Origin of the sequence: Sulfitobacter sp. BSw21498, from assembly GCF_006064855.1 — a bacterium.
Classification (GTDB): Bacteria; Pseudomonadota; Alphaproteobacteria; order Rhodobacterales; family Rhodobacteraceae; genus Sulfitobacter.
The window spans coordinates 2,960,172-3,072,483 of record NZ_CP040753.1 but is presented as its reverse complement, the minus strand read 5'-3'; the positions used below and the strand labels follow the sequence as shown (position 1 = coordinate 3,072,483).

The window sequence follows — 112,312 nt, the reverse complement described above, 5'->3', positions numbered from 1 at the left end:
TCAAACAGATCAGCGACCAAACCATAATCAGCAACCTGGAAGATTGGCGCTTCTTCGTCTTTGTTGATGGCAACAATGATTTTGCTGTCTTTCATACCGGCCAAGTGCTGGATCGCACCGGAAATACCAATCGCGACATACAGGTCGGGTGCGACAACTTTGCCGGTCTGGCCGACCTGCCAGTCATTCGGAGCGTAACCGGAATCAACTGCGGCGCGCGATGCCCCTACAGCGGCACCCAGTTTGTCCGCCAGTTTTTCGATCAAAGCAAAGTCTTCTTCGGAGCCGACACCACGGCCACCAGAAACAACAACGCCAGCCGATGTAAGCTCGGGACGATCGCTTTCGGCGACGTGATCTTCAACCCACGTGGACAGTCCGGGATCAGCCGCTGCAGAAACAGTTTCGACCGAAGCAGAGCCGCCGTCACCCGCAGCATCGAATGTAGTTATGCGGAAGGTGATGACCTTTTTCGCGTCCGATGACTTTACTGTTTGAATCGCGTTGCCCGCATAGATCGGGCGTTCAAAGGTATCAGCATCTACAACGCCGGACACATCTGACAGCAACATCACGTCAAGCAAAGCTGCAACGCGTGGCATAACGTTTTTGGCGTCTGTCGTCGCTGGCGCCGCGATGTGATCGTAACCATCGGCGAGGGATACGATCAATGCTGCAGTTGATTCCGCAAGGCGATGACCGAGAGTTTCATCTTCAGCCACCAAAACCTTGGAGACGCCATCGATCTTGGCGGCCGCTTCACCCGCAGCTGCGGCAGAGCCGCCCGCGCAAAGCACAGTGACGTCGCCCAACATCTTGGCCGCAGAAACGGCCTTCGATGTCGCGTCGAGCGCCAATTCGCCGTCAGTTACTTCTGCAAGGAGTAGAACAGCCATTATACAGCCCCCGCTTCTTTAAGTTTCGCAACCAGTTCGTCAACCGAATCGACCTTGATGCCCGCAGCACGTTCTGCCGGCTCAACCGTCTTGATGATTTCCAAACGGTTGGAAACCTCAACGCCATAATCAGCGGGTGTTTTCTCGTCCAAAGGCTTTTTCTTGGCCTTCATGATGTTAGGCAGCGACGCGTAGCGTGGTTCGTTCAAGCGCAGGTCCACGGTGACGACTGTAGGCATGGAAACCTTAATAGTCTGCAAACCGCCGTCGACTTCACGTGTAACAACGGCGCTGTCACCGTCGATGTCGACTTTGGACGCGAATGTCGCTTGCGACCACCCCAGCAGAGCGGAAAGCATCTGGCCGGTTGCGTTCATATCATTGTCGATCGCTTGCTTACCACAAAGAACAAGGTTCGGCTGCTCTTCGTCGACAACACCCTTCAGGATCTTCGCGACGGTCAGAGGCTCGATGTCATTGTGCACATCATCTGCAGCAACGATCAGAATTGCGCGGTCCGCGCCCATTGCAAGCGCCGTGCGCAGCGTTTCCTGCGCCTGTTTCACGCCGATGGAGACGACCACAACTTCTTCGACCTGGCCGGCCTCTTTCATGCGGATCGCTTGTTCGACGGAAATTTCGTCAAACGGGTTCATCGACATTTTTACGTTGGCAAGATCAACACCCGTGCCGTCCGCTTTGACGCGTACTTTCACGTTGTAGTCGATCACGCGCTTTACAGGTACCAGTACCTTCATGAGCGTTCTCTCTCCTCAGTTGACGATCAAAGCCATTACGGCCCAGATCATGTGAACTCTTCGTCGGTGTAACGAAGCAATCGAATGCAAAACAGTCAAAAATAGTAATTTATTGTCTTTCGACGCGGCGTTCCTGACTGGCAGCTTTAGCGATTTGCGCCGGGCACCCACAATACATCGTCTTTCCCGCCGTTGTTCGACACTCGGGCTGCGACGAAAAACCAATCGCTTAGCCGGTTGAGATATTTGATAGCTGCAGGGTTAATCGTGTCGCGGCCTGCCAACTGCACAGCAAGACGCTCTGCACGGCGGGCGACGGTCCGACAAACGTGCAGATGTGCGGCGAGCGCGGTGCCACCAGGTAGAATAAAGCTGCGCAACGGCGATAGTTCGGCGTTCATTACATCGATTTCCCGCTCAAGCCTGTCAACCTGTTCTACTGCAAGACGCAGAGGGGGGTATTCTGCCTCGGCGTCCGCCTCCATATCCGGCCGACAAAGATCCGCGCCAAGGTCGAATAGATCGTTCTGGATGCGCGACAGGGCTGTGTCGGTTTCGCCCTTTGCCTCAAGCCGCGCGACGCCAACAAAGCAATTCAATTCGTCCGACGTGCCATAGGCTTCGACCCGCAGGTCGTGTTTGGCAATGCGGTCCCCGTTTCCCAATGCGGTTTCGCCCTTATCCCCGGTACGGGTGTAAATTTTATTAAGAACAACCATCAGCCTGTGTCCTTTCGCAGATAAACATAGATGACGATGAGAACGACGGCGATGAACTGCGCGATAATACGCAGTCGCATAATTTTATTTGAATTGCGCCGATTAAACTCGCCGCCGCCGGCGAAGCCGCCCAACCCAAAGATTAGGACGATAACAACCGCGATCACGGCAATGACGGTTAAGATATACAACGGGTCAGCGAACATAAGGATCCTTTGTGTTGCTGAAAGATGTAGCGGGGTCATTCCTCAGCGCAACCCGTATTTATCGCGACAGCACCCAGTCAAGTGCGCGCGTAGGCAAAATACGCCTTAGAATGCCCGAGATATGGGTGGGCGTCGTGACATAATATCGCGGTCGCGGCCTGTCGGATTCGAGCGCATGTATGAGCTTGTCAATCACAGCTTGCGGAGGAAGTTCGAACCTGTCTGGCCCTCGCTCCGTGTACAGCCTGTCCAAAAGCTGCTTTTCGTACTGCGCTTTTCGGGGGGATGCTTCCCAATTAATCCAACGCTCGAAATAAGGAATAGAATTCGCGCGAATATTAGAGGTGATTGGTCCGGGCTCGATCAAACTCACATGGATGGGGGTGTCGCGCAGTTCGATCCGCAGGGTGTCCGTCAACCCTTCCAAGGCAAATTTTGTCGCATTATAAGCACCACGCCAAGGCATAGTGACCAGACCAAGCACTGACGAACACTGAATAATTCGTCCGTGACCCTGAGCCCGCATAACGGGGAGGATGCTTCGCGTCAGCTCATGCCAACCGAAGAAATTACTCTCGAAAATCTCCCTTAATGCGGCTGTTGGCAAATCCTCCACCGCCCCGGGGGTTGCGTGGGCACCGTTATTATAAACGGCATCCAGCTTGCCACCAGTGCTATCAAGGATGTGGTTAACCGCGGCAGCGATAGTGGCCTTATCAGTGTAATCTAACTGCGGCGCATTAAATCCGGCGGCGATGAGCCGATCACAGTCTTTCTGCTGGCGGCACGAGGCGAATACATTCCAGCCACGTTCGCGCAATGCATGGGCTGCAGCATATCCGATACCCGAAGAGCATCCGGTAATCAGTATCGAGCGTTGCTCCGCCAAACCGCTATTTCTCTTCACACCTATGATCAGCCGTTCGACAGAAGGAAATCGGCCATCCAACCCTCTTGGCCGCCACCCAGTGAACGCATCTTCACCCAGCCGTCTCCGTTATCCTGGATCACTTCCACCGAATCGCCACGGCCGAGCTTGGCGACAACCTGATAATCTGTTCCCGGACCGCCGCGCACGTTTACACGGCTACCTGATACAGAGCGGATAACGCCTTCGGAACCCACTTCAACTAGCGTCGTTTCAGCATCATTGGGTGCAATCAGGCTTGGAATAACAATCGGTGCATTGTTCGCATTAGAGTTAGCATTGTCAGACGTAGCAACATTGCCGTTCAGGGACCTCAACGAGGTTAGAGTGACGGAAACATTTTGCACCTCTGCGGCATTACCGGCACTTGGTCCCGGCACAAAAGCTGCAGGCGTCGGTGCAATGGGAGCAGCTGCGACTGCCCGGGATATGACAGCAGGCTCAACCACATTTTTGGGCTCATCCGCTGCAACTTTCTGGATTGCTCGCGGAGGCTCGTCGGCGTTTGCCGTCATGCGCGCGCTGGCAGGTTGAAAATCAACCCCGCCGCTCATTTCAAAGAATGCCCAACCCAGAAATCCAAAAGTCAGAAAAATAAACCGTTTCATCGCACATCCCCCGAAGTATTGACCGGCACCGTTCCGGTGCAAGGCTTTATAGGCCCTCTTGTGAGACCTAACACAAAAGCTGGGAAAACGTTCCAACTTGATTGAAACATTGGTTGCTAAAGAGCGCACTTCTCCGGCGATACGAGCGCACTTCAAACAGTCGCTTGCCGCGTCGCGCGCCCTTAGCTAAACAAGGAAAATGTCAGATATAACCACCCCCGCCGATCAAGATTCTCGCAATTCGTCAGAGCCGTTACGCCGCGCCTTGGGGGACCGGTATCTGACCTATGCGCTTTCTACCATCATGCACCGCGCGCTGCCTGATGCACGCGATGGCTTGAAGCCCGTTCACCGGCGTATCTTATTTGCAATGCGTGAACTGAGGCTTAACAGCACCGGGGGATTCCGGAAGTCCGCAAAAATTTCCGGCGACGTAATGGGGAACTATCACCCGCATGGTGACGCCGCGATTTACGATGCGATGGCGCGTCTCGCTCAAGATTTTAACGTGCGTTATCCGTTGGTTGACGGACAAGGTAACTTTGGCAACATCGATGGCGATAACCCCGCCGCAAGCCGCTACACCGAAGCTCGGATGACAGCCGTTGCCGAAGCTATGCTTGAGGGCTTGAACGAAAATGCTGTCGATTTTAGGGAAAACTACGACGGCACGCTGACAGAGCCCGTTGTTTTGCCGGCGCAGTTCCCGAACCTTTTGGCGAACGGGTCGTCGGGCATTGCGGTCGGGATGGCGACCAACATACCGCCGCATAACATTTCGGAACTGGTCGACGCGTGCATTCACCTCATCAAGACGCCCGACGCGCGTGATGACACTTTGCTCAATTTTGTCCAGGGCCCCGATTTCCCCACCGGCGGTATCATCGTTGAACCCCCTGAAAACATTGCAAATGCTTATCGCACTGGCAAAGGTGGCTTCCGCCTGCGGTGCCGCTGGGAAACAGAAGATTTAGGCCGCGGCGCATGGCAAATCGTCATCACCGAAATCCCCTATCAAGTACAAAAATCGAAGCTCATAGAGAAGATCGCCGAGCTGATCCATACCAAGAAGATTCCGATTCTGGGCGATGTGCGCGACGAATCGGCAGAAGACATCCGTCTGATCATTGAACCGCGCTCAAAGAACGTCGATCCCGAGGTCCTCATGGGGATGCTGTATCGTAGCTCGGATCTCGAGGTGCGATTCTCCCTGAACATGAACGTGTTGATCGATGGCGTCACACCCAAAGTGTGTTCAATGAAAGAAGTGTTACGTGCGTTTCTGGATCACCGTCGTGAAGTGCTGCAGCGGCGTTCTGCGCACCGCATGGAGAAGATCGATCATCGGCTTGAGGTCCTCGAGGGCTTCATCATCGCGTTCCTGAACCTGGATCGCGTCATTGATATCATTCGCTATGACGACGACCCGAAATCCGCGCTGATGATGGAAGATTGGGGCAAGGAACATGCGCGTGCGCTGAACGAATCCAGCTATGTGCCGCCTGCCCCGTCTACCGAGCACTCTCTGTCCGAGGTTCAGGCCGACGCCATTTTGAACATGCGTTTGCGGTCATTGCGACGCCTGGAGGAGATTGAGCTTCTTCGCGAGCAATCCGCGCTGATGGCGGAACGCGCCGGCCTCGAAGACCTGTTGGAAAACGAAGTGACCCAGTGGACGACAATCGTTGACCAGCTACGCGAAACGAAAAAGAAATTCGGCAAGGATTGGACGTTAGATGGCAAAAACGTTGGTCGTCGCAGAACAACCTTTGCCGAGGCCGGCGTGGTCGAAGAAGTTCCACTCGAGGCGATGATCGACCGCGAACCGATTACCGTGGTTTGCTCGCAAATGGGGTGGATCCGGGCGATGACCGGCCACATCGACCTGAACCGAGAGCTGAAGTTCAAAGACGGCGATGGGCCGCGCTTCATTTTTCACGCAGAGACAACAGATAGGTTGCTCGTTTTCGGCACGAATGGGCGTTTCTATACACTTTCTGCCTCCACCCTGCCCGGCGGGCGCGGAATGGGGGAACCGTTGCGCTTGATGGTTGATCTGCCGAACGAGGTTCAAATTGTCGATATTTTGATCCACAAGCCCGGGCGGAAGCTCTTGGTCGCTTCATCAGCCGGTGATGGCTTCGTTGTGCCAGAAGACGAGGTGTTGGCGCAAACTCGGACCGGTAGACAGGTTCTTAACGTACGGGGAGACGTCAAAGCGATGATCTGTGCGCCTGTGGCAGGAAATGCAGTTGCTGTCGTTGGTGAGAATCGCAAGGTCTTGGTCTTTGGCTTAGATGAGCTGCCAGAGATGGGTCGCGGCAAAGGCGTTCGACTGCAGAAATACAAAGATGGTGGTATGTCTGACGCAATCACCTTCAATGCCGAGAATGGCTTGAGCTGGCAAGATCCGGCAGGTCGCACGCGCACCGAGCCCGACCTGACTGAATGGACTGGGAAACGGGCTACTGCCGGGCGAATGGCCCCACGTGGTTTCCCGCGAGATAACCGTTTCGGTTGATCGTTCAGTGCGCGCAATCTCGGCGCTATCCTTGTCTAGGCGCATTTGACGACCACCTGTCGTTCAACAAATGCGCCGACCAGAGCAACCGAAAATCGCCCATTTGGGCACGCCGCCGATCTTTATTTTATTGCCTTAAGTCATAGCGTTATGCTTCAAGTGAAAGCGTATGCGCCCGAAGCCAAGCCATAAAACCACGCGGGTCATCTACATTCGCGCTCATCTGTTCCGGTGTCAGCGCATGACCGACAATCGGCCCCTGGGGTTTATTGCAGGCATGGACAATCTCGTGCAGCAGCAACCCCTGCCGCAAAATCGGCGATATCCTATTTGCGATTTGGTAAGCACGGCTATTTTCACCGGGAAACCGCATCGGCACAACCTTGGCCCCCGATCGACGGATCATTTTCGCGGTAAAGACATTCCACTCTGCTTCGATCGCTGGACCAAACATGGTATCAGAGGCGGCGACGACGCCTGACGGGAAAAGCGCGACAACGCCGCCCGCCCTTAGGTGCGCCATCGCTTTCGCGCGCATTTCGACGCCCTTGCGCTGTGCATCAGGATCGTGAGCAAACGGCACCGGGATCATATAGCTGCCCGCAACTTCGTCGATTGAGGTTAACAAAGATCGGGTGAGGATGCGGTAGTCAGGCCGGACTCGACCAATAAGATCCGCAAAAATCATGCCGTCGACCATTCCATGCGGGTGGTTCGCAACGACGACAACGGGTCCGTTTTTTGGGATACGGTCCAACTGCTCCTGCGGCGTCGTCAAGTCGATGCCCATGGTATCCAGAGCAGCGCGCCAGAATCCCTGGCCCGTCGGTGCCCCTTGTTTTTCAAACTGTCGAATCAACCGAAGCACCTTGAGTTTTCCGGTGAACAGTTCAATAGCGCTGATGAGACCTGACTTTAACGGGTGATCGAATGTAGAGGCATAAGAAAGGCTGCTGCGATCATATTTGGTAAAGGTTACCGGCTCCCCGGTTTCATCATTTAATAATGGCGCGGGACCGCTTTGCGCATTCTCCGTCATATCTTTAACCTTTTACCCTTCAAGGCAACCGACAGCAGCCATCGAAAACGGACGATCAGTTGCCCTCACCGAATTTATCAGCCACCAAGGCTGTCAGGGCATCTGCCAGCGCGTCTTGATCAGGTCCCGACGTTTGTACATCAATCGTGCATCCTTTAGAGGCCGCGAGCATAAGCAAGCCCATGATGCTGTCGCCCGAAGCCGACATACCATCTTTGCTGACTTCCGCACGTGCGTCGAACGCTTCGACAACTTCGACCAGTTTGGCAGAGGCGCGGGCGTGCAAGCCTTTTTCGTTTACAATTTTCAGTGAAACTTGGGTCATATAATAGGGCCTTGCTATTCCGCACTAACGTTTTGGCTATCGATGTATTTTCTGCCCGCCGCCAAGGCTGCGCGCACCGCTTCTGGCACTTCCAAGTCACGGGACTTGGCTAGCTTGATCAACATCGGCAAGTTTGCGCCATAAAGGATGCGGCGATTTTCGGGACGGCATGCGAGCAGGCTAAGGTTCGAAGGTGACCCACCAAAGAGGTCAGTCACGACAATCACCCCGTTACCGGTGTCCACGGCATCGGCCGCCTGACAGATCTCTTGCTGCTTCTCGGTGCGATCGTGGTCCGCGTAAATCGCAATAGCGCGCACACCATTTTGCGACCCGACGACATGCTCGATCGCGGCCAAATATTCCTTGGCCAACCCGCCGTGTGCAACAATCACAATACCAATCAACGCGATGTCTCTTCCCGTTTGCTACGATCTAATTCGCGGTGCCTAACCGAGACCTGCCAGCCGTCTTTCGACAGGCTGGATGCCAGATATTCGGCCAAAGTTACGGAACGGTGTTGCCCCCCTGTGCAGCCAAACGCAAGAGAGATATGTGATTTCCCCTCGGTCTTGCAGGCGGGCAGGACCAATTCACACAGAGAATTTACCTGCGTCGCAAAGTTTGCGAACAAGGGATCGGCCCCGACGTAGTCAGCCACAGGTTGCTGGGTGCCATTCATGCTCCGAAGAGCGGGTTCCCAATAGGGGTTTCGCAGAAAGCGGCAGTCGAAGACCATATCAGCACTGCGCGGCAGCCCGCGTTTATACGAAAATGATTGGACCGAAACCGTCAAATGGCGTGCGCCATCAAGTGCGAACCAGCGCTCTACCTCTGATCTGAGCTGATGCACATTCAGGTCTGATGTATCGATCAAAACGTCAGCGAGAGTCAAAACCGGTTCAAGCAGTTCTTTCTCACGCACGATACCTTCAATGGGTGTCGCTGATGCTGTCATCGGATGGCGCCTGCGCGTTTCGGAAAATCGGCGTAGCAAGACATTGGTATCGCAATCGAGGTAAAGAAGTTCGATGTCGATGTCGGGACGTGATCTCATGTCCGCCATTAGCTCGATAACGCGATCCGTCGAAAAGTCGCGATTGCGCAGGTCAACGCCAAGAGCCATCGGGCGCAGCTGCCCAGGTGCCTCGATCAATGCACGCAACATCCGCATCGGGATGTTATCGATCGCCTCAAAACCGGCATCCTCCAACACATTCAGCGTGGAAGAGCGCCCTGCCCCTGCCGGGCCGGTCACTAGCACAATTCGCCGGTTGGATGTCATTGCCTCAGTCATATGCTGGGTAGTCCATCATATTTGCCATCAAGTAAACAGAAGCAGCGAAATGTGGTCCATTGCACCGCCAAAGACATCGAACAGCGACTCCCATCACCTCGTCGTAGCGTATTTCGGGAAGGCGATCGGGTTCATCTTTGTTGAGATCTATTATGAGGTAAATCGGCATCTCTACGCGATATTTCAAGGTCAGTATCCCGACGCCGCGCGCTTCGATCATGCCTTGTATCGCGTCGGGCGGGCTAGCGATAAGCCGATTTTCGTGCACGATCAGACTTGTACGGTCATCCGATACAAGCTCGGCCCCCATTGCGATCATCTGCAATGCCAGCGCAGATTTCCCCCTGCCCGAAGCTCCGCGTATCATCACACCACGACCGTTAACAGCAACGGTAGTGGCGTGGATCGTAGTCGTCGGTGACATGGGCTTCAGATCGGCAATCCAACCACAAAGCGAGCGCCAAGAGGGTCGGAGGTGATATCGGCATCGGTAGGTCGAATATTTTCGGCCCAGATGACACCACCATGCGCCTCTACGATTTGCTTTGAAATCGCGAGCCCTAGGCCAGAGTTATTGCCAAAATGCTCTTCGGGACGCTCCGAGTAGAAACGTTTGAAAATCTTCGAGAGAGCTTGTTCCGGGATGCCCGGACCTGTGTCTTCCACGACAACGAGAATGCGATTTTCACGCTTGCGCGCCCAGACACGTATCGCATCGCCATCTTCACAAAACGACACGGCATTGCTGATCAAATTCACAAAAACCTGCGCCAAACGGGCTTCGAGGCCATGAACGATAATCGGTTGTTCGGGCAGATCAGTTATAAAGTCGATGCCGCGTTTGCGGGCGTCTTCCCCCAGATACTGCCCCAAGTTGCCGATCATCATCAGCAAATCAAAGGGCTCTTCTTCTTCTTTAACCAGCTCGCTGTCCAAGCGTGACGCATTTGAAATGTCGCTCACCAGACGGTCCAACCGGCGCACATCGTGGTCGATGACATCCAGCAATTTCTCTCGTTGATCTTCGCGCTTGATCAAACGCAATGTCCCAACGGCCGATCGCAGAGACGCGAGTGGGTTCTTGATCTCATGCGCGACATCAGCTGCAAATTGTTCGTTACCATCTATGCGGTTATAGAGCGCCGACACCATGCCACGTAGAGCCCCCGACAAGCGACCGATTTCATCGGGGCGTGCGGTCAAATCCGGGATACGGATCCGACCAGGGTTCATTTTACGCGCATCCTTATCACGCCCCAGCTCGGCGGCTGCCGCCAAGTCTGACAGCGGATTTGCAATGGTCGAAGCCAGCACGATACTAAGCCCGATAGAGACCAGCGTCGCAATAACAAACATCTGGAGAACCCGCTCGCGCTCGTCCCGAACAAGTTTATCAATCTCACCCGCCGCCGAAGTTACTGCGACTACACCAATCGGCAAACCATCATGAACGATGGGCGTGGCGACCGAGAAAAGCGTCCCTCCCGCGCCAACGAGATCATTTCCCATCCGCGTACCACTGACGAGAGCACCAGAGACCAGCGGCCGCAACTGTTCTGCTACCGGCAAAGTCTCAGCCGGCGTGCCTGCACCAAACGATGCGGAAAGTAGATCCCAAAGCCAGCTTAGCCCATCAGAAATGAGGGCTGTATCCCCAGGCTCTAGTACCTCAGCGGGCGCATCGCTTTGCCCTGCGTTTTGAGCGACCAAATCAACAGATGTATCGAAAACAAAAACTTCGATCCCGCTACGCAAGTCAAGTCGCTCAAGGCTTGCCCGAGCGTTCGTCGCTCCCGCCAGCCCGTCGGAAATGCCCCCAACTGCGAGCTGTGCCTCGAATACGTCTGCAATAAGCTCGGCCTCCGAGATAAGCGAGGCACCTCGCTGTACGGCCAAGCTATCGCGGGAGGAGTTAAGATAAAGTATACCGGCGGCCAAAACATTCAGTGCAATTAAGTTGAATGTGATGATTTTTCGCGTCAACGGCGACGTGCGCAACGCAAACAGGCCGCGTCGCGCACGTTTTCCGCGCAATTCATCTGTCGCGATTTTGTCCGGAGCGACCCAATCGTCACCCAATACAACATCACCGTCCCGATTAGGCGTGGTCATGTCCCGCACAAAATTCCTTTCGACAATGGCCATGGCTCAGATCACTCTTCGTTGTATCTGTAACCGATGCCATACAGCGTTTCGATCGCGGAAAACTCCTCGTCCGCTGACCGCATCTTTTTGCGCAAGCGTTTGATATGGCTATCGATGGTACGATCGTCGACATACACTTGGTCATCGTACGCAACATCCATCAGCTGGTCGCGCGATTTCACGAAACCAGGACGTTGGGCCAAAGCCTGCAATAGCAGAAATTCGGTTACAGTCAGCGAGACATCCTTGCCCTTCCAACTGACAGCATGGCGCAGCGGGTCCATCCGAAGGTCACCACGCTCGATCACTTTGGTTTCTTCAGTGTCGCCGACTTCGTTCGTTTCAACAGCATCTTGGCGACGCAACAACGCACGGATACGCTCGACTAAAAGGCGTTGACTGAAGGGCTTTTTGACATAATCGTCGGCCCCCATACGCAGGCCAAGCACTTCATCGATTTCATCGTCTTTGGACGTCAGGAAGATCACGGGCATCGCGGTTTTTTGCCGCAGCCTTTGCAACAGATCCATCCCGTCCATACGAGGCATTTTGATATCCAGCACCGCCATATCGGGCAGCTTTTTATTGAATGCGTCCAACGCGGCCTGACCGTCATTATAGGTTTCGACCTCGAAACCTTCGGCTTCCAAAGTCATAGAAACCGACGTCAGGATATTCCTATCGTCGTCCACCAATGCAATTCTTGACATTGCCTGTTCCCTTTATATTCTGCTCAACTGCTAAATATTTTTTTCTTCTACTGATCATCAATTTACGCGACCGAATCAATCGGAAACTGAGAATCGCTCCTCATCTTAGCCTTAATCGTGCCACAATTTGTTAAGAAATGGCTAAATTGCCGCACTTACGGGGTTAACCCCTATGTTATTCGGCAAGCCTTTACGTCGGATTAAGAAGAGTTTCCGCAAACAGTTGGATGATGGCGCTAACTGAGAGAAACCTACCTGTTCATAACGTAAATCAACGTGCTAAGAGGCAGTTACGGCCCCAAAGGGTCGAGCCATTAGTGCAAGAATTGGCATCTTTTTGATGCAGCTACAGGAGACATCACATGACGTTAGGCCGCGTAAATCCGCAATTCCGCCTCGAAGACCAAGGCATTAGCGGGCTGGGTGATGTCTATTACAACATGATCGAGCCCGCCCTGGTAGAGGCCGCGCTCAAGCGCGATGAAGGCACCTTGGGCAAAGGCGGTGCGTTTCTGGTCACAACGGGTAAGTTTACCGGCCGCTCTCCCAAAGACAAACATGTCGTGAAAACTGATAGCGTCGCTGACAAAATCTGGTGGGAAAACAATGCGGCGATGTCCCCCGAAGGGTTTGACGCGTTGCATCAAGATATGCTCGCTCACATGCAGGGTCGAGACTACTTCGTTCAGGATCTCGTCGGCGGTGCCGACCCCAAACACGCAATCAACGTGCGCATGGTGACCGAACTTGCTTGGCATGGCTTGTTTATTCGCCACATGCTTCGCCGTCCGGATCGTGACGCTCTGGACAGCTTCATTGCAGATTTCACCGTAATCAATTGCCCCAGCTTCTCTGCCGATCCGGCAAAGCATGACTGCCGTTCGGAAACGGTTATCGCGATGAACTTTGACAAGAAGATGATCCTTATTGGCGGGACCGAGTATGCAGGTGAGAACAAGAAATCGGTGTTCACCCTGCTGAACTATCTGCTGCCGGAGAAAGGCATCATGCCGATGCACTGCTCGGCCAACCATGCCACCGGCAACCCCGTCGATACCGCCGTGTTCTTCGGCCTGTCGGGTACAGGCAAGACTACCTTGTCCGCTGACCCCGGCCGCACGCTTATTGGCGATGACGAACATGGTTGGTCGGACAATGGCACCTTCAACTTTGAAGGCGGATGCTATGCGAAGACGATCAACCTGAGCAGCGAAGCCGAACCCGAGATTTACGCGACGACTGAAAAGTTCGGTACCGTCATCGAGAATATGATCTTTGACCAAGAAACCAAAGAGCTTGATTTCGATGACGATAGCCTGACCGCTAACATGCGTTGCGCCTACCCGCTGCACTATATCTCGAACGCATCCGCCAAAGCGACCGGCGGTCACCCCAAAAATATCATCATGTTAACCTGCGATGCGTTCGGTGTGCTCCCTCCCATCGCGCGTTTGACACCTGCGCAGGCGATGTACCACTTCCTGTCGGGCTTCACATCCAAGGTAGCAGGCACTGAGCGTGGCGTAACCGAACCCGAGCCTACATTCTCGACCTGTTTCGGTGCGCCTTTCATGCCACGTCGCCCTGAAGTTTACGGGAACCTCCTGCGCGAGAAAATTGCAACGCATGGTGCCACGTGCTGGCTAGTGAACACGGGCTGGACCGGCGGCGCTTATGGCACCGGTAGCCGCATGCCGATCAAGGCCACCCGCGCGCTGCTAACCGCGGCGCTGGAAGGATCACTCGCAGGCGTTGAATACCGCAAAGACCCGAACTTCGGCTTTGACGTTCCGGTCGCGGTGACGGGGGTTGCGGACATCCTTCTGGACCCGCGCAGAACTTGGGACAATCCTGCTTCCTACGATCGTCAGGCGGCCAAACTGGTCAAGATGTTCGCGGAGAACTTCGAACAATACCTCCCCTATATCGACGACGACGTGAAAGCCGCCTCAATCGGCTGATCCTATCAGAGCCGCGCGAAAAGCGCGGCTCTTTTTTTTAGCGCCCCCTACGCCGCCTTCGACGAACGGTCTGACAGCGGCATATCGAGAATAAACCGTAGATCCTCGCGCTCCATATACGCCATAAAGCCTTCTACGGGCGCATCTTGACCATTAATGAACCACCGCAACGTGCCGGGCTCGGTATGCATATAGCCATGACGTGCTGGGAACCCCTTATAAACAACTGCGTTTGTCATGAAGGCAATGACGTGGTCTGGATCCCAATGCTGCATTGCCTGCCAGAAGGCATAGCGCCCCAATAGCGATGATAGGCCGGCGGTTTTAAACTCACGCGGTGTTGCACCCACCCAAAACTCGCCATGATAGCACACGTCGCCAGCGATGCGGTGCGCCCCCGGCCCCGCGCGATACCGCGAGCGGTGGAAATCGATATCAACGCCCGGAGGTGGAAATTCTACGAATGACCGGCGCAGGTACTCGGCCAGTTTTGCTCCGTTCAACTCCAACATACGCATGGCCTGCGTATGCATAACTTCACCTTTTGAATTCCGCCCAACGATCCAAAAGGCGTTATTCTCGTTCAGGACATTCGTGACCGGGTCAAAAGGCAGCCCAATTAAATGATCCGGTCGCGCGTCCTGCAATAGTTCCTTATAGTCCCTAAAGTCATAACCGAACGTTAACGTGATCCCAGCTTTGCGCAGGATCTCCGAACTGCTGGCGATAAAACGTTCGCCGCTCTGAAAACTCAACAACGTCATACTGAACTCTCCTCTGGTGAAATTCCACCAAAGGGTAGCCTATTTGACAAAAGTTAGCTTCGAATTTTAGGTAGACGACTAGAAGCGCACTATGGCGTCGTCGGGCATGCCCGACATTGCGGCCTGATCTAGACCGGAGATGGTCACATGGCGCGATCTATCTACTGCTGAGATCAAGGCTAAACTACCGTCAGGAAACCGGCTCGCCATTAAAAGTCTCTTATACGCCAGCGGGATAAGTTCTCCGCTAGCTGTGTCGCGCGGTATTTGCGTTACGATCTCGTCCAAGCGTACCCCGCCGTTAGCCTGCACCTCCCGAAAGGGAAAATCCAGCATCGCCTCGAACTCGGGCCCGCCGGGAAAATTCGCCAGAAGCCGTCCGATGCTACTACGCGCATTCTCCCAACCCCACCAATTTGTATAAAATGATTCCTGACCCACCTCGATGCAGATCCACCCGCTCGGAGTGTCGCGATACACCAGAACATAAGGACGAATTTTCTGGAAATTCTCGTGCTCTAACCGCCCTTCGCTACTCACCCAGGCTACGAATGCTTCCTTTATCATCGGCGACTCGCCATCCCAAATCTGCGTTAAGGGCCGCTGCTGCTGATAGAAGTTCCAACCATTTGGCGTTTCGTGCGACAGTCGCAACAGGCCGCCGGAGCTTCTAGTATTGCCGCCAATCCACACCTTACCGCGCGCGAGAAACTCTCGCGCTTCTGGTAAGGCTTCCTCACCACGCTGGGTTAGACGATATCGGCGCTCGTCGACATCGAACAACGGGGCATCCAGATAGTCCTCAATTTGGGCAATATGGCGCCGTACTGTCTGCCTCGTACTTCCCAACAGGCGCACAGCTTGACTAAGATTGAGAGTGTCCGCGAGAACGATAAAAGATCTAACCATTTCATATAGTAACGGCGGGATTCTCTCCGCTTCGGTTTCACCTAGTCCTGTGTTATCGACACTATTCATTGGCCACCGATGGTAAATTAATAATACATTAAGGAGTTATTGATAATACATCAGTGGACATTTTGTAACCACAAATTGAATAAATCTATCCAATTGATCGGAAAGAGAGATTTGAGGATGACTAACTACAACAACAACCGGAGGTATCAGAATGTCGCATCCCGTAGACATCCACGTCGGCAAGAAACTAAAACAGATTCGTACGCTGCGTCGTTTTTCTCAAACCGATGTGGCCAAACGGTTAAATTTATCCTTTCAGCAAATCCAGAAATACGAAATTGGCTCAAACCGTGTCGCTGCCAGCCGTCTATTTGAATTGTCTCAAATTCTAGACGTGGCCCCCGCCTATTTCTTCGAAGGGCTGCATGACGCCACAAACGACGCCCCCAAGGCCGACCCCAGCATCGAGATCGTCAGCGCTTTGGCCGCGATAAATGACGACGCGCTTAAAACACGCATCGTGACATTTATCGAAGATGTGTCAGGATTAACCGTCGCGCGGCAAAGTTAGGCGCTAGCCAAATACACCGCGGCGGACCAAATTTGCGCCCGCAATTAACAGGATGACCAGCGTCGTTTTTTTAAAAGACGCTTGGTCAATCTTGTCCATCACCAGGCTACCTAGCCACATACCGATCAACGATGGCACGATCATAACGGCCGAAAAAGGCACGGTTTCCGCGCGCAGTACGCCCGATCCAAAGTGCGAAATCAGCAATAATATAGCGCCCAACCCATAGATGACGCCTTGTACACGCATCTGATCATGTTTGGGCGTTCCAAGCGCGGTAAGGTAGGCAACCGTCGGCGGCCCCCAAACGGCTGAAACTCCGCCGATGGCACCAGCGAACATCCCGATGGCGGCCTCTAATTTCGTGGATCTATGCGTTAGGGTAAAACTTCGTCCCGTGACCTGCCACAAAGCAAACAGCGTTATCGGCACACCAATCACCAACATCATCGTATCAGCGGCGAGGAACCGCACTGTCTGGGCAGACAGACAAAGTGCTACCCCTCCGGCGATTAGGAAAACTTTAAACATTTTTACGCTGCGCCACGCAGCGGCTACACCCTGCCGTAAGGCCTGAAACATGTTCGTGACTACCGTTGGAAAGATCAGCCCGGCAAGCGCGAGCTCGGGCGATTGAAACATTGTGAGCCCAGATATGAGCACCAAGGGCATCGCGAAGCCCACCACCCCCTTAATAAACCCAGCTACAAGTCCGACCCCGAAGGCAAATGCCCATTCTCCCGGTGTCATTAAGGTAAAAAACATGTCCATGGGCCTGTTCATACCAAGTTTAACAATAGGCGCACGCGAAATCATCTACGTAATTTTAAACCAAATTGCCGCACTGAAACGTATCTTTATTGTGCTGCACCTGCGAAAGGTTTATGTCGTCTTTAACCAACTAAGGGAGCTTACAGATGGCACATGATGGACAAGACGTGATTGCTGGCACCGACGTTGTGATCGAAGACTTGCTCGCGATCACCAAATCAACACTGGCTCCCGTGGATCGCCTATTAGATGCAGCGAAAACCGCGGTACGCGCGATCGTATCGCAAGATGGAAAAGTGGCAAACGCACTTGTCGAGGAAAATCAGACAGCGGCGCATGGGCTTGCTTGGCTTGCCACCTATGCGCAGTCTCTTCACCAGATGCAGCTGTGGGCAGAAAAACTTCAGGCCGAAGGAAACTTTTCCGAAACTGAACAGCTGATCCATCAAATCGCCTTCGGTGAATATCTGTGCCAGATGACCGGCGGCATTCAGATGAACCAAGGTGAAATCCTGCGCCTGCACGATCTCGGCGTAGCAGCCGAGGATCAGACCGCATTCACGAACGCTGGCATCACTGCATTGCAAAAGCAGGGCAATACGCAAGCCGCACGCACACGTCTTGTTGAACTGATGCAAGAGCAATCCGCTAACATCACCGTGGGTCGGTCCGGCCTCGATGAAGAGCTTGAGATGATCCGCGAGCAGTTCCGCCGCTACGCTGTTGAAAAAGTCGAGCCCTTCGCCCACGAATGGCACCTCAAGGACGAGCTGATCCCGATTGAGATCATCAATGAGTTGGCAGAAATGGGCGTTTTCGGCCTGACAATTCCCGAGAAATACGGCGGCTTTGGACTGTCCAAAGCCTCTATGTGTGTCGTCTCCGAAGAATTATCGCGCGGCTATATCGGTGTTGGGTCTCTGGGGACACGCTCGGAAATCGCAGCGGAGCTGATCATTGCGGGCGGAACAGATGCTCAGAAAGAAAAGTGGCTTCCTCGGATTGCGAGCGCTGAGACCCTGCCCACGGCCGTATTTACAGAGCCGAATACCGGTTCTGATCTTGGCTCCCTGCGCACCCGCGCAGTGAAGGACGGCGACGACTATAAGGTGACTGGTAACAAAACATGGATCACGCATGCAGCGCGCACCCATGTCATGACTCTTTTAGCACGGACCGATCCCCAGACGTCAAATTACAAAGGATTATCGATGTTCTTGGCCGAAAAAACGCCAGGTGATGATGAAAACCCCTTCCCGTCCGAAGGCATGACCGGCGGCGAAATCGAAGTGCTTGGCTATCGCGGTATGAAAGAATACGAGCTCGCCTTCGATGGTTTCCATGTCAAAGGTGAAAATCTGTTGGGTGGCGAAGAGGGCAAAGGCTTTAAACAGCTAATGGAAACCTTTGAAAGCGCGCGTATCCAGACGGCCGCGCGCGCCATTGGGGTTGCACAATCCGCGCTCGACATTTCCATGCAATACGCGATCGACCGCAAGCAATTTGGAAAATCCCTGATCAACTTCCCTCGTGTGTCTTCTAAACTTGCGATGATGGCGGTCGAGATTATGATCGCGCGTCAGCTCACTTATTTCTCTGCCTTCGAGAAAGATGAAGGTCGTCGCTGTGATGTCGAAGCGGGCATGGCCAAGCTGCTAGGCGCACGTGTCGCCTGGGCCGCGGCCGACAACGGTCTGCAAATTCACGGCGGCAACGGCTTTGCGCTGGAGTATAAGATCAGCCGCGTCCTCTGTGATGCCCGTATCCTCAATATCTTTGAAGGTGCCGCAGAAATCCAGGCGCAGGTCATCTCGCGCCGCTTGCTAGGATAGTGTCACAGCGGCCTGATGGCTAACACCGTCGGGCCGCTTTCGCACCGAGCATGTTCAAATTCATCCCTCTACTACTTATGGCGGCTCTGACAAACCTGTGCAGTCGGGATGAAACCGCTCGGGCATATGGCGCGGCAGACCGGCTTTGGGATCTACAGGAGGTGAACGGCGTCCCGTTCCCGGCAAACGCGACGCTGTCCTTCCTAGCCGCAGAAACAATCACCATCCAAGGCCCGTGCAACCGGATCACCGCGTCGAATACAGTGCCCTATCCGTGGTTCTCAGTCACGCTCGTATCCTCCACCAAAAGATCCTGCCCTGACCTGCAGCACGAAAAATCACTCACCAACGCGCTCGAACGCACCACAGTTATCGAAATACTGGATAATGTAATGATCCTTTCTAACACCGAGAACCTTAATATGGTGTTTATCGCTGCCGACTGAAGGCCTCCACGTATCGCGCTCGCGCCTCAGGCAAGGGCCTTCCCCCAAGATCTCGCGCCAGATGCCGTTCTAGAAAGTAGCCCGTAGTTTTGAACGCCAACGCAATATCTGCGTCGCTCGCATCACCCTCACCACGGAGCACCGGCGACAGCGGCAACATTTTGTCCACCCACTCTCCAGCCCCCTCCCGCGTGACGGCACGACCCGTTTTTGGCGACACGAAGATCAACCCGCTTGTCCGTCCGGTTACAGCACAAACGCTAAGATCAAGCCCGTAGCCCAGTTCGTCTAGTAAACTGATTTCCCACTGAAGATAGGCAAGCGGCCACAGGTCCCCCTGTCCCAGAAGGTCCAGCAACGTTTCGGTTCGCCGGTATAGCGGTGTATGGGGCTCGCGTTCAGGCAGCGCAAAAACCAGCAAACCTGTCACGGCATTCAATCCCGCGAGGCTCATCCTGTCGTTCATCGCCAATGCGGCTCGGCTCCGCACGGGCTCGACAGTAAAAGCACCGATGTGGTCTTCCAATCGTGCGCGCCAAGAGACATCCAACTGGGCACCCGGCTGCAGAATTGGCGCGATCTTGCGGCTAGTGCCGCCGCGCACGATTCCGGCGTGACGCCCGCGTTCTGGCGTAAAAACCTGGATAATCGCCGATGTTTCGCCGTGGCGGCGCGTGCTCAGCAAAATGCCCTGATCGCGCCACTCCATCAGCTCAGACCATCCTCGTGCAACAGATGCCGGCCTTGCCGGTCTTCGACTTCGATCACCCATAGATCCGGGTCATAGCCACGTTGCCGACTGATCGACTCATCGACATCGGGCTCTTGGCCGCTTGTCATCTCGACCCAGCTCCGTTCGCCACTGATCAAATCAAAGCTTTTATGAAAAAGCTGTGCATTTCCATCTAATGTGGCCAGCTTCACCAGAACCGCGCCGCCGGTGTCATCCCCGTGCGCGACAACAAACGCCGGTATATCATAGACCCGCAGCCGCGCGAAATAGGCGTCGACCCAGAACCGCGCCGTCAGCCGGACCATGACAGGCCCTTGCTTCCAAATGGTGAGAAATCCTCCCCGAAGGGTCGGGTTGCACCAAACCTAGACATTGCCGTCTTTGAACTCCAACCCCATTTCAGAGTAGCGCTCCGCCTCGTCGAGCCAGTTCGGGCGCACCTTGACCTGCAGGAATAGATGAACCTTTCGACCCAGAAACTCTTCGAGCTCTTCGCGCGCGGCTTTGCTGACGGACTTGATTGTTTCGCCCTTGTTGCCCAGCACAATACCTTTGTGCCCGTCACGCACCACATAGATCAGTTGATCTACCCGCGCCGACCCATCCTTGCGCTCTTCCCAGTTCTCGGTCTCAACCGTCAGCTGGTACGGCAGCTCTTGGTGCAGGCGAAGGATCAGCTTTTCTCGGGTCATTTCGGCAGCAATCATGCGCATCGGCAGGTCGGCGATCTGATCTTCGGGGTAAAGCCATGGGCTCTCGGGCAACTCGGCTGCAAGCCAATGGCGCAACGTATCGACACCATGCCCGCGCTCGGCTGAAATCATGAAGGTCCCGACGAAATTATAGCGGTCGTTCATCTCTTTGCTGAGACCCAGCAAAACCGGTGCATCAACGCGGTCAATTTTATTGATCGCCAGCGCGACTTTACGTCCCTTGCCGATGTCGGCCAAACCTTCGAGAATTCGTTCCACACCTTCGGTGATGCCGCGATTGGCTTCGATCAGCAGGATGACAATATCTGCATCTGCAGCGCCCCCCCAAGCAGCAGCCACCATGGCGCGATCCAGACGACGGCGGGGTTGGAACAGGCCGGGCGTGTCCACGAACACAAGCTGGCTTTGCCCTTCCATCGCAACGCCGCGGATCCGGGCGCGTGTGGTTTGCACCTTATGGGTCACAATCGACACTTTCGCGCCGACCATGCGGTTCAGCAACGTCGATTTGCCCGCGTTGGGCTCGCCTATCAGGGCGATAAATCCGGCGCGCGTGGTCATGAGGGTCTCTCCAATTGGGCCAAGAGCGTCTTGGCAGCGGCCTGTTCGGCCTGACGTTTCGAAGGGGCGGACGCAACGGCGCTGGCCCCGCTTTCAATACGGGCAGTGATGGTAAACACAGGGGCGTGGTCTGGCCCCTGCCGGTCAGTCTGGACATAGGCGGGGGGCGGCAAGCCGCGCGCCTGTGCCCATTCCTGCAACGCGGTTTTGGCATCGCGGGCGTCTTGCTTGACCTGCAGTACCCGCGGACCCCACAGCCGCAGGATCAACGCTCTGGACTCGTCAAACCCGCCATCTAGATAGACAGCTGCGATTATAGCCTCGATCGCGTCGCCCAACAATGCCTGCTTGCGCCGACCGCCTGATAGCATCTCAGAGCGACCGAGCTTGAGCACAGCCCCCATGTCGATTTCGCGCGCGACCTCCGCACAGGCTTCTTTGCGTACCAGCGCGTTGAACCGCGGGGCCAGCTGGCCTTCGGTCGCGGCGGGATCAAGGTTAAGCAGCGCTTCGGCCATCACCAGCCCCAAGACGCGGTCGCCCAGAAACTCAAGCCGCTGGTTATCGTCGCGGTTGGCCGACGACATAGAGGCGTGGGTCACCGCACGATTCAACAGCTCGGGCTTGGTAAAGTGGTACCCGATACGGCCCTCAAAGGCCCGGAGATCAGCGTTTAACTTCACTTGACCGCCTTAAAGAAACGATCGCCACGCCACGTCCAGAAGAACAGCATGGACCGCCCCCCCGAACTGAACATGATCCGATCCGCGCGCCCAATTAGATTCTCAAACGGGACAAAACCCACGCCACCGGCTTGTTGCGCCAGACGGCTATCGGCCGAATTATCGCGGTTATCGCCCATGAAAAAGTAATGCCCTTCCGGCACCGAATACACTCCGGTGTTGTCCGACGCTTGATTACCGATGTTCAAGATCGGGTGCTCTACGCCATTGGGCAAAACTTCGATCTGGCGGGTCTTGTTACACATCCCACCGGCACCGACCGCACCATTTTCACAGCGTGGACGCATACCCTGCGGTCCTTGCCGGTCCATGACTTCTTCGAAAACACCATCATCACGCAGCTCGACCGCGGTGCCATTGATGCTTACTGTTCCATCGGTGACCTGGATCTTATCGCCCGGCAACCCAATCAGACGTTTGATATAGTCGCGGCCCGATACAGGATGACGGAAAACAACGACATCCCCGCGCTCAGGCTCGGATCCGAACAGACGTGTGTTGTCGCCATCAAACACGCCGCAAATATCCTTCGCGTCCACTTCTATGCCGAAACGGGGCATCATCACGCTGGGGCAGGACGCGTAGGAATAGCCATAAGCCATTTTGTTCACGAACAGGAAATCACCGATCAACAGCGTCTCTTTCATCGACCCTGACGGAATCCAGAACGGCTGGAAAAACAGGGTCCGGAAGACACCCGCAATCAACAGCGCATAGACAATCGTTTTGATGGTTTCGACAAAGGCGTTGCCGGTTTTCTCTTTGGCGGCCATTTTGGCGCTCCTGTTCATGCGTTCGAGCGTTACATGCGGGTGCCATTGCCGCAAGTCAAGCAACCCCGCCCCCGATCCATCGACCGATTGGGCCATGATTTGCCGTTGCGGCTAGATACCTGCCTTGGGGCGGGCTTCGATGACGACAAATGCCTGGGCCCAAGGGTGATCGTCGGTCAACGTGACATGAATGATCGCCTCATGTCCTTCGGGTGTCATTTCGGCCAGACGTTCTGCGGCCCAACCGGTCACTTCCATCACCGGCTGGCCGGTTCGAAGATTGCTCACGGCCATGTCCCGCCATGCGATCCCCATGCGCAGTCCGGTACCAAGTGCCTTTGAACAAGCCTCCTTGGCAGCCCATCGCTTGGCATAGGTCCCCGCGATATCGCGCCGCCGTTCAGCCTTTTGCTGTTCAACTTCGGTAAATACGCGATTTCTAAAACGGTCACCAAAGCGGTCCAGCGTGCCTTGAATCCGTTCGATATTCGCAAGGTCAGTCCCAATGCCTAAAATCATGCCGCGCCCTCAGCCCTTGCGGGCGTCATCCATCAGGCGGCGCATCTCGGCGATGGCGGGACCAAGCCCCAGAAAGATTGCCTCGCCGATTAGGAAGTGTCCGATGTTCAGCTCTTGCACTTCAGGGAAGGCGGCGATCGGGCTCACGGTGTCATAGGTCAGCCCGTGGCCTGCGTGCACTTCAAGCCCCAGATCATGCGCAAATTTCGACATTTCCTCGAGCTTTTGAAGTTCTTTCTGCGCTTCTTCCCAATGCCCTTCGGCATAGGCGTCGCAATACGCACCGGTGTGCAGCTCGATCACTTCGGCCCCGATGCGGTTCGCGGCTTCGATCTGACGCTGGTCGGCGGCGATAAAGATGCTGACGCGGCTACCTGCTTCGCGCAGCGGGGCAATGAAGTGCGCCAACCGGTTTTCTTCGCGCGCCACTTCCAAACCGCCCTCGGTGGTCCGCTCCTCGCGCTTTTCGGGCACGATGCAAACCGCATGGGGTTTGTGGCGCAAGGCGATGGCCTGCATCTCTTCGGTGGCTGCCATTTCAAAGTTCAGCGGCACGGTCAGCACCTCTTGCAGACCCTCGATATCGGCATCCGTGATGTGACGGCGATCCTCGCGCAGGTGTGCCGTAATCCCGTCGGCCCCCGCCTCCTGCGCGGCCCGAGCAGCACGCAGCGGATCAGGATAGGCACCACCGCGCGCATTCCGCACAGTTGCCACGTGGTCAATATTTACACCCAGCCGAAGCTTACCTTGTGCCGCCATGGTCTTTCCCCTTCAGAGCCGCCTGCTCTGCCTTGCGTTTCGCCTCTGCCTTGGCCGAGGCTTTTTTCTTCAACGAGTCAAACTTGGCCTTAATCGCGCCCTTGCGTCGTTTTTGATAGGCCCGAAGCAACGGCACAGCCAGATAATACGCGATTGTCGCGCAGATCATGCCGGGCACAATGCCCCCGATCAAATACGGATAAAACACCTGATGCCAGAATACCTCAAGCCCGGACCAATCCATGTCCCGGTTCGTTAGCATCGCGATAAAATTGGCCAACAAATCGTGTCCAGCGTCAAAAAACTTGCCGCCGAATGACCGGTGTTCGCCCGTCTGCATCTGAGACCCGAGTATCCAGTGCCCCATCGACAGCGATGACAATCCAATTGGCACATAGGTCAGTGGGTTGCCAAAAAACGTCCCCATCAGCGCCGCCAGCAGATTGCCCCGCATCATCCGCGACACCAACGCCGCAACTATAAAATGCATCCCGTAAAACGGCGTGAATGTCGTGAAAATCCCGGCCCATATCCCGCGTGCAATCCGTTCGGGCGTATCAGGCAACCGGCGCATACGGTGTTTGACATAGTGGAACGCCCGCGTCCAACCACCCCGAGGCCACATGAATTCAGCCATCGCGCGCACTGTCGGCTTTGGATCGCGGCGTTTGAAGATCAACAGTTCGTCCTTGGGTCAGCGCAGTCCGGGCGGATCATGCGTCTTTGCTGCCTGCCTTGAACAAATCGGGGTTCCGATATCGGCTGATCTCGGCCACTTCGCTCTCGGCCTCCAGCATGGGGATCAAAGAATGCAGATGTGCAATGTCTCGCAGCTCTACGTAGATCAGCAACCGGAAAAAGTCAGGCTTGCGGTCCAAAAATTCTAAATCCGCGATATTGGCCGAGGATTGCCCGATCAGGGTACAGATCCGCCCCAAGACCCCTGCGCCATTGCCGATGGTCAGATCCAGCGTCGCGCCATAGATCGCCGGATGCGGGCCATCGTGCCACCGCAGATCCAGCCAGCGTTCGGGCTGGTCCTCGTAATGCGACAGGCGTTCGCAGTCGATCGTGTGTATTTTCACGCCCTGCCCGCGGAAGGTAATCCCGACAATACGTTCCCCTGGAAGCGCCTGACAGCACGGGGCCCGATCAAAGGATTGACCCGCCTCCAAACCGACAACCGCCCGTTTGCGGTCGACATGTTCGCCGGGTTTGGGGCGCAGGTTGGGATAGACGGCTTGCACCACTTCTTGACCCGACAGTTCTGCCGACCCAAGTTGCGCCAGCAACTCTTCCTCGTTGGACAGCCGGAGGTTGCGCGCGGCGGTGCGCAGTACTTTCTCTGTCGCAGATTTATTCATCTGCTCAAAAGCCGAGCGCGCCAATTCGCGCCCCAAACTGACAAAGCGCGCGCGATCCAATTCACGCAGCGACCGACGTATCGCCGTTTTCGCCTTGCCGGTCGTTGCAATATCCAGCCACGTTGCCTGCGGTGTTTGACCTTGGGCGGTAATAATCTCTATCGACTGTCCGTTTTTCACCCGCGTCCACAACGGAACGCGCATACCGTCGATCTTGGCCCCCACGCAGGCAGCGCCGATTCGCGTGTGGATCGCATATGCGAAATCGATCGGCGTGGCTCCACGGGGCAGTTTGACCACCTCGCCCTTGGGCGTAAAACAGAACACTTGGTCGGCGTACATCTCGAGCTTGACCGCCTCGAGGAAATCCTCGTGATCTTCTTCAGAATCAAGCTGCTCTGTCAGCTGCGCGACCCATTTCACGGGATCGACTGCGAACGGGTTTCGCGACCGTACACCGTCACGATAGGACCAATGCGCCGCCACACCGGATTCGGCGACATCATGCATCTGCCGCGTTCTGATCTGCACCTCGACCCGTTTACCGTCACGACCAGAAACGGTGGTATGGATCGACCGATAGCCGTTGGTTTTAGGCTGGCTGATATAATCCTTGAACCGTCCCGGAACAGCCCGCCAGCGTCGGTGAATGGTGCCAAGAGCGCGGTAGCATTCATCCTCTGACGTAGTGATAACGCGGAAACCGTAAATATCCGATAAACGGGAAAAAGATTGCTGCTTTTCCTGCATTTTCCGCCAGATCGAATAGGGCTTCTTCGCACGGCCGAAGACCTCGGCCTCTATTCCCGCCTTCTCAAGCTCGTGACGCATGTCGCCGGTAATGCGCTGGATCACGTCACCGGTTTCACGTTGCAGCGTGATGAACCGCCGGATGATGGATTGCCGCCCCTCGGGGTTGAGTACGCGGAACGCCAGATCTTCAAGCTCTTCGCGCATCCATTGCATCCCCATACGCCCCGCAAGAGGCGCATAGATATCCATTGTTTCGCGTGCTTTCTGAATCTGCTTATCAGGGCGCATCGACTTGATCGTGCGCATATTATGCAGTCGATCCGCCAACTTAACCAAAATAACCCGCAGGTCTTTCGACATTGCCATAAACAACTTACGAAAGTTTTCGGCCTGCTTTGTCTCGTTAGAGTTCAGCTGCAAGTTGGTCAGCTTGGTCACACCATCGACCAGCTCGGCCACGTCGCGCCCGAATTTTTCATCCACGCTGCGATAGGACGCTTTCGTGTCCTCGATCGTGTCGTGCAACAATGCGGTGATGATGGTCGCGTCGTCCAGCTGCTGTTCGGCCAGAATCGCCGCAACAGAGACCGGATGCGTAAAATAGGGCTCCCCTGAATGGCGGAACTGCCCATCGTGCATCTGCTGGCCATACTCATAGGCCAGCCGGATCTGATTCTCGTTTGTCTTAGGGTTATAGGCGCGCACAAGCGCGATAAGGTCTTCAGCCGTAATGTCGGCGGTATTCATGCCTGTCCTGCCTATAAGCCCCGTAGGGCGGGGGCCTTAGCCCTGCCCTTGTGCCGCCATCAACTGCCGCAGCAGCATTTCTTCGGACATGCTGTCCTCTTCGGGCTTATCTTGTTCTGCCCCCATAAGAAGCGCCATCGCGTCCTCTTCGGGTTCATCAACTTCGATTTGGTTCTGATTGCTTTCGATCAGGCGTTCACGCAGATCGTCAGCCGACTGCGTTTCATCTGCAATCTCGCGCAGGGAAACGACCGGGTTCTTATCGTTATCACGATCAACAGTGACCGGCGAACCAGCCGCGATTTCGCGGGCACGGTGCGCGGCAAGCATGACAAGCTCGAACCGGTTTGGCACTTTATCTACACAATCTTCGACAGTGACGCGGGCCATGGGGGTGCTCCAATCATGAATGCTGCAAGAAGCCGACTATTTAGAAGCCATCGGCGGAATTTACAAGGCCCTATTCCATGGGCCATACCCCCTTTTTATCTGCCTCAGGTAGGTCATTCAACATCTCTTGAACTGTTTTGCCAATCAGCGGATGACGCCAGTCCGGCGCGATGTCGGCAAGCGGCACCAGTACGAAGGCGCGATCTTGTAAACGAGGGTGCGGCAGGATCAGTTCTTTAGGGGCGCGGACCGACTGTTGTTCGATAGCGAGCTCGCGCCAGACGGTCTGAATCTCTGCATCAGGCAACACCGTATCCCCCATCGCGATCAAATCCAGATCCACCGTACGGGGGCCCCAACGGTTTATCCTTTCGCGCCCCAACTCCGCCTCTACAGCGTGAAGAATGGCTAAAATCTGATCGGCCTCACCGCCGAATCTGATTCTTGCGGTAGTATTTACAAAGTTTGGGCCAGACCCCGCCGGATACGCATGGGTTGAGTAGAGCGGACTAACAGCGACGACTTGTACTGCCATGTTTTCCAGCACCTCAAGGGACTTGACCACTGTATCAGCGGGCCCTCCCGCAACCGAAGATTGATTACTCCCCAAGGCGATCAGCGCTTCCCTGCCGATTCCCACTCCATCGTCACGGGCTTTACCGAATGTCTTCACTTGCTGCCCCCTCAAAAAGTCTTAGGTAGTATTATATTCAAGTCGGAAACTGATTTTGAAACATTTCGTTTTATAGCGGCGCTACACGACGCACTTTTCCGGACGACGTGTATTAGAAAGGCATTTCATGTTCTACAAGGACGAACGCTTAGCTTTGTTCATCGACGGCTCCAACCTGTACGCCGCCGCCAAGAACCTGGGCTTTGATATCGACTACAAGCTGTTGCGGCAGGAATTCATGCGGCGCGGGAAGCTGTTGCGCGCGTTTTATTACACGGCTCTGCTCGAGAATGACGAATATTCGCCGATACGACCATTGGTCGACTGGCTGAACTACAACGGGTTCTCGATGGTGACCAAGCCCGCCAAAGAATACACGGACAGCATGGGCCGCCGCAAAGTTAAGGGCAACATGGATATCGAGCTTGCGGTCGACGCGATGGAGCTCGCGCCACATCTTGACCATATCGTGATCTTTTCCGGTGACGGGGATTTTCGCCCGCTGGTGGAAAGCCTGCAACGGCAGGGCGTACGCGTGTCTGTCGTCAGCACAATCCGCAGCCAGCCGCCTATGATCTCTGACGAATTACGCCGTCAGGTCGACAATTTCATCGAGCTCGAAGACCTGCGCGATGTCATTGGCCGCCCGCCACGTGAAACACCGGACGCATAAGCGATCGCCTACTTCGCCTCTTGTGGGGCAAAGCGGCCCAAAATACCAAAATATTATTGGCGCGATTTGATATAGATTGGCACATTCTAAACTGGGTTGCGAAATTTCCCCTATCTTGCTGGAAAGCAAGGAGAATGAAAGATGGCCCATACAGAGCTAAACCTACGTGAACGGCGCACGATCGAAGATATGTTGAATGCTAAGATACCTGTACGAGAGATAGCAGCGCAGATCGGCAGGCATGTTTCGACGATTTATCGTGACATCAAGCGCAACTGTTATGCCGACGATGACCTGCCGGAATTGAACGGGTACTATGGTGTCGTTGCTCAACGCGCTGCGGTTCAAAGGCGTGCGCGCCGTCGAAAATTGGTGCGCCTTGTTAGCCTGCGAAAGGCTGTGATCAAACAGCTCAAAGAAGGTTGGTCTCCCGAACAGATCGCGGGTCGATTGCTCTTTGAAGGCCAGACAGTTCGTGTGAGCCACGAGACAATTTATGCTTATGTCTACAGTCCAGCCGGTCAATCCAAAGAGCTGGCCCGATACCTCCCAAACCGGCGCAAGAAACGGAGACCGCACCATTCACGCAGGTCCCGTGGCCTTGTTTTCCCGCCAGATCGGTCCATCCATGAACGACCCGACTACGTTGATACGCGCGAGACTTTTGGCGAATGGGAGGGCGATTTGATGATTTTCGAGCGTGCTCAGGGTAAGATGAACGTCGCCTCGCTCATTGAGCGCAAGACCCGCTTCGCCGTCCTGTTCCGTAACAATGACCGCAGCACAACGCATCTGATGGACAAGCTAATGACTGTGATGGAACCCCTGCCCCAAACGGCCCGTAAATCGATCACCTTTGATAGAGGTATTGAGTTTAGGAATTGGCGCAAGCTGGAACCTGGAATCGGAACCGAGGCATGGTTCTGTGATCCGCAAGCCCCGTGGCAAAAGGGTTCCGTCGAAAACCTGAACAAGCGTGCTCGGCGCTACTTACCAAGAGATGCGCCTGTGGCCGCGCTCTCAAATCGAGATATGAAGTCGATTTGCGACCGCTTGAACGGCACGCCCAGAAAGTGTCTGGGATGGCGCACACCAGCGGAAGCATTCAGGGAAGAACTGATGAAACTGAGATAGCGGTAACCGTCGCAACGACCCTTGAGAATCCAATTTCGCCGATTTCTTGATCCCCACCTGCTTATCTCGCGTCCCCCGTTCAGGGCATGCGTCGCGTGGCAAAAGCGCATTGATCTGCTGCCGGTCTGGACGATGCGCGGCGCAAGCCTTACCTATGGCTCCAGCCCGAGGAGAGATTGATGACCAAACCGCCTTTGACCTTATACCTTGCCGCACCGCGCGGGTTCTGTGCGGGCGTGGACCGTGCGATCAAGATCGTCGAAATGGCCATCGAGAAGTGGGGCGCACCAGTCTACGTGCGCCACGAAATCGTGCACAATAAATTTGTCGTCGATGGATTGCGTGAACGCGGCGCAATCTTTGTCGAAGAGCTTTCGGAATGCCCCGATGACCGACCCGTGATCTTCTCAGCTCACGGGGTGCCCAAGGCCGTGCCCGCCAAAGCCGAAGCGCGCAATATGGTGTATGTCGACGCCACCTGCCCGCTTGTCTCCAAGGTTCATATCGAAGCACAGCGACATGCCGATGCGGGCTTGCAGATGATCATGATCGGTCACGCGGGCCACCCAGAAACCATCGGGACGATGGGGCAACTGCCACCGGGCGAGGTTCTGCTGGTTGAAACCCCCGCTGATGTCGACGCCGTCGAGGTGCGCGATCCGGCCAAACTGGCATATGTCACCCAAACCACGCTCAGCGTCGATGACACCGCGGAAATCGTCGCGGCGCTGAACCGCCGCTTCCCTCAAATCATCGGGCCGCACAAAGAAGACATCTGCTATGCCACTACCAACCGCCAAGAAGCGGTCAAGGCGATGGCTCCGAAGTGCGATGCGATGCTGGTGGTTGGCGCGCCGAATTCGTCGAATTCACGCCGTCTCGTCGAGGTTGGATCGCGTGCGGGGTGCGCGTATGCCCAGCTGGTACAGCGCGCGACGGATATTGATTGGCGCAGCCTTGAAGGCATCACAAGCATCGGCATCACGGCGGGTGCCTCTGCCCCCGAGCAACTGATCAACGAAGTAATCGACGCCTTCAAAAACCGCTACGAGGTGACCACAGAACTGGTCGAAACCGCCGTCGAAAACGTCGAGTTCAAGGTCCCCCGCGTTCTGCGCGTGCCCGCATGACCGGCATCCCCCGCGCACCGCTCTGGCTTGGCCTTGCCGGTCTGATCCCGTTCATCTGGGGGGCACTGACCGGGCTGGTTGATCCCTTGGCCAATTGGGGGGCTGCGACCTTGGGCGGGCGCTTTGTAGGACCTTATATTCAATTATTCTATGGCACTGTTATCCTTTCCTTCATGTCTGGCGTGCTATGGGGGTTCGCAACAAAGATCAGCGGGGCCAAGGCCACTGCTGGGTATATCCTCGCTGTGCTGCCGGCGCTGTGGGCTTTTTTCATGACCAGCGGCGGCCCTGTCGGGGCCGGGTTAAACCTGATGTTCGGTTTTGCCGGCCTGCTGGTATTGGATGCAGCGTTCTGGCACTGGCGTCTTGCGCCACGTTGGTGGTTGAAACTGCGCACGCTGCTGACTGCCGTGGTGCTGGCCTGTCTCGCCGTGAGCGTCTTTCTTTAACGGCAAAAGTCGCCTATCCAAGACAAAATAGACTGGACGCCCCCACGCCAGACTGGATAAGGCAGCCCTATGACAAAGTTAATTGCATATACTGATGGTGCCTGTTCAGGCAATCCCGGCCCCGGCGGCTGGGGGGCCCTAATGCGAGCGATGGATGGTGACAAGGTCGTCAAACAACGCGAGCTGAAAGGCGGCGAACCCGATACGACCAACAACCGGATGGAACTCATGGCCGCCATCAGTGCCCTCGAAGCACTGGCCCGCCCAACAGAGATCACCATCGTCACAGACAGCAACTACGTCAAAAACGGCATCACCGGCTGGATTTTTGGTTGGAAGAAAAACGGCTGGAAAAATGCCGCGAAAAAGCCTGTAAAAAACGCAGAACTTTGGCAGCGCCTGGACACCGCGAATGCGCGGCATCAGGTGACATGGGAGTGGGTCAAGGGCCACGCGGGGCATCCGGAAAACGAACGTGCGGATGAACTGGCCCGGGCTGGCATGGCCCCGTTCAAGACAAAATGAGCCTGCTCACCCTGCTCGAGTACGCCTCCGTGCTGGTCTTTGCGATCACGGGTGCTCTTGTCGCCAGCCGCGCGCAGCTTGATCTGGTGGGCTTCGCTTTTATTGCCTGCCTGACGGCTTTGGGCGGCGGCACTTTGCGGGATCTCCTGCTCGATCGGAACCCGATTTTCTGGATCGCAAACCCTACGCATCTCGCCTTAGGTGTGACTGCCGCGCTGGTGGTTTTTCTTTCAGCGCACCTTTTAGAAAGCAGATATCGCGCCTTACTTTGGCTTGATTCCATTGCTCTTGCCGTGGCCGTCGCCGCTGGTACCGGCGTCGCAATCTCTCTGGATCAATCGCCCGTCGTCGTCGTCTTGATGGGGATAATCACAGGCTGCATGGGCGGGCTGATGCGTGATGTCGTCGTCGGCGAAGTACCGTTGGTTTTGCGCCAGGGGGAGCTTTACGTGACCGCAGCTTTCGCCGGTGCTGCCACCGCTGTAATCATCCGCAGCATTTTAGGGGACGATCCGATTTCTCTGTTTGCCGGGGCCTGCGTAACATGGGTTCTGCGCGCCGGATCGTTGTATTTCGGGTGGCATTTGCCCGTCTACAAAAGCCGGCCACCGCGGGTGTAACCCTATTTCCGACGCCAATGAAACGGTACGATAATCAGGGCCCCGATAGAAGACGCGATGGCGTTCATACCGGCGGAGTTGAACCCGAAGCCGAACATCAGCCGGACAAAATAGAACAAGAATGCCCCGCCAACGCAGATAATAATCGACGCAAGATAGCCGTTGCGGGTAAAGCCGGACTTCTCGGCAAAAAAGCCCACAAGACCCGCAATCACGACCGTGCCGATAAGCGTCGGAAGCATATTTTTACCCTTTGCTCAGAACTGTGCCCGCCGCGATCTGCACGCCACGCTGGAATGTCTCGGCATCTTGCGCCGCTTTCCCCGCACGTTGCAAGCGGATCAACCGCACCGCGCCGGTCCCGCAGGCTACAGTCAGGCTCGCATCCAAGACCTCCCCCGCAGTACCGCCCCCCTCCGCAAGGGCAGAGGCCAGCACCTTTACACGCGTATCGTTCAGATCAAACCAAGCCCCCGGAAACGGCGACAGGCCCCGGATCTGACGATCGACGTCGGTTGCGGGGCGAGACCAATCGATGCGCGCCTCGGACTTATCAATCTTGCTGGCGTAGGTCACGCCCACGTCGGGCTGCTGCTCTGGCTCAAGCTCCGGTAGCTGACGCAGCGCCTCAACAATCAACTCTGCGCCCAGATTACTTAACCGGTCGTGAAGTTCGATCGTCGTCTCAGTACTGCGGATCGGTGTGGCAGCGCGCAGCAGCACCGGACCTGTATCCAGCCCAGCCTCCATTTGCATGATGCAAACGCCGGTTTCTTCATCACCGGCCATGATCGCACGATGGATCGGCGCAGCACCGCGCCAGCGCGGCAACAGGCTCGCGTGGATGTTCAGACACCCGGATTTGGGCGCATCCAGAACCGCTTGCGGCAGAATGAGGCCATAGGCGACAACAACCGCGATATCAGCGTCAAGCGCGGCGAACTCGGCCTGCGCCTCGTCCGTTTTCAACGACACAGGGTAACGAACAGGCAGGCCAAGCGCCGCGGCCCGCTGCTGCACCGCGCTCGGACGATCTTTTTTACCACGCCCTGCTGGTCGGGGCGGTTGACAATAGACGGCGGCGATTTCGTGGCCGGCCAGCACCAATGCGTCCAACACTGGCACTGAAAACTCGGGCGTTCCCATAAAGATCACACGCATCGTACACATCCTCTTAAAACGTAAAGGTGACTAAATCTTGAATTTTCGAGCTTTGCGAAGCAGGATATCTCGGCGCGTTTTACTCAGATTGTCGAAAAACATCTTACCGGCGAGGTGATCAATTTGATGCTGCACGCTGGTCGCTTCCAAGCCGACAAAGTCACGGGTCACTGTATCGCCTTGTTCGTTCAGATACTGCACCTTAACCCCGCGCGGACGGCGAACTTTCGCAGAGATCCCGGGTAGATTCGGGCTCGCTTCATCGTATTCATTCATGATCTCGGAGGCATCGATCACAATTGGGTTCGCCAATCTGATCCGCCTGTCCCGCCCCTTCGAGGCATCCACAACAGCCACCTGTAACGCCACCCCGATCTGAGGCGCGGCCAAGCCGACGCCGGGCATCGCATCCATCGTGTCGATCATATCGTCCCACAATGTCCGAATTTCATCATTTATTTCGGTCACTTGCGCGGCGGGGGCCCGCAGACAGGCATGGGGCCACGGGATGATGCGACGAACGGTCATTGGTTTTTCTCCTGCTCTACCCGATCATAGATGACGACCCCATCAAGATGGTCATATTCATGCTGCACAATCACGGCCTCAGCCCCGGCAAAATCTCGTTCGTGGGTGCCATTCGCATCTGTCCACCGCAAGGTTACCTCTGTCGCGCGGGGGATATTCATCGGCACGCCAGGGATGGACAAGCACCCCTCCTCGCCGATAGCGCGGGTGTCAGACAACCTTAGAATCTGCGGGTTGATACATGCCACGGGCGTAGGCGTGCCCGTTTTCCAGCCCGCATCGAACACGAAAATACGCTCGGTCCGGCCAATTTGGGGCGCGGCCAAACCGCGACCGGGGGCGGCATACATCGTCTCGAGCATATCGGCGATCAACCGATCTATTTCAGGCGAACGCGTTTCAACTGGATCGCAAACCGTTGTCAGACGTACATCGGGCCATGTGACGATTTCCAGCACGCTCATTCGCGCGCCAACTCTCGTTTCAACTTGGTCATTTTGCGGGTAATCATCTGTCGTCGCATCGGCTTGAGGTAATCGATAAAAAGCTTGCCGTCCAAATGATCGATTTCGTGCTGCACGCAGGTCGCCCAAAGCTTGGTGAAGGTCTCTGTTCGCTCATTCCCGTCGGCATCGACCCACCGCACATCTACATCAGCCGGGCGCGTCACATCAGCAAAGTGCTCAGGTATCGACAAACACCCTTCTTCGTAGGTGTTAAGCTCGTCCGATGAGGCAATGATTTCAGGGTTGAACATTACCAACGGACGCGGCGTTTCGCCCTCTTCCTTGACACAATCCATGACGATCAGACGGTTCATCACCCCGATTTGGGGTGCCGCAAGACCAATCCCTGGCGCATCATACATCGTTGCAAGCATATCATCGGCCAAGCTGCGCAGATCCTCCGTCATATTGGTCACGGGGGCGCATGGCTTTTTAAGCCGAGGATCAGGGTGTAATAAAATATTGCGTATCATTTAGATGATTTAGGCCAACATATACGCCGCTGCAACCTCGGGCCTTGCGGTCCGGTCGATTAGGTTTAGCGTAACGGCCAAATCTGACAGGAGAACCCCATGAGCTTTGACGAAATCATCGACCGGCGTGGCACCCATTGCGCGAAATGGGACAAGATGGAGCCGATCTATGGCGTCCCCGCAGATACCGGAATCGCGATGTGGGTTGCCGATATGGATTTCCGTCCGCCGCAGGTGGTTCAAACCGCGCTGCAAGATATGCTGGATCATGGCGTCTATGGCTACTTCGGCGACGACAGCAAATATCTGGGCGCCATCCAGTGGTGGATGGAGAACCGCCATGGCTGGAAAATCGCAACAGAGTGGATTTTCACCACCCACGGATTGGTAAACGGGACGGCAATGTGCGTTGATGCCTTCACCAAACCAGGGGACGGCGTGGTTCTTTTCACGCCCATCTACCATGCATTTGCGCGGGTGATCTCGGCCGCGGGTCGGCAGGTTGTAGAATGCGAAATGGCGTTGGAAGGCGGCCAATACACATTGGACTTCGATGCCTATGACGCGCAAATGACCGGCAATGAAACGATGCTGGTTTTTTGTTCCCCCCATAATCCGGGGGGCCGTGTATGGTCAAAATCTGAGCTGGAGGACGTCGCTGCATTTGCCAAACGCCATGACCTCATCCTCGTCTCAGATGAAATCCACCATGATCTTGTGATGCCCGGACATACGCACACCGCAATGGCGCTGATCGACGGAGTGGCAGATCGGCTGGTCATGATGACCGCGACGACGAAAACCTTCAACATTGCAGGTTGCCATTCTGGCAACGTCATTATCCCCGACCTGAAGTTGCGCGAAATCTTTGCCCAACGTGTCGCTGCGATGGGGCTGTCGCCGAATTCCTTTGGCCTTGTTATGGCCACCGCAGCCTATTCTCCAGAAGGCGCGGCGTGGGTCGATAATTTGGTCAGTTATCTTGACGGCAATCGGCAGATTTTTGACGCCGCTATTCAGAGCATTCCAGGACTGCAATCAATGTCGCTGCACTCAACCTACCTTGCCTGGGTCGATTTCAGCGGGACCGGTATGGATAGGTCTGAATTCACCCAGCGGGTAGAAAATTCGGCAGAGATCGCAGCGAACCATGGGCCCACTTTTGGCAAGGGCGGCGAAAACTTCCTTCGGTTCAACATCGCCACACCGCGCACCCGCGTAGAGGAAGCCTGCGATCGTTTACGCGACGCGTTCAAAGACCTGCAGTAGGATCAGTGAGGTGCGTCGGCGGCAATCAACCCCGCCGGTGCATCCCCCGCCCGTTCGAAATCCAGCGCAGCTGTCTTTGCAACGCGCGTTGCTCGCTTGAAATCAAAGATCATCTCGTCGCCCTCTTGCGCGACAGCAACGATGAGGCACTGACACAGATGTGCAGCCCCATCATACAGGTCCACGCGCCCACGTAGCTGCGGTGCGGTTGCTGTCTCCAGCGAGAACCCTGTGTCCCAATACCGCAGAACCTTGTGCTGCGCCCCATCTGCCTCAACATGCAAATGAGATGACTTTCGCATGCTATCTAATCGTGCGGCGTCCAGTCCTGCCTGGATATTTTTTGGCAACATCGCTTCCACAGCATATTCCCCTCTGTGCTGACTAATACCGAGCGTGACGTATAGCGATTTAAAATCAAGAGATTCCTTAAACGTAGCCTCGGTGCGCTGCTGCAGCCCCCCTGTGCTCGAACCGCTATAGCCATCCGCTGGCATAGACTTACCTTGAACATAAATATGTAAAGGAATTGTGTATGGGACTGCTGATCGACGGAGAATGGCACGACAAATGGTATGATACTGACGCCACCGGAGGACAGTTCGAGCGTTCGGCATCCAGATTTCGCAACTGGGTGACGGCTGATGGCAGCGCTGGTCCTTCCGGAAAGTCAGACTTTCCCGCCCAGTCGGGACGCTACCACCTGTACGTTAGCTATGCCTGCCCGTGGGCACACCGCACATTGATTTTCCGCGCGCTCAAAGGGCTTACACCCCACATAGGCGTTTCAGTGGTACATCCAGATATGCTGCAAGACGGATGGACTTTTGCAACAGACTTCGAAGGTGTTACCGGCGACACCCTCACGGGTGAAAGCTACTTGCGTGGCATTTATATCAAAGCTGATCCACATTTCTCGGGCCGTGTGACGGTGCCTGTGCTTTGGGACAAGGAACGAAACACTATCGTCTCGAACGAATCGGCTGAAATCATCCTTATGCTTAACAATGCCTTTGACCACATAGCCGGCGATACGGAAGATTATTCGCCGGCATATCTGCACGCGCAGATCGGCCAAGTGAACCAACGCGTCTACGACACGGTGAATAACGGTGTCTACAAGGCAGGATTCGCAACGACCCAAGAAGCCTACGACAATGCAGTTCACCGTCTATTTGACAGTCTGGACTGGCTAGAGGGTATTCTCAGTCATAATCGCTTCCTGATCGGCAATACCCTAACCGAGGCAGACTGGCGTCTATTTACAACACTTGTACGTTTTGACCTCGTCTACCACACGCATTTTAAGTGCAATCACAAGCGCTTGACTGACTACCCGAACCTTTGGGCCTATACCCGTCAGCTGTATCAACACGCTGGTGTAGCGGAAACCGTTCACTTTGATCACATCGTCCGGCACTACTACTACAGCCAGAAAACGGTGAACCCCCATCAGATCATACCAATTAACCCGACAGTCGATTTTAATATGCCTCACGGCCGTGATTGAACAACGGATCCGTACGGCGCTAGGCGACCAGGGTCTCTGCTTTCTTTAGGTCAACAGAGACCAGTTGGCTGACACCCTGTTCCGCCATAGTAACGCCAAATAGGCGATCCATCCGCGCCATCGTCACGGCATGATGCGTGATGATCAGGAACCGCGTGTCGGTCTGTCTGCACATTTCATCCAAGAGGTCGCAAAACCGCGAAACATTCGCATCATCTAAGGGGGCGTCAACTTCATCCAAAACGCAGATTGGGGCAGGATTCGCGAGAAAGACCGCAAATATCAGCGCCAATGCGGTTAGGGTTTGCTCCCCTCCCGACAATAGGCTGAGCGTACTCAGTTTCTTTCCCGGAGGCTGGCACATGATCTCTAGTCCGGCGTCTAAGGGGTCGTCAGATTCGACCATCACCAGATTGGCTTCTCCACCGTTGAAGAGGTGTTTAAAAAGCATAGAAAAGTTGCTGTTTACCTGTTCAAAGGCAGTGAGCAACCTTTCTCTCCCCTCCTTGTTCAAGCTCGCGATGCCGCTACGCAGCGTCCGGATCGCCTCCATAAGATCGGCCTTTTCGTCGATCAAGGTATCGTGCTCAGCTTTCACATTCTTAACGTCTTCTTCAGCACGCAGGTTCACGGCACCCAATGCCTCCCGCTGGCCCTTTAAAAGGCTCAACTGACTTTCGAGCGCCCCAATCTCAGACGCATCATCCGAGCCCAGATCAAGGGATGCCAAAAGCGTTTCTGGCGTCATATCGCGTTCATCATCGATGCGCTCAGCTGCAAGTGTAGCTGTCTCCTTCGCTGAATCTGCCCGCGCTTCAGATCTTGCTCTGGCTTCTCGTGCTTCCGACGCCTGCCGTTCGGCGTCGCGTTCCGCCACGGTTGCTTCACGCAAAGCCGCATCACCGTTAGAAAGCTGCCGCGCGGCGGCAACTTTGCGCACCTCGGCAGCAGTTATATCGACGGTTAGCTTTTCGCGCTCCGCTGCGATCCTCCCAGGTGCAAAACTAGCTTCAGAAAGCTCCTGTTCAGACGACGCTTTTCGCTCAGCAAGCTCCGCACCGCGTTTACCCGCGGTGCCCAGGCGATGCCGCCAGCCGCTCAACTCGTTCTCGACATCTTGACTGCGCTTAAGCCGCGCGGTGCCATCACGACGTAATTCATCCAACGCAGAGCGACGCGAGATCATGGCAATACGTGCGCCCTCAACAGTCTCGCGCAGCGTTTCCACGCCCGCGCGGGCGGATGCCACGTCCTCAAGCGCCGCAAGCGCATTTTCAGCCTCGGTCACCAACCGACGCCCCTCAGTGGCCTCCGCTTCGTGTCGCACCACGGCCAAGCCCAAACTTTCTAGCCGGCTTTGGGCCAAACTAAGGTCTGCCTCGGCCCGACTTAGCGCACGACTGGCATCGGCGACCGCCTTATCTGCGTCGCGGCGAAAGGCACGGGCGTTCCTATCAGCCTCCGCCTGGGTAAGAAGAAGCTTTTGCAATGTTTCATGTGCATCACGCGCCCCCTCTGCGCGCTGAGTCGCCTGCTCCAAGCCCTGCTTTAATACTTCCAACCTGTTAATTTGCTGTAACCGTAGGGCCGAGGCAGACGGCGCATCTTCTGCCCACGCCCGAAATCCATCCCATCGCCACAGATCTCCCTCAAGAGATACAAGCCGTTGGCCCGGCTGAAGAAACTGTTGCAATCTCGAACCATCATCGGCATCGACCAATCCGATTTGGCTCATTCGCCTATCTAAAACATCTGGCACGGAAACATGCGCCGTCAACGGCGTGATCCCCTCGGGCAGAGGCTGAACCGCGGAATAAGGCGGCAATAACGCCCATCCTGACGGCCCGTCCGGATCCACATCTGGCGCGCGCAAATCGTCAGCCAACGCGGCGCCGAGCGCTTCCTCAAAGCCATGCTCAACCTGCAAGCGATCTAAGATCTGCCCGCCCTCGGCCGTGTCCCGCTCAACCAATTTAGCGAGCGCGCCAGCCTCCGCACTGATCGCATTCAATTCACCTTCAGCTTGCGACCGTTCCGCACGCGCATCTGCCTCGCGGCTCTGAGTGACAGCGCTTTCTTCTTCCGCCTTCATCAAGGCTTCCTCTGCGGCGGCGGATGCGCCATGGGCCTGAGCTTCAGCAGCTTTGGCCGCGTCGAAATCTGCGTTCGCTTTCTCGACTGCAGCGCCGCTTTGTTGCACTGCGTTACGCGCTTTGGATGCTTCTGCCTCGGCTTTTATAAGGGTTCCACGATAGTCATTGAGAAGCCGTTCTGCAGAACTGTGGCGCGCCACCAAGCGGGCGACATCTTCGGTCAACTCAGACAATTCGGCTTCCCGCGCCTCCAAGACGCATTCCGCCTCTTGCGCCGCATCTTCCGCATTCGCGACGGCGGCTTCATGCCCTTCACCAGCCTTGTCCAGTTCGCACCCTTCCCGCTCCAATCGAGAAATCGTCTCTTCAGCATCGCGGTTCAGCTCTTTTTCCCGGTCGAGATCGCGGGACAACTGGGCAATGCGTTTCGTAAGCGTATCGATAGCAGCATGGGCGCGGTTTTCTTGATCGCTCAATGCATCTCGCTGCGCTCCTAACCGCTGAAGGACGGCGACTGCGATCGCTTCTTCTTCGCGCAAGGGCGGGAGAGCTTCTTCGAGCTCCTGACGCGCAGCAGCAGCTTGCCGCACCGCCCCTTCCGCTTCAAGCGCGACGGCCATCTGTGCCCTCAAGCCTTCTGCCGCGACGAGCCTCGCGTCTTCTGCAGCACGCCAGCGACGATATAGCAGGACCCCCTCGGTGCGGCGCAGCGTTTGGCCGATGTCCCGATACCGAGCCGCTTGGCGTGCTTGGCGCGTCAACTGCGCAAGCTGGTTGGCCAGTTGGTCAACCACGTCATCGACTCGTGCAAGGTTCGTTTCCGTGCCATTCAACTTGAGCTCGGCCTCGTGCCGGCGGGCATAAAGCCCCGAGATTCCGGCGGCTTCTTCCAGAATGCGACGCCGGCTTTTGGGTTTGGCATTGATAAGTTCGGAGATCTGACCTTGTCGCACCAAAGCGGGGGAGTGGGCCCCAGTCGATGCATCAGCGAAAAGCATTTGAACATCGCGTGCGCGCACGTCCTTGCCCGCCGCCTTATAAGCGCTCCCGACATCACGGGTGATCCGTCGGATAATCTCGATACTGTCGCCGTCGTTGAAGCCAGCGGGGGCCAAACGTTCGGAGTTATCGATGTGCAAAGCGACTTCGGCAAAGTTTTTGGCAGGACGCGAAGATGCACCAGCAAAAATCACGTCCTCCATCCCGCCGCCCCGCATCGCGGTCGGACGGTTTTCCCCCATCACCCACCGCAACGCTTCGAGAAGGTTGGATTTACCACAGCCATTGGGGCCGACCACGCCGGTCAGACCATCCGTGATGATCAAATCTGTAGGGTCTACAAAGCTTTTAAAGCCCGTCAGCCTGAGTTTAGAAAACCGCAATGTTCGTGCCCGCCTGATTCTTTTGGACAGTCAGAATTGCGGGTCATTGCCTTTGCTGTCAACGTAACGCCGCTAGGTAGAGCGGGAAGCAGCCACTTTATCCACAAGATATTGTAAACTGATCTATCTCATCGCCTCCTCCCGCTTCAAAACCGATGTTCTGGCCATTCACACTTAGGCGCAGTTCAATTTCCCTATCGCAACGGCTTGGTCCCCCACCACATGTACAACCTTGCAGCCGCTCGCCTGTGCCATGGCCCGCCCGGCACGATCGCGGATCGGGCCGAACCTAGGGGCGTATTCCATATTAATGCGTATGGCCTCAGCTTGAGCCCCCTTTACCCGTACGTCGAATACAGATCCATCCACGATGACCTGTTGGACTGGCAGGCCGCTAAAGCCGGCGCTTGGCATGTTGCAACCAGCGGCAAAAAGCATCACCAAGCTGCAAATTAGGACGGGCAGAAAACGCATATCTGTCAACATAGCAACACTCTGCGCGATAAATGCTAATCGACCGTTAAAGCGCCCGTTGGTCTTCAAAAATAATTACATTGCTGCCCCATGCCGCTGGTCATATAATTTGACCAATCCAAGGAAACGCCAATGCCTTTTCACCCTGTCGCCTCTGAAAAGCTATCCGCTGCCGTCGTCCGGCAGGTTGAACAGTTGATCCTCCGCGGCATTCTCCGCCCTGGCGAAAGGCTGCCCGCCGAACGCGAACTGGCCGAGCGGCTTGCCGTGTCACGCCCCTCACTGCGAGATGCGATTGCCCAACTTCAGGCCAGCGGATTGTTAGCTGCAAAACCCGGCGCAGGGGTCTATGTTGCCGATGTGCTGGGCAGTGCTTTTTCACCCGCGCTGACAGAGCTTTTCGCGCGTCACGATGAGGCGGTTTTCGATTATCTATCGTTCCGTCGTGATATGGAGGGGCTGGCTGCCGAACGGGCAGCGCGGCTGGCCTCTGACACGGATTTGGGCGTGATACAAGCGGTTTTTGACAAGATGGAAACCGCACACCACAAGCGCAACGCTGACGACGAGGCCCAGCTTGATGCACAGTTTCACATGGCAATTATCGAGGCGAGCCATAACGTCATCATGCTTCATATGATGCGGTCGATGTACGATCTGCTACGTGGTGGCGTGTTCTATAACCGTGAAGTTATGTTCAAGCAGCGCACCACGCGCACCGCCCTGCTGGACCAGCACTGTGCCATTAACAATGCACTACAGGCGCGCGATCCGGCTGCGGCGCAGGCAGCCGTAGAGACGCATCTGACCTTTGTCGAAAACGCGTTGAGGGAACATCAGAAGGCGGAACGCAATGAAGACGTCGCCCGCCAGCGGCTGCAACACGAGACGATGACAAAACCCTGAAACGCAAAAAGGCCCCGGATGATACCGAGGCCTTTTAGAGTAAGTCCATTAAAACTTAGTGAAGCTTTGCATCGACTTCGGCGATTGCGCTGTCGATCAACGCGTTGCCTTCGGCGGCGGTCATCTTCTTGGCGATGACATCCTTGGCAGCGGCGATGGCCACAACGATCGCTTGATCGCGCACTTCCTTGACGGCAGCGGCCTGAGCGGAGACGATTTGCTCTTCGGCTGCAGTCAAACGGCGCGTGATGGATTTCTCCAGATCGGCACGGGCCTGATCCGCAGCTTCGGTTGCTTCGGCTTTGGCCGACGTCACGATACGGTCCGCTTGCTCTTTCACTTCTTGCTGCTTGCGCTCGTAGCTAGCGAGAAGCGTTTGCGCCTCTTCACGCAGCGCACGGGCTTCATCCAGCTCGGATTTGATGCCTACGGCACGATTGTCCAGCATGCTGCCGATCATCATGGGCACTTTGAAATACATCAAAACGCCAACGAAAAGAATGAAGGCAAGCAGAACGATAAAATCGGTATTGCTTAGCGAAAAGAACACGTCACCAGCTGCAAATGCAGGGGACGCGACCAGACCGGCGATGAGGGCTGAGAAGGTCAAACGCATGGCTTATCCTTTCATCCGGGCATCGACAGCCGCGGAAATAGTTGTCGCGTCAGCACTGCCACCAAGGGCGGCGATGATCGCCTCGGCTGTGTCTTTTGCAACGGCTTCAACGTTCTCCATCGCGGAGGCGCGGATTTCGCTGATGGCTTTTTCAGACTCGGCGGACTTTGCTGCGATCTCCGCGTCTGCCTTGGCAATCGCTTTGTCGAGGTCGGCTTGAATGTCTGCTTTCGCCGCGATGATGATCTGCTGTGCTTCTGCACGGGCGTCGATCAGCGCTTTGTCGTAAGCGGCCTCTGCCTCCGTCGCTTTGACCTTCAGGTCTTCGGCGGCGGCGATATCATTTGTGATTGTGCCCTGGCGTTCCGCCAGAACAGCGCCGATGCGTGGCAGGGCAACGCGCGACAGAATAAAGTAAATTGCGACCAGGGCGACGATAAGCCAGAAAATCTGGTTGCCGAACCAATCAATGCAAAGCTGTGGCATACCAATGGCGCTGCCAAATTCGTTGACGCATGCGCCAGCGATTTCCGTAGTAATCGGTTCCGTCGCCATAGCGGGCTCCTGTCAATGCGTGGAAATCTTTCGGGCAGCGCGCATCTGCGCACTGCCCGAAGCGTAAGGACTTAGGTGTCTTAAGCTTAGACAGCGAACATCAGCAGCAGAGCGACGAGGAACGAGAAGATCCCCAGAGCTTCTGCAAAGGCGATGCCGATGAACAGAGTTGCTGTTTGACCAGCAGCAGCAGATGGGTTGCGCAGAGCGCCAGCCAAGTAGTTGCCTGCAACGTTGCCCACACCGATGGCTGCGCCACCCATGCCGAATGCTGTCAGACCTGCGCCAATGAATTGGCCCATTTGTGCGAGTTCGCCTTCCATGTCATTTCTCCTTACAATGGAATTGAGGTGATTGGTCAGGCAGGAAGACCCTGCTCTGGTGTTAGTGGTGCGGGTGCAATGCGTCTTTCAGATAAACGCATGTGAGGATCGCGAAAACATAGGCCTGGATGAAGGAAACCAGCACCTCAAGGCCATACATCGCCGTGATCGCAAGAACCGAGAAAGGGGCGATTGCAGCAAGTGCAGCAAAGCCCGCGAAAACCTTGATCACGGCGTGACCCGCCATCATGTTACCCGCAAGACGGATAGAGTGGCTGACCGGACGTACAAAGTACGAGATCAGCTCGATCACGGCCAGAACCGGACGCAGTGCCAGTGGCGCGCTGCTGACCCAGAACAGGCTCAGGAAAGACGCGCCGTTCTTGACGAAACCCAGAATGGTCACACCAAAGAATACGGCAAACGCCATCACAGCGGTGACAGAGATATGCGACGTAGGCGTAAAGGCCATCGGCAGCAGACCAAGGAAGTTCGAGAATACGATAAACATGAACAGTGTCATGATGTAGGGGAAGTATTTCACCCCTTCCTTACCGCAGATGTCTTCAACCATCTTGTAGATGAATCCATACGCAAGCTCGGCCACAGACTGCATGCGCGACGGGATCACCGACCGTTTGGACGTGCCCAAAACCAGCAGCGCAAAGATCGCCAGAACAGCAATTGCCATCCAGACTGTTGCGTTGGTGATCGTGTACCAGGATACAGCGCCTTCACCAAAGAATGGCTTAACGATGAACTGATCCATCGGGTGAAAAGCCAAACCGCCTGTTTCTTCGCCGTGTGCTTCTGCCGCCATGTCAGGGCCCTTTTTCTTCATCGGCCACATCGGCCATCTTCTTTTCCTGGATTTCCTGCGCAGAGCGGAGCATCGTCTTTACCCCTGCCGCAAGGCCCAGCATTACAAACAGCACCATGAAAATCGGGAGCGTTCCTAAGAACCAATCCAACGAATATCCGATGCCAAAACCGATCCCAAGACCGGCGCAAAGTTCGATCACCATCCGCCAGGCCAGCGATGCCTGAGAATAATGTTCATCCACCCGGGGTTTTGGTGCGTGCGCCCGCTTGGCTGCTTCGATCTTTGCCTCAAGCTGCTTTAGCCGCTGCTGTTGGTCTGGATCGGTCACGCCAAAATCCCTGTTGGATGTGTTGCGCAGTAGGTACTTTCACACCGCCACAGAGTCAACTCTGATCGCAAGACATCTATCTATCTGAAAACGCTAGCAAATGTGTGGTATGGATCGCCTGAATCACGGTCAAAGCAGGGCCAGCTCTTGCAAATTGATCCTGCAATCACATTCAACCTTTTGGTTAAGCGTGGTTTCCGCTACCTCTAGGAAGCCGCACTTACCTGCCCTGCAAGGACATCAAAAAACGCCGTGCCCCAACCGCCTGCCGCCCAGCTTGATGCCATCTTTTCCGCGCTCGCCGACCCAACGCGGCGCGCGATTTTGTCGATGCTGCTCGAAGACGATATGGCGGTGACAGACGTGGCCGAACCGTTCGACGTGTCGCTTGCCGCGATCTCGAAACACCTGTCGGTTCTCGAACGGGCGGGGCTAATTGCGCAGGAAAAGCGCGGCCGACTTAAATGGTGCAAGCTCGAACCTGCAGCGCTAAAAACCCCATCCGTCTGGATGCAGGGCTTTGGCCAGTACGAGCCTATCAATCTTGATGATTTTGAAAGATTTCTGGCCGCAGAGATAAAAGAGATGTCACCAGATGCGGCACAGGATGATCAGGGGACTTAGGCAGGGCAGTAGATTGTTGGCCCTCCTGCGACGAGGTTTTACACAGAAGGGCCAAACTTGATGATGTTAGATGACGCCGAACGCAAAGCGCAGGATCGCCAAAACAACAACAATCAAACCAATAAGATAAATAATGCTACGCATTAGAATAGTCCCTTCATAAACTTTATGTGATGCTAACGCGGGATAGGTCAGATCGGTTCCCGTGATTGTGATCAAACCTGTTTGGTGTCGTCACGCAGCAGCAGATACAGGGCAAAGATCGTCAGCCCCACGCCCCCCAGAATAAGCGGCCGCGGCGCGCCATTGCCTAATGCGATCTCCCATAGGATCACCCAACTGGGCGTTAGATAGGTATAGGCCATGACCTTGGCCGACGGCAGCCGCAGGGTCGCAAATTGCAGCAACACGAAGGTAGCAGACGAGGCCGCGACCGCGACATATATGATCGTGATCCACACGATGGCGGGCAGCGCAATCCAGTCGGTCCCCAGCACATCGCGCCAACCGTAGACAAACAACAGCCCGCCCCCGGCAATCAGCGTGCCCAAGGTGAACACAACCGCCGGCTCCCCGCGGTTCAGTTTACGAACCATCGGCGTATAAAGCGCATGACAGATGACCCCGACGAAATAGACCGCCTCGCCATAGCCTATCTCGAACCGGCGCAGGGCCGCGAAATCCGCGCGAAAGATCACCCAAAGCGCACCAACCGCTCCGATCGTCAGGGCCAACCCCATACGTGCCGTCGTGACCTGACGCAGCAGCAGCCAGCCAAAGCCCGCAGCGATCACCGGCGTCAACGTAAACACAGCTGCCGCACTGACCGGGCGCGCCGTCTTCAGCCCCTCGAACATCAGCACAAAATAGACAGCGAACAGGCCGCCAAGCACCAGATAGCGCCAAGGAGCCTGCGTTGCCCCTTTGGGCACGCCTGTCGTCGCGGCCACAGCCACCGCAATCACCATACCCGCGATAACGAACCGCGCAGCGTTCAGCGCCGTAGGCGAGATCAGATTGGCCGACAGCGCCCCCAGTGAAAATGACCCCGCCACCAAGGCCGAGAATACCAGCATCGCCAGATGCCCCTGCATATCAGGCCGCATCACATTTCCTTCTTTACCGCTTTTTTCAGAAAAGACAGCAACGCCTGTACCTTCGGCGTGCGGTGCAGATCAACATGGGTCACCAGCCACAACGTCGAATCCCACTCGGGCAGATGCGGGTGCACTTCGACCAGATCAGGGTCGGCGCGACCTTCCGTCAGCTCGATGAACCCGATCCCCGCGCCCTCACGCACCGCCACCCGCAGCCCGCCCGCATCAAGCCCGCGAAACGAGATCGCTTGTGCAGGCACCATATCGCGCATCCACTTAAAGAACGGTGCACGCATCTGCGCATCGTCATGCCCGACAAACCGGTGGTTGCCATAGTCATCAGGGGCCGAAGGCATCCCATGCGCAGCGATATAGCTCTTATGGGCGAACAGCCCCATCTGCAGCATATGAAACGGCTGCACCACATTATCTGGCTGCTCCGGCACCTGTCCGGCACGGATCGCGATATGGGCTTCACCGTACTCCAGCCGGAACAGACGCTCTCCGGTCAGAAACCGCACGGTCACATCCGGGTTCTTCTTCTGGAACGCGACCAACAGCGGCGTCATCCAGCTCGACAGTTCCATCAGCGACGTGACAACCAACTCGCCCGACACCGCCTCCCCGCGCCCCTTGATCCGGCTCGCCAACTGGCTGAACTGATCGTCGGTGGCCGCGGCCACACGCAGCAGGTCTTCGCCCGCCTCGGTCGTCTTGTACCCGCGCGCATGACGCTGGAACAGCTTGACGGCAAGCCGGCGTTCCAGCGCATCGACGTGGCGGATTACGGTGGCGTGATGCACGCCCAACACCTCGGCCGCGCCGCTGACGGTCCCCATACGCGCCACCTGATAGGCCGTTTTAATTTCGTCCCAGTTATCCATCCACAGCCCCTTACGCCCGCGCCTGTGCATTATTGAACACATCACCTGCATTTTCACCAGTTGCGTTCGCACAAGCAAGGGTCATGTAGAGGTCAGAAAGCAAACACGAAAGGATATCCTCCCATGTCTATCTTGCGTATCGACTCCTCCGCCAGCACCACCAGCTCTGTGACCCGTAGTCTTACCGACCGGATCATCGCACAACTGGGCGACACTGATGTAACCGTGCGCGATCTCGCCCGTGAACCCCTGCCCCAGATCACGGAAACATGGGCCATCGCCCGCGCTACACCTGAGTCCGACCGCTCCCCCGAGCAAAGCGAAGCGCTGGTTGAGTCCGACAAGCTTGTTGCCGAACTGCTGGCCGCCGACACCATAGTCATTGGCGCGCCCATCTATAACTTTAGCGTGCCCGCGTCGCTTAAGGCTTGGATCGATCTCGTCGCCCGCGTCGGCGTCACCTTCCGATACACCGAAGCCGGCCCCGAAGGCCTGGTCAAAGGCAAGCGCGTCATCGTCGCGATGGCCTCCGGCGGCGTCCCCGCCGGCTCCGAGGCCGACTTCAACACTGGCTACCTCAAGGCAGTACTGGGCTTTATGGGCATGACCGATGTCACCATCGTCGCCGCCGACGCGCTGGCCACCGATGCCGAAGCCACCATCGCCCGCGCCAATGAAGCGGTCGACGCGCTCAAGGCAGCCTGACCCTCGGGACGCGCGGCGGGTTGACTCAATCCCGCCGCTCGCCTAAACGGTCCGCAATCTCCGGAAGCATCATGTCTTCCGGTCTCTGGCGCGGCCAGAGATCGCCCCCCACCAGCGTGTTACGCCCGTGGGGGCATTTGCGTATTTAACGCGGGCATCCTATTTCAAGGGAACCGCAACCGATCGAAGGGGGCCATGGCCCATGTTTGAGAATCTTTCTGAACGTCTCTCTGGCGTCTTTGACCGTCTGACCAAACAGGGTGCCCTCTCCGAAGAGGATGTGAAAACCGCCCTACGCGAAGTCCGCGTTGCCCTGCTTGAAGCCGACGTATCCCTGACTGTCGCCCGCGATTTCGTCAAAGCCGTGCAAGACAAGGCCACAGGTCAGGCGGTCACCAAATCGATCACCCCCGGCCAGCAGGTCGTCAAGATTGTCCACGACGCGCTGATCGACACGCTGAAAGGCGAAGGCGAACCGGGCGCGCTGAAGATCGACAATGCGCCTGCGCCGATCCTGATGGTCGGTCTGCAAGGCTCCGGTAAAACCACCACCACGGCCAAGCTTGCCAAACGCCTAAAAGACCGCGACGGCAAGCGCGTGCTGATGGCCTCGCTTGACGTCAACCGCCCCGCCGCGATGGAACAGCTGGCGATCCTCGGCGTGCAGATCGGCGTCGATACCCTGCCGATCGTCAAAGGCGAAAACCCCGTCCAGATCGCGAAACGCGCGAAAACGCAGGCATCCATGGGCGGCTATGACGTCTATATGCTTGATACCGCGGGCCGCTTGTCGATCGACGAAGAGCTGATGCAACAGGTCGAAGCGGTACGCGATGTCGCCAATCCGCGTGAAACCCTGCTGGTTGTCGACGGCCTGACCGGTCAAGACGCCGTACAAACTGCCGAAAACTTTAACGACCGCATTGGCATTTCCGGCGTCGTGCTGACCCGCATGGACGGCGACGGCCGCGGCGGTGCGGCCCTGTCCATGCGGGCGGTCACTGGCAAACCCATCAAGTTCGTCGGTCTCGGCGAAAAGATGGATGCGCTGGAAACGTTTGAGCCAGAACGCATCGCGGGCCGTATCCTAGGCATGGGTGACATCGTCGCCCTGGTCGAGAAGGCGCAAGAAACCATCGAGGCCGAACAAGCCGAAAAGATGATGAAGCGCATGGCCAAGGGTCAGTTCAATATGAACGACCTGAAAATGCAGCTCGAACAGATGCTCAAAATGGGCGGGATGCAGGGCATGATGGGCATGATGCCCGGCATGGGCAAAATGGCCAAACAGGTGGAAGACGCGGGTTTTGACGACAAGATCCTCAAGCGCCAGATCGCCCTGATCCAGTCGATGACCAAGAAAGAGCGCGCCAACCCGGCCCTCCTTCAAGCCAGCCGTAAAAAACGCATCGCTAAAGGCGCGGGCATGGAAGTGTCCGAACTGAACAAACTCATGAAGATGCACCGCCAGATGGGCGACATGATGAAAAAGATGGGCAAAATGGGCAAAGGTGGCATGCTCAAACAAGCGATGAAGGGCATGATGGGCAAAGGCGGCATGCCCAGTGGCATGGATCCGTCCCAGATGGACCCCAAAGCGCTGGAAGCAGCAGCCAAACAGATGGGCGGCAAACTGCCCGGCGGCATGGGTGGCGCTGGTCTGCCCGGCAGCCTCTCCGGCTTCGGGAAAAAGAAATGATCCGCACTTCATTTTGCCAGATAAACTCCCGCCGGAGGCACCTGAACGTGCAACACGCCCTGCCCTTTGCCGTTAAAAAAGGAGCCGCCGCATGACCGATCCCGTCACCCGCGCTGCAAAGGTTCTCAAAGAGCACCGCGCGTCCATCGACCGTCTGGATGCGATCCTGGTTTACACTTTGGGCGAGCGGTTCAAACACACTCAGGCTGTGGGGAAACTCAAAGCCGAACACGACCTTCCCCCCTCTGATCCGGACCGCGAAGCGAACCAGATCAAGCGGCTCGAAGATTTGGCGAAAGAGGCTGACCTCGATCCCGAATTCGCCAAGAAGTTTCTGAACTTCATCATCGCTGAAGTCATTCAGCACCACAAACAACAGCAATCATAGGTCCGGGTGCGTCCCTGACCTCAGTACCAACCTAAAGGAAACTACTCATGTCCATGAAAATTCGTCTCGCCCGTGGCGGTTCCAAAAAGCGCCCTTTTTACCGCATCGTTGCAGCTGACAGCCGCATGCCACGCGATGGCCGCTTCATCGAAAAGCTGGGCACATACAACCCGCTGCTGGCGAAAGACAGCGAAGAGCGCGTAAAAATGGACGTCGAGCGCGTTCAATACTGGATCGGCCAGGGCGCACAGCCAACGGACCGCGTTGCACGTATGCTTGAAGCTGCCGGCGTGAAAGACAAGACCGAGCGGAACAACCCCAAGAAGGGTACCCCCGGCAAGAAAGCGCAAGAGCGCGTTGAAGAAAAAGCAGCCAAGGCCACTGCTGCTGCCGAAGCCGCTGCTGCTCCCGCAGAAGACGCAGCCGAAGAATAATCGGCTTTCTCTCGGCGCGGCTCAGCTCGCGCCGAGAGATTCAGGTACATGCGACAGCCCGCATCTTTGCGCGTGCAGCCTGTCCGATGTACGTGCTACATAAACGATACGTCCCGCCGGAACGGCCTGCGACCTTTTGGCCTTTGCGGCCTGCCTTTGGACCAGAATGAAAGCTGACAATGTTTCGTCTTCTTCGCCTTCTTCTTATCCTCGGAATCGGCGCTGCCATTGGCATCTGGTTTGAACGCAACCAGATGCAGTCGGAATGCCGCGCGGGCGAAGGTCAGTGGACCGGTACAATTTGCTTAAACTCGGAGCTTTTGCAGTGAGCGATAAAATTTCAGTGGGCGCGATCTCTGGCTCATATGGTGTCCGCGGAGAGCTGCGGATAAAGAGCTACTGCGCTGTGCCAGAAGACATCGAAAACTACAGCCCGCTATCCAGCGAAGACGGCACCCGCAGCTACAATCTCGCGCTGGTCCGCCCTGTTAAAAACGGCTTTGTCGCCCGCATCACCGATGTCACGTCCAAAGAAGAGGCAGACGCCCTGCGCGGCACCATTCTGTTTGCGCAGCGCGATCAACTGCCTTCGCTGCCCGACGATGAATTCTATCACACCGACCTCATCGGGCTAGAGGTCTATGACACCGGCGGCACGCTGATCGGCAAGGTCAAGACGGTCCAGAACCACGGCGCTGACGATTTGCTTGAAACGCAACTCGCGGGCAGTTCGCAAACGGTTTTCCTCCCCTTCACCAAGGCTGCGGTCCCCACTGTCGATCTGGCGTCGGGTCGCATGATCGCGGACCCGCCCGAGGGCATCCTGCCCGATGAAAAAGACGCTTAGGTCAGAACCGAAGGCCACCATGCCAAAGGCCGATATCACATGAACACTCCTTCACGTTCTCACGGACGGCAATCTGTTCGCCCCACCCTCAAGCCGCGCGAGCTGATGCAAGACACCCCCGATTACGCTGGCGTCTGGCGCGCCGAGATCGTTACCCTCTTCCCCGAAGAGTTCCCAGGTGTGCTAGGGGCCAGCCTCACGGGCCGCGCCTTGCAAGAAGGCACATGGCAGCTGAACACCCATGATCTGCGCGGCTATGGCGTGGGCAAACACCGCAATGTCGACGATACCCCTGCAGGCGGCGGTGCCGGCATGGTTATGCGCGCCGATGTGGTTGGCCCCGCGATAGAGAACGCGATGACCGGTGCCTCGGGGCGTTGGCCGATCCTTTATATGTCCCCACGCGGACGGCGCTTTGATCAAGCCATGGCCCAAGATCTAGCCACCTGTTCCGGCGTCACCATCTTGTGTGGCCGGTTCGAAGGCGTCGATGAACGCGTGATGGAACACTATGGCATCACCGAAGTGTCACTTGGCGACTTTGTCATGACAGGCGGAGAGTTGGCCGCGCAGGCTATGATCGACGCCACCGTGCGCCTGCTGCCCGGCGTATTGGGCAACGCCGACAGCGTGGTCGAGGAAAGCCATTCCTCAGGCCTGCTGGAGCATCCGCAGTACACCCGCCCTGCGGACTGGAAAGACCGCCCCATCCCCCCGGTCCTCATGTCCGGCAATCACGGCGAAATCGCCAAATGGCGGCAGGCCCAGTCCGAAACGCTGACAGAACAACGGCGCCCCGATATGTGGGCTAAATATACCTCCAAGAAGTGACCCTCACGGAAGGCAGACCATGACAGACCTGACCCGCACCCTTGATCACGCCCGCATCGATGAGCTGCCGAACCCTTATTTCGGCAAGGTACGCGACTGCTATGATCTGCCGGACGACCGGCGTATTCTCGTGTCATCGGACCGGATTTCGGCCTTTGATCGTATTCTCACCTCCATCCCGTTCAAGGGTCAGGTTTTGACGCAAACCGCGCGGTTCTGGTTCGATAACACCAGCGACATCTGCCCCAACCACGTGCTTGAATATCCCGACCCCAATGTGGTGATCGGCAAGCACCTGACCATTCTGCCTGTCGAGATCGTGGTACGCGGATATCTCGCTGGCTCAACGGGTACTTCGGTGCTGACGCTATACAAGAAAGGTGAACGAGAGATGTACGGCCATCGTTTTCCTGATGGCCTGCGCGACAATCAGGCGTTACCTGCGCCGATCATCACCCCGACCTCCAAAGAGTTTGACGGCGGCCACGATGCTCCGCTGACGGCCAAAGAGATCCTTGACCAAGACCTGCTCACCCAAGCACAATGGGATCAGATCAGCGACATTGCGTTGAAACTCTTCGCGCGCGGGCAAGAAATGGCGGCGAAAAACGGGCTGATCCTCGTTGACACAAAATACGAATTCGGCACCGATGCGCAGGGCAATATCCTGCTGGCTGATGAAATCCACACACCCGACAGTTCGCGGTTCTGGCTGGCCGAAGGCTATGAGGCTGCGTTGGAGAACGGCACCCGCCCACCGTCCTTTGACAAGGACGTGATCCGATCTTGGGTTGATGCGCGCTGCGACCCCTATCACGATGATATCCCCGAAATTCCTGCCGATTTGATCGCCGCCACATCGCAAGTCTATATCCACGCTTTCGAGGCGATTACCGGCCAGCGGTTTGTGCCCGATCTGAAGGGCGACACCGTGCTGGACCGTGTCCGCAGCAATCTTCGCCCCTATTTTAGCGGCTGAAACGCGCGGCGCTTTTGGTGATCGGGACTTGATCTGCAAGGGCATCCCGCCTATACGACGCGCAGGTCTGGAATCGTGTGTAAGCGGCTCCAGTCTTTTCTGCATCCGCAGATGACAAGCAAAGATGACCCTACCTTCGATGGGCTGCCGCGGCAGGCCCGCCACACAGACCGAAGCTCTTGGATCGTACAAAACTTCGTGGACTAACCGCGAGCATTCAAAGGAGACGATCAGATGAACCTGATTGCTGAGATCGAGGCGGAACAAATCGCCGAACTGGGGAAAGAAATCCCTGACTTCCGCGCCGGTGACACCATCCGCGTGGGCTTTAAAGTGACCGAAGGTACACGTACCCGCGTTCAGAACTACGAAGGCGTCTGCATTGCACGTAACAACGGCAAAGGTATTGCCGGCTCGTTCACTGTGCGCAAGATTTCCTTTGGTGAAGGCGTAGAGCGCGTATTCCCGCTGCACTCCACCAACATCGAGAGCATCACAGTTGTCCGTCGTGGCCGTGTGCGTCGTGCGAAACTGTACTACCTGCGCGCGCGTCGTGGTAAGTCGGCACGCATCGTCGAAAACGTACATTACAAGCCAAAATCTGGCGCGAACGCGTAAGGAGAGCTGTCATGAAAGCCGATACACACCCCGAATACCACACGATCAACGTCAAAATGACAGACGGTACGATCCTGGAAATGAAATCGACCTACGGCAAAGAAGGCGACCAACTGTCGCTGGATATTGACCCCTCCGTGCACCCTGCATGGAACGGCGGCACATCCCGCTTGATGGACACCGGTGGCCGCGTTTCCAAGTTCAAAAACAAATACGCAGGTCTGGGCTTCTAAACCCTTTCCATTGCGAAATTCAGAAATGGCGTGCCCCGAGGGGCGCGCCATTTTTTATTTGATCACAGTATTTTAGTCAAAGAAGCGGCATCTCGCCCCTGCCCCAAGGTTACCTCGCATTTTACGGAACAAACTGGCCGATGTTTAGGTTTTGGAAAGCAACTACGGTCCATAGTCCCCTCAGCTCTCCACGAAAGGTTCGCTGATGCCCGCTTTCCCCCTCTCTGATTCAGGTCAGCCTCGCGCTGGCGCAAACCGCACAACCGCCCCCCTGTCGCAAGTAGACAAGCCCCCCCTCCCGCCGGAGGATTTGATCGCGGCGCATGACCTCGCCGAACGTAATTGCTTTGCGCAGGCACTGGTTCTGACAGGCGCGCTTGAACGGTTGCACGGGCCCCATGATGAACTCCGCCAGCTTGCATCGACGTGTCGCGCAAAGCTGGCAGTAAACGACGTCAGCGGCGTTACGATTGACACTGGACGTATGGGGGCACATGACCGCTCGCTACGGCGCTCGGGTTAGCTGTGCCTTGCGGATGGGCCGCTTGCCGCTGCGGGTGAATTTCGCAACAATAACCACAATCTAGAGCCACAAACGCTTTCAAAAGCGCCATGTGTGCCATATGGTTTTTCCCAATGTGGCCCCGACAAAAACGGGGAGTGAAAGGGACAAAACGCAATGGCGCATATTATCGTCGTCGGGAATGAAAAAGGCGGGGCCGGAAAATCAACCGTCTCTATGCACGTGGCAACAGCCCTTGCACGGATGGGTCACAAGACCAGCGTTCTGGATCTGGACCTGCGCCAGCGCACATTCGGGCGATACGTCGACAATCGCAAATCATTCCTCGCAAGCGCTGAACTGGACCTCCCTTCCCCCGAGATGCACGAGCTCCCCGAGATCGAGGCAAGCAGCCTGCAACCGGGCGAAAACATCTATGACAACCGCCTCAGCGCCGCCGTGGCAGAGCTTGAGCCCACGTCGGATTTCATTCTGATCGACTGCCCGGGGTCGCACACCCGTCTCAGCCAGGTCGCACATTCGCTAGCCGACACACTGATCACGCCGCTAAACGACAGTTTTATCGACTTTGACCTTCTGGCACGCACTGATGCTATGGGTGACAAGATTACCGGCCCGTCCGTCTATTCCGAAATGGTCTGGAATGCGCGCCAGCTGCGCGCGCAGGCAGGCCTTGCCCCGATCGACTGGATCGTCGTGCGCAACCGCATGGGCGCACAGCGCATGGTCAACAAAGACAAGATGGAACGCGCCATCGCTAACCTGAGCAAACGCATCGGCTTTCGCATTGCGCCCGGTTTCAACGAACGCGTTATCTTCCGCGAACTGTTTCCCCGCGGCCTGACCCTGCTTGACCTCAAGGATATCGGCGTCAAACAGCTCAATATCTCGAATGTAGCCGCCCGTCAGGAATTGCGCGACCTGATGAAAGCGCTGAACCTGCCCGGTGTCGACGTCAACTTCTGACCCTCAGTGGTGGGCCATGTGCCCGCGACCAACCATCAGATTTCGCCACCCTGCCCGGCTGCGAGCTTGACCAGCAGCCGCTTTAGCGTTTCGCGCTCCGCTGTGGTCAGGTCCGCTGTCAGACGGGCATCATAGGCTTTGGCCACGTCGAACAAATCATCATACGCTGCATGTCCTGCGGCCGTCAGCGACAGCAGCTCTGTCCGCCGGTCCTGATCCCCCCGCAGCCGTGTGACGAACCGCCGGTCGGTCAGCTTTTGCACCGCACGACTGATCTTGGTCTTATGCATATTGGCGCGCTGCCCGATTTCGCTCGCGGTCATCTGACCATAAAGCCCCAGATGGAACAGCACCCGCCACTCGGTCCGCAGCATGCCATAGCGGTCTTTATAGGTACGCTGGAACGCAAGGCTGCTCAATTCAGCTGCCTGATTCAGTAGATAAGGCAAGAAATGGGTCAACTCGAATTTCTGATCTGGCATCGGTAAAATCGCTTGTTAGGTATGGCTAAGGACTATTACCTACCCAGCCGATTTTGCAAGGGAGCCGCCACAAGCCCCCCGACCCCAAGCCAGCAACCGCCCGCCCATCACACCAGCTTGACGGGTTTGAAATTGGCACCAAAACATCATACCGGTCCCCTATCGGCATACCGACCCGCGCCACAAACGTCACCGTGTACAGAACGACATGCAAGGAACACCTATGACACTGCTCACTTCTTGGATTGAAAGCGCGAACAGCGCCGACACTGACTTTCCGCTCAACAATCTGCCCTACGGGGTGTTCTCGACGGACACGCTTGAACCGCGCTGCGGTGTGGCGATCGGTGATATGGTGCTCGATATGGCCGCGATAGAAGCCGAAGACCTGATCTTGCTGCATTTCGACCCCGTCTTTGACGTGCCCTATTGGAATGACGTGATGGATTTGGGCCCCGAAGCCTGGGCCACCCTGCGCAGCCGTCTGATTGAATTGCTGTCAACCGACAGTCCGGATCAGGCAAAAGTCGCGTTACATCTGATCCCCATGGCCGACGTCCGCCTGCATATGCCGATTGTTGTTTCTGAATACACCGACTTCTATGCGGGCCGGCACCATGCCACCAATGTCGGCACGATGTTTCGCGGTGCCGAAAACGCGCTGCCGCCGAACTGGCTGCACATGCCGATTGGCTATAACGGGCGCGCGTCTACTGTGATTGTGTCAGGTACCGACATCCATCGTCCCAACGGCCAGATCAAACCCGCAGATGCAGACCGCCCGTATTTCGGCCCAAGCGAACGCCTTGATATAGAGCTTGAGCTTGGCGCCATCGTTGGCACCTCTACCGAACTGGGCGACACCCCCAGCGTGGCCCAAGCGGACGAGATGATCTTTGGTTACGTCTTGCTGAACGACTGGTCCGCACGCGACATCCAAGCGTGGGAGTATCAACCGCTTGGCCCTTTTCAGGCCAAGGCCTTCGCCACCAGCATTTCGCCGTGGATCGTGACCAAAGCAGCGCTAGAGCCCTTCCGGACCTCCACCCCCGAACGCGAAGTCGATCTGCTGCCTTATCTGGCAGAGCCTAAACCGATGCTTTACGACATTAACCTATCGGTCATCCTTCAGCCCGACGGCGGTGAGCAACAGGTGATCGCGCGCACCAATTACAACACGATGTATTATTCAGCGCCGCAACAACTGGCGCATCACGCGTCCTCGGGCTGTGCCATGAATGCGGGCGATTTGCTGGGCTCCGGCACGATTTCGGGCGCAGATAAAGACGCCCGCGGCAGCTTGCTTGAACTCAGCTGGGGCGGCGCGGAACCAATCACCCTGAACGACGGCTCTACCCGCAGCTTTGTGCGCGATGGCGACACGATGATCCTGACCGGCCATGCTGCGGGGGACGGCTACCGCATCGGTTTTGGCGCATGCGCCGGCACCATCCTCCCCGCCAAACCCACGGCATAACCGCGCTTCATTTTGCCCTTTAAACTCCCGCCGGAGGCATTCTTTGCCTTCGGCCCCCACGGGCAGAACAATAACGGGCCTATCGCACCAGGCCGCCGCCCCGCACCACAGCGGGCGGTGCTTGAAATGTCTGAAAACATGCTAGGTATTGAATTAAAGAAAAACAGCGGGCGACACCCGACCAGAGAGGAAGATCATGACGTTCTTAACCCGTATCGGAACACCGTTGCCCGCGGCCATTCATGCCTCGGCCGAAGCTGCCAAACGCGATCCCGTCAACCGCCGCGAATTTCTCGCTCTGGCCAGCGCCTTCGGGGCCACAACAGCAACAGCTTATGCGATGATTGGCATGGCGGTGCCGGCTCAGGCCGCAGCGCATAAGACCGGCGGCACCGTCCGGATGCAGATGGAGGTCCGCGCCCCGAGGGACCCGCGCACCTATGATTGGTCTCAGATCGCCAACGTCACCCGCGGTTGGCTTGAATACCTTTGTATCTGGGAAAACGACGGCACCTTTACACCCGCTTTGCTCGAAAGCTGGGAGATCAACGACGATGCCACCGAATATCTTTTGAACGTGCGCAAGGGTGTCACGTGGAACGACGGCACGGCCTTTACCGCCGACGACGTGGCCCGAAACATTACCGGCTGGTGCGATAAATCGGTAGAAGGCAATTCGATGGCCGGTCGCTTTGCCACCCTTATCGACGCGAAAACCGGTCAGGCGATCGAGGGGGCCATTAAGGTGGTCGATGACCACACCGTCAAACTCTCGCTGCCCAAGCCTGATATCACGCTCATTCCCGGCATGGCAGACTATCCTGCCGCCATCGTGCCCAAGGGGTTCGACCCCGAGACCATGCTCCACAATCCGGTCGGCACAGGCCCCTATCTCCCCGAGATGGTCGAGGTCGGCGTCAAGGCCGTGTTGGTGCAGAACCCCGATCACATTTGGTGGGGCTCGGAGATTTATGGGGGACCTTATATCGACCGTCTGGAATACATCGATTATGGCACCGACCCTTCGGCCTTCGTCGCCGCAGCGGAAGCTGACGAAATCGATGCCACCTACTCTGTCGAGGGCGAGTTCATTGAGGTGTTCGGCACACTTGAGGATTGGAACCAGAACGAAATCGCAACGGCCGCGACCATTGTGATCCGCACCAACCAGTTGGCCGAGGTCGATGGTAAAACGCCTTATGCCGATGTCCGCGTGCGCCGGGCATTGGCGATGGCAGTCGATAACGCTGTCCTGCTTGAACTCGGCCATGCGGGCCGCGGTCTGGTTGCTGAAAATCACCACATCGGCCCGATGCACCCCGAATACGCCGAGCTCCCCCCGCGTGCGCCGGACCCCGAAGGAGCACGCGCCCTGATGGAAGAAGCCGGCATGGCTGATTTCGAACACGAGCTTTTTTCGATAGACGATGCGTGGCGCAAGGATACGACCGATGCGGTCGCTGCACAGTTGCGCGATGCGGGCATCAAGGTAAGGCGCACCATCCTGCCCGGCGCGACCTTCTGGAACGGCTGGACGAAATACCCGTTTTCGTCAACCAACTGGAACGCGCGCCCGTTGGGCATCCAAACCTGGGCGCTGGCGTATCGGTCAGGCGAAGCGTGGAATGAATTCGGTTGGTCCAACCCCGAGTTTGACGCGCTTGTCGCCGAAGCACTGTCGGTGGCCGATGTCGAAAAACGCCGCGCATTGATGGCAAAGGGCGAGGAGCTGATCCAGAATGAAGGGGTCACGATCCAGCCCTATTGGCGCTCATTGTATAACCATACCCGCAAAGGTCTGGTCGGGGCCGGACACCACATCGGCTTTGAATATCATCCCGCTCGGATGGCGTGGACATCTTAAATTGCGCATACTTTTGATACAACAAGGGCCGCGTCTGACGCGGCCCTTGTTTCATGCGCCACCAGGTCCTCTTTAAGGAAGCAGGAACAGCGTGATTGCGGGGAACATCACCAAAATCACCACTCGGACGATGTCGGAGCCGACGAAATACATCACGGCTTTATAGGTCTCTGTCATCGGGGTTTCACGGTCCATCGAGTTGATGATGAACAGGTTCATCCCCACCGGCGGCGTGATCAGCCCGACCTCTACTACAATCAACACAAGTATGCCGAACCAGATCGCCAGATGCTCGGGGCTCATCCCGAAATCCATCGCCGAGATGACGGGAAAGAAGATCGGCACCGTCAGCAGGATCATCGACAGACTGTCCATAAGGCAGCCAAAGATCAGATAGAACACAAGGATCACGACCAGCACGAACCACGGGCTATAGCCCTGCCCCACAACCCAATCAGCCATGAACTGGGGCACCCCTGACAGCGCCAGAAAGCCGTTATAAAAGCCGGCCCCCAACACAATAAAAAAAATCATCCCTGTGGTTTTGGCCGTTCCCAACAGACTGTCACGCAAAACCGCCCAGTTCAGGCTGCCTGCCAACAATGCTGCCAGACCGGTTCCCGCAGCGCCCACAGCCGCCCCTTCGGTTGGCGTGAACCACCCCAGATAGATACCGCCCACAACGACGAAAAAGATCACCATCACCGGCCACGTGTTCGCCAATGCCTTGAACCTTTCGCCCATGGGCACCGCAGGGCGCACCCCCGCCGACTTGGGGTGCAAGCACACATAGATCGAGATGGTGATGACATAGCCGATGGCGGCCAGAACACCGGGCAGAAACGCCGCTAGAAACAGCTTGGCGATATTCTGTTCTGTCAGGATCGCATAGATCACCAGAATAACCGAAGGCGGGATCAGGATACCCAAGGTGCCCCCTGCCGCCAGTGTCGCCGTGGAAAAGCCGCCGGAATACCCATAGCGCCGCAGCTCGGGCAGCGCGACTTTTGACATGGTCGCCGCTGTCGCCAGCGAACTGCCACAGATCGCGCCAAAGCCCGCACAGGCCCCCACGGCAGCCATCGCCACGCCGCCCCGCCTGTGCCCCAAAAAGCTTTCGGCGGCTTTGAATAGCGCTTGGCTCATGCCAGAGAGGGTCGCAAATTGCCCCATCAGCAGAAACATCGGAATGATGCTCAGCGAATAGCTGGAAAACGTCGTGTAGGTCTCTGATTTCAGCTTTGCCAGCAACGGCGTGGGGTTGCCCCCCATCGCCAGAAACCAACCGCCGAACCCGCACAGCAGCATCGCCAACCCGATCGGCGCACGCAGAAAAATCATCAACAGCAGCACTGGAAACGACCAAAAGCCCAGTTCTAGATTGGTCATCTCAGTGTGCCCCTTGTTCGCTCGGCAGGATATCGGTGCCGCGGGCTGCCTCGATCACCCGTATCACGGCGCAATAGACAGCCACGACACAGGCAATCACGCCCGAGGCAAAGCTCGCGGCATAGGCCCACCACACGGGGAACTGCAGGAACAAGGTCGTCTCTCCATTGCCCAGATAGCGCTGCATCCCCTCGTACAGCCGCCAGATAACCAGCAAGATTACTGCCGCCAGCACGATCTCCCAAAAGGCGATGATCCAACGGTTCGCACTGCGCGGCAGAAGCGAGGTGAACACATCCACAGAGGCATGCGCCCCATAATACTGGCAGACCGGCAGGAACGAGAAAATCGCAAAGGCGACGCCAGCCTCCAATACCTCGTAGTTTCCGTTGATCTCACCGATGCCAAGGTCGATCAGCCCTTGGGACAAGCCCGTCAGCTGCTCTTGAAGGAACGTGCTGTGCAGCATCTTGTTGACCGTGCGCCCGATGATTGACGCTGTGGTCATCAACACCAGCGCAATCAGCACCAGCCCTCCGATCACCGCGGTGAACCGGGCAAGAAAATGTATCAGCTGACGCATGGGTCTCTCAGTCTTGTCAGGGTATTTTGGTGGCATCAAGCCATCAGGCCCGCAGCGCAGGGATACGCCGCGGGCCTGTTTCACGCGCTACGGATTACTTACCGTAAGCGTCCATCAGCTCACGCGCTTCGTCGATCAGCGCTTGGCCGTCGATGCCCTTGCTGTCCATATCGGCAATCCAGCTGTCATAGATCGGCTGCGACGCATCGCGCCACACGCGCGTTTCTTCTTCGTTCAGCTCGACCACGTTGTTGCCCAGATCTATAGCCACCTGACGCGCAGGCCCATCGGCATCCGCCTGTGTGCCACCGGCAAAGACAGAGAATTCCAGACCCGAGTTGTCATCCAGAACTTTTTTCAGTTCGTCCGACAGCCCGTCATAGCGGTCCTTGTTCATCGCCAGCACAAAGGTCAGCGTATAAAGCGCGGCACCGTCAAATTCGGTGTGGTTCGTTACCAGCTCGGGCACTTTCAACGATGGCGTCACTTCCCACGGGATCGTGGTGCCGTCGATCACACCCTTGGACAGACCTTCGGGAATCGCCGGAACCGGCATACCAACAGGTGTCGCGCCCGTGATCTCAAGCAGCTGATTCACCAGACGCGACCCGCCGCGGATCTTGAGACCCTGCATATCGTCTGGCGACCGGACTTCGGCGTTCGTGTGCAACAGGCCGGGACCGTGGACCCATGTTCCCAGAATATGCACATCCTTGAACTCGGCGTCTTTCATGTGCTTTTCGAACATCTGCCAATAGGCAGAGCTGGCCGCGCGGGCGTCCGTCACCATAAAGGGCAGCTCAAACACTTCGGTCGTCGGATAGCGGCCCGGGGTATAGCCCACCACGGTCCAGACGATATCGGCCACGCCGTCAATCGCTTGGTCCATCAGCTCTGGTGGTTTACCGCCAAGCTGCATTGAAGGGTAGCGTTCAATCTTGATCCGGTTGTCACTGGCCGCTTCAACCTTGTCAGCCCAGACATCCAGAATAAGTTTCGGCACATTGGCCTGTGGCGGCAGGAACTGGTGCATCCGCAGCGTGACCTCTTGCGCCAGTGCGCCGGTCGCGCTCATGCCAACGGCAAGGGCCGCACCCGCGATCCCCATCAGGGCTCTTCTCATCATCATCTAACTCTCCCAAGTTCAGTCAAAGACGGACCCCTCTGTTGCCGAGCGGTTCCGAGCATCTCGCTGAGCAACACTTGACACCAGCAACACGCGTTTATCAATCATCTGTGACGTCGCCCGATGAAAAACACGCGACGGGGCAAAGCTGGCGGGTTGGGCGCAAAGCTATCTTTAATAAAAACAAGGGGGGTGATGGTGGCGTTACCTGGATTTGAACCAGGGACCTAACGATTATGAGTCGTTCGCTCTAACCAACTGAGCTATAACGCCATCGGCGCTCCGAGTATGACAGGCTTCGGCCCCCGTCAAGAGCCAAAGCCAATCTTCTTCAATTATTCGCCTTCGCGAACCGTATCGATCATGCGCTGCACGTTGTCAGGATCGGCATCCGGCGTGATCCCGTGGCCAAGGTTAAAGATATGCGGCCCCTTGGAAAAGGCTTTGACGATCTGGCGCGTATCGTCCACCAGCGCCTGCCCGCCCGTGACCATATGGGTCGATGCAAGATTGCCCTGCACACATCCGTCAACCTGCACATGCTGCGCCGCCCAATCCGCCGAGACAGAGTTATCCAGCGCCACACAATCCACGCCCGTTGCCTTGGCAAACCCGATGTATTTATCACCCGCCTCGCGCGGGAAACCGATGATCGGAATACCGGGATGCCGCTTCTTCAGTTCTTGCGTGATCTCGCGCGCCGGCGCGACCGCGTATTTCTCGAACGCATCGCCGGGCAACGATCCAGCCCAGCTGTCAAAAATCTTCATCACTTCGGCCCCTGCGTCAATTTGCGCAGACATATATTCGATCGTCGCCTTGGTAATCAGGTCCAGCAGCTTTTCAAAAAGCGCGTTATCTTGCGTGCGCAGCAGATGCGCCGGCCCCTGATCCTTGGTCCCCTGCCCTGCAATCATATAGGTCGCCACGGTCCAGGGCGCGCCGGCAAAGCCGATCAACGTCGTCTCGCGCGGCAGCGCAGCGGTAAGGTTGCGCACCGTCTGATAGATAGGGTTCAACGTCTCGTGAATATCACCGACGGGCCGCAGCTTGTCGAAATCCGCCTGCGTGGTGACCGTCGACAGGCGCGGCCCTTCGCCAGTGACAAACCACAGATCCGCGCCAAGCGCCTGTGGCACAAGCAAAATATCCGCAAACAGGATCGCCGCGTCAAAGCCATAGCGCCGGATCGGCTGCAGCGTCACCTCGGTCGCGAGATCAGGGTTATAGCACAGCGACAGAAAATCCCCCGCCTGTGCACGTGTCGCCTTATACTCTGGCAGATAGCGACCCGCCTGCCGCATCATCCAGATCGGAGGCACCGGCAACGTCTCTCCTGCCAATGAACGCAGAATGGTTTTGCTTTGCGTATCGGTCTGCGGCATCGGTTATTCCTACTCTTCAAAGGTTTTGTCTTAGGTCAAGATGTAGCGCCCCGATGTCAAGGCAATGGCACCGCTTGTCAGATCAGATCGGCCCCCCTAAAGAAGGGCCATGACTGTGAACCTGCCCACCCCCGAAAACCCTTTGCGCATCGGTACCCGCGGCTCGCCTTTGGCGATGGCCCAGGCCTATGAAACCCGCGCTCGTCTGGCTGCCGCTTTCGAAATCCCGCAAGCGGCTTTCGAAATCGTGGTGATCAAAGTGACCGGCGATGTCATTCAGGATCGCCCGCTCAAGGATATCGGCGGCAAGGGTCTGTTTACGCGCGAAATCGAAGACGACCTGCTGGCCGGCAAGATCGACATTGCGGTCCACTCGATGAAAGACATGCCGACCGTCCAGCCGGGAGGCTTGTTGCTCGACACCTATCTCCCGCGCGAAGACCCCCGCGATGCCTTTGTTGCGCCGACGCTCTCTGCGCTGGATCAATTGGCCCAAGGCGCTGTGGTGGGCACCTCCAGCCTGCGCCGCCGCGCGCAGCTCTTGCACCAGCGCCCCGACCTGAGGGTCGTCGAATTCCGCGGCAACGTGCAAACCCGTCTGAAAAAGCTCGCCGATGGCGTGGCCGAATGCACCTTCCTTGCGGTGGCCGGCCTGAACCGGCTGGGCATGCAGCACGTCCCCGCCACCCCGATCAACGATACGCTGATGCTGCCCGCTGTCGCACAAGGGGCGATTGGCATCGAACGCCGCGCCGGTGATATCGACACCGAAGCCATGCTCGCCGCGATCCACGACACCCCCACCGGACAACGGCTCGCGGCGGAACGCGCCTTCCTGCTGACACTCGACGGGTCGTGCGAAACTCCGATTGCTGGGCTCGCGACGCTTGACGGTGATACGCTGCACCTGCGCGGCGAAGTGCTGCGTCCCGACGGATCAGAGGCGCTGAGCGGTGAACGCAGTGGCCCTATCTCCGAAGGTGGCCTGATGGGTGTCGATCTTGCCCAAGACCTATTGGCGCAAGCAGGCCCCGGATTCTTTGACTGGCACACCAAAAGGTAAGATCGAAACTTATTTCACACGGCGTTTGAAACTAAGCAACGCATGGGCACGTTACTCCGTCATGATCAGCAACTGATCACGATATTAACCCAGGAGAACACCATGACTTTCGCCAAGAAAATGATGACAGCAACCGCAGCGCTGGCCCTGACCACTGGTGCAGCTTTTGCGGATGCACACGCGATGAACCCGATGGTTGGTGGCGCCGAGATGTCTGCCGAAAAGAACATCATTGAAAACGCCGTGAACTCTGCTGACCACACCACATTGGTTGCCGCCGTAAAAGCAGCTGGTCTGGTCGAAACCCTGTCCGGCGAAGGCCCCTTTACCGTATTCGCCCCCACCAACGCCGGTTTCGACCGTCTTGACGCTGGTGCCGTAGAGAACCTGCTCAAGCCCGAAAACAAGGACCAACTGACCGAAGTCCTGACCTGCCACGTGGTCGGCAAAGCTGTAATGGCCGAAGCCCTGCAAGGCATGATCAAGGATGACGGCGGCGAGCACCCCGTTCCCACGCTGGGTGGCTGCACGCTGCAAGCATCCTATGCTGACGACGGCCGCATGATGCTGGCCGATGAAAACGGCAACGCGGCGTTTGTGACCATTGCCGACGTCAAACAGTCGAATGGCGTGATCCACGTGATCGATGGCGTGATGCTGCCAAAGCAATAAGCTGACACCAAACTGACCGAAAAGGCCCCCTACTTGCACAGTCGGGGGCCTTTTTTATTCCAGATGGCTCAAATCCCGGGGGAGCCCGCAGGGCGGGGGCTGGCCCCCTTACACCCACTTCGCCAAAGGCGGCAGGCTCATGAGAACCGCATTGGCGTCATGGCCGGTTTCCAGCCCGAATTTTGTGCCGCGGTCATAGACAAGGTTATATTCCGCATAAAGCCCGCGATGCACCAGTTGCGCGTCTTTGTCGGCGTCCGACCAGTCTTGGGTGATCCGCTCTTGCACCAGCGGCAGATAGGCGGGCAGGAACGCGCGACCAATGTCTTGGGTCAGGGCAAAGTCGGCCTCCCAATCCCCTGTCGCGTGATCATCCATAAAGATCCCCCCCACCCCGCGTGCGCGGTGACGGTGCGGGATGTAGAAGTACTCGTCCGCCCATTCCTTCAGACGTGGGTAAAGATCGCGCCCGTGCGGGTCCAGATGCGCTTTTTGGACAGCATGGAAATGCGCCGTGTCCTCGGCATATTCGATACAGGGGTTCAAATCGGACCCGCCGCCAAACCAGCTGGCATGGGGCGTCCAGAACATGCGGGTGTTCATATGTACCGCAGGGGCATGGGGGTTTTGCATATGCGCCACCAGACTGATGCCTGATGCCCAGAACCGCGGGTCTTCGGTCATGCCGGGGATGCCCTTGCGCGCCGCCATGGCGGCCTGCGCCCGCTCACCCAATGTGCCGAAAACAGTCGATACATTGACGCCGACTTTCTCGAACACCCGCCCGCCGCGCATCACGCTCATCAGGCCACCGCCCGCATCGCTGCCATCGTCGCTGCTGCGTTTAGTCGGGGTTACCTCGAATGTGCCAGCGGCCGCATCTGACAGCGGCCCCTCGGCGTGGTCACGCTCCAGCGTTTCGAATGCCTCCACGATCTGGTCGCGCAGGCTGCGGAACCAATCAGCGGCGCGGGTTCTTTCCGCCTCGAAATCATCGGTCATGCGCAAAGCCTTTCGTTGCTGCGTTTTTAGTGTGCCGGCGCGTCCACGGCGTCCAACAAGGACCGCCCCCCGTCCACCACGATCACTTCTCCGGTCAGAAAGCTTGAACTGTCGGCAGCAAGATACTGGATCGTATCGGCCAACTCCGACGGAGAGGCGATGCGCCCCAGCGGCGTGTGATTGCGAATGTCGTCGCGCCATTCACGGTTCTCGGCGCAAGACGCCTTTAGCGAGCCGCTCATCACCGACCCGAAGGCGACGGCGTTCACGCGGATGCGGTGCGGCGCCAGTGTCAGCGCCATTGAACGCGTCATCTGTTCCAGCGCTGCTGCCGCCATGGAATAGGCCATCAGCTCGGGCCGTGTGTGCCGCGAGGTCGTCGAGCTCAGGTTGATGATGCTGCCAACAGCGCCGCCCTCTTGCCCTTCGGCTTGTTTGATCATGCGTTTGGCGACCTGCTGTGTCAGCTGCATCGCGGTCATCACGTTTTCCTGCCACAGGGTTTCAACGCTGGTGTCGTCGCCGTCCAACGCATCCGTGGGCAAAAACTGCCGCGATGCGTTCACCAGCACGTCGACCTCGTCAAAGGCATCGATGGTAGCGGATACAAGGTTCGCAATGGTCAAACGTTGCCGCAAATCGCCCGCGAAAAAGCGAATGTTGCCCTCGTCCTTGGCATCTCCCAATTCTTCAATCAGCGCTTTCTCGTCGATGTCGGCGCACATCACATTGGCACCTTTGTCGGCAAACTGACGTGCAATCGCCAAGCCGATGCCGTTTGCGGCCCCTGTGATGATGACGTTCTTGCCAGATATTGAGAATGACATAACTCGTTCCTTAATCAGCCGCAGCCAACCTACCGACGCTTGCGCAAGGGCCGTGCCGCGTGAAACAGTTTAAACCGCGCATCGCCGCCGATTTCCTCGACATGGGCGAAACGGGTTTTCAACTCTGCCTCATAGGGCAAATGACGGTTTGCCACCATCCACAGTTTGCCTTGGGGCGACAGAATGCGTGCTGCGGTGGCAACAAAAGCCTGTCCGATTTGTGGTTCAGCGGCGCGTCCGATGTGAAACGGCGGGTTCATGATGACGCCGTCCAACCGGTGCGGCGGCTCCCAGCTGGTGGCATCCTCCCAATGAAAAGACGCGCGGTCATCGGTGACATTGCGGCGCGCGCATTCAAGCGCCAGATGCCCTGCCTCGACAACATATAGGTTTTTGATACCCGGGCGTGTCAGCGCGTGCGCCGACAAAAAGCCCCAACCGGCCCCCAGATCGGCGACCTCGGACCCCAGCTTTTCGGGCAAGGCATCAACCAGCAACGCTGACGCCAGATCGACGCCATCTGCAGAAAAGACCCCCGGTGCAGTCCAAAACCCGCCCTCTGTCAGTTCAGGGCCTCGACGCCAGTCGGCAAAAAATTCTGCCGCGGGCTCAGATATCCAGAACATCTTGCCATGTGCCTTGGAAATCGGGCCCTGCACCGTCACGCGGTCGCGCATCTCGCGCAGGACACTATCGGCCCCGTCGGTCTTTTGTCCGTCGATCACAACGATCCCGTCGCAGACCTCGCAGGCGGCGGCGATGACAGCGCGGGCTTCGGCCTTGGCGCGTGGCAAGCACACGATACAGGCCGCATAGCGGTCCTTGATCGTGCGCACGACATCATAGCCTCGTGCCGCCCACGCATCGTAATCAGGCTTAAAGCCATGGATGATCTGAACGCGGTCCTTATCAAGGCCGGGCAAATCACTGTCACGGGGGGGCTGAAAGACGGCAATCGTCCCTTCAGCCGGCAACTCAAGACCACCGCCGTCAAGCGCCAGGTGCAGGCGTGCATCAATCACGTGTTATTCTTCTTTTTCCATAGTGCATTGCAGCGGGTGCTGGTGACGTCGGGCGAAATCCATCACTTGCGCGACCTTGGTTTCGGCGATCTCGTGGCTAAACACACCCACGACCGCCAGCCCTTTTTTATGCACGGTCAACATGATCTCGAAGGCCTGGGCGTGGTTCAGCCCGAAAAAGCGTTCAAGAACGATCACCACAAACTCCATCGGGGTGAAATCATCGTTCAACAGCATCACCTTGTACAAAGGCGGCCGCTTGGTCTTTGGTTTGGTCTTGGTCAACAGATCGGTTTCATCGTCGTCCCGATCTTTGCCCGCCATCATAAGATCATCAAGGCGCATTGCTGCTCCTGCCTGAGAAGTCGTTTCAAGTGAGTCGTATAGGCGTCTATATAACCCTAAAGCAGAATTAGAAAAGAGGGCGCGCCAAAGATGGGTAATCCGCTAACGACCATCGGTTTTGATGCCGATGACACTTTATGGCACAACGAACGTTTCTTTGCTTTGACACAGGTCAAATTCGCCGAACTTCTTGCGGATTATACAGACCGCGATAGCCTGATGGACCGGCTGCTTGATGCAGAGCGCCGCAACATTCCGCACTACGGTTTTGGTATCAAGGGGTTCACCCTGTCGATGATCGAAACCGCAATCGAGGTCACCCAAGGCCGCGTGCCCGCAGATGTCATTTCACAAATACTCGCGGCGGGCCGTGATATGCTGGCGCATCCGGTCGAATTGCTGCCCGATGTCTGTGAAACCCTAGAGGTGCTGCAAGATACCTATACCCTCGTGCTCGTGACCAAGGGCGACCTGCTGGATCAGGAACGCAAGCTTGCTGAATCCGGACTGCGCGGGATGTTCAGCGCGATAGAAATTGTGTCGGACAAGACCCCGCAAACCTACCAGCGCATCTTTGACAGCCACGGGGACGGTCCGGCCCGCGGCATGATGATCGGCAACTCGATGAAGTCCGACGTGGTGCCGATGATCGATGCGGGCGGCCATGGCGTCTATATCCCTCACGGTATCACCTGGGCGCTGGAGCACGCCCCCGCGCCAAGTGATTCGCCCCGCTTCCATCAGATCGCCCGACTGTCCGAGGTGGCAAAGCTACTGCCCTGAACTTTGCTGGATTCTCGCCGCACCTTCGCTGCGTTGTCGCCCAACTCCCGCCACATTCCTGCCGCAATCGCCTCTATAGCGGCGGAAGATTGAGCATACGCTACATGTGCTGCCCAAAAATCGCCGCTTTTGAGGAGCCTGCCACATTGGACGGGTTTATCGAAATTTCGACCTATGATACGGTGACCTTAATAAAAATGGTCAGTCGAAAAATCGGCGGCTTAGGCAGAGCAAAGGCAGTTGTTATGAGAGTGCGGCGTGTGCAGCCAGCCCGGTTTGGGCTATTCATCCTTGCGGCAATATGGATCTTGATGATCTTGCCACTAAGCGCAATGGCGGCCCCCTATGCCGCTTATGTTATCGACGCCCGTACCGGCGAAGTGCTGCATTCCCAAAACGCCGACACCCGTCTGCACCCGGCCTCCCTCACTAAAATGATGACGCTTTATATCGCATTCGAGGCGATTAAACGTGGTGAGATTTCGCTGGACAGCAAGGTCAAGATCACCAGCCACGCCGCGTCCGAACCGCCCAGCAAACTAGGGCTGAAATCGGGTCAAACCATCTCCCTGCGCTACCTGATCCGCGCGGCTGCGGTCAAATCTGCCAATGACGCCGCCACGGCCATCGGCGAAGCAATCGAAGGCTCCGAGGCAAATTTTGCACGCCGTATGAACCGCACTGCCAAAGCGCTCGGCATGACCAACACCACCTTCAAGAACGCCCACGGCCTGACAGAGTCCGGCCACATGTCTACCGCGCACGACATGACCATCATGGGCCGCCACCTGCTCTATGATCACCCCGAATACTACAACCTGTTTTCGCGCATCACGGCTGATGCCGGCGTGCGCAAGGTCAGCCACACCAACCGCCGCTTTCTCGGCTCCTACAAAGGCGCTGACGGCATCAAAACGGGCTACACCCGTGCCGCGGGCTTCAACCTCACGGCCTCTGCCGAACGGGGCAATGAACGGGTGATCGTGACAGTTTTCGGCGGCACCTCGACCAGTGCGCGTAACGCCAAAGTAACCGAGCTGATGGATCTGGGCTTTCGCCGCGCCCCGACTAGCGCGCCTTTGAACAAACCCTCCAAACCAGCCTATGCCGACATCGAAGACACGCCTGTCGCCTCCAACGGGGGGGCTGGCAAAGTCATCCGTCTTGTGGGCGCGGTCACCAGTTCCAAACGCCCGACCTTGCGTCCGGGTCATCAGGCTCAGGTCGTTGTCGCAACTGCCGAAGCACCGCAAGCGACCTCGCCTATTCTGAATGCCGACATCACCGCCGCGCTGCAAGAGGCGCAGAAAACCGCGCCAGCCGTCGTCGCACAGGCCCCTGCCCCCGAACCCGAAGCAGAAACCCTGCTGGCCGCTGTCTCTGTGCGTCCGACCCTGCGCCCCTCTGCCGCCGCATCGCTGGTCGAAACAGCCGCTGTCAGACAGATCACCCCCAAAGCGCCCCCCGCACCCGAAGTCATCACGCGGGTCTCCACCTCTGGTGGCCGTCACTGGGGCGTCAATGTGGGTCGCTACCCCAGCCGCTATGCCGCAGAGAAAATCCTGCTAAAGACCGCTTTGTCTGAAATTTCGACCCTCGACGGGAGCCTGCGCAAAGTCGTGCGCCGCCCACAGGGGTTCGACGCCAACTTCCTTGGCATGACCCGCGAGACAGCCGATCTGGCCTGCCGCCGCTTGGTCGCACGTAATGTGAACTGCTTTATGATCGGGCCAAGCTCCTAAGCTTGGCCTGCTCAGGTCGTCGCCTGCAACAAGGTGCGCGTATACTCTGACTTTGGGTTGTCATAAAGCGTATCAACGTCGCCGTATTCGACCACATCCCCCCGCTTCATCACCATCACCTTATGCGACATCGCGCGCACGACCTTAAGGTCGTGGCTGATGAACAGATACGCCAGCCCGTATTTGCGCTGTAGATTGCGTAGCAGGTCCACGATCTGCACCTGCACGGTCATGTCCAGCGCCGAGGTCGGCTCGTCCAGCACCAGCAGTTTGGGCCGCAGCACCATCGCCCGCGCAATCGCGATCCGTTGACGCTGACCGCCGGAAAATTCATGCGGATACCGGTCCATCGTGGCAGGGTCCAACCCCACCTCGATCATCACATCATGCACCAGCTCACGCGGGTTTCGGTCCGGGTCGACCTTATGCACGCTCAGCCCTTCGGCGATGATCTGCATACAGGTCATCCGCGGCGACAGGCTGCCAAACGGGTCCTGAAACACGATCTGCATATCCTTGCGCAGCCGGCGCAATTGCCCCGTGGACCAACTGCGCACGTCTTGCCCCATAAAGCGGATGCCCCCTTCGGAGGCGATCAGCCGCATGATGGCCAATGCCAGCGTCGTCTTGCCAGAACCGGATTCGCCGACGATGCCCAAGGTCTCTCCGGCGCGCACAGATAAAGAGGCGTCGTTGACCGCCTTCACGTGATCCACGGTCTTGCGCATGAACCCCTTCTGGATCGGGAACCAGACCTTCAGATGGTCGGTACTGGCAATGACTTCGGCATCTTGTGGCACAGGGTCGGGGCGGCCCGATGGTTCGGCCCCCAGCAGCTTGATCGTATAGGGGTGCTGCGGGTTCTCGAAAATCTCGTTCGTGGGGCCGTGCTCAACGATCTCGCCCTGTTTCATCACGCAGACGCGGTCCGCAATGCGCCGCACGATCCCCAGATCATGGGTGATGAACAACAGGCCCATGCCCTCGCTGTCTTTCAGCTCTTTCAACAGATCAAGGATTTGCGCCTGAATGGTTACATCCAGCGCCGTGGTCGGTTCATCCGCGATCAGCACGTCGGGCTTGTTGGCCAGCGCCATCGCAATCATCACACGTTGCCGTTGCCCACCCGACAGCTGGTGCGGGTACGCCCCCAGCCGGCTTTCGGCGTCAATGATCCCGACCTTGTCCAACAATTCTAGAATCCGCGACCGCGCTGCCGCCCCCGCCACGCCCTGATGCAGCGCCAGTGATTCCGACAGCTGTTTCTCGATCGTGTGCAGCGGGTTCAACGATGTCATCGGCTCTTGGAAGATAAAGCTGATGTCATTGCCGCGCACCTTGCGCAGCAGCTTTTCATTCGCGCCGACCATCTGCTGCCCGTCATACAGCACCGATCCCGAGACCTCCGCGCTGTCGCCCAACAGCGACACCGTGCTCAGGGCTGACACGGATTTACCCGAACCGGACTCCCCCACCAGCGCCACGGTTTCTCCGCGCTGCACGGAAAAGCTCACGCCCTTGACCGCATGGGTCAACGCACCTTCCTGACGGAAGGACACGCGCAGGTCTTCAACTTGCAGCACCGCAGCGGACGGGGTCGAAGGCGTCATGAGAACGTCTTTCTCGGGTCAAAGGCGTCGCGGATTCCTTCGAAAATGAAGATCAGCAGCGACAGCATGGTGGCAAAGGTAAAGAACGCGGTAAACGCCAGCCAGGGCGCTTGCAGGTTCTGTTTGGCTTGCAAGGTCAGCTCGCCCAAAGACGGTGCCGACGACGGCAGGCCGAAGCCCAGAAAATCAAGGATCGCGAGCGTGCTGATCGTGCCGGTAATGATAAACGGCAGCATCGTCAGCATCGCGACCATCGCGTTGGGCAGCATGTGGCGGAACATGATCGTCATATTCCCCACTCCAAGTGCGCGCGCCGCACGCACATATTCAAGGTTACGCGCCCGCAGGAATTCCGCACGTACAACACCCACCAGCGACGTCCAACTGAACAGCACCAGCAAGAACACAAGCAGCCAGAAACTGCGTCCCAGAATGGCAAACATGATGATGATCACATACAGCGACGGGGTCGACGTCCATATCTCGATCACGCGCTGGAAAATCAGATCGGTCCAGCCGCCAAAGAACCCCTGCACCGCCCCCGCGATGATCCCGATCAGCGATGCCGCACCGGTCACGATCAAGGTAAAGATAATCGACAGACGGAACCCGTGGATCACCCGCGCCAGCACGTCACGCTTGGTGCCATCGGTGCCCAGCAGGTTCTGCCCGTTGGGCGGCAGCGGGGCCGCACCGGGCCGGTCCACGGCGGTGTTAAAGCTATACGGAATGGGCGGCCAGATCGACCAGCCCGCCGCAATCGCCTCGCCCGCGACGTCGCCATCCTGCGCGTCTTCTATGATCCCCTCGGGATCGTCCAGACAGTCGATCAGCCCGCCAGACGCAATCAGACACTGCACCTCGGGGTCGCGGTAGACCGCTTCGGTCAGGAAATCACCGCCGAATTCCGTCTCGGGATAGAACTTGAAAATCGGCATGTAATAGTCGCCGCGGTAGTTCACGAGGATCGGCTTGTCGTTGGCCACAAATTCAGCGAACAGCGAAATCCCGAACAGGATCGCGAAAATCCAAAGGCTCCAATACGCCCGACGGTTGCGGGTAAAGTTACGCCAGCGGCGTTGGTTCAGCGGGGATAGCGCCATAGGGTTCAGCCCTCGCGTTTTTCAAAGTCGATGCGCGGATCAACTACCACATACATCAGGTCAGACAGGATACCGACCACCAAGCCGATGAGGCCAAAGATGAACAGTGTCCCGAACACGATGGGGTAATCCCGTGCGACCGCCGCTTCGAAGCCCAGACGGCCCAAGCCATCAAGGCTAAAGATCGTCTCGATGATCAGCGATCCGCCAAAGAACACGCCGATAAACACTGCCGGAAAGCCCGCGATCACGATCAGCATCGCGTTGCGGAACACATGGCCGTACAGCACTTTGCGTTCTGACAGCCCTTTGGCCCGTGCCGTGACGACATATTGCTTTTTGATCTCGTCGAGAAAGCTGTTCTTGGTCAGCAACGTCAGCGTCGCAAAGGCCGAGATGGTCGAGGCCAGCACCGGCAGCGTGATGTGCCAGAAATAATCAGCGACCTTGCCCAGGGGGCTCAGCTGGTCAAAGTTATCCGAGGTCAGCCCCCGCAGCGGGAATATCTGCCAATAGGACCCACCGGCAAACAGCACCAGCAACAGGATCGCGAACAGAAAACCGGGAATCGCATAGGCCGCGATAATCGCGCCGGATGTCCAGGTATCAAACGCCGTGCCATCCTTGACCGCCTTGCGGATGCCCAAAGGGATCGACACGAGATAGGCGATCAACGTGGACCAAAGCCCGAGCGTGATCGACACCGGCAGCTTTTCCTTGATCAACTCGATCACACTGATCGACCGGAAATAGCTATCACCGAAATCGAACCGCATGTAATTCCACAGCATGTTCACGAACCGCTCTACCGGCGGTTTGTCAAAACCGAACTCTTTCTCAAGCTCTGCGATAAACTCAGGCGGCAGGCCGCGTGCGCCAACGTAATTCTCGTTGCCGCCCGTATCGACCGCATTGCCCGCATCCGATCCCCCGCCCGAGAACCCTTCGAACACGTCACCGCCGCCCTGAATACGCGCGATCGCCTGTTCAACCGGACCACCGGGCACGAACTGCACCAGTGCAAAGTTGATCAACATGATCCCCAGCAAAGTCGGAATGATCAGCAACAGCCGTCGAAGAATATATGCGCCCATGACCGGCGTTTACCTCAGTGCGCCCGCAGCGCGCAAGGCGTCTGCTTTGTCCGCGTCGTACCACCAGAAATCGAGATAGCCCAAAGCATAGGGCGGCTGCGTTTCGGGGTGGTCGTACTGGTCATAATAGGCCGTCCAGAAGCTGTCGTTATACCAGGTCGGGATCATGAAAAACTCATACCGCAGCGCCCGATCCAGCGCCATCAGGCTGGCGTCCTCTTCCTCTTTGGTGTCGGCGGCAAGCGACGCGGTCACGATCGCATCGACCAGCGGACTGGCAAGCCCCGCAGGGTTGAACAGCGAATAGGCAGCTGCCTCTGACCCATAGCGCTGTTCCAGCCCGGTGCCCGTGCCCAGAAACGCGGCATAGCTGTCATACACCATGTCATAATCGCGGTCGCGTTCGCGTGCTGTGTATTGGGAGCTGTCGACTTTCTCCAGCACGGCATTGATGCCCATGTTCTGCAAATTCGACATAAAGTTTTCGACGACCGCCGACAGCGTGGCCGATCCGGACGAGTTCAACAAAAACCGCAGCTGCAGCGGTTTGCCCTGCGCATTATAGCGTTTGCCGTCGTCGCCCACGGCCCAACCGGCCTCGTCCAGCAGTTTCATCGCGCGGCGCAGGTTGCGACGGTCCAACAGGCGGCTCGCCTCAGAGGTATGCGGCACTACGGCGTCTTGCGTCAGCAGCGCCTCTGGCACGACATCGCCAAGGCTTTCCAGCAGCGCCAGCTCGGCCCCTTGGGGCGTGCCCGTGGCCATCAGCGGGGTATCTTGGGTAAACGATGCACGCGGTTTGAACAGTCCGTATTGCAGCGATTCATTGGTCCATTCAAAGTTGAACCCCAACGCCACGGCCTCGCGCACGCGCTTGTCTTGCAACACCTCGCGGCCAAGGTTGAACACAATGCCCGAGGGCGTGGGCGGTGACCCGTCGGGAATATCCTCTTTCACGACCTGCCCTGCGGTCACTTTGGGAAAGTCATAGGATGATGCCCATTGTTTCGAGCTGCCCTCGGTGCGGAAGGTATATTCACCCGCCTTGAACGCCTCGAACGCCGAATTCTCGTCGCCGAAGTATTCCACGCGGATGCTGTCAAAGTTGTTGCGGCCCACGTTGAACGGCAAATCCTTGCCCCAGTAATCGGGGTTGCGCTTGTAAACGATCCGACGGTTCACATCGATGCTGTCGATCATATACGGGCCAGACCCGGGCGAGGTTTCAAGCCGCGATTCGTCCAGCCGAGCGCCGGTTTCCTCGTACCATTTTTTGGACCAAGCAGGCACACCGCCGACCTGTTCGATCAGGCTGCGGCGCGACACGCCGGGGCTAAAATAGAACTTGATGGTGTAATCGTCGATCACCTCGACCTCGGGGATCAACTTGCGCACCGCATCGGCATAGGACTTCAGCCCCTGATCAAGTAGCAGGTTGTGGCTGAACGCGATATCATGGGCCGTCACAGGATCACCGGTCGAGAATGTGGCATCCTGGCGCATGTGAAAGATCACCCAGTCCTTGCTCTCGGGGTATTCAAGGCTCTCGCACAGCAGGCAATAGGCTTCGCCGTAGACATCGGCGGGCACGGTCTCTCCGCCAACGCCCTCGCCCAACAGGCTTTCGTACATCACCGTGCTCAGCGCGCCGCCGCGGCCCTTGCGTGAATAGGGGTTCATCGAATCAAACGTCCCAAGCGTCGAGATTGAAATCTCGCCCCCCTTGGGTGCGTCGGGATTCACATAGTCGAAATGGGTGTAATCGGCGGGGTATTTCAGATCGCCGTAAAAGGAATACCCGTGCGAGGTGATGATATCGCCGCTGCCTTGTGCGGTATCATCCTGCCCCCAAGCCGCCCCGCCCAGCATCGCCACCCCAAAGACAAGTAAAGCCGCGCCAGCGACGCGCAGCAGGGGGGTTTGCGATTTTGTGTCAGCACGGGCATGGGTCCGGGGCATCGGGCGTATCCTTTATAACAACGGGCGTAAGGCGGTGGTCTTCGCGGCAGGTGACTGCCGGATACACGCTAACGGCCCGACCGCCCAAGTTACAAGTTGCGAATATGTTACCTGACTGAAAACAGGGCACTTCACAGCAAAAGGCCGCCCACGAGGGGGCGGCCTTGCATTCGGAATATGGGGTGGATCAGTTGTCCAGGCTGTCGAGATAGGCGATGACATCTGCCCGGTCTTCGATCTTGGGCAGACCTGCAAAACCCATGGTGGTGCCCGGTGCAAAACCCGCAGGCTTGGTCAGGAACGCGTTCAGGTTTTCAGGTGTCCATGTGTCCGCGGCTTTCTCAAGCGCGCCGGAATAGGATGCATAACCATCAGCCCCATCAACCGGACGTCCGACGACACCATAAAGATAGGGGCCAACCGCGTTCGCACCGTCTTCGGCCTTGTGGCAAGCGGAGCATTTGCGGAAAACCTTTTCGCCGTTGGACGGGTCAGCCGCGGCGAGGATTTCAGCGAAATCCACTGTTTCTTCGGCGGCACCACCAGCAGAAGCATCAGCCACTTCAATGACATAGCCCTGTTCGCCATGCGCGTTCGCATGATAAAGCTCTTCGCCCGCGAATTTGCCAAGCAGAAGGACAAGCCAAGCGCCAAACAGGCCGGCAGCGATTTTGGTAACGGTCATTGTATCGAACATGCGTGAAGGTCCATCGTTGGTATTCGGGCATCGTATTGCAGGCGTATCTATTGCTTTCCCTTCGTCGGGGCAAGGTGTAGTTACCGCGACCAAACGCCATAGTTGGCAACGACCTGAAGAAGGATGCCCCTGATGACCCATAAAAGCGCGCCGCGCATCGCTTTTCAAGGCGCTTTGGGGGCCTATAGCCACGAAGCCTGCCTGCAGGCCCGCCCCGACATGGTCCCCGTGCCTTGCATGACCTTCGAAGGCGTCATCCGCGCCGTCCGCGAAGGCCGTGCCGATCTGGCAATGCTGCCGGTCGAGAACTCTACCTACGGGCGCGTCGCGGACATTCACCGGCTTTTGCCACAAAGCGGGCTGCGCATCATCGGCGAGGCATTTGTGCGGGTACGCATCAGCCTGATGGCCCATGACGGCGTCAAGCTCGAAGACATCAAACACGTGCGCGCGCATATGGTGTTGATCCCGCAGGCGCGCAGCTGGCTGGATGCCCATGGCATCACCTCAGAGGCCGCAGCCGACAGCGCGGGTGCGGCGGCTGATCTTGCCGTGTCGGATGAACGTGACGTGGGCGTTCTGGCAAGCGAGGTCGCGGCGGATATTCACGGGCTCAAGGTGCTGGCCCGCGACATCGAAGACCTGGACCACAACACCACGCGCTTTTTGCTGATGTCGCCCGAGCTGGACCAGACACGCCGCGCGGACAATATGCTGACCACCTTTGTGTTTCAGGTGCGCAACATCCCCGCAGCGCTGTACAAGGCCTTGGGCGGATTTGCGACGAATGGCGTCAACATGACCAAGCTGGAAAGCTATATGGCGGGCGGGTCGTTCACGGCGACGCAGTTTTACGCTGACATCGAAGGCCACCCCCAAGACCCCGCCGTCGCCCGCGCGATGGAAGAGCTGGAACACTTCACCAATGTGATCGAAATTCTAGGCGTCTACCCCGCGCACCCCGACCGTCACGGCAGATAATCATCCGCCGCCACAGCCCCCTAGCGGGGTTTGTGGTAGCGTTCTTCCATGTCCTTGGCATAGTCGCCAACACGTTTCTTGAACTTCTTGGTCAGCGCGTTTTTGGCCAGCTTCAACGATTGCACCAAAAGACGCGCCGACAGGTTTTGCGGCTTGAGGTCAAGCGCGACCATGATGCGGGTGCGGCTGCGCGACAGGGCGACCAGATCAAAGCTCATGTCGCCGGTCAGCCCCTGCGACCGGGTTTCCAGCTTCATCTCTGTCGGGCGTTCGAAACGGTCCATCTCGACTTGAAGCGCGCGGCGCTTGCCGCGCATGTCAAAGGCAGCTTCCCACAGCATCCCCGCCCCCGGTTCTGCCAACTGATCCACGCGCTGGACCTCGGCACCGCGGCGCATGGCGGCACGTTCGAACTGGTCAAATTCGCACAGCATGTCGAATACCGCATCAATCGGCGCGTCGATGTCTTCTTTGGTTGAAAATTTCATGTTCTGCCTTGTCCGTAGTCTTAACCGAAGGTTGCTTTAGTCCAGCGTATCCGCAAGCCAGTTTTGTAACAGGAAATGGGCAATCGCCCCTTTGCGGGCCGGTTTGATTGTGGGGTGCTGTCCGGCGAAGACATCCATCATCTCTTCTTTGGTGACCCACATTGCCGCTTCGATTTCCTTGGGGTCGATTGTGATCTCGCTGCTGGTCGCCTCTCCGGCGCAGCCGAACATAAGCGATGCGGGAAACGGCCAAGGTTGGCTGGCAAGGTAGCTGACAGCGCCGACCTGAACGCCGGCCTCTTCAAAGACCTCGCGGCGCACCGCGGCCTCGAGCGTTTCACCCGGTTCGACGAACCCCGCCAGAAGGGAGAACATACCCTCGGGCCACCCCGGCGACCGGCCCATCAGGACAGAGTTGCCATGGGTAATCAGCATGATCACAACCGGATCGGTGCGCGGGAAATGCGAGGCGCGGCAAGCGGGGCAATTGCGTTGCCAACCCGCGTCGTTCACCACCGTTTCAAACCCGCAGCGGGCGCAATAGCCGTGGCTTTCATGCCACGCCAAAATCGCCTTGCCCGTCGCGGCCAGTTCGGCGTCGCGCGGGGTGAGCCATGTCATCACCTGGCGCATTTCGACAAACACATATTCGGGCGGCAGCATCGGGTGGCGCTGTTCGCTTTGATCCACAAAAGACCCCAGCTGGCGCGGATCGAATATCTCGTCCGGCATCCACGGTGACAGGTCATAGGCAAAGCGCGCAGCACCGTCTTCGCGCCCCAGCAAGATCGGGGCGGAACCGGCATCGGCCAGTGCGGGATGATCCAGCGGCAACCGCACAAGAGACGCAGGGCGCGCGGGATCAACCAACACCTTGCCCCGCCAGAACAGGATAGCCCGGGCGGCATCATCTGCGCGCAATGCTGCCACGGCCTCTTTGTCGGCGCGGACCTCTCCGGCACGATCCAGTGCGGACCCTCCGAAAGTCACCGTCTCGGCATGCTTCATTCGTATCCTCCCGATTGCGTGGTATATGCCTATTGGCCAAATCCCGCGATGCCAAGGCTGCATGACCCCGCGCCCAATAAAAACGCATCGGATAAAAACGGCTCTGGGTCCGTCTTGCACTCTCTTTGGCCCTATACTATATGGGCGGTGAGAGGTTGGTGCGGGCAGGTGCCTCGCCAACTCGGTCAGATCCGGAAGGAAGCAGCCGTAACGAGACCCACTTGGGTCGTTATCAGCCTCTCACCCCAGCGTATTTTGCACAGCAAAATGCGCGCCGCCCCGCAGTGTCATCCAAAGGATGGCACGAGAGGGGTAGCCCGGTTCACCAACAAATTACCACACGCCACGCCCTGCCCCGGTGCATTTGCGCATCGGCATTTCGGCACGCTTGCAACCAACAGATCAGGTTACCCATGGGTAACCTAACCTGCTGTTTATATTGATTATTTTTTCGTTAGACCTGCGAACGCTCTTACAGCTGCTCTGCGGCAAAGGTATCGCATTGCCCGACCTGACCGCTGTCAAACCCGCGCTGGAACCAGCTTGAGCGTTGTTCGGACGTGCCATGGGTAAAGGTATGCGGTTGCGGGACGCGACCGGCCTGCCGTTGCAAATGGTCATCGCCGATCTTGCGGGCGGCGTTCAATGCCTCGTTCAGGTCGCCGCGCTCCATCAGACCCTGGACGTTTTTGGCCCATATGCCGGACAGACAATCGGCCATCAGTTCAAGCCGGACCGTCAGGGCATTCGCCTCTGCGGTGGAGGACTGGCGGCGCAATGCGTCGACCTGAGGCAGGATACCCAGTTCGTTTTGCACATGGTGGGCGACCTCGTGCGCAATGACATACGCGGCGGCGAAATCCCCGCCTGCCCCCATGCGCTGTGCCAGAAGGTCAAAGAATTGCGTGTCGATATAGGCCTTTTCATCGGCAGGACAGTAAAACGGGCCCGTCGCACCAGATGCGCCGCCACACGCACTTTGCGTCACGTTTGAAAAGACGACAAGCTTGGGCGGGACATATTCACGGCCCAACTGCTGTGGGAAAATCTCGCCCCAGACGTCTTCTGTGGTTGCCAGAACCTGTGCAGTAAATTGCGTGGCTTCGCCGTCACTTTCAGACACGGGTGCGCCCTGCTGGGTTTGCGGCGTGCCGCCACCACCGAGCAAGGGTGATACGTCTATTCCGGTAAAATACCCGATTGCCAGCACAGCCAGAACGCCGACGATCCCCAGACCGCCCGCACGACCGGCGCCCCCACCGCCCCCGCCGCGGCGCACCTCTACGTTTTTGCTTCGTCTGATGCCACGCAACCGCATAATTCTGTCCCCGCTATGTCAAATATTATTGTCAGCGTAACGCGCGAGGCGCACAATAGTTCAATGAATAAAAGCAATGAACTGGCCGAGAACCGAACCGATTGGGCCGAAGACCGCACGATCCTGGCGAATGAACGCACCTTTGCGGGATGGATGCGCACCGGCATGGCGTCGCTTGCGGTGGCGATCGGGCTCAAGGCGGTGTTTGGGGATTTCGACCCGACATGGGCCGCGAAAGCTGTGGCCTCGATCTTTGTCGTGGCGGCGGTCTACATTTTCTGGGCGGCCCATGATGCGGCGACCAAAACGCTGGACCGGCTGAACGACCACCATGCCAACGCCCAACCCAATGCGCGGATGAAGACACTTGCGGTGATTTTCAGCTTTGCCTCGGTTGCGGTTGGCGGCATCCTTTGGATGCTCTAGGTTCAGGGCCTTAATCGAATCTTGCAGGATCGTCATGACAGCACCCTCTGCCTATCGCGTATTGGCCCGCAAATACCGGCCTGAAACCTTTACCGATCTGGTCGGTCAGGACGCGATGGTACGCACGCTGAAAAACGCGTTCGAGGCGGACCGTATCGCGCAGGCATTCATCATGACCGGCATCCGCGGGACCGGTAAAACCACCACGGCGCGAATCATCGCCAAGGGGATGAACTGCATCGGGCCGGACGGCAACGGCGGGCCAACGACGGACCCCTGCGGCGTGTGCGAACACTGCGTCGCCATCATGGAGGGCCGCCACGTCGACGTGATGGAGATGGATGCCGCATCGAACACCGGCGTCGGCAACATCCGCGAGATCATTGATAGCGTGCACTACCGCGCGGCCTCGGCCCGGTACAAAGTCTATATCATCGATGAGGTGCACATGCTGTCGACAGGGGCGTTCAACGCGCTGCTGAAAACGCTGGAAGAACCGCCCGAGCACGTCAAATTCATTTTTGCGACGACCGAAATCCGCAAGGTGCCCGTGACCGTTCTGTCGCGTTGTCAACGGTTCGACCTGCGCCGGATTGAACCCGAGGTGATGATCGCGCTGATGCGCAAGATCGCCACGGCAGAGAATGCACAGATTGCCGATGACGCGCTGGCGTTGATCACCCGTGCCGCCGAAGGGTCGGCGCGCGATGCGACGTCGCTGCTGGATCAGGCGATCAGCCATGGCGCGGGCGAAACAACGGCCGTGCAGGTGCGCGCGATGTTGGGGCTGGCGGACCGCGGGCGGGTGCTGGACCTGTTCGATATGATCCTGCGCGGCGATGCGGCAGGCGCGCTGAACGAGCTGGGCAACCAGTATTCGGATGGGGCCGACCCGATGGCCGTGCTGCGCGATCTGGCCGAGATCACCCACTGGGTATCCGTGGTCAAGATCACCCCCGATGCCGCCGAAGACCCCACCGTTTCCCCCGAAGAGCGCACCCGAGGCGTGACCATGGCCGAAACCTTGCCAATGCGCGTCCTGACCCGTCTGTGGCAGATGCTGCTGAAGGCACTGGACGAAGTCGCCAGCGCCCCGAATGCAATGATGGCCGCCGAAATGGCAGTGATCCGCTTGACCCATGTCGCCGATCTGCCCAGCCCGGAAGAACTGGCGCGCAAGCTGGCCAACGCCACGCCTCCCCCTGCCCCGCCACAAGGTCCGGGCGGGGGTGCCGCGGTGCCCTCGGGTAGTGGATCGACCGGCGCAATGGGCAGCCAGCAGATGTCGGGCGGGCCCTCTGGTGGGGCGACGATGGCAGCACTTGCACCGGCCGTGTCCTCAGCGCTAGCCCAATATCCGACCTTTGAACATGTGGTCGAACTGATCCGCAGCAACCGTGACGTCAAGCTGCTGGTAGAGGTCGAGACCTCGGTCCGCCTTGCGGCCTACCAACCGGGCCGGATCGAATTCACCCCAACAGATACCGCCCCCCGCGATCTGGCGCAGCGCCTTGGCACGCGGTTGCAACTGTGGACCGGCAACCGCTGGGCTGTGACCATCGTGGGCGACAGCAGCGCCAAAACCATTGCCGAAATCCGCGACGCCAAGGAAAACGCGCTGAAATCGCAGGCCGAGAACCATCCGCTGATGCAGGCCGTCATGGCGAGCTTTCCGGGGGCCAAGATCCTGTCGATCCGCACGCCGGAAGAAATCGCCGCCGCCGCTGTGTCCGAAGCGCTGCCCGAGGTCGAAGACGAATGGGACCCCTTCGAGGACGACTGAGCCTGCCGGTCTCTTCGCCGCCTCTCTGGCCCCTGCCCCCCTTGTCGGAACGCGGCAAAGACCGCATATACATAAGCAAATAAAGCTACAGGAGACGACCACATGCTTAAAGGTTTGGGTGCCATGGGTGACATGGCCAAAATGATGAAGACCGCGCAGCAGATGCAGGGCAAGATGGCCCAACTGCAAGAAGACATGCACAATATCATCGTCGAAGGTGAATCCGGCGCCGGTCTGGTCAAGGCGACCTGCACTGCCAAGGGCGAGCTGAAGTCGCTGGATATTGACCCGTCGATCTTTAACGGCGACGAAAAAGAAGTCGTCGAAGACCTGATCCTCGCCGCCATCAAGGACGCGCAAAGCAAAGCCACCGATCGCGCCCAGTCCGAGATGAGCAAGCTGACCGAAGGCATGGGTCTGCCCGCGGATATGAAGCTGCCGTTCTGATCCTTCCCAATGGGGTTAAATCCTCGCCGAAGGCATTAAAACTCTTTCACACCAACGCCATGGGGGTCCACGGATGAGCAGCACACGCGACATTGATGCGCTCATCGACCTGATGGCGCGCCTGCCCGGATTGGGGCCACGCTCGGCCCGCCGGGCGGTGCTGCATCTGATCCGCAAGCGCGCGCTGTTGCTGACCCCCTTGGCCGACATGATGCAGACCGTGGCGGCGACGGCGCGTGAATGTGTCAACTGCGGCAATGTCGGCACCACGGACGTCTGCGATATCTGCACTTCGGAAAAACGCGCCAATGGCGAGATTTGCGTGGTCGAAGATGTCGCCGATCTATGGGCGATGGAACGGTCCGGCGTGTTCAAGGGGCGGTATCACGTATTGGGCGGCACGCTGTCGGCACTGGATGCTATTGGCCCGCAGGAATTGCGCATACCACGTCTGATCGACCGTGTGCGTGAAGATGCCGTATCCGAGGTTATTCTGGCGCTCAACGCCACCATCGACGGGCAAACCACGGCGCATTACATCGCCGACCAGCTGGAAGGTCAGGTGCGGTTGACGTCGCTGGCCCAAGGGGTCCCCATCGGCGGCGAGCTTGATTACCTCGACGACGGGACGATCACGGCGGCGATGCGGGCGCGCAAGCCGCTCTAGGCCGTTGACCCCGCCCTAATCTTTTTGCCCTGCCAAGCGCTGTCGCATCTGCGCAAGTTCGATTAGGGCTGCGTCGCGCTCTGACTCGAGCTGGGTGATGCTTCGGCCTGCGGCTTCGGTATTTACACCCTCCACCAGACGCGCGCGGGTGTCGGCGTCCAGCGTGGGCGAACCTAAACTGTCCCAGCGTTTTTGCTGGCTTGGCCCCAGGTGTTCCAGATAGCCCGCCATGCCGCCCGCGCCGCCGCCTAGATGATAGGCCATATGCGCCCCCAAGACCGACCAGCGCAGCCCCGGCCCGTTGACCAGCGCCATGTCCACCGCGTCGACATCCGCGATGCCTTCGGCAACGATATGCACCGCCTCGCGCCATAGGGCCGACGACAGACGGTTGGCGATATGCCCTACCGCGTCTTTTTTCAATCGCACGGGGGCGGAGCCGAGGCCGCGGTAGAATGCTTCGGCCCAGTCGACCACTTTCGGGTCAGGGCCATAGAGTTCGACCAACGGCACCAGATGCGGCGGGTTGAACGGATGCGCGGTGATCAGCCGGTCGGGGGAGTGCATCCCCGGTACAAGGTCCGACCACGGGTGCGCCGAGGTGCTGGAGGCGATGATCACATCGCGCGGCACCGCCGCTTCGATCTGGGCATAAAGCCGGTGTTTCAGCGGTATGTTTTCGGGCGCGTTTTCCTGAATCAGTACCGCGCCTCGAAGAGCGTCCTCTAATCTGTCGTGGACGGTCAGGCCGCCCTGCTGTGCGGCACCCGCCTTGATCTGTTGCAGCTGCGTCAAAGGCCCCGCCACGCGGGCGGCAAACCCGTCGCGGGCGCCCGTGTCGGGATCCCATGCGCGCACGGTGTGGCCGGCATGATGGAACAAGGCCGCCCAGCTTGCCCCGATCAGCCCGCAGCCCACGATGGCGACACAGCAAGGGGCCACGGCCGAAACGTCCCTAGTCAAGCGACAACACCGTTTCTGCGCCGTTTTCCAGCACGTAGACGCACCCCTGACCGTTCGACAGCTGCCCCAGTTCGTCGCGGCTAAGGCCACAAAGCGCACCGCGCAAAAGCTGCCCGCTAAGCCCGTGGGCGACGATCACGGTGGGTTCGGTCAGCGTGTCGACAAAGGCATTCACCCGCGCCTGAAACACGTCAAAGCCTTCGCCATCGGGGGCGGCGCAATAGAATTCCATATGCGGACTTTGCGGCGTGATGCCCTCGGGGAGGGTCTTGAAGATATCGGCGCGCAGGTGTCCCTCCCAGCTGCCGGCGAAAATCTCTTTCAGGCGATCGTCGGTCTGGTAATCCCGCCCGCCCAGCGCGATGTCAGCAGTTTGTCGTGTCCGTTTCAGCGGCGACACGATGCAGGGCGGGTTCTGCGCAAGGATCGGGGCCATCAGTTCAGCTTGTTGCTGGGCGTGGATCTTGCCCCGTTCAGACAGCACGGATTCGGTTTGGCCCTGCACCCTTCCCTCTGCGTTCCATTCGGTTTCACCGTGCCGCAGGAACCAGACTTTGGGATAGGATTTCATGATGACGGGCCTTTTATCGTGTTGAGCTTTCTAGCACTTTGGCTCAAGCGCCCGCAGAACGCCACCCACACAAAAATCAAGCAACAGATTACGATACGCCATGGGACTGTCGGGCACTTCGCTTTGCGCCAACCCCGCAATGCGGATGCCGCTCGCGACGATAGAAACCATCGAGGCCACGGTCAGCGACAGCAGCGCGGCAAGCTGTTCGCGGCCCGCATCGGGACGCAGACGCTCCATCTCGTCGAGGTAGACAGAAGCGACACGGTCATAAAGCGGGCCGGCTTCGAGATAGTAGCGTTCGTCGGACACTATCCGCGCCACCAATTGCGCATAGGCGCGCCATTGTGGATCCCCGCGCGAGGCGATTTCGAGGTAGGGCGTTACATAGGCGTCGATCAGGGTTTCCAGCGTCAGCCTTTCGGTCGCTTTCAAAGCGGACAGCCTGGAGATACGCAGCGCATTCAAGGTTTCGACCCGGCGTTTCAAAACGGTCAGGAACAGTTCTTGTTTCGTGCCCCCGTGAAAGCCGACAACGCCAAGCGTCACGTCGGCCTCTCGGGCAATCTGGCGAATGCTGATCGCATCAAAGCCCCGTTCGGCAAAGCAACGTTCGGCGGCATCAAGCACCCGCTCGCGGGTAATCTCGCCTCGGGCGACGCGCCCGTCTTTGCTTGTCCCGTCTTCCCTTCGGTCAGTCATGACAGCACGGCCCCTTCAGTCAGGTCATATGGTCTATTGATCTGCATCCTGCGCAGTCTGGCAGTATCGGAATATGCCCTGCGTCTCTTATTATTGCGTCGCATCGTGTTTTTTTACAAACGCTATCAATATCCCCGCTTTTCAGGTCGTTAAGAGCGAATTTGGCAGCGCTTAGCGATATCTGAATGTGTTTGCGACCCGAAATTGTAAAGAATCGCCTAATACCACAAGGAGCCAGCACCCGATGGTTGAACCTGTGAACAGAGCGACACGGCATACGCTAAACCGCCGAACCTGTACGTGTGTTACCGAAAACACTTTCAACTTGATTAACAGCATAGGGCCGACAAGTGATTCGTTTTCCATATATGCGTCCCGCGCTATGGGATGGCACGATCGTTGCCCTGCGCGCTTCGCCGCCACGCGGTGCACTTTCACGGCCCCGGCAGCGCAGTGGAGGTGGATATTTCAAACTAAGTGTACTATCGCATACCAAACTTTAGGAAAGGCTGGATACCATGGCTGACACGCAGACACCCGACATCATTTACACACAGGTCGATGAGGCCCCCGAACTGGCGAGCTATTCGCTGCTGCCGATCATCCGCAGCTTTGCCGATGCGGCGGGCGTTTCTGTGGGCACCCGCGATATTTCCCTGTCAGGGCGTATTCTCGCGGCCTTCCCAGACGCGCTGACCGAGGCGCAACAGCAATCCGATGATCTGGCGATCCTTGGCGATCTGGTGAAAACGCCGGATGCCAACGTCATCAAGCTGCCGAACATTTCGGCGTCGGCGCCGCAGCTGGTTGCCGCGGTCAAGGAACTGCAGGGTCAGGGTTACGCTCTGCCCGACTATCCCGAAGCCCCCAGCACGGATGCCGAAAAGAAAGCCCGTGCGGCCTATGACGCGATCAAGGGCTCGGCTGTGAACCCTGTTCTGCGCGAGGGTAACTCTGACCGTCGGGCAGCCAATGCGGTCAAGAAATACGCCATGGCGAACCCCCATTCGATGGGCACATGGTCCAAGGACAGCAAGACAAAAGTGTCCTCCATGTCGGGCGGTGATTTCTTTTCGAACGAGAAATCCCTGACGCTGACCGACGCGCAAGCCGGTGCCGCGAAAATCGTGCACGTCGGCGCTGACGGCTCCGAGACCGTGTTGAAGGACGGCGTGAGCTTTCCTACCGGCACTGTCGTCGACACCACGTATATGTCGGCCAAAGCGCTGGACAAGTTTCTGGCCGAGCAGATCGAAGAGACCCAGAAAGAAGGCACATTGTTTTCGTTGCACATGAAGGCAACGATGATGAAAGTGTCTGACCCGATCATCTTTGGCCACGCCGTGCGTGAATACCTGAAGCCCGTGTTCGACAAATACGATGACGCGCTGAAGGCGGCGGGTGTGAACCCGAACGCAGGCATCGGCGACATGATGGTCCGCATCAAGGATAACGCCGAGATCACCCAAGCCGTCAAAGACGCGATGGATGCACGCCCGCCGATGTATATGGTGAACTCCGACAAAGGGATCACCAACCTGCACGTCCCATCCGACGTAATCATCGACGCGTCCATGCCCGCGCTGATCCGCGCCGGCGGCAAAGGCTGGGGCCCCGATAACAAGGAACACGACACCAACTGCGTGATTCCTGACAATTCATACGCCCCCGTCTATGAAGAAAGCATTAATTACTTCAAAGAAACCGGCGCACTGGACCCGACCACTTCGGGCACTGTGCAAAACATCGGTTTGATGGCGCAAAAAGCCGAGGAATACGGGTCGCACCCCACCACCTTTGAGATTCCGGCTGATGGAACTGTTAAAATGATCGCCGCTAATGGCGACGTGATTTCAGAGCATGCCGTCGAGGCGAATGATATCTGGCGCGCGGCGTCGGCCCGCAAGGCCCCTATCGAAGACTGGGTACAGCTGGCCATTGATCGTCAAAAAGCCGAAGGCTGCGAGGCGATCTTCTGGCTGGACGAGGACCGCGCCCATGACGCAGAGCTGATCGCCTATGTGACGCCGATCCTTGAAGCCAAGGGCGTTGCGGACAAGTTCCAGATCATGTCCCCCGCCAAGGCGACACGCCAGACGCTTGAGACGATCCGCAAGGGTGAGAATTCGATCGCGATCACCGGCAACGTACTGCGCGACTATCTGACCGACCTGTTTCCGATCCTGGAACTGGGCACCTCGGCCAAAATGTTGTCGATCGTGAAGCTGATGCAGGGCGGTGGCTTGTTTGAGACCGGTGCTGGTGGTTCGGCCCCGAAACACGTGCAGCAGCTGGTTGAAGAAAACCACCTGCGGTGGGATAGCTTGGGCGAATTCTGTGCGTTGGGGGAAAGCCTCAAGTTCCTCGCGGACCAGAAGGACAACGTCAAAGCGGGCATATTGGGCAAAGCGGTAGACGCCGCAACCCAAGGCATTCTGGACAACAATAAATCGCCATCGCGCAAAGTAGGTGAGCCGGACAACCGCGCCAGCCACTATTACTTTGCTCTGTACTGGGCACAGGCGCTGGCAAGCCAGACCGACGACGCCGCATTGGCCGAACATTTTGCCCCCATCGCGGAAAAGCTGGCCGCGAATGAGGATAAGATCATGACCGAATTGGCAGAGGTTCAGGGCAAAGCGGTCGATCTGGGCGGGTACTTCCATTCCGACCCCGCCAAGACCGAAGCGGTTATGCGCCCCTCGGCCACGTTGAACGCCATCATCGGCTAAGGGTCACCTTGTTCGAGGCCTCTGCGCCCCGTCCTTTTACCAAAGGGCGGGGCGTTTTCGTATCCGACCGCTTTCGATCGGTGCAGATCGTTTGACGGGCAGCCGGCTGCGCCCTCGGCAAATAACCGTCCCGCGCCCAAGCTGTCAGTTGATCCCTGCGGGCAATCCTTCTATCGAAGAAAGCAATATTTAAACGCCGATAGATCAGGATATTTTCATGACCAAGCCGTTGAACAAAGTTACGCCGAACACATGGGAATTTCTGCGCGATCCGATGATCGTCCCCACCGGTTTTCGCGAATATGACGCGCGCTGGCAGTACCCCGAGGCGATCAACCTGCCCGGGATCACAGCGCTTGGCCTTGGTCTGGGCACCCAGATGCAACAGCGCGGGATCGAACCGGTCATCGCGGTGGGCAATGATTACCGCGACTATTCCCTGTCGATCAAGAATGCGCTGATGTTAGGCCTGATGCAGGCAGGTATTCACGTCAAGGATATCGGCCCCTGCCTATCGCCCATGGCCTATTTCGCGCAATTCCATCTGGATGCGCCCGCGGTGGCGATGGTCACGGCCTCGCATAACCCCAATGGCTGGACGGGCGTTAAGATGGGCTTTGAACGCCCGTTGACCCACGGCCCCGACGAAATGGCAGAGCTGCGCGATATTGTGCTGGAAGGGCGTGGCGAACAGCGCGCGGGCGGTAAATATGAATTCGTCGACGGCGTGCGCGAAGCCTATCTGGATGATCTGGTCGGCGATTTCAAAATGACCCGCAAGCTCAAGGTCGTCTGCGCCACCGGTAACGGGACGGCCGCCGCATTTGCGCCCGAACTGTTCCGCCGTCTGGGGGTAGAGGTCGTCGATAGCCACAACACGCTGGATTACACCTTCCCGCATTACAACCCGAACCCTGAAGCGATGGAAATGTTGCATGACATGTCCGACAGCGTGAAAGCCTCGGGTGCGGATTTCGCGCTTGGGTTTGACGGCGACGGTGACCGCTGTGGTGTCGTCGATGATGAGGGCGAAGAGATTTTCGCCGACAAGATGGGCGTCATCATGGCGCGCGACCTATCCGCGATCTATCCCAACAGCACCTTTGTCGCCGATGTAAAATCAACCGGGCTTTATGCATCTGACCCCGTGTTGAAGGCCAATGGGGCGACGGCGGACTACTGGAAAACCGGCCACAGCCACATGAAACGGCGGGTCAAACAGTTGGGCGCGCTGGCGGGGTTTGAAAAATCCGGCCACTATTTCTTGGCTGAACCCATCGGGCGTGGCTATGACTGCGGCATGCGCGTCGCGGTCGAGGTCTGCAAACTGATGGACCGCAACCCCGATATGAAGATGTCGGACCTGCGCCGCGCCCTGCCCCACACGTTCTCTACGCCCACCATGTCGCCCTATGCGTCGGACGAGGATAAATACAACATTCTCGACCGGATCGTCGCCAAGCTGAAAGACGTGACCGAACTGGGTGGTCGTCCGGTGAAAGAGGTCGTGGCCGTGAACGGTGCGCGGGTGATCCTTGATAATGGCAGCTGGGGACTGGTGCGTGCATCGTCCAACACGCCTAACCTTGTGGTGGTCTGCGAAAGCTCTGACTCCGAAGAAGAACTGCGCGCAATCTTTGCCGATCTGGACTCGATAATCCGGACAGAGCCTGACGTTGGTGACTACGACCAAACCTTCTGATTGCATCAAGACTCGCCAGAACCCCTTAAGTTGAGTAAATGTTGATGTGTCTGCCCCCAAGGCAGGCACATTTTTCATTTAGGGGCCCTGATGGTAAAACGTGCAGTGATCACCGGTATTACCGGTCAAGACGGGTCCTATCTGGCGGAGTTATTGCTGGAAAAAGGGTATGAGGTGCACGGGATCAAGCGGCGGTCGTCGTCATTGAACACCCAGCGGATTGATCATATTTATCAAGACCCTCACGAGGTTAACCCCGATCTAATCCTGCACTACGGCGACCTGACCGACAGTTCGAACCTGACGCGGATCCTGCGCGAGGTGAAGCCGGACGAAGTCTATAATCTTGGCGCGCAAAGCCATGTCGCGGTGAGCTTTGAGACCCCTGAATATACAACTGAGGTAAACGCCAACGGTGCCTTGCGGCTGCTTGAGGCAATCCGGTTTCTGGGCTTGGAAAAAACGACGCGCTTTTACCAAGCATCAACTTCTGAGCTGTACGGTCTGGTGCAACAGACACCACAGACGGAGGAAACACCCTTTCACCCGCGCAGCCCCTATGCCGTGGCCAAGATGTACGCCTATTGGATCACGGTAAACTACCGTGAGGCCTATGGCATGTATGCCTGCAACGGCATCCTGTTTAACCACGAATCCCCGCGCCGTGGCGAAACCTTTGTCACGCGCAAAATCACGCGCGGGTTGGCTAATATCGCGCAGGGGTTGGAGGAATGCCTGTATATGGGTAACATCGACGCGCTGCGCGATTGGGGCCACGCCAAGGATTATGTGCGTATGCAGTGGATGATGCTGCAACAAGACGCGGCAGAAGATTTCGTGATCGCTACCGGCGTGCAGTATCCCGTGCGCCAGTTCATCACGTGGTCTGCGGCGGAACTGGGGATCGTCCTGCGGTTCGAAGGCACGGGCGTGGAAGAGTGTGCCATCGTCGACAGCGTGCGCGGTGATGATGCCCCCGCAGTCAGCCCCGGCGATGTGGTGATGCGCATTGATCCGCAGTATTTCCGCCCTGCCGAAGTCGAGACGCTGCTGGGTTCACCCGCGAAAGCTAAGGAAAAGCTCGGGTGGGAGCCGCAGATCACCACACAAGAAATGTGCGCCGAGATGGTGGCGAATGACCTCAAGGTCGCGCGGCGGCATGCGTTGCTGAAAGAGCACGGGCTGGATCTGCCGATCTCGCTCGAGAACGGATAGGCCTATGCGGAAGATTTATATCGCAGGGCATCGCGGCATGGTCGGTGCTGCGATCTTGCGCCACTTGCAGTCGAGGGTGGTTGCTGGCGACGCGCTTGAGCTGATCACGCGGACCCATGCGGAACTGGACCTGACCGATCAAGCGGCGGTGCGCGACTTTATGGCGACTGAGCGACCTGATGTGGTGATCCTGGCCGCGGCCAAGGTCGGCGGGATCATGGCGAACAACAGCTACCCCGCTGATTTTATCTACGAAAACCTGATGATCGAATGCAATGTGATCCATCAGGCTTTTGCCACGGGGGTCAAACAGTTGCTGCAACTGGGCAGCTCCTGCATCTATCCGCGCGACGCTGCGCAGCCGATGGCAGAAGACGCGCTGCTGACCGGTACGCTTGAGCCCACGAATGAGCCCTATGCCATTGCCAAGATTGCCGGCATTAAACTTTGCGAAAGCTATAACCGGCAATATGGCACGGATTATCGCAGCGTGATGCCGACGAACCTTTATGGGCCGGGGGATAATTTTCACCCGCAAAACAGCCACGTCTTGCCCGCCCTGATTCGTCGTTTCCACGAGGCCGCACGGGACGGGCTGGAAGAGGTCGTGATCTGGGGCACCGGCAAACCGATGCGGGAATTCCTACATGTGGACGATATGGCCGAGGCGTCGCTGTTTGTGCTCGACCTGCCGCGTGACGTTTACGCCGCGCACACCCAACCCATGCGCAGCCATATCAACGTGGGAACGGGCCGCGATGTCAGCATCGCGGAGCTGGCGCAGATGGTGGCAGAGGTCACAGGGTTTAAAGGGCGGCTGGTGTTCGACAGGTCCAAGCCCGACGGGACAATGCGCAAGCTGATGGATGTCTCGCGGCTGGCCGATATGGGATGGCGCGCGCGCATTTGTCTGAAAGACGGGTTGCGCGAGACTTATGATTGGTTTTTGGCGAAGGAAAGACTGCGGAGCTAAATCACTCGCATTTGATTAATCTCTCGTTAGAATTTTTCAGATTAAATGCCCCGATGATGCAAGCCATTCTTCTTTGCGGCGGGTCGGGCACACGTCTTTGGCCACTGTCGCGCAAATGCTACCCCAAGCAGTTTGCCAAACTGATGGGCGACGAAAGTCTGTTCCAGATCTCTGCCCGTCGCCTGTCCGGCCCCGAATTTGCCGCTCCGATCATTGTGACTGGGGACCCTTTTCGGTTCATCGTGACCGAACAACTGGCGCAGGTCGAGATGACGGCGCAGGCGATCTTGATTGAACCTGACGGGCGCAATACCGCCCCTGCAATCCTCGCCGCCGCACTATACGTCGCACAAACTGATCCGCAGGCGCTGATGCTGGTGGCCCCGTCGGACCATGTGATCCCCGACAGTGATGCCTTTGCCCAGACGGTGCAGGCGGCCGTTCCGCGGGCGCAGGCCGGTGACCTGGTCACATTCGGCATCACGCCCACGCGGGCCGAAACGGGCTATGGCTATCTGGAGCTTGCCGAGGATGCAGACGCCACAGCCAAATCCCCGCAACCCCTTACGCGCTTTATCGAAAAGCCGGACGGCCCGACAGCGACCGCGATGCTGGAGGCAGGGAATTTCCTGTGGAATGCAGGCATTTTTCTGTTTACCGCGCAGGCGATCATTGATGCCTACCACACCCACACCCACGCCCCCGACCTGATCAGCGCTGTCACCGCAGCGCTCGACGGGGCGGATTCGGATTTGGGGTTTACCCGTCTCGAGGCAGAGACGTGGGGCCAAGCCCTTGATATCTCTGTCGATTATGCGATCATGGAAAAGGCAGATAACCTGGCGGTGATGCCTTTCGCCGCGGGCTGGTCCGACTTGGGCGGTTGGGATGCCGTCTGGCTGGAAAGCGGGCCGGACGCGGCGGGGAATGTCTGTTCCGACAATGCCACGGCGATTGACTGCGCGGGCACCCTGCTGCGGTCGGAAACCGACGGGTTGCAGCTGGTGGGCATCGGGCTGGACAACATCATCGCCGTCGCCATGGGCGATGCGGTGCTGGTCGCGGACAAATCGCAGGCGCAGCGGGTGAAGGAAGCCGTTGATGCGCTCAAGAAACGTGATGCCAGCCAAGCGGTGCAACTGCCGCGCGATTACCGGCCTTGGGGGTGGTACGAAAGCCTTGTGATCGGCGGACGGTTTCAGGTGAAACGCATCGTTGTGAACCCCGGTGCCGCGCTCAGCCTGCAAAGCCATCATCACCGGTCGGAACACTGGATCGTGGTCGAAGGCACCGCGAAAGTGACCGTGGACGAGACGGTGAAACTGATCAGCGAGAACCAGTCGGTCTACATCCCGCTCGGGTCCGTTCACAGGATGGAGAACCCGGGAAAGCTGCCCATGGTGCTGATCGAGGTCCAGACCGGCAGCTATTTCGGCGAAGATGACATTATCCGCTACGAAGATGTATATGCACGCGGATAGGCGGCTGGCCTAAAGGGGTCTGGGCGTCGGCAAAAGCACCCCGCTATGCGCGGGATGCTTTCATTCTAGTGGTGGTCGATCAGCTGCGGGACAGGACGCTGTTAGGGCGCGCCTTGGCCAGGCCGCTGGTGATAAAGCCTGCAAGCACTGCTTTGATCAGGTCGCCGGGGATGAACACGGTGACAAGGGCAGCGGATTCAAGCAACGATTTGTCCAACGCGATCGACAGGCCAATGATCCCGAAGATGTAAAGCACGACAATCCCGCCGATGACCGAGGCGACGGCTGCAACGAGGGTCAGCGATGGCCCGTACCATTTTTCCACGATCAGGCCGGTGACAAAAGCCGCCACGGGAAAGCCGATCAAAAAGCCCGACGACGGCAGCATGAACGCACCAAGCCCGCCGTTTCCACCCGCCAGAAGCGGCAGGCCAAGGGCAACCAGCAGCAAGAAGAGCAATACCGCCAGCGCGCCGCGTTTGGCCCCCAGCACGGTCCCGCAGAGCATGATACCAAGGCTTTGCGCCGTGATCGGCACGCCAAAGCCAAGCGTGAATTTCGGGATCAACGCAAGCGCTGCAATCAGGGCAGCAAACAGCGCGACGAGGGTCAGGTTACGTTCCATTGGAGAGGTCCTTTGCGTAAATTTGACAGCATGTATCCCCGCGATCCCGCAATTAAGCAAGCGTCGTGATCGTGACCAAAGGTCAGGTCTGCATTATGCAACCGGCGCGGCACTCGCCAGCAGCGCAGACACGTCCAGATGTGTTTCCATGTGGTCGGCTAGCGCATCGAGCGTGTCTTCGACGGTCTGACTGTAGGAGGTCGGACCCGCAGCCAAACCCAGCTGTTGTAACCACGCGCTCCGGAACGCGTCATTCGTAAACAGCCCATGCAGATAGGTACCGCTGATCTTGCCGTCGCGCGACCCTGCCCCGTCTGGCACACCGTTGATGCGCGAGAACGGGGTGGTGCAATCGGGCCCCACGGTCTGGCCGATGTGGATTTCATAGCCGTCGATCTGCGTGGCGGTCGCGGTGTGGTCTGCGGTGACGCGGGTCAGGGTCTTGTCCGGTGCCATGCGGGTTTCGACATCCAGCAGGCCCAGCCCCTCTTCACGACCTGCCGGCCCCTCAAAGCCCTGCGGATCCTCGATAAACCGGCCCAGCATCTGGTAGCCGCCGCAAATTCCCAACACCGCGCCGCCGCGCCGCACATGGGCATATAGGTCGATGTCCCACCCTTGAGCGCGCAGAAACGCGAGATCGCCGCGGGTGGATTTCGTGCCCGGCAGGATCACCAGATCGGCGTCGGCAGGCAGCGGCGTACCGGGGGGCACCATGGTCAAGCGCACCGACGGCTCTGCCGCAAGCGGGTCAAGGTCGTCGAAATTGGCGATGCGCGACAGCATCGGGCAGACGATGTGGAAACCGCCCGCCGATGGGGCACGCGACAGGTCCACCGCGTCTTCGGCGGGCAGCAGATGTGCATTGGCGAACCATGGCAGGGTGCCAAAACCGGTCCAGCCGGTGCGGCGTTCAATCTCGCGGTATCCCTCGTCGAACAGGCTGACATCGCCGCGAAACTTGTTGACCAGAAAGCCGGTGATCATCGCTGCATCTTCCGGGTCCATGACCACCTGCGTGCCGACGATCTGGGCGATGACGCCGCCACGATTGATATCGCCGGCCAGCACGACAGGCACGCCTGCGGCGCGGGCAAAGCCCATGTTGGCAAGGTCGTTCTGGCGCAGGTTCGTTTCAGCCGGGCTGCCCGCCCCTTCGACGATAATTAAATCGGCGCTTTGTCCGAGGATACCGAAACTTTCGAGCACGGGGGCCATCAGCCCTGCGCGCGCCTTGCTGAAATCGCGCGCTTGCAGGGTGCTGTGGCGGTGTCCCTGCACGATCACCTGTGACCCGCTGTCGGTTTCAGGTTTCAGCAAAATGGGGTTCATATGCACCGATAGGGGCCGTCCGCAGGCAATCGCTTGCAAGGCCTGGGCGCGGCCAATCTCTCCGCCATCGTCGGTGACGGCGGCGTTGTTCGACATGTTCTGCGGCTTGAACGGCGCAACAGAGAGACCGCGGCGCGTCGCGGCGCGGCACAGCCCTGCCACCAGCATGGATTTCCCCACATTGGACCCGGTGCCCTGGATCATGATAGCGCGGGTGGGCATGGCGGAACCTCATGTTTTTCTTGCAGCCCTTGGTGTCAGTCTGCGATGATCCCGTCAAGCATCCGCAGCGCGCCGGCACGGGGGGGCGGTCGCGGTAAAATCCGCGCAAAGCGGGTTTGGCCCCCGCGTTATGACAGCCGCTGCTTGACAGAGGCGGGCAAATGACCAATGCAGGGCGTATGTTGGTTCCTGTCCCAGACAGGCGAAGAGGGAACGCGATACGCATTGATCCAGCCTTGGGTCAGCGCCAAGCGCAGCCGCCCCCGCGACCGTGACCGGAGAGACCTTTCAACCACTGGCCCGATGGCTGGGAAGGTGAAAAGTTGCAAGGCAAGCTGCCTTAGATCCGCAAGCCGGGAGACCTGCCAGCATAGTTTGTAACGGGCGAACGGGGTGTTTCGCGACTGGCCTAGAACGCTGTTCGCATGTCGTTCGCTGCTGGCGATCCCCCTTGGCCCATCGACGTATGAGGCAAGATATGACCACCACGGATCAACCGGTCACCGTCACCATCTGCACCACCTGCCGCGCAGGTCAGATCACCCCCGAGGACGCGCCGCGCCCCGGCCAACAGCTGTTTGACGCGCTGTCGGGGCAACTGCCTGACGGTGTGCAACTGCGCGGTGCCGAATGTCTGTCGGCCTGTTCGCGGGGCTGTTCGATGGTTCTGTCGGGCGGTCCGTCACGCTGGACCTATGTGTACGGCGATCTCGACACCGACGCCCATTTGTCCGACATCGTGAACGGCGTCTCCGCCTATGCCCAGACCACCGACGGCGTGGTACCCTGGCGTGAACGCCCCGTGGTTTTCCGCAAACAATCCATTGCTCGCATTCCCCCACAGGAGCCTACCGAATGACCAACCTTACCAAAATTCCCGTTACCGTGATCACCGGTTTTCTGGGTGCCGGCAAAACCACCTTTATCCGTCACCTGATGGAAAATGCGGGCTCCAAGCGTCTGGCCGTGCTGGTCAATGAATTCGGCACCGCCGGTGTGGATGGCGATATCCTGAAATCCTGCGCGATCGACAACTGCCCCGCCGAGAACATCGTCGAGCTGGCGAACGGCTGCATCTGCTGCACCGTGGCCGATGACTTTATCCCCACGATCGAGGCGTTGATGGCTTTGCCGCAAACGCCGGATCACATCCTGATCGAAACCTCCGGCCTTGCGCTGCCCAAACCCTTGCTCAAGGCGTTTGACTGGCCCGCAATCCGGTCACGCATCACCGTGGACGGCGTGATCACCCTTGCCGATGCAGAAGCCGTGGCGAGCGGGCAGTTCGCCCCCGATCTGGATGCCATCGCTGCGCAGCGCGACGCGGATGACAGTCTGGATCACGAAACGCCGCTGTCCGAAGTCTTTGAGGACCAGATTGCCTGCGCCGATATCGTGCTGCTGTCCAAGGCCGATCTGGCGGGCCCCGAAGGCGTAGAAGCCGCGCGCAAGGTGATCGAGGCCCACGCGCCGCGCAAGCTGCCGATCATTCCGATGACCGAAGGCGTGATTGACCCGCGCGTTGTACTGGGGCTCGAAGCCGCCGCCGAGGATGACATCGACGCACGCCCCAGCCACCACGACGGGCATGATGACCACGAGCATGACGATTTCGAAAGCGTTGTGATCGACATGGGCGAAGTCGCCGATGTCGCCACGCTTGAGGCCGCCGTGCTGCGGCTGGCGCGCGAACAGAAAATCCTGCGCGTCAAAGGCTATATCGCTGTGCAGGACAAACCGATGCGTCTGTTGGTGCAGGCCGTGGGCGAACGGGTACGCAGCCAGTTCGACCGCCCTTGGGGGGACACGCCGCGCCGCAGCCAGCTGGTCGTGATCGCAGAGCATGATCACGTGAACGAAGCCGCGATCCGCGCGGTGCTAGAGGGCTAAACTGCCATGCATGTCGTCTTTCGCGAAAGCCACGGACTGGATCAAAGCGACCTGCCCCAAGACTTGGGGCAGACGCCGGCGGATCTGGTTGTGCTGTCCTTTTCAGACAGTGATCTGGGGGCTTTCGCGGCGGGCTGGCATCGGGCCGAAGGCGGGCTGCCGTCTTTGCGGCTGGCCAATCTGGTGGCGCTGAAACATCCGTTGTCGGTCGATACCTATGCCGAACAGACCCTTGCGGGGGCCAAGGCGGTTTTGGTGCGGCTGATCGGGGGCGAAAGCTATTGGCCTTACGGGCTTGCCACCCTGCAAGATATGGCGCGCAAACAGCAGATCGCGCTGGCGGTGCTGCCTGCGGACGGCCAACCCGACCCACGGCTCGACGCGCTGTCGACGCTCCCCCATTCGACGTTAAGACGCTTGCAACATCTGTGCGATACGGGCGGGGCGGTGGCTGCGCAGGCGGCACTGGCGCAATTGTCGCTGGCCGCAGGGCTTTATGCGGGGCCGGCCAAAGGGGCCAAAACCGTACCCGAAGCAGGGTTTTACCAGCCCCACACAGGCGTGATCCCCGCGCCGGAACCATCCGACAAGCCCCGCGCCATTGTGACATTCTACCGGTCCTATTTAACGGCGGCTGATACCGATCCTGTGGATGCGCTGATCACGGCGCTGGAGGCGCGCGGTTTTGACGCCATTGGGTTGTTTGCACCCAGCCTCAAGGGTGACACAGCGCCGTGGATCGCGCAGCAGATTGCCCGGCTTGATCCGGCGGTGATCGTGAACGCCACCGCCTTTTCCGCCCAGCGCGGGCCGGACCAGCCTTCGGTTCTGGGGGCAAGCGATTGCCCCGTGGTGCAGGTCGCCCTGTCCACCGCGCGGCGGCGCGATTGGGCGGGATCAGAGCGGGGACTGTCGCCCACCGATCTGGCGATGCATGTCGTGTTGCCCGAGGTGGATGGCCGTCTGTTTGGCGGCGTCGTCAGCTTTAAACAACCCGGCAAACGGGACGAGGCGTTGCAATACAGCCGTTTCGCACACCGCGCCGATGCAGCGCGTGTGAATTTCATTGCGGATCGGGTGCTGTGTTTGCACCAGCTGCGCGTGCAGGACAATGCGGCAAAGTCCATTGGGGTCGTGCTGTCGACCTACCCCGGCAAGGACTGGAACATGGCCCATGCGCTTGGGTTAGATGCGCTGGCGTCCCTGCGCGAAATGACAGCGCAGTTGGCGGTGCAGGGATATGACGTCGATGCCCATGCGCTGGCCGATACGCAAACTGTGGCCAGCCGTCTGGGCACCGAAACCATCCGTTGGCCGCTGGAGGATTACAAAGCCGCCCTTGCCAAGCTGCCGCAGGTGCTGCGCAATGACCTGACCGAAAGCTGGGGCGCGCCGCAGGACGATCCGCTGTTTCACGACGGGGCGTTCTGCTTTCCGGCGCTGCGCAGTGGCAAGCTGCTGGTTGCCCTACAACCCGAACGCGGCACTTTGGCCGAACGGGACGACGACTATCACGATCTGAGCCGCACGCCGCGTACGGGCTATGTCGCGTTCTATCTGTGGCTACAGCAACAGGCCGATGCGATGGTGCATGTCGGTGCGCATGGCACGCTGGAATGGCTGCCGGGCAAATCCGTCGCCCTGTCAGAGGTATGTTGGCCCGAGGCGCTGATTGGTCCGATGCCGGTGATTTATCCTTTCATCGTCAACGACCCCGGCGAGGCCGCGCAGGCCAAGCGCCGCATCGGGGCCGTCACCGTGGGGCATATGCCACCGCCGCTCGTGGCGTCGAAACTGCCCGAAGACTTTGGCCGGTTGGAACGGTTGCTCGACGAATATTCTACCGCAGACGGGCTCGACCCCGCGCGGCGCGACCGGCTGATCGCTGATATCCGCACCGAAGCGCAGGGCCGCGGCGTAGAGCAGGACCTAGGTCTTGATGCCAGTGCCAGCGCGGCAGAGGCGTTGACCCGCATCGACCGCTTTGTCTGCGACATCAAGGAAACGCAATACGGTGACGGGCTGCATGTATTTGGTGCAGGCGATCATGGCGCGAGCGAGATCGACGGGCTGATCGCGGCCTTGTCTGCGCGGTTCGTGCCCCCCGGCCCTTCGGGATCGCCCTATCGCGGGCGCAGCGATGTGCGGCCCACGGGGCGCAACCTGTTCACTACCGATCCGCGTGCTGTACCGTCGCGGGCGGCCTATACCCAAGGGGTGAAGCTCGCCGAGGAACTGCTGCGCAAGCATTTGCAGGATCACGGCGACTGGCCCAAGGGGTTGGTCATGGACATGTGGGGCTCTGCCACCATCCGCACCGCGGGCGAGGAATTTGCCATGGCGCTGCATCTGGCCGGTCTGTCGCCCCGCTGGGATGACGGCAGCGACCGCGTCAGCGGGTTCGACATTCTGCCGCTCGCTTTGCTGAACCGCCCGCGCATTGACGTGACCCTGCGGGTGTCGGGGCTGTTCCGCGATATGTTCCCCGGACTGGCACAGCTGTTCGAGGCGGCGATTGCCAAGCTGGCCGAACGCCCCGAAAGCGCTGCCGATAATCCCTATCTGATCCAGACCCCGCGTGTCTTTGGCCCGCGCCCGGGAACCTATGGGTTGGGGATCGGTGCCGTGATGGACGAGTATTCGGACGACGCACGCGCAGCGGCGGGAGAGGCCTGGCTGGCCGCGTCGTCCTATGCGATCGACGCCCGCGGAGAGATCACCTATGCCCGCGACGCGCTCGAGGCGCAGCTGACGCGGGCCGATAGTTTCGTACACCTGCAAGACCTGCCCGAAACCGATCTGCTGATGGCCGAGGATTACGCCGCACACGAGGCCGGCTTTGCCGCCGCGATGCAGCGTTTGGGCAAGGGGGGTGCTGCCGCGCTGTATCATCTGGACGCCACCCGCCCCGACCAGCCCCGTGCCCGCACCCTGACCGAGGAACTCGCCCGCGTCGTGCGCGCCCGTGCCGCCAACCCTGATTGGGCCACCGGCATGATGGCGCATGGCTTTCGCGGTGCCGCCGAGATCGCGGCGACGCTGGATCACCTTGCCGCCTTTGCGCATCTGGCGGGCGTTGTGCCGGACCACCTGTTCGACCTGATGTTTGATGCCACGCTGGGGCGCGATGATCTGATCGACTTTATGCAAAATGCCAATCCGCAGGCGCTTGCCGCGTTGCGCGCGCGGTTTGATGCGTTGCACCGTGCGGGGCTTTGGTCATCGCGCCGCAACTCTGTCCTCGCCGAATTGGGAAGCCCCGCATGAGCGCGCTGCAAGTCTTTGGCTGGTGCCCCGGTGCGCTGCGGCCGATGATGTCGGGGGACGGGCTAGTGGTGCGGCTGCGTGTGCCGATGGGGCGGTTAAGCCCTGACCAGATATGCCGCGTTGCTGCGCTGGCGCGCGCCCATGGCAACGGCATGATCGATCTGTCCGCCCGCGCGAACCTGCAACTGCGCGGGGTGACAACCGATAGCCATGCTGCGCTGATCGATGGGTTGCGCGCGATTGGCCTTGTCGATCATGATCTGGCTGCCGAAGTACGGCGCAATATCACCATCACGCCGTTCTGGCAGGCCGGTGATGACAGCCACCGCGTGGCACAATCACTTGGCGCGGCACTTGCTGCTGCGGATGCGCCCGACCTGCCGAACAAGTTCGGCTTTGCTATCGATTGCGGCAATCAACCTGTGCTGACGGACACCTCTGCCGATATCCGCATCGAACGCAGCGCCGCGGGCCTGATCTGCCGTGCGGACTGGGCCAAGATGGGCCAGCAAGTGACTGTGGATACGGCGGTAGATGCCGCACTGGCGCTGGCGCGATGGTTTCTGAACACCGGCGGTGTGACCGAGGGGCGCGGGCGCATGGCGGCACATATCGCCACGCAAGGCGCACCCGAGGCGGCTGATACGCCGCCCTTGCCCGCCGTTGCACCGCCAGAACCGAGTGTGACCGCCCATGGCACGCTGATCGGGTTTGCCTTTGGCCAGACCACGGCAGAGAGCTTTGCGCAGCTCGCAGACCTTGGCCCGCTGCGGCTGACGCCGTGGCGCATGGTGCTGATCGAAGGGCCCGCGATCACGGAGCCGCTGCCCGATTTCATCACCGCCCCCCATGATCCGCGCCGCCGTGTACAGGTCTGCACCGGTGCCCCCGGCTGCCGTCAGGCGTTGTCGGACACACGCCATGCGGCCCAAGCCATCGCCGCGCATCTGTCGCCAGACAGCGACGATACGATCCATATCTCGGGCTGTGCCAAAGGCTGCGCCCACCCCGCCCCTGCCCCCGTCACGCTGACCGCCAGCCACGACGGGCATTTCACCCTTATCCGCCACGGGCGCGCAGGCGATCCGCCGCAAAGCGCGCCGCTGACAGTGACCCAAATTCAAGACAGGAGGCTTTGAGTGCCCCACACCTACGAGACCAACGGTGCCGCGATCTATCTGGAGAGCTTTGCCACCATCCGCGCCGAGGCCGATCTGGCCCGCTTTACCCCTGACGAGGAGCGTGTGGCCGTGCGCATGATCCACGCCGCCGGTCTGGTCGGGCTGGAAAAGCACGTACAGTTTTCTGAAAATATGGCGCAGATTGCGCGGGCGGCGCTGGCAGACGGCGCGCCGATCCTGTGTGATGCGCATATGGTCTCCGAAGGGATCACACGCACGCGTTTGCCCGCCGACAACCAGATCATCTGCACCCTGCGCGACCCGCGTGTGCCGGACATGGCGCAGCAGATGGGCAACACGCGCTCTGCCGCAGCGCTGGAACTGTGGCGGCCGCATCTGGCGGGCGCTTTGGTGGCCATCGGCAACGCGCCGACGGCGCTGTTTCACCTGCTCAATATGCTCGAAGACCCCGACTGTCCGCGCCCTGCCGCCATCATCGGTTGCCCCGTGGGGTTTGTCGGTGCGGCTGAATCCAAAGACGCGCTGATGCAGGATTTGCCGGTGCCGTCGATGATTGTGCAGGGGCGTTTGGGCGGTTCTGCGATTACAGTGGCGGCGGTGAACGCGCTGGCCACGTGGAAGGAATAACGATGGGCAAGGTCATTTGCATCGGGCTTGGCCCCGGCGACCCCGAATTGATGAGCGTCAAAGCGCACCGTTTGCTGACCGGCGCGCATCACGTCGCGTTTTTCCGCAAACCCGGGCGGCGCGGGCAGGCCCGCACCATCGTGGACGGCATCATGGCAGAGACGGCGGTGGAACACGCGATGGAGTATCCCGTCACCACGGAAATCCATTTCAGCGATCCCGAATACAACCGTCTGCTGTCGGCCTTCTACGACGATTGGGCTGACCGTTTGACCGACCTCGCGCAGACCGAAGATGTGATCGTGCTGTGCGAAGGGGATCCGTTTTTTTACGGGTCGTTCATGCATCTGCACAGCCGCCTTCAGGGCCGCGCCGAGGTCGAAATCGTGCCTGGTATCACCGGCATGTCGGGCTGCTGGACGGCCACGGGGCATCCGATCACTTGGGGCGATGATGTGCTGACGGTGCTGATGGCGACGCTGAGCGAGGATGAGCTGGCCACACGTGCCGCCAACACCGATGCGCTGGTCGTGATGAAGATCGGACGCAACCTCGACAAACTTAAACGCGCGTTGACCAAGGCGGGCCGTTTGCAGGACGCGTGGCTGGTGGAAAAAGGCACGATGGCAGGCCAGACGGTGCAAAAGCTGACGGATGTCCCCGCCGAAGTGCCCTATTTCTCGATCGCGATTGTGCATGGACAGGGGCGCCGCCCATGACCGGTTGGGTCCGCGTCGTTGGCCTTGGCCCCGGTGACGAGGCGCTGGTAACACCCGAGGTGCGTGCCACCGTGGACGAAGCGACCGATATCGTCGGCTATATCCCGTATGTGCGCCGGATCACGCCGCGGGACGGGCTGACCCAGCATGAAAGCGACAACCGTGTAGAGCTGGACCGCGCCGCCCATGCGCTTGAGATGGCGGCAGCGGGGCACCGTGTGGTGGTGGTCTCTTCGGGCGATCCGGGGGTGTTTGCCATGGCCTCTGCCCTGTTCGAGGCGCTGGAGAAAGGTCCGAAGGACTGGCTGGCGACCGACATTCGCATCCTGCCCGGCATCACCGCGATGCTGGCGGCGGCGGCACGACTTGGGGCACCGCTCGGGCATGATTTCTGCGCGATCAACCTGTCAGATAACCTGAAGCCTTGGTCGCTGATCGAAAAGCGGTTGCGGCTGGCAGGCGAAGCGGGCTTTGCCATGGCGTTCTACAACCCGCGCTCGGCCTCGCGTCCGCATCAGTTCGCCACTGCCCTAGAGATTTTGCGCGAGGCCTGCGGGCCAGAGACCTTGATCTCTTTCGCGCGAAACGTGAGCCATCCCGACGAGACCTTGCGCACCGTCACGCTGGCCGAAGCGACGCCAGAGATGGCCGATATGCGCACGGTTGTGATCGTGGGCAACGCCGATACCCGCCGCGTCGGGACACATATTTACACGCCACGGTCTGCCGAATGATCGAGCCACGCCAAGATATCGTCGAGCTGCGCAAAGCTCGTGCGGGCTGGCACTGCGGGGCGCTGGATCATCAGCACGCGCAGCCCCAGTTCGCGCGCGGCGATGAGCTTGGCCTCTGCCCCCGTGCCGCCGGCGTTCTTGGCGATGATCAGCTCGGTCCCGTGGTCGCGCAGCAGGGCGATGTCTCCGGCCACGTCGAACGGCCCTCGGGCGAGAGTTACGGTCGTGTGTGGCAGGGGCAGCGGCGCGTCGGGCTGGTCCACCAGCCGCAGCAGATAGTGGTGTTGGGGATGGTCGGCAAAGACGGGCAACGCCTGCTTGCCGATGGCCAAAAAGACCCGCGTCGGGGTCTGCGGCAAGGATGCGGCGGCGGCTTCGATATCGGGCAGATGGGTCCAGGTGTCGGCGGCGGTCTCGCGCCACGGGGCACGCTCAAACGCGGCCAGCGGGATACCGGCCTGCGTGCAGGCGGCATGGGCGTTGCGGCTCATCTGTGCGGCGAAAGGATGGGTCGCGTCGATTATGCGGGTGATGTTATCTTGCGCGATGAAATCGAGCAATCCGGTCACGCCACCAAAGCCACCAACGCGGGTGGGCAACGGCTGCACCACGGGGGCCGCCGTGCGTCCGGCATAGCTGAACAGCGCATCATCGCCACGTTGGGCCAGAGCGCGCGCGAGGCTGGATGCCTCTGTCGTGCCGCCAAGAATGAGGGTGCGCGTCATGGGTGATCCTGTTGCTGCGTGGGTGACCCTGATTGGTCTGGGCGAAGATGGCCTTGGGGCGTTGACGGATGCAAGCCGAAAGGCGCTGGCCGAGGCGGAGCTGATCTTTGGCGGGCCGCGGCATCTCAGCTTATGCGACGCAGGCGCGCGGGGGCGTGAATGGCCGCTGCCGTTCAGCGTGGAACCGGTGCTAGAGCATCGCGGGAGCGCTGTTGTCGTGCTGGCCTCGGGCGATCCGTTCTGGCACGGCGTGGGCGGTACGCTGGCGCAGGTGCTGGACCCGTCGGAATGGCGCTGCTTTCCCGCGCCGTCCTGCATGACGCTCGCCGCCGCGCGGCTTGGTTGGCGGTTGGAGGAGGTCACGACCATGGGCCTGCACGCTGCCCCGTTCGAGGTGTTGCTGCCCCATCTGGCCGAAGGCGCGCGGTTGATCTGCACGCTGCGCGACGGTGCTGCCCCTGCGGCGCTGGCTGAGTATTTAACAGAGCAGGGTTTGGGCGCGTCCCGCCTGACGGTGATGGAAGCGCTTGGCGGTCCGCGCGAAGTTCTGCGCGAGGCCGATGCCGCGACGTTTGACTTGGGCGGCATCGCCGCCCCTGTGGTGGTGGCGATCGCGGTGTCGGGTGGCGCAGGATTAAGCCACGCACCGGGTCGGCCCGAGGGGCTTTTTGCCCACGACAGCCAGATTACCAAATCGCCGATGCGCGCGCTGACACTGGCCGCCCTTGCGCCACGTGCGCGAGAGCTGTTGTGGGATGTGGGGGCGGGGTCCGGCTCTGTCTCTGTTGAATGGTGTCTCGCCGCTCCTGCTGCGCAGTCTATCGCCATAGAGCCGCGCGAAAGCCGGTGCGAAAATATCATCGAGAACAACCGCCGGTTTGGTCTGGCGGACCGGATGCGCTGCGTGCATGGCACGGCCCCCTATGCGCTGGCCGATCTGCCCCTGCCCGCTGCTGTCTTTCTGGGAGGCGGCGCGACCGAGGATGTGTTGCAGGCGATCTGGGACAGGATCACGCCGGGCACGCGGCTGGTGGCCAATGCCGTCGCCCTTGAGACGCAAGCCTTGCTCATCCGCTGGCACGGGATGCACGGCGGGCAATTGCTGCGGATCGATCTGGCGCAGGCCGCGCCCTTGGGGACGATGCAGGGCTGGCAGCCAAGCCGCCCGCAACTGCAATGGAGCGTGACCCGATGATCGTTGCAGGCATAGGGATGCGGGCAAACGCGACCGAGGCGGATGTACACGCTGCACTGGCGCTGACGCGGCGCACGCCGGACACGCTGGCGACGCTGGCGATCAAGGTGACACCGGCGCTGCGACGCTTTGCCGACAGTATGGGGTTACCGCTGATAGAACTGTCGGAAGCCGATATTGCGGATATCCCGACATGTACCGTTTCGCCGCGCATTCAGGCGCGGTTCGGGACAGGATCACTTGCCGAGGCCGCCGCATTGCGCGTCGCCGGTCGCGGTGCCAAATTGACGACCTTGCGTGTGACCAGCCCCAATGGCATGGCCACCGCAGCTATCGCGGAAGGAATTGCCCCATGACTGTTCACTTTATCGGCGCGGGCCCTGGTGCCCCTGATCTGCTGACCCTGCGGGGGCGCGACCTGATCGCGGCCTGTCCTGTCTGCCTTTATGCCGGATCACTGGTCCCGTCAGAACTGTTGGCGTACTGCCCAGCCGACGCGAAAATTGTGAACACGGCGTCGCTGTCGTTGGATGATATCATGGCAGAGATCAAAACCGCCGATGATGCCGGTCACGACGTTGCGCGGTTGCATTCGGGCGATCTGTCGGTGTGGTCTGCCATGGGCGAACAGCTGCGCCGGTTGCGCGACTTGGATATCAATTACGACATCACCCCCGGCGTGCCTGCCTTTGCCGCTGCTGCCGCCGCGTTGGGCACTGAATTGACGCTGCCCGGTGTCGCACAATCACTGGTGTTGACGCGCACCTCGGGGCGGGCGTCGGCCATGCCCGAAGGCGAAACGCTTGAGAATTTCGCAGCCACGGGCGCGACGCTGGCGATCCACCTGTCGGTACATGTGCTGGACGATGTGGTCGCGCGGCTGTCCCCCCACTACGGAGAGGACTGCCCTGTCGCCATCGTCTGGCGCGCAAGCTGGCCAGACCAAAAGGTGGTGCGGGCAACTTTGGGCACCGTGATCGACGCCACCGACGGCGAACGCGGGCGCACGGCGCTGATCCTTGTGGGCCGCGCCTTGACGGCAGAGGAGTTCCGCGAAAGCTGTCTGTATGCCGGCGATTATGACCGCCGTTTCCGCCCCGTGGGCACAGAGCCACGCTTTCCCGAGGGCACAGAATGATAGAGACAACGCAACTGCCAAAGGGCCTGATGATTTCGGCTCCGGCGTCGGGCACGGGCAAGACCACGTTGATGCTGGGCCTGCTAAATGCGCTCAGCCGTCGCGGTGTTGACGTGCGCCCGTTCAAAAGCGGGCCGGATTATATCGACCCCGGCTTCCACCGTGCGGCGTGCGGGCGGTCGTCGTATAATATCGACAGCTGGGCCATGGGCTCGGGCGTGCTGTGCAACCTGATCGGCACCGCGCATGGCGGAGATCTGGCGTTGATCGAAGGGTCGATGGGGCTGTTCGATGGTGTGGCGCAACCGGGGGAGACCTCTAACGGGGCGAGCGCGGATATCTCTGCCATGACGGGATGGCCGGTGGTCTTGCTGCTGGATGTATCGGGTCAGGCGCAATCGGCTGCGGCCACCGCGCTTGGGTTCAAGACGATGCGGCCTGATGTGCATGTCGCGGGTGTGGTGCTGAACAAGGTCGCCAGCCCCCGCCACGAGGCGCTGCTGCGCTTGGGGATGGAGCAGGTCGGCATCCCTGTTCTGGGCGCGCTGCCCCGTCAGGGATCGGTCGCGCTGCCGGAACGCCACCTCGGCCTCGTGCAGGCCGAAGAACAGCCAGAGCTGATGAAGCTGCTCGATGCCGCGGGCGATTTTATTGCCGAGCATATCGACCTTGATCTGATCGTTTCTGTCGCCGAGGGGCGCAGTATTCCCGACGGGCCAGACGTGTTGCCCCCGCCCCCCGGTCAACGGATCGCCTTGGCCCGGGATGCCGCGTTCTCGTTTATCTATCCGCATCTTCTGGATCACTGGAAGGCTGCGGGCGCGCAGGTTCTGCCGTTCTCGCCGCTGGCTGACGAAGCGCCTGATGACAGCGCCGACATCTGCTGGCTGCCCGGCGGCTACCCTGAATTGCACGCGGGTCGTCTTGCCGCTGCCGCGCAGTTCCGCGACGGCTTGCAACAGTTTGCCACGACGCGTCCCGTGCATGGGGAATGCGGGGGGTATATGGCGATGGGGGCCGGATTGGTCGACAAGGAAGGCGTGCGGCATCAAATGGCAGGGCTTCTGGGCCTGGAAACCAGCTATGAAAAACGCAAGATGCATTTGGGCTACCGGCTGGCCACCCTGAACGAACCCGGCCCCGGATATGACGCAGGTGCACGGTTGCGCGGTCATGAGTTCCACTATTCCACCATCCTGTCGCAGCCCGATACACCGCTGGCGCGAGTGGTCGATGCCAATGGTGCCGAAGTGCCTGAAACCGGATCGCGGCGCGGCCATGCCACGGGTACGTTCTTTCACCTGATCGCGGGGGCATCATGACGGGTTTTGTGTCTTTCGTTTCCTCTGGTCCCGGTGACCCCGAGCTGCTGACCGTCAAGGCGGTGAAGCGGTTGCAAGAGGCCGAAGTCGTGCTGTTCGACGATCTGTCGGCGGGTCCGATCCTTGAACATGTCTCGGTCGAGGCGGATTTGATCGGGGTTGGCAAACGCGCGGGCCGCCAGTCGCCGAAACAGGATCATGTCAGCCGCCTGCTGGTCGAACATGCGCTGACCGGCGCGCGGGTTGTGCGGCTCAAAAGCGGCGACGCGGGCGTGTTTGGACGGCTTGAGGAAGAGCTCACCGCGCTGAAAGAGGCCGGTGTCAGCTTTGAAATCATCCCCGGTGTGACGGCGGCGTCTTCTGCGGCGGCGGCGGCGATGATCCCGCTGACACGGCGGCTGACCGCGCGGCGGGTGCAGTTCATCACCGGCCACGGGGAATCGGGGGCTTTGCCGGACGATCTGAACATGGCGGCGCTGGCCGACCCCACAGCAACCACGGTCGTCTATATGGGCCGCCGCACCTTTGCCGGTTTCGCCGCGCGGTTGATCGAGGCTGGTCTGCCCGGATCGACCCCTGCCCTGCTGGCCGAGGCGGTATCGACCCCCGATCAAAAGCTGAGCCGGCACACTGTTGAAAGCCTTGCCAATCTGCCGCTGGATCCCGCAACGTCAGCGCCTGCTCTCATCCTATACGGACCGCTGAGCGAATAGACCGCTTGACAAAACCGGCCTGAAAATGACCACCTAATCTGGACGGTTCCCCGTGCGCTTTTGGGCAAACGGGGTGAAAAGGGAATACGGTGCGGTGCCAACGCAAAGGTGCCTAATCCGGAACTGCCCCCGCACCTGTAAGTGAAGAGCAACCCGCATTGCCACTGGGCCAATCAGCCTGGGAAGGCGCGGCGCGCATGGACGCACAAAGTCAGGAGACCTGCCGTCAAGGGGATGATCCCCGATCCAACTGGCTGCCTTTCGGGGCGGCTTTCACATCATGCCGTCGGGGAAGACGGCAAGGAGACCTGAACATGCATATCGAACCCGAAGTCGTGACCGGCGCAAAGCTGGTCCTGTCCTATGGCACCGCTGCCGGTGCTGCGGCGTATACCGCGAAAACCGCGATGGACTCTGTCCGTGAAAAAGGCGTCGTGCCTTTTGCCGGCGGGGCCATCGTTGCCACCGCGTTGACCTTTGTCTTTTTTCAACTCTTCCCGCATTTCCCCGTGGGCGTGAGCGAAGTG

At 58.5% G+C, this 112,312-nt stretch carries 120 protein-coding genes, 1 tRNA gene, 1 other RNA gene and 2 riboswitches (2 of these 124 only partly in view); of the genes, 57 read left to right on the top strand and 65 right to left on the bottom strand.

Annotated elements, in window-relative coordinates:
- From E5180_RS14850 to E5180_RS14825, 6 genes are all read right to left on the bottom strand, one after another.
- On the bottom strand, positions 1–896 hold the 5' portion of the coding sequence (locus tag E5180_RS14850) for an electron transfer flavoprotein subunit alpha/FixB family protein (RefSeq protein WP_138925062.1). It extends 31 nt beyond the left edge of the window; only the first 896 of its 927 coding nucleotides appear in the window; its start codon is at positions 894–896; its stop codon lies beyond the left edge, outside the window.
- Positions 896–1,654: an electron transfer flavoprotein subunit beta/FixA family protein gene (locus tag E5180_RS14845; RefSeq protein WP_138925061.1), complete on the bottom strand. Its 759-nt coding sequence runs from the start codon at positions 1,652–1,654 to the stop codon at positions 896–898. The genes E5180_RS14850 and E5180_RS14845 overlap by 1 nt, the downstream gene beginning before the upstream one ends.
- A 146-nt stretch (positions 1,655–1,800) precedes the next feature.
- Positions 1,801–2,373, bottom strand: coding sequence for a cob(I)yrinic acid a,c-diamide adenosyltransferase (locus E5180_RS14840; protein ID WP_138925060.1), 573 nt, complete (start codon positions 2,371–2,373; stop codon positions 1,801–1,803).
- A complete protein-coding gene (locus E5180_RS14835; RefSeq protein WP_138925059.1) occupies positions 2,373–2,579 on the bottom strand; it encodes a twin transmembrane helix small protein in 207 nt (68 codons plus the stop codon). The genes E5180_RS14840 and E5180_RS14835 overlap by 1 nt, the downstream gene beginning before the upstream one ends.
- Before the next feature lie 58 nt (positions 2,580–2,637).
- Positions 2,638–3,468: an SDR family oxidoreductase gene (locus E5180_RS14830; RefSeq protein WP_138925058.1), complete on the bottom strand. Its 831-nt coding sequence runs from the start codon at positions 3,466–3,468 to the stop codon at positions 2,638–2,640.
- Positions 3,469–3,494: 26 nt separating this feature from the next.
- The gene (locus E5180_RS14825; RefSeq protein WP_138925057.1) at positions 3,495–4,115 is read right to left on the bottom strand and encodes an SH3 domain-containing protein; all 621 of its coding nucleotides are present in this window, start codon (positions 4,113–4,115) and stop codon (positions 3,495–3,497) included.
- Positions 4,116–4,314: 199 nt separating this feature from the next.
- Here E5180_RS14825 and E5180_RS14820 point away from each other — a divergent pair, with 199 nt between their 5' ends.
- A complete protein-coding gene (locus tag E5180_RS14820; protein ID WP_138925056.1) occupies positions 4,315–6,636 on the top strand; it encodes a DNA topoisomerase IV subunit A in 2,322 nt (773 codons plus the stop codon).
- Positions 6,637–6,784: 148 nt separating this feature from the next.
- On the opposite strand, the gene E5180_RS14815 is transcribed toward E5180_RS14820, so the two are convergent.
- From E5180_RS14815 to E5180_RS14785, 7 genes are read right to left on the bottom strand one after another with little or no spacing between them, the layout of a single operon-like run.
- Positions 6,785–7,675: a lysophospholipid acyltransferase family protein gene (locus E5180_RS14815; protein WP_138925055.1), complete on the bottom strand. Its 891-nt coding sequence runs from the start codon at positions 7,673–7,675 to the stop codon at positions 6,785–6,787.
- 55 nt (positions 7,676–7,730) lie between these two features.
- Entirely contained in the window at positions 7,731–8,000 is a 270-nt protein-coding gene (locus E5180_RS14810; RefSeq protein WP_138925054.1) for an HPr family phosphocarrier protein, read from the bottom strand.
- 14 nt (positions 8,001–8,014) lie between these two features.
- Positions 8,015–8,407 (bottom strand): PTS sugar transporter subunit IIA, encoded by a 393-nt coding sequence (locus E5180_RS14805; protein WP_138925053.1) that lies wholly within the window; start codon positions 8,405–8,407, stop codon positions 8,015–8,017.
- Positions 8,404–9,297, bottom strand: a complete 894-nt coding sequence (rapZ, locus tag E5180_RS14800; RefSeq protein ID WP_138925052.1) for an RNase adapter RapZ — start codon at positions 9,295–9,297, stop codon at positions 8,404–8,406. Before rapZ ends, E5180_RS14805 begins: the two co-directional genes overlap by 4 nt.
- Entirely contained in the window at positions 9,290–9,721 is a 432-nt protein-coding gene (locus tag E5180_RS14795) for an HPr kinase/phosphorylase (protein WP_138925051.1), read from the bottom strand. Before E5180_RS14795 ends, rapZ begins: the two co-directional genes overlap by 8 nt.
- 5 nt (positions 9,722–9,726) lie before the next feature.
- The gene (locus tag E5180_RS14790; RefSeq protein ID WP_254700498.1) at positions 9,727–11,409 is read right to left on the bottom strand and encodes a sensor histidine kinase; all 1,683 of its coding nucleotides are present in this window, start codon (positions 11,407–11,409) and stop codon (positions 9,727–9,729) included.
- A 41-nt stretch (positions 11,410–11,450) separates the two neighbouring features.
- Positions 11,451–12,152 carry a response regulator transcription factor gene (locus E5180_RS14785; RefSeq protein ID WP_138925049.1) on the bottom strand — a complete coding sequence of 234 codons (702 nt, stop codon included), beginning with the start codon at positions 12,150–12,152 and terminating at the stop codon, positions 11,451–11,453.
- A gap of 362 nt (positions 12,153–12,514) precedes the next feature.
- Between E5180_RS14785 and E5180_RS14780 the strand changes: the two genes are divergently transcribed.
- Entirely contained in the window at positions 12,515–14,113 is a 1,599-nt protein-coding gene (locus E5180_RS14780; RefSeq protein ID WP_138925048.1) for a phosphoenolpyruvate carboxykinase, read from the top strand.
- A gap of 47 nt (positions 14,114–14,160) precedes the next feature.
- Here E5180_RS14780 and E5180_RS14775 read toward each other — a convergent pair whose 3' ends face one another.
- Positions 14,161–14,877, bottom strand: a complete 717-nt coding sequence (locus E5180_RS14775) for a hypothetical protein (RefSeq protein ID WP_138925047.1) — start codon at positions 14,875–14,877, stop codon at positions 14,161–14,163.
- Between the two features lie 78 nt (positions 14,878–14,955).
- Positions 14,956–15,855, bottom strand: coding sequence for a LysR family transcriptional regulator (locus E5180_RS14770; RefSeq protein ID WP_254700497.1), 900 nt, complete (start codon positions 15,853–15,855; stop codon positions 14,956–14,958).
- A gap of 151 nt (positions 15,856–16,006) precedes the next feature.
- On the opposite strand from E5180_RS14770, the gene E5180_RS14765 reads away from it, so the two are divergent.
- Positions 16,007–16,366, top strand: a complete 360-nt coding sequence (locus tag E5180_RS14765) for a helix-turn-helix domain-containing protein (RefSeq protein WP_138925046.1) — start codon at positions 16,007–16,009, stop codon at positions 16,364–16,366.
- A gap of 3 nt (positions 16,367–16,369) precedes the next feature.
- Here the strand turns inward: E5180_RS14765 and E5180_RS14760 are convergent, their stop codons facing one another.
- Positions 16,370–17,137 (bottom strand): sulfite exporter TauE/SafE family protein, encoded by a 768-nt coding sequence (locus E5180_RS14760; RefSeq protein ID WP_138925045.1) that lies wholly within the window; start codon positions 17,135–17,137, stop codon positions 16,370–16,372.
- Positions 17,138–17,283: 146 nt separating this feature from the next.
- Between E5180_RS14760 and E5180_RS14755 the strand changes: the two genes are divergently transcribed.
- Together E5180_RS14755 and E5180_RS14750 are read left to right on the top strand one after the other, a co-directional pair.
- Positions 17,284–18,969 carry an acyl-CoA dehydrogenase family protein gene (locus E5180_RS14755; RefSeq protein ID WP_138925044.1) on the top strand — a complete coding sequence of 562 codons (1,686 nt, stop codon included), beginning with the start codon at positions 17,284–17,286 and terminating at the stop codon, positions 18,967–18,969.
- Positions 18,970–19,046: 77 nt separating this feature from the next.
- Positions 19,047–19,415 (top strand): META domain-containing protein, encoded by a 369-nt coding sequence (locus tag E5180_RS14750; RefSeq protein ID WP_254700496.1) that lies wholly within the window; start codon positions 19,047–19,049, stop codon positions 19,413–19,415.
- On the opposite strand, the gene recO is transcribed toward E5180_RS14750, so the two are convergent.
- The 11 genes from recO to folK all read right to left on the bottom strand — a co-directional run bounded on the left by recO (position 19,399) and on the right by folK (position 28,146).
- Positions 19,399–20,124 (bottom strand): DNA repair protein RecO, encoded by a 726-nt coding sequence (gene recO, locus E5180_RS14745; protein WP_138925042.1) that lies wholly within the window; start codon positions 20,122–20,124, stop codon positions 19,399–19,401. The genes E5180_RS14750 and recO overlap by 17 nt on opposite strands.
- Complete coding sequence (locus E5180_RS14740) at positions 20,124–20,453, bottom strand: DUF1491 family protein (RefSeq protein ID WP_138925041.1); 330 nt, start codon at positions 20,451–20,453, stop codon at positions 20,124–20,126. Before E5180_RS14740 ends, recO begins: the two co-directional genes overlap by 1 nt.
- Before the next feature lie 60 nt (positions 20,454–20,513).
- Positions 20,514–21,422: a GTPase Era gene (gene era, locus E5180_RS14735; RefSeq protein WP_138925040.1), complete on the bottom strand. Its 909-nt coding sequence runs from the start codon at positions 21,420–21,422 to the stop codon at positions 20,514–20,516.
- Positions 21,419–22,105 carry a ribonuclease III gene (gene rnc / locus E5180_RS14730; RefSeq protein ID WP_138925039.1) on the bottom strand — a complete coding sequence of 229 codons (687 nt, stop codon included), beginning with the start codon at positions 22,103–22,105 and terminating at the stop codon, positions 21,419–21,421. Before rnc ends, era begins: the two co-directional genes overlap by 4 nt.
- The gene (gene lepB, locus E5180_RS14725) at positions 22,102–22,938 is read right to left on the bottom strand and encodes a signal peptidase I (protein WP_138925038.1); all 837 of its coding nucleotides are present in this window, start codon (positions 22,936–22,938) and stop codon (positions 22,102–22,104) included. Before lepB ends, rnc begins: the two co-directional genes overlap by 4 nt.
- Positions 22,939–23,049: 111 nt before the next feature.
- Positions 23,050–23,457: a holo-ACP synthase gene (gene acpS, locus E5180_RS14720; protein WP_138925037.1), complete on the bottom strand. Its 408-nt coding sequence runs from the start codon at positions 23,455–23,457 to the stop codon at positions 23,050–23,052.
- A 9-nt stretch (positions 23,458–23,466) separates the two neighbouring features.
- The gene (locus E5180_RS14715; protein ID WP_138925036.1) at positions 23,467–24,219 is read right to left on the bottom strand and encodes a pyridoxine 5'-phosphate synthase; all 753 of its coding nucleotides are present in this window, start codon (positions 24,217–24,219) and stop codon (positions 23,467–23,469) included.
- The gene (locus E5180_RS14710) at positions 24,203–24,898 is read right to left on the bottom strand and encodes a DUF2062 domain-containing protein (RefSeq protein ID WP_138925035.1); all 696 of its coding nucleotides are present in this window, start codon (positions 24,896–24,898) and stop codon (positions 24,203–24,205) included. Before E5180_RS14710 ends, E5180_RS14715 begins: the two co-directional genes overlap by 17 nt.
- 34 nt (positions 24,899–24,932) lie before the next feature.
- Entirely contained in the window at positions 24,933–27,083 is a 2,151-nt protein-coding gene (locus E5180_RS14705; protein WP_138925034.1) for a RelA/SpoT family protein, read from the bottom strand.
- A 36-nt stretch (positions 27,084–27,119) separates the two neighbouring features.
- Positions 27,120–27,473, bottom strand: coding sequence for a DNA-directed RNA polymerase subunit omega (gene rpoZ, locus E5180_RS14700; RefSeq protein WP_093731733.1), 354 nt, complete (start codon positions 27,471–27,473; stop codon positions 27,120–27,122).
- Between the two features lie 70 nt (positions 27,474–27,543).
- The gene (gene folK, locus E5180_RS14695; protein ID WP_254700495.1) at positions 27,544–28,146 is read right to left on the bottom strand and encodes a 2-amino-4-hydroxy-6-hydroxymethyldihydropteridine diphosphokinase; all 603 of its coding nucleotides are present in this window, start codon (positions 28,144–28,146) and stop codon (positions 27,544–27,546) included.
- Between the two features lie 127 nt (positions 28,147–28,273).
- On the opposite strand from folK, the gene E5180_RS14690 reads away from it, so the two are divergent.
- The 6 genes from E5180_RS14690 (at position 28,274) to E5180_RS14665 (ending at position 32,677) form a co-directional block, all read left to right on the top strand.
- Positions 28,274–28,819 carry a LabA-like NYN domain-containing protein gene (locus E5180_RS14690; protein WP_138925033.1) on the top strand — a complete coding sequence of 182 codons (546 nt, stop codon included), beginning with the start codon at positions 28,274–28,276 and terminating at the stop codon, positions 28,817–28,819.
- A gap of 141 nt (positions 28,820–28,960) precedes the next feature.
- A complete protein-coding gene (locus tag E5180_RS14685) occupies positions 28,961–29,953 on the top strand; it encodes an IS30 family transposase (protein WP_138925032.1) in 993 nt (330 codons plus the stop codon).
- A 179-nt stretch (positions 29,954–30,132) separates the two neighbouring features.
- Positions 30,133–31,083, top strand: a complete 951-nt coding sequence (ispH, locus tag E5180_RS14680) for a 4-hydroxy-3-methylbut-2-enyl diphosphate reductase (RefSeq protein ID WP_138925031.1) — start codon at positions 30,133–30,135, stop codon at positions 31,081–31,083.
- A complete protein-coding gene (locus E5180_RS14675; RefSeq protein WP_138925030.1) occupies positions 31,080–31,532 on the top strand; it encodes a DUF3429 domain-containing protein in 453 nt (150 codons plus the stop codon). Before ispH ends, E5180_RS14675 begins: the two co-directional genes overlap by 4 nt.
- Before the next feature lie 69 nt (positions 31,533–31,601).
- Positions 31,602–32,057, top strand: coding sequence for a ribonuclease HI (rnhA, locus tag E5180_RS14670; protein ID WP_138925029.1), 456 nt, complete (start codon positions 31,602–31,604; stop codon positions 32,055–32,057).
- Positions 32,054–32,677 carry a trimeric intracellular cation channel family protein gene (locus E5180_RS14665; RefSeq protein WP_138925028.1) on the top strand — a complete coding sequence of 208 codons (624 nt, stop codon included), beginning with the start codon at positions 32,054–32,056 and terminating at the stop codon, positions 32,675–32,677. Before rnhA ends, E5180_RS14665 begins: the two co-directional genes overlap by 4 nt.
- Positions 32,678–32,679: 2 nt before the next feature.
- On the opposite strand, the gene E5180_RS14660 is transcribed toward E5180_RS14665, so the two are convergent.
- Genes E5180_RS14660 through def (E5180_RS14640) form a run of 5 tightly spaced genes read right to left on the bottom strand, consistent with a single transcriptional unit; the run spans position 32,680 to position 35,345 of the window.
- The gene (locus E5180_RS14660; protein ID WP_005849950.1) at positions 32,680–32,919 is read right to left on the bottom strand and encodes a hypothetical protein; all 240 of its coding nucleotides are present in this window, start codon (positions 32,917–32,919) and stop codon (positions 32,680–32,682) included.
- A 4-nt stretch (positions 32,920–32,923) separates the two neighbouring features.
- On the bottom strand, positions 32,924–33,838 hold the full coding sequence (gene fmt, locus E5180_RS14655) for a methionyl-tRNA formyltransferase (protein ID WP_138925027.1): 915 nt from the start codon (positions 33,836–33,838) through the stop codon (positions 32,924–32,926).
- 30 nt (positions 33,839–33,868) lie between these two features.
- Positions 33,869–34,366: a peptide deformylase gene (gene def / locus E5180_RS14650; RefSeq protein ID WP_138925026.1), complete on the bottom strand. Its 498-nt coding sequence runs from the start codon at positions 34,364–34,366 to the stop codon at positions 33,869–33,871.
- Complete coding sequence (gene def / locus E5180_RS14645) at positions 34,363–34,830, bottom strand: peptide deformylase (RefSeq protein WP_138925025.1); 468 nt, start codon at positions 34,828–34,830, stop codon at positions 34,363–34,365. The genes def (E5180_RS14650) and def (E5180_RS14645) overlap by 4 nt, the downstream gene beginning before the upstream one ends.
- Positions 34,827–35,345, bottom strand: coding sequence for a peptide deformylase (gene def, locus E5180_RS14640; protein WP_138925024.1), 519 nt, complete (start codon positions 35,343–35,345; stop codon positions 34,827–34,829). Before def (E5180_RS14640) ends, def (E5180_RS14645) begins: the two co-directional genes overlap by 4 nt.
- Positions 35,346–35,444: 99 nt before the next feature.
- Between def (E5180_RS14640) and E5180_RS14635 the strand changes: the two genes are divergently transcribed.
- Complete coding sequence (locus E5180_RS14635) at positions 35,445–36,614, top strand: MalY/PatB family protein (RefSeq protein ID WP_138925023.1); 1,170 nt, start codon at positions 35,445–35,447, stop codon at positions 36,612–36,614.
- Positions 36,615–36,616: 2 nt separating this feature from the next.
- On the opposite strand, the gene E5180_RS14630 is transcribed toward E5180_RS14635, so the two are convergent.
- Entirely contained in the window at positions 36,617–36,976 is a 360-nt protein-coding gene (locus tag E5180_RS14630; protein ID WP_138925240.1) for a hypothetical protein, read from the bottom strand.
- Positions 36,977–37,149: 173 nt separating this feature from the next.
- Here E5180_RS14630 and E5180_RS14625 point away from each other — a divergent pair, with 173 nt between their 5' ends.
- A complete protein-coding gene (locus E5180_RS14625) occupies positions 37,150–38,124 on the top strand; it encodes a glutathione S-transferase family protein (protein WP_138925022.1) in 975 nt (324 codons plus the stop codon).
- Between the two features lie 19 nt (positions 38,125–38,143).
- On the opposite strand, the gene smc is transcribed toward E5180_RS14625, so the two are convergent.
- A complete protein-coding gene (smc, locus tag E5180_RS14620) occupies positions 38,144–41,599 on the bottom strand; it encodes a chromosome segregation protein SMC (RefSeq protein WP_138925021.1) in 3,456 nt (1,151 codons plus the stop codon).
- Between the two features lie 606 nt (positions 41,600–42,205).
- On the opposite strand from smc, the gene E5180_RS14610 reads away from it, so the two are divergent.
- Positions 42,206–42,979 (top strand): FCD domain-containing protein, encoded by a 774-nt coding sequence (locus E5180_RS14610; RefSeq protein ID WP_138925020.1) that lies wholly within the window; start codon positions 42,206–42,208, stop codon positions 42,977–42,979.
- 55 nt (positions 42,980–43,034) lie between these two features.
- On the opposite strand, the gene E5180_RS14605 is transcribed toward E5180_RS14610, so the two are convergent.
- The 5 genes from E5180_RS14605 to E5180_RS14585 form a co-directional block, all read right to left on the bottom strand.
- Entirely contained in the window at positions 43,035–43,595 is a 561-nt protein-coding gene (locus E5180_RS14605; RefSeq protein WP_138925019.1) for a F0F1 ATP synthase subunit B, read from the bottom strand.
- Positions 43,596–43,598: 3 nt separating this feature from the next.
- Positions 43,599–44,150 carry a F0F1 ATP synthase subunit B' gene (locus tag E5180_RS14600; RefSeq protein ID WP_138925018.1) on the bottom strand — a complete coding sequence of 184 codons (552 nt, stop codon included), beginning with the start codon at positions 44,148–44,150 and terminating at the stop codon, positions 43,599–43,601.
- 86 nt (positions 44,151–44,236) lie between these two features.
- A complete protein-coding gene (locus E5180_RS14595) occupies positions 44,237–44,473 on the bottom strand; it encodes a F0F1 ATP synthase subunit C (protein WP_005849971.1) in 237 nt (78 codons plus the stop codon).
- 61 nt (positions 44,474–44,534) lie between these two features.
- Complete coding sequence (locus E5180_RS14590) at positions 44,535–45,293, bottom strand: F0F1 ATP synthase subunit A (protein ID WP_093731714.1); 759 nt, start codon at positions 45,291–45,293, stop codon at positions 44,535–44,537.
- Between the two features lies 1 nt (position 45,294).
- Positions 45,295–45,624, bottom strand: coding sequence for an AtpZ/AtpI family protein (locus tag E5180_RS14585; protein ID WP_138925017.1), 330 nt, complete (start codon positions 45,622–45,624; stop codon positions 45,295–45,297).
- A 252-nt stretch (positions 45,625–45,876) separates the two neighbouring features.
- On the opposite strand from E5180_RS14585, the gene E5180_RS14580 reads away from it, so the two are divergent.
- Positions 45,877–46,248: an ArsR/SmtB family transcription factor gene (locus E5180_RS14580; RefSeq protein WP_138925016.1), complete on the top strand. Its 372-nt coding sequence runs from the start codon at positions 45,877–45,879 to the stop codon at positions 46,246–46,248.
- A gap of 215 nt (positions 46,249–46,463) precedes the next feature.
- Here the strand turns inward: E5180_RS14580 and E5180_RS14575 are convergent, their stop codons facing one another.
- The gene (locus tag E5180_RS14575) at positions 46,464–47,354 is read right to left on the bottom strand and encodes a DMT family transporter (RefSeq protein WP_138925015.1); all 891 of its coding nucleotides are present in this window, start codon (positions 47,352–47,354) and stop codon (positions 46,464–46,466) included.
- Positions 47,354–48,229 (bottom strand): LysR family transcriptional regulator, encoded by an 876-nt coding sequence (locus E5180_RS14570; RefSeq protein ID WP_138925014.1) that lies wholly within the window; start codon positions 48,227–48,229, stop codon positions 47,354–47,356. The genes E5180_RS14575 and E5180_RS14570 overlap by 1 nt, the downstream gene beginning before the upstream one ends.
- Before the next feature lie 123 nt (positions 48,230–48,352).
- Here E5180_RS14570 and E5180_RS14565 point away from each other — a divergent pair, with 123 nt between their 5' ends.
- From E5180_RS14565 to E5180_RS14515, 12 genes are all read left to right on the top strand, one after another.
- A complete protein-coding gene (locus E5180_RS14565) occupies positions 48,353–48,934 on the top strand; it encodes an FMN-dependent NADH-azoreductase (protein ID WP_138925013.1) in 582 nt (193 codons plus the stop codon).
- Between the two features lie 202 nt (positions 48,935–49,136).
- Complete coding sequence (gene ffh, locus E5180_RS14560; RefSeq protein WP_138925012.1) at positions 49,137–50,633, top strand: signal recognition particle protein; 1,497 nt, start codon at positions 49,137–49,139, stop codon at positions 50,631–50,633.
- Between the two features lie 91 nt (positions 50,634–50,724).
- Positions 50,725–51,021, top strand: a complete 297-nt coding sequence (locus tag E5180_RS14555; RefSeq protein ID WP_138925011.1) for a chorismate mutase — start codon at positions 50,725–50,727, stop codon at positions 51,019–51,021.
- Between the two features lie 47 nt (positions 51,022–51,068).
- Positions 51,069–51,455 (top strand): 30S ribosomal protein S16, encoded by a 387-nt coding sequence (gene rpsP, locus E5180_RS14550; protein WP_138925010.1) that lies wholly within the window; start codon positions 51,069–51,071, stop codon positions 51,453–51,455.
- Positions 51,456–51,634: 179 nt separating this feature from the next.
- Complete coding sequence (locus E5180_RS15765; protein ID WP_171048959.1) at positions 51,635–51,784, top strand: hypothetical protein; 150 nt, start codon at positions 51,635–51,637, stop codon at positions 51,782–51,784.
- Positions 51,781–52,302, top strand: coding sequence for a ribosome maturation factor RimM (gene rimM / locus E5180_RS14545; protein WP_138925009.1), 522 nt, complete (start codon positions 51,781–51,783; stop codon positions 52,300–52,302). The genes E5180_RS15765 and rimM overlap by 4 nt, the downstream gene beginning before the upstream one ends.
- 39 nt (positions 52,303–52,341) lie before the next feature.
- The gene (gene trmD, locus E5180_RS14540) at positions 52,342–53,133 is read left to right on the top strand and encodes a tRNA (guanosine(37)-N1)-methyltransferase TrmD (RefSeq protein WP_138925008.1); all 792 of its coding nucleotides are present in this window, start codon (positions 52,342–52,344) and stop codon (positions 53,131–53,133) included.
- A gap of 19 nt (positions 53,134–53,152) precedes the next feature.
- Positions 53,153–54,112, top strand: a complete 960-nt coding sequence (locus tag E5180_RS14535; RefSeq protein ID WP_138925007.1) for a phosphoribosylaminoimidazolesuccinocarboxamide synthase — start codon at positions 53,153–53,155, stop codon at positions 54,110–54,112.
- Between the two features lie 234 nt (positions 54,113–54,346).
- Positions 54,347–54,730 carry a 50S ribosomal protein L19 gene (rplS, locus tag E5180_RS14530; RefSeq protein WP_138925006.1) on the top strand — a complete coding sequence of 128 codons (384 nt, stop codon included), beginning with the start codon at positions 54,347–54,349 and terminating at the stop codon, positions 54,728–54,730.
- An 11-nt stretch (positions 54,731–54,741) separates the two neighbouring features.
- Positions 54,742–54,963: a 50S ribosomal protein L31 gene (gene rpmE / locus E5180_RS14525; protein ID WP_093731702.1), complete on the top strand. Its 222-nt coding sequence runs from the start codon at positions 54,742–54,744 to the stop codon at positions 54,961–54,963.
- Between the two features lie 205 nt (positions 54,964–55,168).
- Complete coding sequence (locus tag E5180_RS15845) at positions 55,169–55,486, top strand: hypothetical protein (protein ID WP_138925005.1); 318 nt, start codon at positions 55,169–55,171, stop codon at positions 55,484–55,486.
- 156 nt (positions 55,487–55,642) lie between these two features.
- Positions 55,643–56,452, top strand: a complete 810-nt coding sequence (locus E5180_RS14515) for a division plane positioning ATPase MipZ (RefSeq protein WP_138925004.1) — start codon at positions 55,643–55,645, stop codon at positions 56,450–56,452.
- A 35-nt stretch (positions 56,453–56,487) separates the two neighbouring features.
- Here E5180_RS14515 and E5180_RS14510 read toward each other — a convergent pair whose 3' ends face one another.
- Complete coding sequence (locus tag E5180_RS14510; RefSeq protein WP_138925003.1) at positions 56,488–56,934, bottom strand: MarR family winged helix-turn-helix transcriptional regulator; 447 nt, start codon at positions 56,932–56,934, stop codon at positions 56,488–56,490.
- Between the two features lie 223 nt (positions 56,935–57,157).
- Between E5180_RS14510 and fahA the strand changes: the two genes are divergently transcribed.
- Together fahA and E5180_RS14500 are read left to right on the top strand one after the other, a co-directional pair.
- Positions 57,158–58,411 carry a fumarylacetoacetase gene (gene fahA, locus E5180_RS14505; protein WP_138925002.1) on the top strand — a complete coding sequence of 418 codons (1,254 nt, stop codon included), beginning with the start codon at positions 57,158–57,160 and terminating at the stop codon, positions 58,409–58,411.
- Between the two features lie 196 nt (positions 58,412–58,607).
- On the top strand, positions 58,608–60,275 hold the full coding sequence (locus tag E5180_RS14500; protein ID WP_138925001.1) for an ABC transporter substrate-binding protein: 1,668 nt from the start codon (positions 58,608–58,610) through the stop codon (positions 60,273–60,275).
- Between the two features lie 72 nt (positions 60,276–60,347).
- Here the strand turns inward: E5180_RS14500 and E5180_RS14495 are convergent, their stop codons facing one another.
- The 5 genes from E5180_RS14495 to hemE all read right to left on the bottom strand — a co-directional run bounded on the left by E5180_RS14495 (position 60,348) and on the right by hemE (position 64,758).
- Entirely contained in the window at positions 60,348–61,664 is a 1,317-nt protein-coding gene (locus tag E5180_RS14495; protein WP_138925000.1) for a TRAP transporter large permease, read from the bottom strand.
- A gap of 1 nt (position 61,665) precedes the next feature.
- Complete coding sequence (locus E5180_RS14490; protein WP_138924999.1) at positions 61,666–62,247, bottom strand: TRAP transporter small permease; 582 nt, start codon at positions 62,245–62,247, stop codon at positions 61,666–61,668.
- Positions 62,248–62,341: 94 nt separating this feature from the next.
- On the bottom strand, positions 62,342–63,376 hold the full coding sequence (locus E5180_RS14485) for a TRAP transporter substrate-binding protein (RefSeq protein WP_171048958.1): 1,035 nt from the start codon (positions 63,374–63,376) through the stop codon (positions 62,342–62,344).
- Positions 63,377–63,569: 193 nt separating this feature from the next.
- Positions 63,570–63,646: transfer RNA gene (locus tag E5180_RS14480), tRNA-Met, on the bottom strand.
- Between the two features lie 62 nt (positions 63,647–63,708).
- Entirely contained in the window at positions 63,709–64,758 is a 1,050-nt protein-coding gene (gene hemE / locus E5180_RS14475; RefSeq protein WP_138924998.1) for a uroporphyrinogen decarboxylase, read from the bottom strand.
- Positions 64,759–64,867: 109 nt separating this feature from the next.
- Between hemE and hemC the strand changes: the two genes are divergently transcribed.
- Positions 64,868–65,821, top strand: a complete 954-nt coding sequence (gene hemC / locus E5180_RS14470) for a hydroxymethylbilane synthase (RefSeq protein WP_138924997.1) — start codon at positions 64,868–64,870, stop codon at positions 65,819–65,821.
- A gap of 102 nt (positions 65,822–65,923) precedes the next feature.
- A complete protein-coding gene (locus tag E5180_RS14465) occupies positions 65,924–66,493 on the top strand; it encodes a fasciclin domain-containing protein (RefSeq protein ID WP_138925237.1) in 570 nt (189 codons plus the stop codon).
- A gap of 108 nt (positions 66,494–66,601) precedes the next feature.
- Here E5180_RS14465 and hemF read toward each other — a convergent pair whose 3' ends face one another.
- Genes hemF through clpS form a run of 4 tightly spaced genes read right to left on the bottom strand, consistent with a single transcriptional unit; the run spans position 66,602 to position 69,689 of the window.
- Complete coding sequence (gene hemF / locus E5180_RS14460; protein ID WP_138924996.1) at positions 66,602–67,495, bottom strand: oxygen-dependent coproporphyrinogen oxidase; 894 nt, start codon at positions 67,493–67,495, stop codon at positions 66,602–66,604.
- A 26-nt stretch (positions 67,496–67,521) separates the two neighbouring features.
- Entirely contained in the window at positions 67,522–68,322 is an 801-nt protein-coding gene (locus E5180_RS14455; RefSeq protein ID WP_093731689.1) for an SDR family NAD(P)-dependent oxidoreductase, read from the bottom strand.
- A gap of 29 nt (positions 68,323–68,351) precedes the next feature.
- The gene (locus E5180_RS14450) at positions 68,352–69,344 is read right to left on the bottom strand and encodes a class I SAM-dependent methyltransferase (RefSeq protein WP_138924995.1); all 993 of its coding nucleotides are present in this window, start codon (positions 69,342–69,344) and stop codon (positions 68,352–68,354) included.
- A 3-nt stretch (positions 69,345–69,347) separates the two neighbouring features.
- Positions 69,348–69,689: an ATP-dependent Clp protease adapter ClpS gene (clpS, locus tag E5180_RS14445; RefSeq protein ID WP_005850026.1), complete on the bottom strand. Its 342-nt coding sequence runs from the start codon at positions 69,687–69,689 to the stop codon at positions 69,348–69,350.
- 90 nt (positions 69,690–69,779) lie between these two features.
- Between clpS and E5180_RS14440 the strand changes: the two genes are divergently transcribed.
- Together E5180_RS14440 and E5180_RS14435 are read left to right on the top strand one after the other, a co-directional pair.
- Positions 69,780–70,472: an HAD family hydrolase gene (locus E5180_RS14440; RefSeq protein WP_138924994.1), complete on the top strand. Its 693-nt coding sequence runs from the start codon at positions 69,780–69,782 to the stop codon at positions 70,470–70,472.
- 245 nt (positions 70,473–70,717) lie between these two features.
- A complete protein-coding gene (locus E5180_RS14435) occupies positions 70,718–72,214 on the top strand; it encodes a D-alanyl-D-alanine carboxypeptidase family protein (RefSeq protein ID WP_138924993.1) in 1,497 nt (498 codons plus the stop codon).
- 11 nt (positions 72,215–72,225) lie between these two features.
- Here E5180_RS14435 and E5180_RS14430 read toward each other — a convergent pair whose 3' ends face one another.
- From E5180_RS14430 to E5180_RS14410, 5 genes are all read right to left on the bottom strand, one after another.
- Positions 72,226–73,824: an ABC transporter ATP-binding protein gene (locus tag E5180_RS14430; RefSeq protein WP_138924992.1), complete on the bottom strand. Its 1,599-nt coding sequence runs from the start codon at positions 73,822–73,824 to the stop codon at positions 72,226–72,228.
- A complete protein-coding gene (locus tag E5180_RS14425) occupies positions 73,821–74,927 on the bottom strand; it encodes an ABC transporter permease (protein WP_138924991.1) in 1,107 nt (368 codons plus the stop codon). Before E5180_RS14425 ends, E5180_RS14430 begins: the two co-directional genes overlap by 4 nt.
- 5 nt (positions 74,928–74,932) lie before the next feature.
- On the bottom strand, positions 74,933–76,021 hold the full coding sequence (locus E5180_RS14420) for a microcin C ABC transporter permease YejB (protein ID WP_093731683.1): 1,089 nt from the start codon (positions 76,019–76,021) through the stop codon (positions 74,933–74,935).
- A 9-nt stretch (positions 76,022–76,030) separates the two neighbouring features.
- Complete coding sequence (locus E5180_RS14415; RefSeq protein WP_138924990.1) at positions 76,031–77,980, bottom strand: extracellular solute-binding protein; 1,950 nt, start codon at positions 77,978–77,980, stop codon at positions 76,031–76,033.
- Between the two features lie 187 nt (positions 77,981–78,167).
- Positions 78,168–78,677, bottom strand: a complete 510-nt coding sequence (locus E5180_RS14410) for a c-type cytochrome (RefSeq protein WP_138924989.1) — start codon at positions 78,675–78,677, stop codon at positions 78,168–78,170.
- A gap of 132 nt (positions 78,678–78,809) precedes the next feature.
- On the opposite strand from E5180_RS14410, the gene E5180_RS14405 reads away from it, so the two are divergent.
- The gene (locus E5180_RS14405) at positions 78,810–79,658 is read left to right on the top strand and encodes a prephenate dehydratase (RefSeq protein WP_138924988.1); all 849 of its coding nucleotides are present in this window, start codon (positions 78,810–78,812) and stop codon (positions 79,656–79,658) included.
- A 20-nt stretch (positions 79,659–79,678) separates the two neighbouring features.
- On the opposite strand, the gene E5180_RS14400 is transcribed toward E5180_RS14405, so the two are convergent.
- The gene (locus E5180_RS14400; RefSeq protein WP_138924987.1) at positions 79,679–80,146 is read right to left on the bottom strand and encodes an SRPBCC family protein; all 468 of its coding nucleotides are present in this window, start codon (positions 80,144–80,146) and stop codon (positions 79,679–79,681) included.
- Between the two features lie 36 nt (positions 80,147–80,182).
- Positions 80,183–81,154, bottom strand: coding sequence for an NAD(+) diphosphatase (gene nudC / locus E5180_RS14395; RefSeq protein WP_138924986.1), 972 nt, complete (start codon positions 81,152–81,154; stop codon positions 80,183–80,185).
- Positions 81,155–81,302: 148 nt separating this feature from the next.
- Between nudC and ffs the strand changes: the two genes are divergently transcribed.
- Positions 81,303–81,400, top strand: an RNA gene (gene ffs, locus E5180_RS14390) — signal recognition particle sRNA small type.
- A 226-nt stretch (positions 81,401–81,626) separates the two neighbouring features.
- Here the strand turns inward: ffs and ypfJ are convergent.
- The gene (gene ypfJ / locus E5180_RS14385) at positions 81,627–82,472 is read right to left on the bottom strand and encodes a KPN_02809 family neutral zinc metallopeptidase (protein ID WP_138924985.1); all 846 of its coding nucleotides are present in this window, start codon (positions 82,470–82,472) and stop codon (positions 81,627–81,629) included.
- A gap of 63 nt (positions 82,473–82,535) precedes the next feature.
- Between ypfJ and E5180_RS14380 the strand changes: the two genes are divergently transcribed.
- The 4 genes from E5180_RS14380 to recR all read left to right on the top strand — a co-directional run bounded on the left by E5180_RS14380 (position 82,536) and on the right by recR (position 85,795).
- Positions 82,536–82,898 carry a DUF202 domain-containing protein gene (locus E5180_RS14380; RefSeq protein ID WP_093731676.1) on the top strand — a complete coding sequence of 121 codons (363 nt, stop codon included), beginning with the start codon at positions 82,536–82,538 and terminating at the stop codon, positions 82,896–82,898.
- Positions 82,899–82,932: 34 nt separating this feature from the next.
- Positions 82,933–84,681 (top strand): DNA polymerase III subunit gamma/tau, encoded by a 1,749-nt coding sequence (locus E5180_RS14375; protein WP_138924984.1) that lies wholly within the window; start codon positions 82,933–82,935, stop codon positions 84,679–84,681.
- A gap of 102 nt (positions 84,682–84,783) precedes the next feature.
- Complete coding sequence (locus E5180_RS14370; RefSeq protein WP_138924983.1) at positions 84,784–85,128, top strand: YbaB/EbfC family nucleoid-associated protein; 345 nt, start codon at positions 84,784–84,786, stop codon at positions 85,126–85,128.
- Between the two features lie 73 nt (positions 85,129–85,201).
- Entirely contained in the window at positions 85,202–85,795 is a 594-nt protein-coding gene (gene recR, locus E5180_RS14365; RefSeq protein ID WP_138924982.1) for a recombination mediator RecR, read from the top strand.
- Positions 85,796–85,810: 15 nt separating this feature from the next.
- Here recR and E5180_RS14360 read toward each other — a convergent pair whose 3' ends face one another.
- The 3 genes from E5180_RS14360 to E5180_RS14350 are packed head-to-tail and all read right to left on the bottom strand — an operon-like array spanning position 85,811 to position 88,031.
- Positions 85,811–86,737, bottom strand: coding sequence for a 3-hydroxyacyl-CoA dehydrogenase NAD-binding domain-containing protein (locus E5180_RS14360; RefSeq protein ID WP_138924981.1), 927 nt, complete (start codon positions 86,735–86,737; stop codon positions 85,811–85,813).
- Between the two features lie 13 nt (positions 86,738–86,750).
- Positions 86,751–87,329, bottom strand: coding sequence for a histidine phosphatase family protein (locus tag E5180_RS14355; protein ID WP_138924980.1), 579 nt, complete (start codon positions 87,327–87,329; stop codon positions 86,751–86,753).
- A 30-nt stretch (positions 87,330–87,359) separates the two neighbouring features.
- Entirely contained in the window at positions 87,360–88,031 is a 672-nt protein-coding gene (locus tag E5180_RS14350; RefSeq protein WP_138924979.1) for a TetR/AcrR family transcriptional regulator, read from the bottom strand.
- A 518-nt stretch (positions 88,032–88,549) separates the two neighbouring features.
- On the opposite strand from E5180_RS14350, the gene E5180_RS14345 reads away from it, so the two are divergent.
- From E5180_RS14345 to E5180_RS14325, 5 genes are all read left to right on the top strand, one after another.
- The gene (locus tag E5180_RS14345) at positions 88,550–90,763 is read left to right on the top strand and encodes an NADP-dependent isocitrate dehydrogenase (RefSeq protein ID WP_138924978.1); all 2,214 of its coding nucleotides are present in this window, start codon (positions 88,550–88,552) and stop codon (positions 90,761–90,763) included.
- Positions 90,764–90,980: 217 nt separating this feature from the next.
- The gene (locus E5180_RS14340; protein ID WP_138924977.1) at positions 90,981–92,465 is read left to right on the top strand and encodes a phosphomannomutase/phosphoglucomutase; all 1,485 of its coding nucleotides are present in this window, start codon (positions 90,981–90,983) and stop codon (positions 92,463–92,465) included.
- A gap of 90 nt (positions 92,466–92,555) precedes the next feature.
- The gene (gmd, locus tag E5180_RS14335; RefSeq protein ID WP_138924976.1) at positions 92,556–93,680 is read left to right on the top strand and encodes a GDP-mannose 4,6-dehydratase; all 1,125 of its coding nucleotides are present in this window, start codon (positions 92,556–92,558) and stop codon (positions 93,678–93,680) included.
- A 4-nt stretch (positions 93,681–93,684) separates the two neighbouring features.
- Positions 93,685–94,653 (top strand): GDP-L-fucose synthase, encoded by a 969-nt coding sequence (fcl, locus tag E5180_RS14330; protein ID WP_138924975.1) that lies wholly within the window; start codon positions 93,685–93,687, stop codon positions 94,651–94,653.
- A gap of 53 nt (positions 94,654–94,706) precedes the next feature.
- Positions 94,707–96,134 (top strand): mannose-1-phosphate guanylyltransferase/mannose-6-phosphate isomerase, encoded by a 1,428-nt coding sequence (locus tag E5180_RS14325; protein WP_138924974.1) that lies wholly within the window; start codon positions 94,707–94,709, stop codon positions 96,132–96,134.
- Between the two features lie 79 nt (positions 96,135–96,213).
- Here E5180_RS14325 and E5180_RS14320 read toward each other — a convergent pair whose 3' ends face one another.
- Both E5180_RS14320 and E5180_RS14315 read right to left on the bottom strand, forming a co-directional pair.
- Complete coding sequence (locus E5180_RS14320; protein ID WP_138924973.1) at positions 96,214–96,759, bottom strand: biotin transporter BioY; 546 nt, start codon at positions 96,757–96,759, stop codon at positions 96,214–96,216.
- Between the two features lie 93 nt (positions 96,760–96,852).
- Positions 96,853–98,313, bottom strand: coding sequence for a cobyric acid synthase (locus tag E5180_RS14315; RefSeq protein ID WP_138924972.1), 1,461 nt, complete (start codon positions 98,311–98,313; stop codon positions 96,853–96,855).
- Between the two features lie 166 nt (positions 98,314–98,479).
- A riboswitch (cobalamin riboswitch) is annotated at positions 98,480–98,697 on the top strand.
- A gap of 94 nt (positions 98,698–98,791) precedes the next feature.
- On the opposite strand from E5180_RS14315, the gene E5180_RS14310 reads away from it, so the two are divergent.
- The 7 genes from E5180_RS14310 to cobJ are packed head-to-tail and all read left to right on the top strand — an operon-like array spanning position 98,792 to position 106,692.
- Positions 98,792–99,172, top strand: a complete 381-nt coding sequence (locus E5180_RS14310; protein ID WP_138924971.1) for a DUF1636 family protein — start codon at positions 98,792–98,794, stop codon at positions 99,170–99,172.
- Positions 99,169–100,203, top strand: a complete 1,035-nt coding sequence (cobW, locus tag E5180_RS14305; RefSeq protein WP_138924970.1) for a cobalamin biosynthesis protein CobW — start codon at positions 99,169–99,171, stop codon at positions 100,201–100,203. Before E5180_RS14310 ends, cobW begins: the two co-directional genes overlap by 4 nt.
- 6 nt (positions 100,204–100,209) lie before the next feature.
- The gene (gene cobN / locus E5180_RS14300; RefSeq protein ID WP_138924969.1) at positions 100,210–103,470 is read left to right on the top strand and encodes a cobaltochelatase subunit CobN; all 3,261 of its coding nucleotides are present in this window, start codon (positions 100,210–100,212) and stop codon (positions 103,468–103,470) included.
- Positions 103,467–104,609: a precorrin-3B synthase gene (gene cobG / locus E5180_RS14295; RefSeq protein ID WP_138924968.1), complete on the top strand. Its 1,143-nt coding sequence runs from the start codon at positions 103,467–103,469 to the stop codon at positions 104,607–104,609. The genes cobN and cobG overlap by 4 nt, the downstream gene beginning before the upstream one ends.
- Positions 104,610–105,239 carry a precorrin-8X methylmutase gene (locus tag E5180_RS14290; RefSeq protein WP_138924967.1) on the top strand — a complete coding sequence of 210 codons (630 nt, stop codon included), beginning with the start codon at positions 104,610–104,612 and terminating at the stop codon, positions 105,237–105,239.
- A 2-nt stretch (positions 105,240–105,241) separates the two neighbouring features.
- On the top strand, positions 105,242–105,958 hold the full coding sequence (locus E5180_RS14285) for a precorrin-2 C(20)-methyltransferase (protein WP_138924966.1): 717 nt from the start codon (positions 105,242–105,244) through the stop codon (positions 105,956–105,958).
- Positions 105,955–106,692, top strand: a complete 738-nt coding sequence (cobJ, locus tag E5180_RS14280) for a precorrin-3B C(17)-methyltransferase (RefSeq protein WP_138924965.1) — start codon at positions 105,955–105,957, stop codon at positions 106,690–106,692. Before E5180_RS14285 ends, cobJ begins: the two co-directional genes overlap by 4 nt.
- Here cobJ and E5180_RS14275 read toward each other — a convergent pair.
- Positions 106,668–107,417, bottom strand: a complete 750-nt coding sequence (locus E5180_RS14275) for a cobalt-precorrin-6A reductase (RefSeq protein ID WP_138924964.1) — start codon at positions 107,415–107,417, stop codon at positions 106,668–106,670. The two genes, cobJ and E5180_RS14275, sit on opposite strands and share 25 nt — an antisense overlap.
- Here E5180_RS14275 and cbiE point away from each other — a divergent pair.
- The 6 genes from cbiE to E5180_RS14245 form a co-directional block, all read left to right on the top strand.
- Positions 107,416–108,612 (top strand): precorrin-6y C5,15-methyltransferase (decarboxylating) subunit CbiE, encoded by a 1,197-nt coding sequence (gene cbiE / locus E5180_RS14270; protein WP_138924963.1) that lies wholly within the window; start codon positions 107,416–107,418, stop codon positions 108,610–108,612. The two genes, E5180_RS14275 and cbiE, sit on opposite strands and share 2 nt — an antisense overlap.
- Positions 108,609–108,968, top strand: a complete 360-nt coding sequence (locus E5180_RS14265; protein WP_138925236.1) for a cobalamin biosynthesis protein — start codon at positions 108,609–108,611, stop codon at positions 108,966–108,968. The genes cbiE and E5180_RS14265 overlap by 4 nt, the downstream gene beginning before the upstream one ends.
- Entirely contained in the window at positions 108,965–109,750 is a 786-nt protein-coding gene (cobM, locus tag E5180_RS14260) for a precorrin-4 C(11)-methyltransferase (protein WP_138924962.1), read from the top strand. The genes E5180_RS14265 and cobM overlap by 4 nt, the downstream gene beginning before the upstream one ends.
- Complete coding sequence (locus tag E5180_RS14255) at positions 109,747–111,072, top strand: cobyrinate a,c-diamide synthase (RefSeq protein ID WP_138924961.1); 1,326 nt, start codon at positions 109,747–109,749, stop codon at positions 111,070–111,072. The genes cobM and E5180_RS14255 overlap by 4 nt, the downstream gene beginning before the upstream one ends.
- Positions 111,069–111,785 carry a uroporphyrinogen-III C-methyltransferase gene (gene cobA / locus E5180_RS14250; protein WP_138924960.1) on the top strand — a complete coding sequence of 239 codons (717 nt, stop codon included), beginning with the start codon at positions 111,069–111,071 and terminating at the stop codon, positions 111,783–111,785. The genes E5180_RS14255 and cobA overlap by 4 nt, the downstream gene beginning before the upstream one ends.
- A 26-nt stretch (positions 111,786–111,811) precedes the next feature.
- Positions 111,812–112,027, top strand: a riboswitch (cobalamin riboswitch).
- Positions 112,028–112,099: 72 nt separating this feature from the next.
- On the top strand, positions 112,100–112,312 hold the start of the coding sequence (locus tag E5180_RS14245; protein WP_138924959.1) for an energy-coupling factor ABC transporter permease. It continues 471 nt past the right edge of the window; only the first 213 of its 684 coding nucleotides appear in the window; its start codon is at positions 112,100–112,102; its stop codon lies off the right edge, out of view.

Bases quoted from the DNA above. Each gene is read 5' to 3' on its own strand.
- E5180_RS14845 (WP_138925061.1), bottom strand. From the start codon at position 1,654: ATGAAGGTACTGGTACCTGTAAAGCGCGTGATCGACTACAACGTGAAA.
- E5180_RS14840 (WP_138925060.1), bottom strand. From the start codon at position 2,373: ATGGTTGTTCTTAATAAAATTTACACCCGTACCGGGGATAAGGGCGAA.
- E5180_RS14835 (WP_138925059.1), bottom strand. From the start codon at position 2,579: ATGTTCGCTGACCCGTTGTATATCTTAACCGTCATTGCCGTGATCGCG.
- E5180_RS14825 (WP_138925057.1), bottom strand. From the start codon at position 4,115: ATGAAACGGTTTATTTTTCTGACTTTTGGATTTCTGGGTTGGGCATTC.
- E5180_RS14820 (WP_138925056.1), top strand. From the start codon at position 4,315: ATGTCAGATATAACCACCCCCGCCGATCAAGATTCTCGCAATTCGTCA.
- E5180_RS14815 (WP_138925055.1), bottom strand. From the start codon at position 7,675: ATGACGGAGAATGCGCAAAGCGGTCCCGCGCCATTATTAAATGATGAA.
- E5180_RS14810 (WP_138925054.1), bottom strand. From the start codon at position 8,000: ATGACCCAAGTTTCACTGAAAATTGTAAACGAAAAAGGCTTGCACGCC.
- rapZ (WP_138925052.1), bottom strand. From the start codon at position 9,297: ATGACTGAGGCAATGACATCCAACCGGCGAATTGTGCTAGTGACCGGC.
- E5180_RS14795 (WP_138925051.1), bottom strand. From the start codon at position 9,721: ATGTCACCGACGACTACGATCCACGCCACTACCGTTGCTGTTAACGGT.
- E5180_RS14790 (WP_254700498.1), bottom strand. From the start codon at position 11,409: ATGACCACGCCTAATCGGGACGGTGATGTTGTATTGGGTGACGATTGG.
- E5180_RS14785 (WP_138925049.1), bottom strand. From the start codon at position 12,152: ATGTCAAGAATTGCATTGGTGGACGACGATAGGAATATCCTGACGTCG.
- E5180_RS14780 (WP_138925048.1), top strand. From the start codon at position 12,515: ATGACGTTAGGCCGCGTAAATCCGCAATTCCGCCTCGAAGACCAAGGC.
- E5180_RS14775 (WP_138925047.1), bottom strand. From the start codon at position 14,877: ATGACGTTGTTGAGTTTTCAGAGCGGCGAACGTTTTATCGCCAGCAGT.
- E5180_RS14770 (WP_254700497.1), bottom strand. From the start codon at position 15,855: ATGAATAGTGTCGATAACACAGGACTAGGTGAAACCGAAGCGGAGAGA.
- E5180_RS14765 (WP_138925046.1), top strand. From the start codon at position 16,007: ATGTCGCATCCCGTAGACATCCACGTCGGCAAGAAACTAAAACAGATT.
- E5180_RS14760 (WP_138925045.1), bottom strand. From the start codon at position 17,137: ATGGACATGTTTTTTACCTTAATGACACCGGGAGAATGGGCATTTGCC.
- E5180_RS14755 (WP_138925044.1), top strand. From the start codon at position 17,284: ATGGCACATGATGGACAAGACGTGATTGCTGGCACCGACGTTGTGATC.
- E5180_RS14750 (WP_254700496.1), top strand. From the start codon at position 19,047: ATGGCGGCTCTGACAAACCTGTGCAGTCGGGATGAAACCGCTCGGGCA.
- recO (WP_138925042.1), bottom strand. From the start codon at position 20,124: ATGGAGTGGCGCGATCAGGGCATTTTGCTGAGCACGCGCCGCCACGGC.
- E5180_RS14740 (WP_138925041.1), bottom strand. From the start codon at position 20,453: ATGGTCCGGCTGACGGCGCGGTTCTGGGTCGACGCCTATTTCGCGCGG.
- era (WP_138925040.1), bottom strand. From the start codon at position 21,422: ATGACCACGCGCGCCGGATTTATCGCCCTGATAGGCGAGCCCAACGCG.
- lepB (WP_138925038.1), bottom strand. From the start codon at position 22,938: ATGGCCGCCAAAGAGAAAACCGGCAACGCCTTTGTCGAAACCATCAAA.
- acpS (WP_138925037.1), bottom strand. From the start codon at position 23,457: ATGATTTTAGGCATTGGGACTGACCTTGCGAATATCGAACGGATTCAA.
- E5180_RS14715 (WP_138925036.1), bottom strand. From the start codon at position 24,219: ATGGCGGCACAAGGTAAGCTTCGGCTGGGTGTAAATATTGACCACGTG.
- E5180_RS14705 (WP_138925034.1), bottom strand. From the start codon at position 27,083: ATGAATACCGCCGACATTACGGCTGAAGACCTTATCGCGCTTGTGCGC.
- rpoZ (WP_093731733.1), bottom strand. From the start codon at position 27,473: ATGGCCCGCGTCACTGTCGAAGATTGTGTAGATAAAGTGCCAAACCGG.
- E5180_RS14690 (WP_138925033.1), top strand. From the start codon at position 28,274: ATGTTCTACAAGGACGAACGCTTAGCTTTGTTCATCGACGGCTCCAAC.
- E5180_RS14685 (WP_138925032.1), top strand. From the start codon at position 28,961: ATGGCCCATACAGAGCTAAACCTACGTGAACGGCGCACGATCGAAGAT.
- ispH (WP_138925031.1), top strand. From the start codon at position 30,133: ATGACCAAACCGCCTTTGACCTTATACCTTGCCGCACCGCGCGGGTTC.
- E5180_RS14675 (WP_138925030.1), top strand. From the start codon at position 31,080: ATGACCGGCATCCCCCGCGCACCGCTCTGGCTTGGCCTTGCCGGTCTG.
- rnhA (WP_138925029.1), top strand. From the start codon at position 31,602: ATGACAAAGTTAATTGCATATACTGATGGTGCCTGTTCAGGCAATCCC.
- E5180_RS14665 (WP_138925028.1), top strand. From the start codon at position 32,054: ATGAGCCTGCTCACCCTGCTCGAGTACGCCTCCGTGCTGGTCTTTGCG.
- E5180_RS14660 (WP_005849950.1), bottom strand. From the start codon at position 32,919: ATGCTTCCGACGCTTATCGGCACGGTCGTGATTGCGGGTCTTGTGGGC.
- fmt (WP_138925027.1), bottom strand. From the start codon at position 33,838: ATGCGTGTGATCTTTATGGGAACGCCCGAGTTTTCAGTGCCAGTGTTG.
- def (WP_138925026.1), bottom strand. From the start codon at position 34,366: ATGACCGTTCGTCGCATCATCCCGTGGCCCCATGCCTGTCTGCGGGCC.
- def (WP_138925025.1), bottom strand. From the start codon at position 34,830: ATGAGCGTGCTGGAAATCGTCACATGGCCCGATGTACGTCTGACAACG.
- def (WP_138925024.1), bottom strand. From the start codon at position 35,345: ATGATACGCAATATTTTATTACACCCTGATCCTCGGCTTAAAAAGCCA.
- E5180_RS14635 (WP_138925023.1), top strand. From the start codon at position 35,445: ATGAGCTTTGACGAAATCATCGACCGGCGTGGCACCCATTGCGCGAAA.
- E5180_RS14625 (WP_138925022.1), top strand. From the start codon at position 37,150: ATGGGACTGCTGATCGACGGAGAATGGCACGACAAATGGTATGATACT.
- E5180_RS14610 (WP_138925020.1), top strand. From the start codon at position 42,206: ATGCCTTTTCACCCTGTCGCCTCTGAAAAGCTATCCGCTGCCGTCGTC.
- E5180_RS14605 (WP_138925019.1), bottom strand. From the start codon at position 43,595: ATGCGTTTGACCTTCTCAGCCCTCATCGCCGGTCTGGTCGCGTCCCCT.
- E5180_RS14600 (WP_138925018.1), bottom strand. From the start codon at position 44,150: ATGGCGACGGAACCGATTACTACGGAAATCGCTGGCGCATGCGTCAAC.
- E5180_RS14595 (WP_005849971.1), bottom strand. From the start codon at position 44,473: ATGGAAGGCGAACTCGCACAAATGGGCCAATTCATTGGCGCAGGTCTG.
- E5180_RS14590 (WP_093731714.1), bottom strand. From the start codon at position 45,293: ATGGCGGCAGAAGCACACGGCGAAGAAACAGGCGGTTTGGCTTTTCAC.
- E5180_RS14575 (WP_138925015.1), bottom strand. From the start codon at position 47,354: ATGCGGCCTGATATGCAGGGGCATCTGGCGATGCTGGTATTCTCGGCC.
- E5180_RS14570 (WP_138925014.1), bottom strand. From the start codon at position 48,229: ATGGATAACTGGGACGAAATTAAAACGGCCTATCAGGTGGCGCGTATG.
- E5180_RS14565 (WP_138925013.1), top strand. From the start codon at position 48,353: ATGTCTATCTTGCGTATCGACTCCTCCGCCAGCACCACCAGCTCTGTG.
- ffh (WP_138925012.1), top strand. From the start codon at position 49,137: ATGTTTGAGAATCTTTCTGAACGTCTCTCTGGCGTCTTTGACCGTCTG.
- E5180_RS14555 (WP_138925011.1), top strand. From the start codon at position 50,725: ATGACCGATCCCGTCACCCGCGCTGCAAAGGTTCTCAAAGAGCACCGC.
- rpsP (WP_138925010.1), top strand. From the start codon at position 51,069: ATGTCCATGAAAATTCGTCTCGCCCGTGGCGGTTCCAAAAAGCGCCCT.
- E5180_RS15765 (WP_171048959.1), top strand. From the start codon at position 51,635: ATGTTTCGTCTTCTTCGCCTTCTTCTTATCCTCGGAATCGGCGCTGCC.
- trmD (WP_138925008.1), top strand. From the start codon at position 52,342: ATGAACACTCCTTCACGTTCTCACGGACGGCAATCTGTTCGCCCCACC.
- E5180_RS14535 (WP_138925007.1), top strand. From the start codon at position 53,153: ATGACAGACCTGACCCGCACCCTTGATCACGCCCGCATCGATGAGCTG.
- rplS (WP_138925006.1), top strand. From the start codon at position 54,347: ATGAACCTGATTGCTGAGATCGAGGCGGAACAAATCGCCGAACTGGGG.
- rpmE (WP_093731702.1), top strand. From the start codon at position 54,742: ATGAAAGCCGATACACACCCCGAATACCACACGATCAACGTCAAAATG.
- E5180_RS15845 (WP_138925005.1), top strand. From the start codon at position 55,169: ATGCCCGCTTTCCCCCTCTCTGATTCAGGTCAGCCTCGCGCTGGCGCA.
- E5180_RS14515 (WP_138925004.1), top strand. From the start codon at position 55,643: ATGGCGCATATTATCGTCGTCGGGAATGAAAAAGGCGGGGCCGGAAAA.
- E5180_RS14510 (WP_138925003.1), bottom strand. From the start codon at position 56,934: ATGCCAGATCAGAAATTCGAGTTGACCCATTTCTTGCCTTATCTACTG.
- fahA (WP_138925002.1), top strand. From the start codon at position 57,158: ATGACACTGCTCACTTCTTGGATTGAAAGCGCGAACAGCGCCGACACT.
- E5180_RS14500 (WP_138925001.1), top strand. From the start codon at position 58,608: ATGACGTTCTTAACCCGTATCGGAACACCGTTGCCCGCGGCCATTCAT.
- E5180_RS14495 (WP_138925000.1), bottom strand. From the start codon at position 61,664: ATGACCAATCTAGAACTGGGCTTTTGGTCGTTTCCAGTGCTGCTGTTG.
- E5180_RS14490 (WP_138924999.1), bottom strand. From the start codon at position 62,247: ATGCGTCAGCTGATACATTTTCTTGCCCGGTTCACCGCGGTGATCGGA.
- E5180_RS14485 (WP_171048958.1), bottom strand. From the start codon at position 63,376: ATGATGATGAGAAGAGCCCTGATGGGGATCGCGGGTGCGGCCCTTGCC.
- hemE (WP_138924998.1), bottom strand. From the start codon at position 64,758: ATGCCGCAGACCGATACGCAAAGCAAAACCATTCTGCGTTCATTGGCA.
- hemC (WP_138924997.1), top strand. From the start codon at position 64,868: ATGACTGTGAACCTGCCCACCCCCGAAAACCCTTTGCGCATCGGTACC.
- E5180_RS14465 (WP_138925237.1), top strand. From the start codon at position 65,924: ATGACTTTCGCCAAGAAAATGATGACAGCAACCGCAGCGCTGGCCCTG.
- hemF (WP_138924996.1), bottom strand. From the start codon at position 67,495: ATGACCGATGATTTCGAGGCGGAAAGAACCCGCGCCGCTGATTGGTTC.
- E5180_RS14455 (WP_093731689.1), bottom strand. From the start codon at position 68,322: ATGTCATTCTCAATATCTGGCAAGAACGTCATCATCACAGGGGCCGCA.
- clpS (WP_005850026.1), bottom strand. From the start codon at position 69,689: ATGCGCCTTGATGATCTTATGATGGCGGGCAAAGATCGGGACGACGAT.
- E5180_RS14440 (WP_138924994.1), top strand. From the start codon at position 69,780: ATGGGTAATCCGCTAACGACCATCGGTTTTGATGCCGATGACACTTTA.
- E5180_RS14435 (WP_138924993.1), top strand. From the start codon at position 70,718: ATGAGAGTGCGGCGTGTGCAGCCAGCCCGGTTTGGGCTATTCATCCTT.
- E5180_RS14430 (WP_138924992.1), bottom strand. From the start codon at position 73,824: ATGACGCCTTCGACCCCGTCCGCTGCGGTGCTGCAAGTTGAAGACCTG.
- E5180_RS14425 (WP_138924991.1), bottom strand. From the start codon at position 74,927: ATGGCGCTATCCCCGCTGAACCAACGCCGCTGGCGTAACTTTACCCGC.
- E5180_RS14420 (WP_093731683.1), bottom strand. From the start codon at position 76,021: ATGGGCGCATATATTCTTCGACGGCTGTTGCTGATCATTCCGACTTTG.
- E5180_RS14415 (WP_138924990.1), bottom strand. From the start codon at position 77,980: ATGCCCCGGACCCATGCCCGTGCTGACACAAAATCGCAAACCCCCCTG.
- E5180_RS14410 (WP_138924989.1), bottom strand. From the start codon at position 78,677: ATGTTCGATACAATGACCGTTACCAAAATCGCTGCCGGCCTGTTTGGC.
- E5180_RS14405 (WP_138924988.1), top strand. From the start codon at position 78,810: ATGACCCATAAAAGCGCGCCGCGCATCGCTTTTCAAGGCGCTTTGGGG.
- E5180_RS14400 (WP_138924987.1), bottom strand. From the start codon at position 80,146: ATGAAATTTTCAACCAAAGAAGACATCGACGCGCCGATTGATGCGGTA.
- nudC (WP_138924986.1), bottom strand. From the start codon at position 81,154: ATGAAGCATGCCGAGACGGTGACTTTCGGAGGGTCCGCACTGGATCGT.
- ypfJ (WP_138924985.1), bottom strand. From the start codon at position 82,472: ATGCGGTTGCGTGGCATCAGACGAAGCAAAAACGTAGAGGTGCGCCGC.
- E5180_RS14380 (WP_093731676.1), top strand. From the start codon at position 82,536: ATGAATAAAAGCAATGAACTGGCCGAGAACCGAACCGATTGGGCCGAA.
- E5180_RS14375 (WP_138924984.1), top strand. From the start codon at position 82,933: ATGACAGCACCCTCTGCCTATCGCGTATTGGCCCGCAAATACCGGCCT.
- E5180_RS14370 (WP_138924983.1), top strand. From the start codon at position 84,784: ATGCTTAAAGGTTTGGGTGCCATGGGTGACATGGCCAAAATGATGAAG.
- recR (WP_138924982.1), top strand. From the start codon at position 85,202: ATGAGCAGCACACGCGACATTGATGCGCTCATCGACCTGATGGCGCGC.
- E5180_RS14355 (WP_138924980.1), bottom strand. From the start codon at position 87,329: ATGAAATCCTATCCCAAAGTCTGGTTCCTGCGGCACGGTGAAACCGAA.
- E5180_RS14350 (WP_138924979.1), bottom strand. From the start codon at position 88,031: ATGACTGACCGAAGGGAAGACGGGACAAGCAAAGACGGGCGCGTCGCC.
- E5180_RS14345 (WP_138924978.1), top strand. From the start codon at position 88,550: ATGGCTGACACGCAGACACCCGACATCATTTACACACAGGTCGATGAG.
- E5180_RS14340 (WP_138924977.1), top strand. From the start codon at position 90,981: ATGACCAAGCCGTTGAACAAAGTTACGCCGAACACATGGGAATTTCTG.
- gmd (WP_138924976.1), top strand. From the start codon at position 92,556: ATGGTAAAACGTGCAGTGATCACCGGTATTACCGGTCAAGACGGGTCC.
- fcl (WP_138924975.1), top strand. From the start codon at position 93,685: ATGCGGAAGATTTATATCGCAGGGCATCGCGGCATGGTCGGTGCTGCG.
- E5180_RS14325 (WP_138924974.1), top strand. From the start codon at position 94,707: ATGATGCAAGCCATTCTTCTTTGCGGCGGGTCGGGCACACGTCTTTGG.
- E5180_RS14320 (WP_138924973.1), bottom strand. From the start codon at position 96,759: ATGGAACGTAACCTGACCCTCGTCGCGCTGTTTGCTGCCCTGATTGCA.
- E5180_RS14315 (WP_138924972.1), bottom strand. From the start codon at position 98,313: ATGCCCACCCGCGCTATCATGATCCAGGGCACCGGGTCCAATGTGGGG.
- E5180_RS14310 (WP_138924971.1), top strand. From the start codon at position 98,792: ATGACCACCACGGATCAACCGGTCACCGTCACCATCTGCACCACCTGC.
- cobW (WP_138924970.1), top strand. From the start codon at position 99,169: ATGACCAACCTTACCAAAATTCCCGTTACCGTGATCACCGGTTTTCTG.
- cobN (WP_138924969.1), top strand. From the start codon at position 100,210: ATGCATGTCGTCTTTCGCGAAAGCCACGGACTGGATCAAAGCGACCTG.
- cobG (WP_138924968.1), top strand. From the start codon at position 103,467: ATGAGCGCGCTGCAAGTCTTTGGCTGGTGCCCCGGTGCGCTGCGGCCG.
- E5180_RS14285 (WP_138924966.1), top strand. From the start codon at position 105,242: ATGGGCAAGGTCATTTGCATCGGGCTTGGCCCCGGCGACCCCGAATTG.
- cobJ (WP_138924965.1), top strand. From the start codon at position 105,955: ATGACCGGTTGGGTCCGCGTCGTTGGCCTTGGCCCCGGTGACGAGGCG.
- cbiE (WP_138924963.1), top strand. From the start codon at position 107,416: ATGGGTGATCCTGTTGCTGCGTGGGTGACCCTGATTGGTCTGGGCGAA.
- E5180_RS14275 (WP_138924964.1), bottom strand. From the start codon at position 107,417: ATGACGCGCACCCTCATTCTTGGCGGCACGACAGAGGCATCCAGCCTC.
- E5180_RS14265 (WP_138925236.1), top strand. From the start codon at position 108,609: ATGATCGTTGCAGGCATAGGGATGCGGGCAAACGCGACCGAGGCGGAT.
- cobM (WP_138924962.1), top strand. From the start codon at position 108,965: ATGACTGTTCACTTTATCGGCGCGGGCCCTGGTGCCCCTGATCTGCTG.
- E5180_RS14255 (WP_138924961.1), top strand. From the start codon at position 109,747: ATGATAGAGACAACGCAACTGCCAAAGGGCCTGATGATTTCGGCTCCG.
- cobA (WP_138924960.1), top strand. From the start codon at position 111,069: ATGACGGGTTTTGTGTCTTTCGTTTCCTCTGGTCCCGGTGACCCCGAG.